Source organism: Allorhodopirellula heiligendammensis (assembly GCF_007860105.1).
Taxonomy (GTDB): Bacteria; Planctomycetota; Planctomycetia; order Pirellulales; family Pirellulaceae; genus Rhodopirellula; species Rhodopirellula heiligendammensis.
On record NZ_SJPU01000003.1, the window covers coordinates 57672 to 173014 of the forward strand.

General features: G+C 56.3%; 77 protein-coding genes and 1 tRNA gene (2 of these 78 cut by a window edge). 40 read left to right on the forward strand and 38 right to left on the reverse strand.

The window, feature by feature from the left end:
- Positions 1 to 2618, forward strand: the 3' portion of a protein-coding gene (gene glnD, locus Poly21_RS20260) for a [protein-PII] uridylyltransferase (protein WP_146409448.1). It extends 4 nt beyond the left edge of the window; 2618 of the gene's 2622 nt are visible here — the last part of the coding sequence; the start codon falls outside the window, past its left edge; it ends in the stop codon at positions 2616 to 2618.
- Here the strand turns inward: glnD and Poly21_RS20265 are convergent.
- The 4 genes from Poly21_RS20265 to Poly21_RS20280 all read right to left on the reverse strand — a co-directional run bounded on the left by Poly21_RS20265 (position 2564) and on the right by Poly21_RS20280 (position 7877).
- Positions 2564 to 4144, reverse strand: a complete 1581-nt coding sequence (locus Poly21_RS20265; RefSeq protein ID WP_146408903.1) for a GMC family oxidoreductase — start codon at positions 4142 to 4144, stop codon at positions 2564 to 2566. The genes glnD and Poly21_RS20265 overlap by 55 nt on opposite strands.
- A gap of 147 nt (positions 4145 to 4291) precedes the next feature.
- Positions 4292 to 6184, reverse strand: coding sequence for a UbiD family decarboxylase (locus Poly21_RS20270; RefSeq protein ID WP_146408904.1), 1893 nt, complete (start codon positions 6182 to 6184; stop codon positions 4292 to 4294).
- Entirely contained in the window at positions 6129 to 6863 is a 735-nt protein-coding gene (locus Poly21_RS20275) for a 3-keto-disaccharide hydrolase (RefSeq protein WP_146408905.1), read from the reverse strand. The genes Poly21_RS20270 and Poly21_RS20275 overlap by 56 nt, the downstream gene beginning before the upstream one ends.
- 249 nt (positions 6864 to 7112) lie before the next feature.
- Entirely contained in the window at positions 7113 to 7877 is a 765-nt protein-coding gene (locus Poly21_RS20280) for a glycerophosphodiester phosphodiesterase (protein WP_302119872.1), read from the reverse strand.
- Positions 7878 to 8297: 420 nt separating this feature from the next.
- Between Poly21_RS20280 and Poly21_RS20285 the strand changes: the two genes are divergently transcribed.
- A complete protein-coding gene (locus Poly21_RS20285; protein WP_146408907.1) occupies positions 8298 to 9473 on the forward strand; it encodes an efflux RND transporter periplasmic adaptor subunit in 1176 nt (391 codons plus the stop codon).
- Positions 9474 to 9558: 85 nt separating this feature from the next.
- Complete coding sequence (locus Poly21_RS20290; protein ID WP_146408908.1) at positions 9559 to 12834, forward strand: efflux RND transporter permease subunit; 3276 nt, start codon at positions 9559 to 9561, stop codon at positions 12832 to 12834.
- A 176-nt stretch (positions 12835 to 13010) separates the two neighbouring features.
- Here Poly21_RS20290 and Poly21_RS20295 read toward each other — a convergent pair whose 3' ends face one another.
- Complete coding sequence (locus Poly21_RS20295) at positions 13011 to 13625, reverse strand: metallophosphoesterase family protein (protein WP_146408909.1); 615 nt, start codon at positions 13623 to 13625, stop codon at positions 13011 to 13013.
- A gap of 109 nt (positions 13626 to 13734) precedes the next feature.
- Here Poly21_RS20295 and Poly21_RS20300 point away from each other — a divergent pair, with 109 nt between their 5' ends.
- The 3 genes from Poly21_RS20300 to Poly21_RS20310 all read left to right on the forward strand — a co-directional run bounded on the left by Poly21_RS20300 (position 13735) and on the right by Poly21_RS20310 (position 19322).
- Positions 13735 to 16797, forward strand: coding sequence for a PSD1 and planctomycete cytochrome C domain-containing protein (locus Poly21_RS20300; RefSeq protein ID WP_302119875.1), 3063 nt, complete (start codon positions 13735 to 13737; stop codon positions 16795 to 16797).
- Between the two features lie 59 nt (positions 16798 to 16856).
- Positions 16857 to 18242, forward strand: a complete 1386-nt coding sequence (locus tag Poly21_RS20305; protein WP_146409450.1) for a DUF1501 domain-containing protein — start codon at positions 16857 to 16859, stop codon at positions 18240 to 18242.
- Between the two features lie 198 nt (positions 18243 to 18440).
- Positions 18441 to 19322, forward strand: coding sequence for a c-type cytochrome (locus Poly21_RS20310; RefSeq protein ID WP_146408910.1), 882 nt, complete (start codon positions 18441 to 18443; stop codon positions 19320 to 19322).
- A 36-nt stretch (positions 19323 to 19358) separates the two neighbouring features.
- Here Poly21_RS20310 and Poly21_RS20315 read toward each other — a convergent pair whose 3' ends face one another.
- The 4 genes from Poly21_RS20315 to Poly21_RS20330 form a co-directional block, all read right to left on the reverse strand.
- Positions 19359 to 20300, reverse strand: a complete 942-nt coding sequence (locus Poly21_RS20315) for a heme-binding protein (protein ID WP_146408911.1) — start codon at positions 20298 to 20300, stop codon at positions 19359 to 19361.
- A 96-nt stretch (positions 20301 to 20396) separates the two neighbouring features.
- Positions 20397 to 21077 carry an MOSC domain-containing protein gene (locus tag Poly21_RS20320; protein WP_146408912.1) on the reverse strand — a complete coding sequence of 227 codons (681 nt, stop codon included), beginning with the start codon at positions 21075 to 21077 and terminating at the stop codon, positions 20397 to 20399.
- Positions 21078 to 21114: 37 nt separating this feature from the next.
- Positions 21115 to 21654 carry a c-type heme family protein gene (locus Poly21_RS20325; protein ID WP_146408913.1) on the reverse strand — a complete coding sequence of 180 codons (540 nt, stop codon included), beginning with the start codon at positions 21652 to 21654 and terminating at the stop codon, positions 21115 to 21117.
- Positions 21655 to 21790: 136 nt separating this feature from the next.
- On the reverse strand, positions 21791 to 22561 hold the full coding sequence (locus Poly21_RS20330; protein WP_146408914.1) for a DUF2293 domain-containing protein: 771 nt from the start codon (positions 22559 to 22561) through the stop codon (positions 21791 to 21793).
- 343 nt (positions 22562 to 22904) lie between these two features.
- Between Poly21_RS20330 and Poly21_RS20335 the strand changes: the two genes are divergently transcribed.
- From Poly21_RS20335 to Poly21_RS20390, 12 genes are all read left to right on the forward strand, one after another.
- Entirely contained in the window at positions 22905 to 27959 is a 5055-nt protein-coding gene (locus tag Poly21_RS20335; protein ID WP_302119880.1) for an Ig-like domain-containing protein, read from the forward strand.
- 179 nt (positions 27960 to 28138) lie between these two features.
- The gene (locus Poly21_RS20340) at positions 28139 to 28459 is read left to right on the forward strand and encodes an HU family DNA-binding protein (RefSeq protein ID WP_146408915.1); all 321 of its coding nucleotides are present in this window, start codon (positions 28139 to 28141) and stop codon (positions 28457 to 28459) included.
- A 196-nt stretch (positions 28460 to 28655) separates the two neighbouring features.
- Positions 28656 to 29447, forward strand: coding sequence for a hypothetical protein (locus tag Poly21_RS20345; RefSeq protein ID WP_146408916.1), 792 nt, complete (start codon positions 28656 to 28658; stop codon positions 29445 to 29447).
- Entirely contained in the window at positions 29448 to 30224 is a 777-nt protein-coding gene (locus Poly21_RS20350; RefSeq protein ID WP_302119882.1) for a lysophospholipid acyltransferase family protein, read from the forward strand.
- Between the two features lie 201 nt (positions 30225 to 30425).
- Positions 30426 to 31316, forward strand: coding sequence for an alpha/beta hydrolase (locus Poly21_RS20355; RefSeq protein ID WP_146408917.1), 891 nt, complete (start codon positions 30426 to 30428; stop codon positions 31314 to 31316).
- 408 nt (positions 31317 to 31724) lie between these two features.
- A complete protein-coding gene (locus Poly21_RS20360; RefSeq protein ID WP_146408918.1) occupies positions 31725 to 32690 on the forward strand; it encodes an AAA family ATPase in 966 nt (321 codons plus the stop codon).
- Between the two features lie 12 nt (positions 32691 to 32702).
- Complete coding sequence (locus tag Poly21_RS20365; protein WP_146408919.1) at positions 32703 to 33617, forward strand: DUF58 domain-containing protein; 915 nt, start codon at positions 32703 to 32705, stop codon at positions 33615 to 33617.
- Entirely contained in the window at positions 33614 to 34120 is a 507-nt protein-coding gene (locus Poly21_RS20370) for a DUF4381 domain-containing protein (protein WP_146408920.1), read from the forward strand. The genes Poly21_RS20365 and Poly21_RS20370 overlap by 4 nt, the downstream gene beginning before the upstream one ends.
- Entirely contained in the window at positions 34114 to 35187 is a 1074-nt protein-coding gene (locus Poly21_RS20375; protein WP_146408921.1) for a VWA domain-containing protein, read from the forward strand. The genes Poly21_RS20370 and Poly21_RS20375 overlap by 7 nt, the downstream gene beginning before the upstream one ends.
- Positions 35177 to 36106, forward strand: a complete 930-nt coding sequence (locus Poly21_RS20380) for a VWA domain-containing protein (RefSeq protein WP_146408922.1) — start codon at positions 35177 to 35179, stop codon at positions 36104 to 36106. The genes Poly21_RS20375 and Poly21_RS20380 overlap by 11 nt, the downstream gene beginning before the upstream one ends.
- Positions 36103 to 36696, forward strand: a complete 594-nt coding sequence (locus Poly21_RS20385) for a tetratricopeptide repeat protein (RefSeq protein ID WP_146408923.1) — start codon at positions 36103 to 36105, stop codon at positions 36694 to 36696. The genes Poly21_RS20380 and Poly21_RS20385 overlap by 4 nt, the downstream gene beginning before the upstream one ends.
- Entirely contained in the window at positions 36693 to 37976 is a 1284-nt protein-coding gene (locus Poly21_RS20390) for a BatD family protein (protein ID WP_146408924.1), read from the forward strand. Before Poly21_RS20385 ends, Poly21_RS20390 begins: the two co-directional genes overlap by 4 nt.
- Positions 37977 to 38059: 83 nt before the next feature.
- On the opposite strand, the gene Poly21_RS20395 is transcribed toward Poly21_RS20390, so the two are convergent.
- From Poly21_RS20395 to Poly21_RS20405, 3 genes are read right to left on the reverse strand one after another with little or no spacing between them, the layout of a single operon-like run.
- Positions 38060 to 38734, reverse strand: coding sequence for a phosphonatase-like hydrolase (locus Poly21_RS20395; protein WP_146408925.1), 675 nt, complete (start codon positions 38732 to 38734; stop codon positions 38060 to 38062).
- A complete protein-coding gene (locus tag Poly21_RS20400; protein ID WP_146408926.1) occupies positions 38727 to 40823 on the reverse strand; it encodes a LamG-like jellyroll fold domain-containing protein in 2097 nt (698 codons plus the stop codon). The genes Poly21_RS20395 and Poly21_RS20400 overlap by 8 nt, the downstream gene beginning before the upstream one ends.
- Positions 40824 to 40858: 35 nt before the next feature.
- A complete protein-coding gene (locus tag Poly21_RS20405; RefSeq protein ID WP_302119889.1) occupies positions 40859 to 42085 on the reverse strand; it encodes a phosphonoacetaldehyde reductase in 1227 nt (408 codons plus the stop codon).
- 114 nt (positions 42086 to 42199) lie between these two features.
- On the opposite strand from Poly21_RS20405, the gene Poly21_RS20410 reads away from it, so the two are divergent.
- The gene (locus Poly21_RS20410; RefSeq protein WP_146408928.1) at positions 42200 to 42754 is read left to right on the forward strand and encodes a helix-turn-helix domain-containing protein; all 555 of its coding nucleotides are present in this window, start codon (positions 42200 to 42202) and stop codon (positions 42752 to 42754) included.
- 485 nt (positions 42755 to 43239) lie between these two features.
- Here the strand turns inward: Poly21_RS20410 and Poly21_RS20420 are convergent, their stop codons facing one another.
- The 3 genes from Poly21_RS20420 to Poly21_RS20430 form a co-directional block, all read right to left on the reverse strand.
- Complete coding sequence (locus Poly21_RS20420) at positions 43240 to 44469, reverse strand: DUF1559 domain-containing protein (RefSeq protein WP_146408930.1); 1230 nt, start codon at positions 44467 to 44469, stop codon at positions 43240 to 43242.
- A 368-nt stretch (positions 44470 to 44837) separates the two neighbouring features.
- Entirely contained in the window at positions 44838 to 45785 is a 948-nt protein-coding gene (locus Poly21_RS20425; RefSeq protein WP_146408931.1) for a LysR family transcriptional regulator, read from the reverse strand.
- 550 nt (positions 45786 to 46335) lie between these two features.
- Positions 46336 to 48672, reverse strand: coding sequence for a DUF5060 domain-containing protein (locus Poly21_RS20430; protein WP_146408932.1), 2337 nt, complete (start codon positions 48670 to 48672; stop codon positions 46336 to 46338).
- Between the two features lie 214 nt (positions 48673 to 48886).
- Here Poly21_RS20430 and Poly21_RS20435 point away from each other — a divergent pair, with 214 nt between their 5' ends.
- From Poly21_RS20435 to Poly21_RS20445, 3 genes are all read left to right on the forward strand, one after another.
- Positions 48887 to 49420, forward strand: coding sequence for a sigma-70 family RNA polymerase sigma factor (locus Poly21_RS20435; RefSeq protein ID WP_302119892.1), 534 nt, complete (start codon positions 48887 to 48889; stop codon positions 49418 to 49420).
- Positions 49420 to 50856, forward strand: coding sequence for a FecR domain-containing protein (locus Poly21_RS20440; protein WP_146408933.1), 1437 nt, complete (start codon positions 49420 to 49422; stop codon positions 50854 to 50856). The genes Poly21_RS20435 and Poly21_RS20440 overlap by 1 nt, the downstream gene beginning before the upstream one ends.
- A gap of 295 nt (positions 50857 to 51151) precedes the next feature.
- Entirely contained in the window at positions 51152 to 53050 is a 1899-nt protein-coding gene (locus Poly21_RS20445; protein WP_302119895.1) for an arylsulfatase, read from the forward strand.
- 63 nt (positions 53051 to 53113) lie between these two features.
- Here the strand turns inward: Poly21_RS20445 and Poly21_RS27775 are convergent, their stop codons facing one another.
- The 4 genes from Poly21_RS27775 to Poly21_RS20465 all read right to left on the reverse strand — a co-directional run bounded on the left by Poly21_RS27775 (position 53114) and on the right by Poly21_RS20465 (position 56999).
- Positions 53114 to 53656 carry a hypothetical protein gene (locus Poly21_RS27775; RefSeq protein WP_302119897.1) on the reverse strand — a complete coding sequence of 181 codons (543 nt, stop codon included), beginning with the start codon at positions 53654 to 53656 and terminating at the stop codon, positions 53114 to 53116.
- A gap of 211 nt (positions 53657 to 53867) precedes the next feature.
- Complete coding sequence (locus tag Poly21_RS20455; RefSeq protein WP_146408934.1) at positions 53868 to 55046, reverse strand: TlpA disulfide reductase family protein; 1179 nt, start codon at positions 55044 to 55046, stop codon at positions 53868 to 53870.
- A 127-nt stretch (positions 55047 to 55173) separates the two neighbouring features.
- On the reverse strand, positions 55174 to 56364 hold the full coding sequence (gene rsmA, locus Poly21_RS20460; protein ID WP_302119899.1) for a 16S rRNA (adenine(1518)-N(6)/adenine(1519)-N(6))-dimethyltransferase RsmA: 1191 nt from the start codon (positions 56362 to 56364) through the stop codon (positions 55174 to 55176).
- A gap of 11 nt (positions 56365 to 56375) precedes the next feature.
- Complete coding sequence (locus Poly21_RS20465) at positions 56376 to 56999, reverse strand: riboflavin synthase (protein WP_146409457.1); 624 nt, start codon at positions 56997 to 56999, stop codon at positions 56376 to 56378.
- A 144-nt stretch (positions 57000 to 57143) separates the two neighbouring features.
- On the opposite strand from Poly21_RS20465, the gene eno reads away from it, so the two are divergent.
- Positions 57144 to 58430, forward strand: coding sequence for a phosphopyruvate hydratase (gene eno, locus Poly21_RS20470; protein ID WP_146408935.1), 1287 nt, complete (start codon positions 57144 to 57146; stop codon positions 58428 to 58430).
- A gap of 126 nt (positions 58431 to 58556) precedes the next feature.
- Here the strand turns inward: eno and Poly21_RS20475 are convergent, their stop codons facing one another.
- On the reverse strand, positions 58557 to 60230 hold the full coding sequence (locus Poly21_RS20475; RefSeq protein ID WP_146408936.1) for a sigma-70 family RNA polymerase sigma factor: 1674 nt from the start codon (positions 60228 to 60230) through the stop codon (positions 58557 to 58559).
- 728 nt (positions 60231 to 60958) lie between these two features.
- On the opposite strand from Poly21_RS20475, the gene Poly21_RS20480 reads away from it, so the two are divergent.
- The 5 genes from Poly21_RS20480 to Poly21_RS20500 all read left to right on the forward strand — a co-directional run bounded on the left by Poly21_RS20480 (position 60959) and on the right by Poly21_RS20500 (position 67110).
- Positions 60959 to 62605 carry a hypothetical protein gene (locus Poly21_RS20480; protein WP_146408937.1) on the forward strand — a complete coding sequence of 549 codons (1647 nt, stop codon included), beginning with the start codon at positions 60959 to 60961 and terminating at the stop codon, positions 62603 to 62605.
- A 231-nt stretch (positions 62606 to 62836) separates the two neighbouring features.
- A complete protein-coding gene (locus Poly21_RS20485; RefSeq protein ID WP_146408938.1) occupies positions 62837 to 63844 on the forward strand; it encodes a hypothetical protein in 1008 nt (335 codons plus the stop codon).
- A gap of 79 nt (positions 63845 to 63923) precedes the next feature.
- A complete protein-coding gene (rpmA, locus tag Poly21_RS20490) occupies positions 63924 to 64169 on the forward strand; it encodes a 50S ribosomal protein L27 (RefSeq protein WP_146408939.1) in 246 nt (81 codons plus the stop codon).
- Positions 64170 to 64179: 10 nt separating this feature from the next.
- On the forward strand, positions 64180 to 66201 hold the full coding sequence (locus Poly21_RS20495) for an ATP-dependent helicase (protein ID WP_146408940.1): 2022 nt from the start codon (positions 64180 to 64182) through the stop codon (positions 66199 to 66201).
- A 225-nt stretch (positions 66202 to 66426) separates the two neighbouring features.
- Positions 66427 to 67110: an ABC transporter permease gene (locus Poly21_RS20500; protein ID WP_146408941.1), complete on the forward strand. Its 684-nt coding sequence runs from the start codon at positions 66427 to 66429 to the stop codon at positions 67108 to 67110.
- A 56-nt stretch (positions 67111 to 67166) separates the two neighbouring features.
- Here Poly21_RS20500 and Poly21_RS20505 read toward each other — a convergent pair whose 3' ends face one another.
- From Poly21_RS20505 to hemC, 3 genes are all read right to left on the reverse strand, one after another.
- Positions 67167 to 68957 carry a cation:proton antiporter domain-containing protein gene (locus Poly21_RS20505; protein ID WP_146408942.1) on the reverse strand — a complete coding sequence of 597 codons (1791 nt, stop codon included), beginning with the start codon at positions 68955 to 68957 and terminating at the stop codon, positions 67167 to 67169.
- A gap of 193 nt (positions 68958 to 69150) precedes the next feature.
- Positions 69151 to 69816: a hypothetical protein gene (locus tag Poly21_RS20510; RefSeq protein ID WP_146408943.1), complete on the reverse strand. Its 666-nt coding sequence runs from the start codon at positions 69814 to 69816 to the stop codon at positions 69151 to 69153.
- 273 nt (positions 69817 to 70089) lie between these two features.
- Positions 70090 to 71025, reverse strand: coding sequence for a hydroxymethylbilane synthase (gene hemC / locus Poly21_RS20515; protein ID WP_302120330.1), 936 nt, complete (start codon positions 71023 to 71025; stop codon positions 70090 to 70092).
- Positions 71026 to 71543: 518 nt separating this feature from the next.
- Here hemC and Poly21_RS20520 point away from each other — a divergent pair.
- The 3 genes from Poly21_RS20520 (at position 71544) to Poly21_RS20530 (ending at position 76879) form a co-directional block, all read left to right on the forward strand.
- Positions 71544 to 74519: a protein kinase domain-containing protein gene (locus Poly21_RS20520; RefSeq protein WP_302119905.1), complete on the forward strand. Its 2976-nt coding sequence runs from the start codon at positions 71544 to 71546 to the stop codon at positions 74517 to 74519.
- 248 nt (positions 74520 to 74767) lie between these two features.
- The gene (locus tag Poly21_RS20525; RefSeq protein ID WP_302119907.1) at positions 74768 to 75295 is read left to right on the forward strand and encodes a hypothetical protein; all 528 of its coding nucleotides are present in this window, start codon (positions 74768 to 74770) and stop codon (positions 75293 to 75295) included.
- Between the two features lie 228 nt (positions 75296 to 75523).
- The gene (locus Poly21_RS20530; RefSeq protein ID WP_146408945.1) at positions 75524 to 76879 is read left to right on the forward strand and encodes a homoserine dehydrogenase; all 1356 of its coding nucleotides are present in this window, start codon (positions 75524 to 75526) and stop codon (positions 76877 to 76879) included.
- A 79-nt stretch (positions 76880 to 76958) separates the two neighbouring features.
- On the opposite strand, the gene Poly21_RS20535 is transcribed toward Poly21_RS20530, so the two are convergent.
- The 5 genes from Poly21_RS20535 to Poly21_RS20555 form a co-directional block, all read right to left on the reverse strand.
- Positions 76959 to 78164 (reverse strand): DUF790 family protein, encoded by a 1206-nt coding sequence (locus tag Poly21_RS20535; RefSeq protein ID WP_146408946.1) that lies wholly within the window; start codon positions 78162 to 78164, stop codon positions 76959 to 76961.
- Positions 78165 to 78169: 5 nt separating this feature from the next.
- A complete protein-coding gene (locus Poly21_RS20540) occupies positions 78170 to 79636 on the reverse strand; it encodes a DEAD/DEAH box helicase (RefSeq protein ID WP_146408947.1) in 1467 nt (488 codons plus the stop codon).
- Between the two features lie 193 nt (positions 79637 to 79829).
- On the reverse strand, positions 79830 to 83384 hold the full coding sequence (locus Poly21_RS20545) for a mechanosensitive ion channel domain-containing protein (RefSeq protein ID WP_302119910.1): 3555 nt from the start codon (positions 83382 to 83384) through the stop codon (positions 79830 to 79832).
- Positions 83385 to 84181: 797 nt separating this feature from the next.
- Positions 84182 to 84961: a HisA/HisF-related TIM barrel protein gene (locus tag Poly21_RS20550; RefSeq protein ID WP_146408948.1), complete on the reverse strand. Its 780-nt coding sequence runs from the start codon at positions 84959 to 84961 to the stop codon at positions 84182 to 84184.
- Between the two features lie 33 nt (positions 84962 to 84994).
- Positions 84995 to 85534 (reverse strand): DUF2617 family protein, encoded by a 540-nt coding sequence (locus Poly21_RS20555; RefSeq protein ID WP_146408949.1) that lies wholly within the window; start codon positions 85532 to 85534, stop codon positions 84995 to 84997.
- A gap of 234 nt (positions 85535 to 85768) precedes the next feature.
- Here Poly21_RS20555 and Poly21_RS20560 point away from each other — a divergent pair, with 234 nt between their 5' ends.
- A complete protein-coding gene (locus Poly21_RS20560; RefSeq protein WP_146408950.1) occupies positions 85769 to 86347 on the forward strand; it encodes an anthranilate synthase component II in 579 nt (192 codons plus the stop codon).
- A gap of 185 nt (positions 86348 to 86532) precedes the next feature.
- Here Poly21_RS20560 and Poly21_RS20565 read toward each other — a convergent pair.
- Positions 86533 to 86605: transfer RNA gene (locus Poly21_RS20565), tRNA-Gly, on the reverse strand.
- Between the two features lie 360 nt (positions 86606 to 86965).
- Here Poly21_RS20565 and tig point away from each other — a divergent pair.
- The gene (gene tig / locus Poly21_RS20570; RefSeq protein ID WP_146408951.1) at positions 86966 to 88474 is read left to right on the forward strand and encodes a trigger factor; all 1509 of its coding nucleotides are present in this window, start codon (positions 86966 to 86968) and stop codon (positions 88472 to 88474) included.
- 131 nt (positions 88475 to 88605) lie between these two features.
- On the opposite strand, the gene argJ is transcribed toward tig, so the two are convergent.
- Entirely contained in the window at positions 88606 to 89823 is a 1218-nt protein-coding gene (argJ, locus tag Poly21_RS20575; protein WP_146408952.1) for a bifunctional glutamate N-acetyltransferase/amino-acid acetyltransferase ArgJ, read from the reverse strand.
- Positions 89824 to 90139: 316 nt separating this feature from the next.
- On the opposite strand from argJ, the gene Poly21_RS20580 reads away from it, so the two are divergent.
- Both Poly21_RS20580 and Poly21_RS20585 read left to right on the forward strand, forming a co-directional pair.
- Entirely contained in the window at positions 90140 to 92845 is a 2706-nt protein-coding gene (locus tag Poly21_RS20580) for a M1 family metallopeptidase (RefSeq protein WP_302120332.1), read from the forward strand.
- Positions 92842 to 93402: a DUF6702 family protein gene (locus Poly21_RS20585; RefSeq protein WP_146408954.1), complete on the forward strand. Its 561-nt coding sequence runs from the start codon at positions 92842 to 92844 to the stop codon at positions 93400 to 93402. The genes Poly21_RS20580 and Poly21_RS20585 overlap by 4 nt, the downstream gene beginning before the upstream one ends.
- A 136-nt stretch (positions 93403 to 93538) precedes the next feature.
- Here the strand turns inward: Poly21_RS20585 and Poly21_RS27780 are convergent, their stop codons facing one another.
- Positions 93539 to 93670 (reverse strand): hypothetical protein, encoded by a 132-nt coding sequence (locus Poly21_RS27780; protein WP_302119915.1) that lies wholly within the window; start codon positions 93668 to 93670, stop codon positions 93539 to 93541.
- Between the two features lie 179 nt (positions 93671 to 93849).
- On the opposite strand from Poly21_RS27780, the gene Poly21_RS20590 reads away from it, so the two are divergent.
- The 4 genes from Poly21_RS20590 (at position 93850) to Poly21_RS20605 (ending at position 95995) form a co-directional block, all read left to right on the forward strand.
- Positions 93850 to 94224: a nucleoside triphosphate pyrophosphohydrolase family protein gene (locus Poly21_RS20590; protein ID WP_302120334.1), complete on the forward strand. Its 375-nt coding sequence runs from the start codon at positions 93850 to 93852 to the stop codon at positions 94222 to 94224.
- Between the two features lie 376 nt (positions 94225 to 94600).
- The gene (locus Poly21_RS20595; RefSeq protein WP_302119917.1) at positions 94601 to 94822 is read left to right on the forward strand and encodes a hypothetical protein; all 222 of its coding nucleotides are present in this window, start codon (positions 94601 to 94603) and stop codon (positions 94820 to 94822) included.
- 113 nt (positions 94823 to 94935) lie between these two features.
- Positions 94936 to 95568: an SGNH/GDSL hydrolase family protein gene (locus Poly21_RS20600; RefSeq protein ID WP_146408957.1), complete on the forward strand. Its 633-nt coding sequence runs from the start codon at positions 94936 to 94938 to the stop codon at positions 95566 to 95568.
- A gap of 91 nt (positions 95569 to 95659) precedes the next feature.
- Positions 95660 to 95995: a hypothetical protein gene (locus Poly21_RS20605; RefSeq protein WP_146408958.1), complete on the forward strand. Its 336-nt coding sequence runs from the start codon at positions 95660 to 95662 to the stop codon at positions 95993 to 95995.
- On the opposite strand, the gene Poly21_RS20610 is transcribed toward Poly21_RS20605, so the two are convergent.
- From Poly21_RS20610 to Poly21_RS20635, 6 genes are read right to left on the reverse strand one after another with little or no spacing between them, the layout of a single operon-like run.
- Positions 95990 to 96520: a hypothetical protein gene (locus Poly21_RS20610; protein WP_146408959.1), complete on the reverse strand. Its 531-nt coding sequence runs from the start codon at positions 96518 to 96520 to the stop codon at positions 95990 to 95992. The two genes, Poly21_RS20605 and Poly21_RS20610, sit on opposite strands and share 6 nt — an antisense overlap.
- 18 nt (positions 96521 to 96538) lie before the next feature.
- Positions 96539 to 97621 carry a hypothetical protein gene (locus tag Poly21_RS20615; RefSeq protein WP_146408960.1) on the reverse strand — a complete coding sequence of 361 codons (1083 nt, stop codon included), beginning with the start codon at positions 97619 to 97621 and terminating at the stop codon, positions 96539 to 96541.
- A 4-nt stretch (positions 97622 to 97625) separates the two neighbouring features.
- Positions 97626 to 99371 (reverse strand): NERD domain-containing protein, encoded by a 1746-nt coding sequence (locus Poly21_RS20620; protein WP_146408961.1) that lies wholly within the window; start codon positions 99369 to 99371, stop codon positions 97626 to 97628.
- A 32-nt stretch (positions 99372 to 99403) separates the two neighbouring features.
- Positions 99404 to 105817 carry a DEAD/DEAH box helicase gene (locus Poly21_RS20625; protein ID WP_146408962.1) on the reverse strand — a complete coding sequence of 2138 codons (6414 nt, stop codon included), beginning with the start codon at positions 105815 to 105817 and terminating at the stop codon, positions 99404 to 99406.
- 17 nt (positions 105818 to 105834) lie between these two features.
- Complete coding sequence (locus Poly21_RS20630) at positions 105835 to 109050, reverse strand: DEAD/DEAH box helicase (RefSeq protein ID WP_302119921.1); 3216 nt, start codon at positions 109048 to 109050, stop codon at positions 105835 to 105837.
- On the reverse strand, positions 109047 to 112124 hold the full coding sequence (locus tag Poly21_RS20635; protein ID WP_146408964.1) for a hypothetical protein: 3078 nt from the start codon (positions 112122 to 112124) through the stop codon (positions 109047 to 109049). The genes Poly21_RS20630 and Poly21_RS20635 overlap by 4 nt, the downstream gene beginning before the upstream one ends.
- Positions 112125 to 112662: 538 nt before the next feature.
- Here Poly21_RS20635 and Poly21_RS20640 point away from each other — a divergent pair.
- Positions 112663 to 112875: a hypothetical protein gene (locus tag Poly21_RS20640; RefSeq protein ID WP_146408965.1), complete on the forward strand. Its 213-nt coding sequence runs from the start codon at positions 112663 to 112665 to the stop codon at positions 112873 to 112875.
- Positions 112876 to 113265: 390 nt separating this feature from the next.
- Here Poly21_RS20640 and Poly21_RS20645 read toward each other — a convergent pair whose 3' ends face one another.
- A protein-coding gene (locus Poly21_RS20645; RefSeq protein WP_146408966.1) for a UvrD-helicase domain-containing protein crosses the window boundary here: on the reverse strand, positions 113266 to 115343 show its 3' portion. It continues 1075 nt past the right edge of the window; only the last 2078 of its 3153 coding nucleotides appear in the window; its start codon lies off the right edge, out of view; the stop codon is at positions 113266 to 113268.

Sequence of the window (115343 nt, forward strand, 5' to 3'; positions counted from 1 at the left end):
GATATCGGGATCAGCTCAGCGAGGGGCGTGCTCGGCTCGACGTTCGATTCCATGCTGGCTTGCCGAGTGTTCAAACGGCCACAGCGTTTAGCGATTTGTATGATCAGATCGTCTCGGCTGTCTTTGCCGATGCATTGCAGCACGCTGAATCAGCCGGGGTCAATCCACGCCACTTATCTCGATTTGCCCTCGTGGCTCATGGGGGCTACGGGCGCGGGGATCTGTCGCCGTACAGCGACGCGGACCTCATGCTGCTGGTGCCGCGGACTGCGATTGCTGCTGCGACCCCGGTGGCCGGTGCTTTGGTGCGAGATTTAGCCGACGCGGGTATGGATGTCGGTTTTTCGGTGCGCTCGCCCTCAGAGGCGACGTCGTTGGCTTGGTCGGATCCCAAAATCTACACCTCGCTAACAGAGTCTCGTTTGTTATGCGGAAACGAGTCGAAGTATCGCGGCTTCTTTGATTCATTTCGCAGCGGTGCGAAGCGGCGTTGGAAGACACTCAACAAGAAGGTGATTCGGGCCCGGCTTGAAGAACGGCATCGCTGGGGGGAAACGATCTATCTGCTCCGGCCCAATGTAAAACGCTCGCGAGGCGGTCTGCGCGACATCCAGTTGGTTCGTTGGCTGGGCTTTGCGACCCATGGTCAAACGGATTTGACTCAACTGCACCGACTCGGTGCGCTCTCGAGCGAAGACCTTCAGACGTTGCTCCGGGCCAATGGCTTTCTGCTGAGACTGCGCCACGAGTTGCACTTTCGGACCGGACGCAGCCAAGACGTTCTGGATCGGCCCACGCAGATGGAGATTGCTCGCGACTGGGGTTATCAAGGGCAAACCGGGGTGCTGCCCGTCGAGGATTTCATGCAAGATTATTTTGAGCACACCCGCTCGGTGCGGTACGTCTCGGGATTCTTCGATGACAATGTTCGCGCGCACTCCCGCACCGCCATGGCAGTGGAGCGGATCTTGTCGCGCCGGGTAGACGACAGCATCCGCGTGGGGCCGACCCAGATCTGGGTTGAGCCCAAGGATCTCGACGCCTTTGCAGCGAGTTTGCCGGACGTGCTGCGTTTAATGCAGTTGGCCAATGAAAATCAGCGATGGATCGCCCATCCGACTTGGCAAGCAATCCGGCAGACGATGCTCGAGCGTCCGCCAAGCCCGCCTGATCCGGCGAGTGTGCAGGCGTTCTTGGGTCTACTCAGCCAGCCCGGGCAGCTCGCCCCGCTGCTGCGTCGACTGCATGAGCTGCGGATTATCGAGCAACTGATTCCCGCCATGCGGCGATGTCGCGGACTGTTGCAGTTCAACGCCTACCATAAATTTACGGTCGATGCTCATTGTCTCGGAGCCGTCGAAGCCGTTACGGACTTTGCTGAGCAAGACAGCGTCATGGGCCGGCGATACTCGCGCATCAAAGACAAAACTCTCCTGCACTTGGCGTTGCTGATCCATGATCTCGGCAAAGGGTACGACGAAGATCATAGCGAAGTCGGGTTTCGAATTGCCGGCGAGGTGGGTGACGCACTCGGGCTCGAAGCGAACCAAAAGGAGACCCTGCAGTGGCTAATTCATAAGCACCTGTTGATGACGACGGTTGCCTTTCGCCACGATCTCAACGATCCCGATGTGGTGCATGGCTTTGCCGCGGAGGTCGGCTCGGTGCGACGACTCGAATTATTGCTCGTACATAGTGTCGCCGACCTCATCGCGGTGGGCCCAGATGTGCTGACGGATTGGAAGATGAATCTCATTGAGGATCTTTATATCCGCACCCGTCGATACTTCGAAACTGGCAATCTTCCGGGTGAGAATGATCCAGAGCTCGATTCGCAACGCGACGAGATTGTCGGGCTGGTCCAGGCCAAGAGCAGTGATGAGTCGGCCGTCGAGCTCGTCAAAGATTTACCCCTGTCGTTGCTTCGCCACCGCAGTAGCCGCGAGATTGCCGATGAACTGGTCGAGGTGGGTAGATGGTTGGAACAGGACCAAGGCTGCTTCTGTGCCGGGTTGGTGGCATCCGATGGAAGTGAGGTTCGCTACAACGTCGTCGTTCGGCAAGGTGATCGTCGCATCGGTACTTTTGCGCGAATCACCAGTGCACTCTACGCCTGCGGATTGACCATTTTTCGCGCGAGTATTGAGACCGTTGGGGAAGATTTGTTGTGGGACTCCTTTTGGGTTAGCGACCCGGATTATGTCAACGCACCGCCACCGCATCGTATCGAAAACGTATGCCGTGTGATCCGTAGCGCGCTCGATAATCCAGAGGCGCCGCTACCGGCGGCGCGAAAGGTTTGGAAATCAAAGGACGATAGCGAGCCTGCGAGTGTGCTTCTGCTGCCCACAAAAATCATCTTTGACAATGATACCTTTGACCACCAGACCATCCTCTCGCTGTTCACCTATGACCGCCCCGGTTTGCTGGCCGATGTTACCACTGTCCTGGCCGCACATGAGGTCTCCATACAATTTGCGAAAATTGATACCCATCTGGATCAGATCGCAGACGTGTTCTACATCACCGACGCCTCGTCCCAACCGATCCTCGATGCCGAATATCAGCAGCGTATTCGTGAGGCGATGCTAGAAGTGCTCAATCGCTCGGCGGCGTAACAAGCCAGCATCGCGAGTAACGCCGTCGGGTTCCCGGTAGTCGGTTCAGGCAGCAGTGATGCGTCCACGATCGACAAGCCTGCCACGCCAGGCACCTGAAAGTCCGGATAAGTGACAGCACCCTCGCTATTGTTGCCGATCTGGCAGGTTCCGCCGGGATGGTACAGCGTCTGCGCGTAGCGAGCGATCGCTGCCAGCAGGCGTGCGTCGTCACTCCGCCGCCGGCCCGGAACTCGCTCGGTACCAAGCACACCCTGTTGTGTGAGCACGTCGGCTAGCTTACGGATCCAGCCAACGCCGTCGAGAAGCTTCGCTTTATCCGCGGGTTCGGTCATGTATTGGCTGTGGATATGCAGCTGAACATGATCGGCGTGGCGGATGGGCTCCATCCATCCGCGAGACTGGGGGCGAGTCAATTGCACGCCGAGGGTCGTCGCGCAGGCAGCGGTGTGGTGGGGGTATCGCAGGTAGTCTGTCGGTGTGACGTGACATTGGAACGTGGCATCGAGATCAAAACCACCGCACTCTGCGATGTTGGACGCCAAGGGGCCGGCGCCAGTCTGTTCCCACTGCTCAATATCCTGGTCGGTCGGCGCCCCAGGCAAGAAGGCGGGCAGATCGCGCTCATAAACGACTGGCATGATTAAATGATCGTGCAGGTTCCGACCCACAGCAGGTAGATCGACAAGCGGTGTCAAGCCAACCCGGGAAATTAACTCCGGGTCGCCAATACCACTACGAACCAGTAGTCCCGGTGTCCCCAACGCCCCCATGCAACAAACGACTCGCGTTCCGCTGCTCAACCGAATCTCACGCTCTTGGTGAGCATTCCGAAGAGTTAGGCTGTTCAAACTGCCGCGTGTGATGTTCAGACGCTGGACCCCAGCGTGGACGCAGCCCAATCGCGAGGCGATGCTCGGATCGCGTTCCCTCACATCAAGTAGCAGTTGTTCGGTGGTCCAACGTTGACCGCAGCGATTGATTCGCGGGTAGGCAGCGAACTCCCCTAGTTCCGGGTGCTCCTGGAGGGTGGCTAAGAGGTGTTGCGACGAGGGGCTGAGGTAGCGTGGAGATTCAACGGCAAATAACTCATTCGCCCGCTGCCAAGCGATTTGCATAGCATCGAGGTTCAGTCCCGCATGCTCTAAGCATTGAAAGTCCTGCGCACGAGGTGGTACCCAGATCATCGCATTGATGCGTCCGCTGCCGCCCAGGCCACGGCCCCGCGGCCAAGTGATTGCGCGTCCAGCGAGTGACTCATTGGGCTGGGTGAGGTGAGAGTCGTCGTCGGTCGAGCCGAGCAGGTGTAGCCATCTCGCTGGTCGAAGGCGGTCGAGTGAATTCTCGTCCTGCCGCCCGCCAGCCTCAATGATCCAAACCGGGCGGTCGCTTCGCACAAGCAATTCGTGGGCGAGTAGGCAGCCGCATACGCCACCGCCGAGAATCACATCGCCTTCCAGGCATGGTGGGATGTCGTTAAGCGAAATGGATTCGATGATGTCGTGCATGGTCTGGGAGGGACGCATCGCCAGCCTCTGCGTGACCGCAGCGCCCCAGGGTGTTAAGTTTTTGAAAATGAAGTCGCCAACCGGCTTAGGTGTTGCGCCGCTAAATCGGCGGCACTAGGCAGAGCGTCGCCTACGCTGTTTCACCATAAGAGCGCTGAGTGCGTGTTACAGGTATTTCGCTAACGCGTCCCCACGGGTCGCGCGTGCGTCCACTTTGGCGGTCGTGTGAGCGTCTTCGACCAACGGAGGTGCATGATGTGGTTTGACTCGTGCATCAATCAATAACGGCCCCCGGCAACCCCAGTGTTTCTCAAGAGTAAACTCGTCAACGCCACCGATGTCCGCTGCTGGATTGCTGCGGGTGAACGTGCTCCAGAGCCAATTGTTGGCTGCAGCGGCAGCAAAGCCGGCATCGTCGCACAGCGTAATCAACGGAAACGCTTTGGCATCGCATTGAGCGGATAACGCAGCGGCGAGGATCGAGCGGTCGTCTGCTCGCGCGGGGCAGTCATATCGAGGAGCGGTGATCGCGAGCACACCGGGCATCACCACAGCGGCGTGGCTGAATCCATCAGGTAGTTGCAGGCCGGGTGGTACTTGGTGAGGTAGTTCACGGCAGGGTTGCCCCGTCGCGGCGATCACGACCTTCGATCCCTGATTGAGCCCCGTGCCTGAATAATCGAGTGTGTCGATTGTTGTGCGTGTTTGGAAATGGAGGTCTCGTCGCCAATCCACACGGCAAAGCATGTACTGTAGAAATTGATTAATGTTGTGAATGTCCAGCTCATTCGCCGGATCGTCCGTGATCCAAAGGTATTTCGCTAGGGAGAGCTGCCCATTGCCCAGAATTGCGTTGGCCTGAGTCAGCAATTCCTGAGGCTCGCTGACGCCGAGGTAGGGCATGTACCGTTCGCTACCGATCGCCAAGAGCAGTGGGTGGACGCCCGCGGCATCGACAGCGTGAACCGCTCGCACGCCTGGAATCACAGTTGGGATGATGGGGTCGGTCAGTTCGTGAATCAACTTTCCAAACGTCGTGTCCTCTTGCGGCGGCCGGCCGACAACAGTGAATGGCCAGACCGCATCATCACGATGCCAGACCCGCTCAACTTTCATATACGGGAATGGATGTGTGAGCGAATAATAGCCGAGATGATCTCCAAACGGTCCTTCGGGCATGGTCGCCTGCGGATCGATTCTGCCGACGATTGCGAAGTCGGCATCGGCGGCGATTGGAGCATGGTTGCCGCAGATCATCCGCATCCGCCGACCGGCGAGGGCTCCCGCGAAGGTGAGCTCTGTTAATCCCTCGGGCAGCGGCATCACCGCCGCCAGTGTCATTGCGGGTGAGCCGCCCACGGTAATGGTGACCGGCAGGTCTTCGCGGCGCTCCATCGCGGCGCGGTGATGGATGCCAATGCCACGGTGGATTTGGTAATGCAGCCCCACCTGTGACAGTGGATCGTATTGATTACCCGCTAGCTGCACCCGGTACATACCGAGGTTCGCGCTCATCAGGTTATCGGGATCATTCGGATCCGTCGTGAGCACTTGCGGTAGGGTGACAAATGCACCGCCGTCATCCGGCCAACACTTCAGTTGCGGGAGATCGGCAAGCTCGCACGCGTTCGCCATGACAGCGCCATGACGAACTCGTTTGGGCAGCATTCGCAGTCCCGTCAGTGGCACTCCCGCATACCGGTGAGGCCGTTTCGGAAGCACCGCAGGATCGAGCTTTACCTCGATCACTCGTCGGACGGCCTCGAGCGTGTCGCGAAACAGATAGCGAGCTTGCTCGAGCGAGCCGAACAGGTTCGATGCCATCGGAAACCGGCAACCGCGTACGTTCTTAAACAGCAACCCAGGGCCGCCGTTTGCGTAAACACGTCGCTGGATTTCGGCCAGTTCGAGGCACGGGTCGACTTCGTCGGTAACCTCGATCAAGCGATGGTCACGACGCAGGTCTTCGACAACGTCTCGGGTGCAGCGATGCTTCAAGTGACTATAGCGAGCGGAACCGAATGTCTTTGTACTCAGCCCACATGGCTTTGCCAGCATGCAGTTGCAGGCCGAGCACGCCATCAAGCAATGCTTGCTCGGGCGAATCCGTGAAGTCGAGAATCAGACGACCGTTGAGGTAATGCTGAATGTGGCGACCCTTGGCAACGATGCGAACCTCGTTCCATTCGTTCAACCGAAACAGCTGCTTGAATTCATCCTGCGTGATGAGCGACCCAAGGACTTTCTTTTTGCCATCTGTTTGAACGGCCTTCTCGCCAACCAAGCAAATGCGACCTCGATTGAGTCCTTCGCCATAGATGAATCCCGACACATTGGGCAGATCCACTTCGTTGCGAATCTCATGCTGGTAGCCCTTGAGGGACCATCCGTTCGGGGCACCCTTGGCCGTGTTGTGCTTGGAGCGATATTGAATTCCGGAATTGTTGGTCGCATTGCAGCGGAAGGAAAGCTGCAGTTCAAAATCCGTGGTGCGGCCACCTTGCCAGATTAGAAACGTATTGCCTTTGGCTTTGTTTTCCTCGGTCGTTTCACCGTGGATGACGCCATCGCGGACCGACCACAGGCGTTCGTCGCCGCTCCAACCCTCCAGGTTCTCGCCATTGAAAATTGACTGGGCGTCCGCCGCGGTCGCCGACGAGCCAGCGGGGGAATCGGCAAGGCAGGGAGACGCGACGAAAAACAGCAACGCAGCGGACAAACAGACTTCACGAACCATCAAGGACTCCAGTGAATTTCGGGGTGGAAGGATTACGCTAGGCGAGGAGGAAACCGCCGCCTTAGACGCCCGCCAGGGACCCATTGAGCGCCTGTGCGGATCCGTATCCTAGTTCAACGACGCCGTGATGCCATCCCACCAGCCGAGTTACCCAGTGGCAGAAGCGACGGAATGCTGGCACGGGCCAATTCATGTTACAAAGTCCTTGTTCTGCTGCGAATTCTCGGTTTTTCTGCAGATCGACGCGGACTAGTTGGTCGAGCTGTTCAACGCGGCTCGGATATTGGCGGGTTGATTTGTCGTAATGGAATCAAATCCGAGCTGTCGTAGCGTCTTGGCAGTGGTGGGGTTGTCGACGGTCCAAGCGTGAATTCCGCAGCCCAGCTCGCGGACGGCGTTTACCAGATCGGCGTCGATCGCGTCCATGTCGTCCTTGGTTCCTAGACCCGAAGCCGAGGTTTGACGCAAGGTTTCGACAATCGCGGGGGTGGTCGGCGAGAGGGTCTGCGTGTCGGGATGGCGACGGTAGGACGTCAGCCAGTTCGTTTGATACTGCCCCATTGTCTGGCGGGCTTGCTTGACGACGTCGGTATTGAAACAGATCAGCACGATTTGATCTGGTAGCAAGTCACTCTCGGCCAACTGGTCCTTCAGGACAGGCAAAATTTCTACGCCGCATTTAATTTCGACAAAGATTTTCTTACCGGCTGGAACGGTTGCCAGCACTTCACTTAGGGTCGGGATTTTTTGCCCAGCATATTCTGGGCTTTTCCAGGCACCGAAGTCCAGCTCCCGAAGTTGATCAAAGGTGGCTTCACTGACGGTATAGGAAGGTTGATTTGGTGCCGTTCGCGTGGTGGTTTTATCGTGCAGGCAAACGATTTGATTGTCGGCAGAGAGATAGAAGTCTCCCTCGATGACGTCGGCCCCCTGTTCCCACGCGAGCTCGAATGCGGCGAGAGTATTTTCGGGAGCATCATGTGAAGCGCCGCGGTGAGCCACGATGAGCGGCATTGCGGAGACAGATTTCGTTGCAGAGACCGTGGGCTCGGCTCCCAAGGAGGCAGTGCTGGGAATGGTGAGCGAACACAAAATTGCTCCCCATGCAACACAGACAGATCGGCACATTCTAATCCAAAGCAATGAGTTCTGACGCATCGTGGACTTTCCTTAAACGTTGAATTGAGAGGTCAATGAAACCGATAGTTGTATCGCGTTGAAGTCTTTCGTCGATACGTGCCTACTCGGGGCAGCATATCTTTTTCAGAATTCTAGCGGTGCTCATGAAGATGCTATGAAAGTGCTGGGAAGGTTTGGAGAACGCGGTCAGCTGCGCCTGTGGTATGGCCGAGATCATGGGTGGTGTATGATCATTCGGGCCCTCCGGTCGGGGTGTTTCCCCGGCATGATCACTCTCTGCGAGACCTCACCGCCATGACGTTGAAGCACATTGCCCTGTTCCTGTTCGCCTCGATCGGTATCGCGATTCCTTTCGGTACCGGGTGCCGCAATGAGTCTGCTGGTGTACCTGGCGGGGGCGGAGAACGCCCGCCGCAAAAAGTGATTTACGTACGTGCCAAGGCGAAAAAGGTGACGGAGTACGTCGAATTGGTAGGCCGCACAGCTGCCAATGAGAGCGTGGAGATTCAATCCCGGGTGTCTGGGTTTTTATTGAAAACGCACTTTATCGACGGACAGACGGTCCAGGCGAATGAGGTCCTGTTTACGATCGACCCCGAAGAGTACAAAGCCATTTATCTGCAGAGCGAAGCTCAAATTGAAGTTGCTAGGACACGTCTCGATGTTGCCAGAAAAACATTTACTCGATCGAAAAAGCTGATCGAGAACGACGCCATCTCGCGAGAGGAATTCGACCAAAATCAAGCGGCGGTGGAAGAGGCCGAAGCACGCGTGATCGTGGCGAAGGCGGATGCCGCGAGGGTGAAGCTGGATGTCGACTACACGGAAGTCAAATCGCCAATCGCAGGTCGGGTGGATCGAGCACTGTTAGACGACGGGAACTATGTTATCGGAGGGATGAATGGGGGGACGGTGCTCACCACAGTCGTCGATGATCAGCCGATCAAGGCGATTGCAAATGTCGATGAGAACGTACGACTGAAATTCATGAGGCAAATGCGTGAAGTCGCGGGAGAAGACTTCAAGCAAGCCGATAAAATCGCGGAGCTGAATATTCCCTGTGAACTGCAACTGCCAGACGAAGTAGGGTATCCGCACAAAGGCACTTTGGAATACGGCGAAATCATTGTCGACACGCAGACCGGCACGTCGCAGGTTCGAGCGATATTTGAGAATAAGAGTGGTCTACTGACACCAGGCATGTTTGTGCGGTTGCGGATTCCATCTTCCGAGCCACATGAGGCTGTCGTTGTCCCTGACGTCGCGATTGGCACCGATCAGGCAACAAAGTTTGTCTACATCGTCAACGACGAAAACGAGATCGTGCTGCGCACCGTCAAACTTGGTTCTCAACAGGAAGGCCTGCGTGTCATCGAAACGGGGGTGAAGGCAGGAGATGCGGTTGTCATTGGTGGATTGCAACTGGTTCAACCGGGGATGAAGGTCGATCCCGTTGAGCAGGCGGATTGATGGTATTGCGTGAGGCGATACGTCTCACGATGTCATTGTTTGCTTTTGTACTTCGTCCGCTTCCGCCCTTCCGACGCTCGCTTCTATGTCTCAGTTCTTCATCAGCCGTCCCATCTTTGCCTGCGTGATCTCAGTCTTGGTCGTGTTGGCGGGGAGCATCTTCGTGTGGACGCTGCCGATCGCGCAGTACCCTGAGATTACACCGCCGTCGGTACGCGTGACGACGAAGTACCCAGGTGCTAGCAGCGAGGTCGTTGCGGAAACCGTGGCTGCGCCGATTGAGCAACAGGTCACGGGGGTTGAGAATATGTTGTACATGTCCAGCCAATCGACCAACGACGGCGGTTACTCACTTACGGTGACATTCGCAGTGGGCACGGATCTGGACATGGCCCAGGTGCTCGTGCAGAACCGCGTGAATCTAGCGACGCCAGTGTTGCCTGCCGAGGTAAAAAGCATCGGTGTGTCGGTGGTTAAGAGTTCTCCCAATTCACTGATGGCCGTTAATTTCTTTTCGCCCGATCAGTCACGCGATCAGTTGTACCTGAGTAATTATGCGACCATTCGCGTCAAGGATGAGCTGGCGCAGATCGACGGCGTGGGGAGTATCAACATCATTGGGCAGCGTGACTATAGCATGCGAGTGTGGCTGGACCCGGATCGCATGGCGGCGCTGCAATTGACTGCCACTGATATTATTGCGGCGCTGCAGGAGCAGAATATTCAGGTGGCGGCCGGATCGCTGGGGCGTCCACCAGTGCCGCGCGGCGAGGATTTCCAGTACACGCTGAAGACGCTCGGACGTTTATCGACTCCTAAGGAGTTTGCAGACGTGATCGTCAAAACAGGCGACAGCGGTCAGATCGTCCAGCTCCGCGATGTCGTCACCGAACGCCGCACCTCGGCGGAAGGCATTGCCTACGGCGGGATCGCGTTCGGTTCGGGATTTGAAGACACGATGTGTAATCTTGATGGTGTGCCGTCATCGGGCCTGATGATCTACCAGTTGCCGGGGTCCAATGCCCTCGATACTGCCGACGCGATTCGCGCAAAGATGGAAGAGCTCAAGACGCGGTTCCCATCGGGCGTCGAATATTCGATCAGTTACGACACGACACCCTTCATCGGGGAATCAATCCACGAAGTTTTTAACGCCTTGCGGGATGCAATCATCTTGGTGGCGATTGTGGTCCTCGTCTTCCTGCAGTCCTGGCGTGCGGCGATCATCCCACTGGTCGCCGTGCCCGTAGCGATCATCGGCACCTTTGCGGTGATGGCGGGAATTGGATTCAGTCTGAACAATTTATCGCTCTTTGGATTGGTCTTAGCGATTGGGATTGTGGTCGACGACGCGATCGTCGTCGTCGAGGCGATCGAGCATAAACTGGAGCACGGGCTGACACCTGTCGAAGCGTCGCGGCAAGCGATGCGGGAGGTGACCACGCCGATCATCGCGATTTCGCTGGTGTTAATGTGCGTGTTCATTCCCTGTTTGTTCATCACCGGGATTACCGGACAATTTTTCAAGCAGTTTGCGGCCACCATTGCTGTGTCAACGTTTTTCAGCGCAGTCAATTCGCTCACGCTCAGCCCCGCACTGAGCGCTCTCCTGCTGCGTCCTAAGTCCGAGCAGCGTGATCCGTTATCCCGGTTGATCAATTTTTTGTTTGGATGGTTCTTCGCACTGTTCAATCGCTTTTTCACGACGGTCTCAGGGGCCTATGCAAACATTGCCGGTTGGTTGGTGCGGTTATCGTTCGTCGTACTCGTTGTGTATGTCGGTTTGTTGTGGGCTACCTACAAAGGCATGACCACGGTCCCCACCGGATTTGTACCCGAGCAAGATAAAGGATATCTGCTCGTCGACGTCCAGTTACCTGACTCGGCGTCGTTGGAACGGACCGAGGCCGTGGTGAAAGAACTGAGCAAAATCTTGCTGGGGGAACGCAGTGGAGACAGCCAAGCGTTAGCGGCCTCACTCTCAGCAGCATCGCAGGTGGAGCACGAGCACGAGCCGGGCGGGGAGTCAGCAACCGGCGGGTTGGCAGGCGTTGACCATACCCTGGAAATTATCGGCCAATCCTTTGTTCAGAATGCAGTCGCCTCGAACTTCGCCTCCCTGTTTGTGATCCTTGATCCGTTTCACGATCGCGAAGACGCTGCACTGTATTCCGATCGAATTGCGATGAAGCTCCGTCAGGCCGTCGCCAGCCAGATTCTTGACGCAAGAGTGGCGGTGTTCGGTCCACCACCAGTCGATGGTTTAGGCAGCGGTGGTGGGTTCAAGATCATGGTTCGTGACATCGGCCAGTTGGGTCTGACTCAGCTCGAAGAGACGACCACGGCACTGGCGAAAGCGGGTTCAGCCGAGCCAGCGATCATGGGCATGCAATCGGGCTTCCGTGCCAATACGCCGCAAATGTTTGTCGACGTGGATCGTGAGAAGTGCAAGCAGATGGACGTATCGCTGAGCGAGGTCTTCACCGCGATGCAGACGTACTTAGGCGGATACTACGTCAATGACTTCAATGCATTCGGACGGACATGGCAGGTCAACGTACAAGCCGATCCGCTCTATCGTTTGACGCCCGAACAGATCACTCAGCTCTACGTGCGTAGCAACCGTGGCAAGATGGTTCCGCTGGGCGCAGTCGTCACCGTTCGAGATACCACCGGGCCCGCCTTGGTGACGCGTTATAATGGTTTCGCAGCGGCAACAATCAACGGCATGGCCATGCCTGGGGTTAGCTCCGGCGAGGCCATCAAGACAGTCGATCGTGTCGTGGCCGATGAGCTTCCGTTTGGATTCGATACCCAATGGACGGAGTTGACGTTCCTCCAAATCCAGGCTGGCAACACCGCACTGGTGGTTTTTGCACTTGCAGTCGTGCTGGTGTTTTTGGTGTTGGCGGCGCAGTACGAGAGTTTGAAGCTGCCGCTCGCGGTGGTCTTGGTGGTGCCGATGTGTTTGCTGTGCGCCGTGATTGGCGTTGCCCTCGCGCACATGGATATTAATATCTTTGTGCAGATCGGCTTTGTCGTCCTGGTGGGGCTGGCAAGTAAAAACGCCATCCTGATCGTCGAGTTTGCCAAAGAACAGCAAGACGCGGGACTGAGCAAATATGACGCGACCATTCAGGCGTGCCGCCTCCGCCTGCGGCCTATCATCATGACCTCACTCGCGTTCATCCTCGGCGTGGTGCCGTTGGTGTTAGCCTCGGGTGCGGGTGCCGAGATGCGTGCCACGCTCGGTGTCGCGGTGTTCTCGGGAATGCTCGGTGTGACGTTCTTCGGTATTTTTCTGACGCCTGTATTCTATTACGTGCTAGCGTCGCCGACGCCTGACGAGAAGCTGAAATAGTGTGGGCAACGCCGTTCGGATTGACGTTTGCATATTTGTATCGGGCTGGCACGGAGCGCGGTTGTTCGCCGCCGGAGGTTGTCAGCGTCGATCGTCCAGCATTTCTGGAGGAGCTCGGTGATTGTTCAGCGTTCGCTCAGCAACCATTGACCATTGGTCCCAAACCGGTAGCAGATTCAGTCCAGCTGAATCATGGTGCCCGCGGGACCGGCATTGAGGATGAGCGATGTTCCTAACTGCACCTGTTTGCCCCAATCGCTGTGGATGTGGCCGCAGACCACCAATTTCGGCTGACATCGCAGGACACATGCTCGAATACTGTGACTGCCGCGAATGCGACCGGCGCTATCGTGGTCGACAGTGTCAATCGGGGGGGAGTGGGTCACCAGGATGCCGCCGCTGGGGCAGGCTGCCAGCATTTCCGTGGCAGTTTCCTCGTCAAAGTCGTAGCTCCAATCGCCGAAGGGGGTGACCGGAATCCCGCCACCCACTCCCCATAGCTCGATATCACTCGCTGTGGTGGGGAGCGTCCAGCCATCACCGTGCAGTACCCGGCAGTTCGCCCAGTCACGCGTTGCTTGCCGGAATTCGTCGACAGTTTCACCATTGCCTGGGACGAGACAGGTCGGTTTCTCGATCCGCCGGAGGATATCGAGCGTATCAGATAACCCTTGGTGTCGGTTGGCAAAATCTCCGGCACCGATGACAAGATCGGCTTGGGCAGCCATTTCAACCAGATGTTCCGCGGCGTCTTGATCGCGGTGTAAATCGCTAAAACAGAGGATATTCATGGCGGGGGCTTGAGCGAGCAGGGGCGTTTTCGGCGTGACGATTGAGTTATTGTGGCGTGAAACAGAAACAAGATGCAATGCGGGCAAAGTTTCCTGTAAACTGGTTGCTATGAATACGATATTTTGCCGCACTGAGGCATCGAAAATGGGTGACGCGATCGGGCGCAACTGCGGTCTGGCGTGTTGGTGGCTGATGGGCGTTTTTCTCATCGCTCCGTGTGAGGCTGCCGACGTTGCATCGGCGCAGCTACGGGACTTAGCCAGCCCCGAGGAGCTGGAGTTCTTTGAGAAGGCGGTTCGCCCGCTGCTTGTGGAGCATTGTTACGAGTGCCACAGTACCAAATCGGAAAAGCTGCAGGCGGGATTGTTGGTTGATAGTCGAGCGTCGTTACTCGAGGGCGGCGATTCCGGGGCTGCCGTGGTGCCGGGCGACGTGGACGGAAGCTTGTTCATCGAAGCGGTGCGGTATGAGTCGTACGAGATGCCCCCCGAGGGGAAACTCGCGGACGCCGAAATTCAGACGTTCGAACGATGGATCGAAATGGGCGCGCCGTGGCCCGAGGAAGCCGCACCGACTGCATCGGCGGCGCGACCTGAGTTCGATTTGGAGGATCGTAGAAATCAACACTGGTCATGGCAGCCCATCCAGCGAGTCGCCCCGCCGCACGAGCACAGCGGGTGGTCGCGAGATGAAATCGATCAATTTGTCTTCGCTCGGCTCGACCAGGAGGGGTTACAGCCTGCCCCTGATGCGGATCGTCACGTCCTGATGCGACGATTGTATTTCGATTTAATTGGGCTGCCGCCAACGCCCGCACAAGCTGCTGAGTTCCTAGCACAGCCGGGCCCGCACGCGGTTACTGAGCTCGTTGATAAGTTATTGGTATCGGAGCAATTTGGTGAACACTGGGCACGGCATTGGCTCGACCTCGTTCGCTACGCGGAATCGCGTGGTCACGAGTTTGATAATGATGCGCCGAATGCCTATCAATACCGAGACTACGTGATCCGTGCACTCAATGCCGACGTGCCATATGACCAGTTCGTGCGAGAGCAGATCGCGGGTGACTTGCTTCCCCAGCCGCGTCTAAATCGGGAGTCTGGATTCAACGAATCGATTCTGGGCACTGGCTTCTGGCATCTCGGTGAGTGGGTGCATTCACCAGTTGATATTCGCAAAGACGAGAGTGACCGTTTTGACAACATGATCGACGTGATGTCCAAAACGTTCTTGGGGGTGACCGTCGCCTGCGCACGGTGTCACGATCATAAATTCGATGCGATTTCGACGGCAGACTACTATTCGCTGAGCGGATTCCTGCAGAGCAGCGATTATCGGCAGGTGCGGTTTGAATCCATCGAGCATAATGCACGTGTCGCCGATGAGCTCAATGAGTTGGACGCTAAGTATCGTGCCATCATCGAGTCGTCGATTGAGAATAGTGGGTTCATTGATCAGACGCCCAAGCTTAGTGACGACGCTGCGGCTGCGATCGTCGTTGATTATGAGGCGGTCGAGCCGATTGACTACCTTCAAGACGGATTCATTTTTGGCGGGCACCCCCGTCACGCGGGTGAGCCTGGACTGACAGTTACCGGCGGTGAACCAACGATTCAGTTCTCTCGTGTTAGTGCCGCCGTAAGCGATCGCTTCTGGGATGGACTCGAGTCGGTTTCCGGTCCCGTGACGAGTGACAAGAGCTCGCTCGCGAAAATTCCGCGTTCTGGTCGTACTCTGCATACGCCGTCGTTCGAAGTCCGACATGGCAATGTCGCCGCCCGCGTAGAGGGGCGTGGTCACGTGTTCGCTTGCGTGGATTCACATCGGATGGTTGCCGGACCGCTACACGGCGAAGTTATCCGGCCTATCAAAGAGAAAAATGCCTGGGTGGAACTCGATCTGAGCCGCTATATTGGGCACCGTGTCCATCTGGAGTTCACGCCTGCAGTGGATGCTGACCTTAAGGTTTCCGCCGTCACGGATGGCGCGACCACCGAGGTTCGAAAAGAGCTCGACGAGCGGGCGAAAACACTCGGCGATGCAGTGACAGATTTTGAGTCGGAGGTTCGTAAGCGTCTCGGTGATCAATGGGAGTCACTGACAGCCGATTGGGCGAAAGAACGCGAACAACTGAGCGACCAGGTGATGCGTCGCTCGGAGCTCGCGATCGCGATGATCGATGGGGATGGTGAAGACGATCACGTGTTGATCCGAGGCAATTCTGCCAAGCCTGGCGATCTCGAACCCCGCCATTTTTTAACCGCGATTAGTGGCTCAGCACCGATCGAGATACCTCAGGGTAGCGGTCGTTTGCAGCTCGCCGAGCACATCACGGCAGCCGATAATCCGCTGACCCGTCGTGTCATCGTCAATCGCATTTGGCATTACTTGTTCGGTCGTGGAATTGTGCCGACCACCGACGACTTTGGAGTCCTTGGTCAGTTACCAACCCATCCTGAGTTGCTCGACTATCTCGCGACGGAGTTTGCCGAGGATGGCCAAAGTATCCAGCGTATGATTCGCCGGATCGTGCTGTCGCGGACCTACCAGATGGCCAGTAACACGACACCAGCGGCCGTGGCCGCTGATCCGAAGAACTTGCTCTGGCATCACCGACCCATCAAACGGCTCGAGGGTGAGACGATTCGTGATGCCCTGTTGGTGTTATCGGGGCGACTGGATGCCACCATGTACGGCCCATCGGTACCCGTATATCTGACGTCGTTTATGGATGGACGGGGGCGGCCACCGCACAGTGGGCCGCTCGATGGAGCGGGGCGACGTTCCATTTACACGGCTGTCCGTCGCAATTTTCTCTCACCTTTCATGACCACGTTTGATGCGCCCACACCGTTCAGCACGATGGGCCGTCGAAATGTATCCAATGTGCCGGCGCAAGCTCTGATTCTTATGAACGATCCTCTCGTCGTGGAACTGGCGCGGGATTGGGCAGCTCGTGGCATCCAGCAATTTCCTCAGCCCCGTAACCGGATCAACTGGATGTTTCAGTCTGCCTTCGCTCGCCCAGCGAGCGCCCAAGAGCTCCAGCTCGCAGCGGACTACATCGATGCCCAGTCCGCGGCTCGTGAACTCGACACCAATTCGCTCGACGTGTGGGCCGACCTTGCTCACGCGTTGGTTAACGCAAAAGAATTTATCTATATTCCATGAAGACATCATCTCCCTTTCCCTGCCGCCGACTGCAGTCCCAACCGGTCACTCGGCGCCAGATGCTTACCCAGTGCGCTGGCGGCTTTGGGGCCCTGGCATTATCCGCCCTGCAGCGGCAGCCCGCTTTCGCTGCCCAAGACAGTTCCGCCTCTCGAGCCGGGCATGGGCCGCACCATCAAGTGCGTGCCAAAAACGTGATTTTCCTGTATATGGACGGCGGACCCTCGCAGATCGACACGTTTGATCCCAAGCCGCTGTTGACGAAATTTGACGGCAAAGATCCCAGTAAGTTATTTGATGTCGAACCGACCCAGTTCAACAACAATGGCAACGTGCTGGCGAGTCCATGGAAGTTTCATTCGTACGGCAAATCGGGGATCCCTGTCAGTGATCTGTTTCCCAACATTGCTAAGTGCGTCGACGAATTGGCAGTGATTCGCTCGATGGTGTCGGAGTTCCCCGAGCATTCGTTTGCGAATTACTTTTTGCACACCGGCAGCGGATTGCAGGGGCGGCCGAGTATGGGGGCGTGGGTGAATTATGGGCTCGGTAGCGAGTGCGAGAATTTGCCTGGATTTGTCGTCATCAATGGTGGTTTGATCCCACCGGGTGGTCTGGATTGTTTTGGCAGCGGTTTCCTGCCGGCAAGTTACCAAGGTTCGATTTTCAAACCATCCGGCAGTGGCGTAGCCAATATCTCGCCCACCGAACCCAATGGCCAACAGCAACGCAGCAAACTTGACTTGATACGCCAGCTTGATGACATTGCCGTCGAGCGGGATGGCGAACATGACAGCATCGATTCTGCAATCCGCAACTATGAACTGGCCTATGCGATGCAGATGGCTGTACCGCAGGTCATGTCATTGGCGGATGAACCCGCCCATTTGCAACGCATGTACGGTATGGAGTCCAAGTACGAACCTACTCGTATTTATGCGGCCCAGTGCATGATCGCACGGCGGATGATCGAGCAGGGAGTGCGGTTCATTGAACTGACGTGCCCGCAGGTCGGTGGCGACCGCTGGGATCAACACAGTAACCTGAAGCAGGGCCACGAGAACAACGCGCAGGCGGTCGACCAGCCAATTGCAGCGTTGTTGCAAGACCTTCGTGCCCGCGGCATGCTCGATGACACTTTAGTCGTTTGGGCAGGAGAGTTTGGACGCACACCGTTCGCACAGGGGGCTAACGGGCGCGATCATAATCCGTTTGGATTCACGGTCTGGATGGCGGGCGGAGGAGTGAAGCCGGGTACCGTCTACGGAGCAACCGACGAATGGGGCTACAAAGCGATCGAAAACCGCGTGGAAATCCATGACTTGCACGCGACGATGCTGCACCTGATGGGCGTTGATCATACCCGTTCGACCTTTCGCTTTGGTGGCCGTGACATGCGTTTGACGGACGTCAAAGGAAACGTGATTCACGACGTCATCTCTTAGCTGCCTATTGAATCACTACCTTGGTGATGCAATTGTGAGCCGAGTGCGGTAAGGCACCGGACAGCGTCGCCAGCCCGGTCGCCTAGGCACACTCAGTCAACAGTCCGTCAAGCTTCCTAACAGCACTGTCGGATGAAATTGCTCGAGGGACATCTTGATAGGCCGAGTCGTCCGTCCAAGTCACAATGAGAATATGAGATGCGCCATTGTCAAAATGCAATGTACTCCTCGACCAAGGCCATGATCCTGCTGGGGATGATCATGGTGATCGCGATGCCAGTGTGGAGTACCTCCGACGGCCCCGTCAGGCGTCTCTGCGCGTCCGAAAAAGAATTGGCAATCCATGGGAACATGAATGAATTGCCTTCGGGTGAATTGGGACGAGTCGTGCAGCTTGGGCACGACATCGTTGAAAACACGAAAGACCACCCGCTATCGAAACCCTTCGTCGGCAATTCGCTCAATTGCACATCGTGTCACCTGGATTCTGGCAAGCATCCCGAGGCCGCCAGTTTTCTCGGCATCGCGACGGCATATCCGGCGTGGTCGCCGCGCGAGCAACGCGTGATTACTCTGCAGGATCGGATTCTGAATTGTTTCATGCGCAGCCAGCATGGAACCCGTCCACCACTGGGCAGCGAGGTCTCCGTCGCAATTACCACTTACATCACCTGGTTGTCGAACGGCCAAGCGATACAGCAGAATCCAGCTAAGCCGCTCGGGCCACGTCATGTGCCCCGGATAACCGCAGAAGACGGCAGTGAGCTTAAGGGCAATGTGCAGCGAGGAGAGGTACTCTATGCCGATCACTGTGCCTCATGCCATGCTGATGATGGCGTCGGTGGCGATGATGGGCCACCGGTATGGGGTGATCAATCGTACAACGATGGCGCCGGACTGAGTCGCGAAGACAAACTCGCGTCGTGGTTAAAGGTCGCCATGCCGCTGGACGACCCGTATCTGACCAACCAGGAAGCATTTGACATCGCGGCGTTCGTCAACAGCCATGATCGTCCGCGATTCGAGCTTCAAAATCATCTGCCGAGTCCGCAAGGCCTCGGCCAATACAACGCGAAGTAGGTTGATACATACCTTCGATCCGCGTCTCTATATACGTCATCTCGTGACGTATTTCGAAGCACGCAACAGTTCATTCCAGTCTCCGTCGAACAGGTGCAGCAAATCTTTGTCGTCGATCTTGTAGCGCGTCACTTTGCCGAGCGCGTTCAAGAATTGTTGTTCTTGATCCATTAATGCGGGTGGTCCGGCGCGGCGTGTTGCGCCCATTTTTCCAAATTGAATTTGGTCCCCTGCGATGGTTGCCTTGCCGAAATAGCGATTGACAGACGTATTGCCCGAGACCGAGCCATCGGCTGCGATCTCAAGTGTGGGTTCGGCCAGTTCGACAACACCATGACCGTCGATATCCACAATCACCCAGTTGCCAAACACAGTGTTTTCCTTCGTAGTTGGGGGCCCTTGGACGCTCTGGTCCGCATCAGTGAGCGATTGAGTGACTGCCGCGATGCCTGCTGCGGCGACCTCAGCATCCTGTTCGCCCGTCGCACCTCCGACCCCGATAGCACCGATCACCTGATCGTCCAGGACGATCGGTATGCCGCCCCGGAGTGTTGTGAATTTGCCACCACTTGCCGTCGCCGCATTCTCCAAAGCGAGACTCAAGTGCACGCCACTGAGTTGGTCTCCGCCTAAAGGCCCAGTGGGTTGGCGGTGAGTCGCCGCGGAAACTGCCTTGGTGATTGCCGTGTAAATGCTGCTTGGACGAGCACCGTCCATGCGAGCAAACGCCAGCAAGTGTCCGCCGTCATCCACCACGGCGATGTTGGACTGCACTCCCATCTGCTCGGCCTGTATCTGGGCCGCAGCAATGACCCGCTGGGCACCTGCCAACGTGAGTCTCGCGACATCGCGACGTACCAAGGGCTGCTCTTTGTCAGCTGAAGCCGATTGAGCAGAGGCGGTCGCGGTGCCGATCAGCAGTAACGCAGCAACAAAAAAATTCTGTCTCGTTGAAATGCAACCGAGAGTTTGAAACATTGGAAAATCCTTTCATGTGGAGACAAAGCCGTCCGCTGGATCCGCGAACAAATCACTCAAAATCTGTGGGCGTTCTAGATTAGGTGTACCGCGCGTTCAAGCTCCGTCTAAACGAGCAATTGCATTCGGGGGCGATTTTCGTTCGACACGCCGGTTCAGCGTATCCTTCCAACTGGGCGATAGCGTCGGCAGTGAGGCAAGTTCCTTCGCCGCGATCAGGTCACTGCGATCATGGTGCATGATTCGGTTTGCCTCGGCGATCGTCCAGTCTGGGTGTGGGCGTTCGGCGAGCCTCATGGGCATGCCCTGTTGAACAACGCCCTCAACGAGGACGCGGAGATACCAGCCCGTTCGTCCGCTTTGCTGGACCTGGAGGGCAAGATCCTTGATACCCCAGCGGCGCGCTAGTTTCCAACACGGCTGGCGTGGCTGGGACACTTCCACCGTGGCGGACCCAATCGTCCACACGTCGCCAATGCAAACTTCGTTCTCGACCAGTCCGTCGAGGGTGAAGTTCTCACCGAAATCACCGCCGGTGAGTTCGGGTATCCGGAGTGTTTCACGCCACCACGGGTAGTGACTCGCGGGATAGACGCACACCGCTTTATGCGTACCGCCATGATGCACGCGATCGCTTTGACCGTCGCCGTCCAGATTGGTCGCTCCCAACCAGAGTGATTCAGACACGGATTGTTTCAGAAAGCCCGAGGTCCACGGCTTCTCTCCTGGAATTTCTTGCGGTAGGCCGACTTGAATGGAACGGACGAATACTTGCATAAGAATCTACTTGCGTGAAAATCGCTCCCGGAAAGATTTACTCACCGCTCAAGTTCAATGGCATCGAGATCGTTAAACCCGCTGTACGGTCTTCCGTGCTGAGGCGATGTTTGACATGACACTTCAAGCATTGAGATGCCAATCGAATCGGGCCGGCGAAACGGTACCGGTCCTCTTGCACCTCTTCGTAGCGCGGTGCATCAGCACGGAGTGCCTTCACCGCCGCACGTTCGAACTCGTCTTGGGGGAGGTGATCGACATTCAGGTTGTCTGTTTCGACGATCAACCACTTTAACTTAACTTGATAAGTTTCTTCCAATTCCGCGAAGACATCTTCGAGCGACCCCGAAGGGATGGCACTGGGGTTGTCCTCATCAAAGTAGTCGCGATGGACGACCTGTAGTGTCCCGTGGATCAGCTCGTGAAGTAGTCGGGCTCGGCCATGCGCCTCGGCGACTGTGGTCGGCCGCGATATCGAGTCATCGGCGACAACATCGGTAACCTCGTCGGCACGGAGGCTCATCAAGAGGACTGCCGAGCAGAGCATAATCAACGCAAGTCGCATTGGATGTTTCATGTCAGATCCCTCAATCGGTACACGTAGACGAGTTTCCGCAATGCAAAGTGGCGACCGAGCGAAAACTAAAAAATCACCATCAGGTATATGTTAGCTGAAGGCTTGTGACGCGTGAAAGGGGACCGGGCGAGTCCGACTAAGAGCGAGTGTTTTCAGGTATTGTCCGGAGGGCTTTCGCGAGTGGGCAGTTTTTCATCGCCTCGGGATCGCCGCTGCGATATTTTTGCAGCAGACGACGAGACTCAGTCGCGAGTTGCCGACGGACTTCGCGCCGCTCACCCTTGATGCGGGCGATCGCCATGTTGTCGTAGGCCGTGGTTTGATGTCGCATCCAGGCAATCACAGCAGATTCTGCTCGCCGCTCGATTGGAATGCGTTCGGTCCGCGCCACTGTGCCGCTGCCGACAGGCGTCGCGTGCTCGGTGACGGCGTTGGAGAGTCGGTCGGCGATACTGCCATAGGTTGGGTTGAAGGCCAGAAACGCGGTCACGGCGGCCTTGAAATCTTCGACGTATTCTCCCTGTTTTTCATCCCGGCGGGTTTTGGCGGCGGCTTTGGATTTGGCGTATTGAGGCGTGCTGCGGGTCGCTTCCATGGACGCCCGGGCCGTTCGGATTTGGGCCGCGTCCGCCCACAGCCCTTGTGAAAACTCCCGCCGGCCCTTGCGTTCTTTGACGGTCCATGTGGGCCCCGCCGCTTTGACCCGGCGCGTCACGCCAGCATCCCCGGGAGGTAGCAACTCCCAAGTGTCCGGTACGACGACCACCTCACCAGCGGGCAAGGTGATGCTGCGATCGTCAGGCCCGGGGCCAACAATCAGCGTCTGTTTCACCAGCGACACGTTGGGATTGGGATGAGGGTGATGAGATGGCGTTTTGGGTTTGGTCTTTGCTTTCGACTTGGGCATGGAGGCAGGCAGCGAAAAGGGTTCTGAAGAGGCGATTAGGTCAGCGAGCGGTAGTGCACGCAAGGATCCCGCTAGCTGCGGGCAAGGCATAACTAGCCCCCTCACCTGGATGGGTCTGGGTGGGGGAGGGAACCAAAATGCCATTTCGAGCGTCAAAAGTGACAAAGTCGGAATAGTGGTCCCTACAGGAATATCGTGCACCTGCGTCGGACAAACTCACTCGAACACCATCTTTGATAGTGGCCGAGTGTCGGCCTGGGAACGTTAATAAAGTGTTTTCGGACGGCGGGCAGTTGGACCGGGTGCTAGAGTTTTTTCGCTGGCACAACTGGAACTTAGCTGGGTGTTTGCGAAGACTGAGGTGAGTTATCCGGTTGCCCAAACCCATCCGGCTGTGCTGAAATACCTTGTTGAACCGACGGTTATTCGTCGACTTTTCCGATATGTCCTGCGTTGCCATGCGATGGTGGCGGCAGGTACCACAAAAACCCTTGCAACGCGTTTGCCGATGAATCTCGCTCAAAAACTCCGCCAACGTCTCGCCCGTCTGATCGCCTTGGATGCTCGCGGCGGGTCTGTGGCCAAGATCTCAGCTGATCGCGGACGGTTGTTGTTGGAGACGCTCGAGGGGCGGCAAATGATGGCGGGCGACGTCAGCATGTGGTTTACCGACCCGGCCCCAACTGCGGCCGATGACGTGTCGAACATGACGGATTCGACGGCAAATGATCGTGGCAGTTCGAGCATCGCGGCCGCTGGCGAATCGCCCGTTGACCTGGTCGAGCTCGCGAAACACCTCGATCAGGAAGGCTTTGAATTCTACGGAGCGGCCTGGTGTCCGGCGTGCACCCAGCAGAAGCAGCTGTTCCAGGACGGCCAAGAGTATCTACCGTTCACTGAAGTTACGCTCAACGATGCCACGCGATCGCAAGACCCGCAGTACGCAGATCTCAATATTACGGAGTATCCAACTTGGGTGTTCCCTGATGGGACGCATCACTCCGGCGTGCAGTCCATTGAATCCCTGATCAGCGCCAGCGGATTTGTCAATCCAGAGGAGGCCTTGCCTACCTTTGCGCAAATTGGCCCTCAGACCGTGGCGATTGGTTCGCCGCTGCATATCCCAATTGACGCCTATGACGCTGATGGCGGGCCACTGACAGTGACCGTTTCGGTCCAAAACCCCTCGATCTTGTCAGGCACAGTGCTCACGGGCAACCGATCGCTGCGTCTCGATATGGAGGGTTATGGCGACATGGTGTTCGAACTGTTCGAGCAGCGGGCCCCAGAAGCTACTGGTCGCGTGATCGAACTGGCTGAGGAAGGTTTTTATGACGGGCTGTTGTTTCACCGGGTCGTCGACAATTTCGTGATCCAAGCAGGCGATCCCAACGGCGATGGCACGGGTGGTTCCGATCTCGGGTCCTTCGACGACGACTTTAACGCCGAATTGCAACACAATCGCTCGGGCGTGCTGTCGTTCGCAAAGTCTACCGATGATACGAACAATTCGCAGTTCTTCGTGACGGAGGTCCCGACCCGATTTTTGGATTTCCAGCACTCTGTGTTTGGGCAGCTTGTCGAAGGAGACGACGTCCGCGAAGCGATTAGTGAAACCAATGTGAATGCGAGCGATAAGCCGACCAACCCGGTCAGGATCACGCAAGCGACGGTCTTCAATGACACTGAGAATAGTGTCGTCATGCTGAAGGCGCTCAGCACACCGGGGACGACCAATGTGACGTTTACGATCACAGACAGCAGTGGCAGGCAGTACCAAGAAGTCGTCCCTGTCACGGTCACGCAGGACGTGGACGCGAACGGCGCGCAGATCAACAGCCAGCCCTTCCTCAAGCCGATCGACGATCCGATCCTGTCCAGTGGTGATGGTCCTGCCACATTGCAGCTTGAAAGTGTCGACGTCGAGGGCGACGCGGTCAGGTACTACGTTACCGGTACGAGTTCGGACGATGCGACCGCCACGGTGGATCCCACGTCGGGCCTGCTCGTCGTGACGCCGAAAGCAGGTTTCCAGGGTGATGTCCGGGTCGGTGTGGCCGTGCTCGCGGCGTCGATATCCTCGCCGAGTTCAGACTCGCCGATGGATTCTCAGGTCGTCACGTTCACGTTCGATGATTCTGCCATTGCGGTGCCCAGTTCGATCGATTTGCGTGCTACTAGCGATTCGGGTAGTAGCAACACCGATAACGTCACCAACCTTGGCTCGATGACGTTTGACATCAGCGGTGTAACCACCGGAGCGACCGTTCAGATCATCGACACTTCCGACAACACGGTCGTCGGTGTGGGGACGGCGACGGGCAATACGATTGCCATCACGACAAACAACATTGCCGCGATCGGCCAAGGTACCTACACCCTTGCCGCACGGCAGGTGATCGACGGGACTGCCGGCGAAGCGTCCGCAACGCTGACCCTCACGTACGACACATCCGCACCAACGCTCGACACCAGTACCATCAAGACGACGGGGAACGTTAACACTCTCTATCAAACCAATTTGGTGAGTGCGGAAGAGGGCAGCGGAGCAACTTATGCTTTGACCACGCGTCCGAGCGGCGCGACGATCGTCGCGGGAACGGGTGTGATTAACTGGACGCCGTCAGCCTCGCAAACTGGAGCGAATCCATTCACCGTCACGTTGACGGACAAGGCTGGTAACGTAAGCACCAAGTCGTTTACAGTCGATGTCGCTGGAGAGCCGCTCGCGGGGATCAAGTTAGAAATCACCGATCTGAACGGAAATCCAGTCAGCTCGCTCGATGTGGGCGACAAGTTTCTGTTGAAGATGTACGGCACCGACGAGCGCGCACGTGCTAATCGAGGTGGGATCTACGCCGCCTACGCAGACATCGTCTTCGATGGCACGCTTGTGCGAGTGGTACCTGGCACGTCGATCGACCATCCCGTCGCATTCTCCAACACGCCCTCGGGCACGATCAACACAGGATTAATCGACGAGATTGGCGGTGTCAGCACCAGCACAGCGCCGAGCAACGATGATCAATCATTGATCGCAACGCTGCAGATGGAAACACTCGCAGCAGGATCAGTCAATTTTGTGACCAACCCAGCTGACGGCGGCAATCGCGAAGTGTTGCTGTTCTTTAATAATGACAATGTGCCTGCCGATGCGATCAGCTACGGCAGCGCTTCGCTTGCCGTCGGTCAGAGTTTTACTGCGAACTCGGATAGTTTCACTGTGGCCGAAGACAGCGGACCTACCGAACTCGACGTGCTCGCCAACGACACGATTGTGTCTGGGTCGGGAACCTTATCGGTCGTCAGCGTTACCCAGCCGAGTAGTGGCGGCAGTGTTACCCTGAGCGATGGCATTGTCAGCTTCACGCCTGCGGCAAACTTCGTTGGCACCGCGGAATTCACGTACTTGGTGGCAGGTCCTGGTGGGGTGCAAAATACGGTGCCGGTAACCGTAACGGTCACCGGGACGAATGACCCACCCGTTGGTGTCGATGACACCTTCATTGTTGACACCGGTTCAGTTGCAAACACGCTCGACGTGTTGGCAAATGATCTGGATTCGGCCGATCCCGGTGAAACATTCACCGTGACTGGTGTGACGACGCCGACCTCTGGCGGTACGGTGACCATCAATGCTGATGGTAGCGCGGTCAGCTACACCCCGCCGGCAACTTTTGTCGGCACGGATACGTTTGAGTACACGCTCAGCGATGGTACCAGTACAGACACGGTTTCGGTGACGGTCACCGTGCAACCAGCCGATGCGCCACCGACGGCAGTCGATGACTCCTTCCCTGCCAGCGGCAGTCCCGCGATCAACGAAGATGCTCCCCAAGCGAGCTACGATGTGCTCGCCAATGACACTGCTGATGTGGACAATCAAACCTTCGAGATTTCAGCGGTGGGAACGCCGTCAGCAGGCGGTACCGTTTCGATTAGCGCTGATGGTGGCTCGTTGTTGTATCAACCGAAAGCCAACTTCCATGGTACTGAAACAGTCACTTACACTATCCGCGATAGTGGTGGCGGCTTGGCGACAGCGACAGCGACTTTTAACGTGACAAGTGTCAATGATGTCCCGCCAATTTCGGATGGTTCGATCACGATTTCAAAGGGCGCTGATCCAACCACGGTGCTGTCGATCTCGGATTTGCCTGCCAATGTGGACATCGGTGAGGCTCTCAAATTCATCAATCTGACGGCACCTAACAGCGGCACGGTTGCGATCTCCGCGGATGGTCAATCGATCCTCTTCACACCCGCAGATGCTGACTTCACTGGTGAAGTGACATTCGATTTCTCGGTCGAGGATGCTGGCGGTTTGCAGAGTGGCCCTGCGACGATGACGATCACGGTTGCCGAGTATTTACCGCGATCTTTCGAAGTGCTGTTCAGCGGCAGTTCATTTGGATTTCTCAGTGGGAATCTGTCGCAGTTTGTCCTGACCGGTACCGACGTGCAAAACAATGCGGTGAGCATCCCACTGAATGACACCAGTGTGGTGGTGACCGACAATGGCGTCCGTATTCCGAACCTATTGCCCGGTTCCTACCAACTGAACGTTCCGGCGATCCCGTTCCTGCATCATGGCGAGACAGCACAAACGATTGATATTGAGAGCGGTGTCGACGAGAGTGACGAATCCGTGGAACTGAGCTTTGGTAGTATCAAAGCTCAATATTATAGTGTCGCCGACTGGCTCGGATCGGCACCCAAACTTTCCGTCCTGGCCGCCGTTAATCCTGGCGGCGAAGCAGTTTTTGCCTATACCAGTTCAGCGGCGAGCGATGCGGTTTCGGGACTGCAGGTTCGGCTCGATGACACTGGGGATGCCTTCACCATCAATGCGGACAGGAAAGCCGCTGCAGACGCCACGGACCAATCGCCAGTGCCGGTGAGCCTGTCTGCGAGCGTCAACGACGACTCCGTCGTGCAGGTGCGAGGGACGTCGGGAGAAATGCAGTTCTTTCGCATCAGTTTGCAAAACAGCAAGGGAGAATTGAATTTTACCGTGGCGGGATCCAGCGGTTCATCAGCGAGTTCGGCTAACGCGGCGGCCGCGACGGCCATGTCGAGTTCGGCTGGCACGACGGTCACCGACGAAACCGTCCCACAGAACGCCGCAGACCTATTCAATCCCAGCGGGGAGCCGTTGCCAGGTGCCGAAGCGACCGCGGCGGACGACTCGAGTTTGCAGAGCGACACACAGCCTGTCGGCGAACCACTACCGACATCGAGCTTATCTGCGAATGTCGATGCCGCGATGGCCGACGTGACCGACGGTTTGAAGCGTATTTCGCCAGCCGGAGATCAGATTGCCGAAGCCGGATCGGGCGCCGTTGAAACGTTCTCAGCCGCCGTGGATCGGGTCTTGACAGACCTCTCAGATGCGTGAAACGGTAGCATTTTGCCACAATTTCAGTAAAAACACGTGAAAACACACGCTTTTTAGCGGTCAAGTGGGTTGCGGGTTTTAGAGTGCCGACATAACACTTGGATCGCAACGAAGCAGAAACGTTTTTCTGATTTCTCTCGTTTTTTCCTGTCTCCGAATCCATTTCACAGGTTCAGCCCATGCCCGCAGCCATTCCACCCAAAGCGCCCACCAAGACTCAAATCCTTGCTAACATCGCCGAAGAAACTGAGTTGAGCAAGAAAGACGTCGCCGCCGTTCTCGACGCCTTGGCTGGCGAGATTGGCAAGTCGCTCATGAAGGGTGGCCCCGGCCAGTTTGCTATCCCAGGACTTTGCAAGATCGTCCTGAAGGATGTGCCTGCCAAACCGAAGCGTAAAGGTCGCAACCCAGCCAACGGCGAAGAAATCTGGTTAGCTCCCAAGCCTGCCAGCAAAAAGTTGACCATCCGCCCGCTCAAGGGCCTCAAGGAAATGGTCTAGGCGTAAAGCTCCGACCTCCTCATTTTTATATCAATGCGACTGCCTTCCTCCCGATGACCCTCGGGACGGAAGGCAGTTTCATTTTGGGATGGAGTTGTCTCGGCCGATTTGCTAATGACGGCGTACCGTGGGGCGATTGCCCCAAGCGGGCGAATCGGGTTTTGACGGAGTCAGCGGATGAAAAGGAGATAACGCCATGACACTCACGCGAGGCAAACGCATTCAGGTGGTGCTGCTTGCATGCGCCGGAGCGTTGATGATGGCCGCTACCACGCGGGCTCAAGACACGCTCGTCTCGACTGCTGCAACACCGCGTTGGGTAGTGCTGACCGAAGTGTTTCAAGGTGATGCCAAGCAACCACACGAGACACACCACATCGTTTTTCAAAACGGCATCTACTACGACTTTCCCGCCTCAGACGCTCAGTCGTGGACTGTTTTTGATCTCACCAAATCACGAGTGATCTTGCTTGACCGCGAGCGCCAAGAACGAACCAGCATCCCGATGGAAGATCTCGTGCAACTGACTGCGCGGGCAGAAACTGAACTCACCAACAAGGATCAGCGAGCGCGGTTTGGGATGGATGCGCAGCCCGCCCAAGCGAACGCGACACAGTTCTCGATTCAGTTCGATGACACGGAGTATCACATCAGCGGTGTCCGCCCCCAGGACCCCGAGGTCGCCGCGCAGTATGGTCGATTTGTGGACTGGGTGTGCCGATTGAATATCGCTCGCCCACGCGGAGTGCCCCCGTTCGCGAGAATGAAACTCAATGACCTGATGACGGCGCAAAATATCCTGCCGCGAGAAACTTCAGTCACCCTCACCCGACACCTAGGTGCTGAGCGGATCGCTGCAACGATTCGTCTGCGATCAATGACATCACACAGCAGTGAAATTGACGAGACCCTGGCAGGGCAAATTCAGGACGCGCAAACGATGCGTGTTGTTTTCAACGAAGTCCCCTGGGATCAATACGAGCACTAAATGAGTCACTCTGATCAGAGCGAAACGGTCGACCGATCACCCTCTCGCAAGCGCGGCAGAAATAAAAAGATCACCCTGACCAAACGCGTCGAAGCGATGGTCGTGATGTGGTACTTCACGTTCATGCGGCGAACCGTCCGCATTCGTGTGAACAATGACCGGCGTGACGCGATCCGGCATCACTCCGAGCGACAGTTCATCTATGCGTTACTGCATGCTCACCAGGCCGCCGCGATCGCGCTGTCTGATCCCAATACTGGTGCGTTGGTTTCGCGTTCCCGTGACGGTGAATTACTTGTCCCCCTGCTAAAGTCCTGCGGATGTATTCCGATTCGCGGTAGCAGTGGCCGAGGCGAAAAAGGAGGTGCCACGGCGTTGAGCCATATGATCCGGCACTGTCGGGCCGGGCACCCGGCTGTGATCGCCGTCGACGGCCCCAAAGGTCCGCGCGGCAAGGTCCAGAAGGGAGTTGCGATGCTGGCGCAGAAAAGTGGCATTCCTATCGTGCCTGTTGTTCTCGTGCCCGGCCGACGAATCACCTTCGCCAAGGCATGGGATCGCATGCAACTACCGATGCCATTCTGTGAATTGGATTGTCGATTTGGAGACCCCATTGTCGTCGGCGAGGATGACGACCTCGACCAGGTTGCACTCCGCGTGGAGTCATCACTGGAACGACTCGAATGGGCCACCGATCCACAAGAGGCGACGATCGCACGCGGAGCTCGGCCGGTTCCGATCGACAGCGAAGCCTCGTTGCTAAGCCGAGCGGCATAAGCCCGCCTGTGCGGCGCATGCGCGGGACGTCGCCCACGGAGCTCAACGGGGTTTCTGCATGCACTTCGGACAAAGCATTTGACTAGCGGCGGGAATGGCTGTCCTTGCCGTCCCACCTCGCAACTGTTGACGCTACAATTAGAGCGTGTATGCACGGTATCGACGCCCGCGTCGATTGCGTTTCAAGGAAAAAGGAAAGCAATGCGATTGTTACGGTTTACTCTGATTTTGTTCGGTTTCAGCGCTGCTTTGGCGAGTGCCGAGCCACCGACGGTGGCCTCCACGTCAGTCGCGGCAGCGGCCCCTGTCGAGGCCACGCTGACCTACAAAGAAGTCCCGGCGGACGAGGGGACTCAATCGGAGACTCGGAAGCTGAAAATTGATTGGACGCGTCCGCAGGATTGGCAGGCCTCGGATTCCCGTGGCGCCGTCGTCTTCTTTCACGGTGGCGGCTGGGTGGGTGGCAAGCCAGGGCAGTTTGCCGAGCATTCCAAGGCGTTGGCGGACCTGGGATTGGTTTGCTTTCGTGTGGAGTACCGATTGCTAGATCGAAAGCAAAACGATCCGCCGCAGATCTGTGTCGAAGATGTCTCCGACGCGATGCGATTGATCCGGGGTTCGGCTGCGAAGTTTGGTATTGATCCGGACCGTATCGCCTGTGGTGGTGGCTCGGCAGGTGGTCACTTGGCTGCCTATTTGGGCATGATGGACGATGAGCCGGTCGACGGGGTATCCAGGAAAGCGAATGCGCTGTTGCTTTACAATCCTGTTTACGACAACGGCCCTGGCCAGTGGGGAGCAGCGCGGGTGGGCGAGCACACCGATCGATATTCGCCGGCACACAACATCACGTCGGATGATCCGCCGGTAATCGTATTTCTAGGTGAAGCGGATGCCTTGATTCCTGTGGCGACCGCAGAGCGTTTTCAGCGTCTCAGCCGTGAGGCAGGCTTGGTCAGCGAACTGCATACTTATCCCGGTCAAGAGCACGGTTTCTTCAATGTGCAGGTCCAAAAAGGAAAATACTTCCGCGATACGCTGGCAAAGTCGATTGCGTTCCTCGAGCAGTTGGGCTGGATGGACGAGAAGTAGATTGGAGTGTGCCGATGGCTTGTTGCGAGCCCAATTTGGCGGCGCATTGCCGTTACTCACGGCCTGGCAAACGGTACACTACTACGATGTACCGACGAAGTTCGCTTAGGCAGATTTCATCGCGAGCCTAACTGGACAGCGCCACTATGGATGGGTTCCCTCGCAATTCGCTGGGTTTCCGAACGGATTAACCGTTTTGGCGCTAGCCACGGTTCCTCTCGTGAAAACCGCGGCTAGCGCCGTGCGGCTAATCCAAAGTGGCGCTGTCCAGCTAAGGTGCTCCCCAAATTTTGCCCGCCACATTTACTGTGACGAGACCCTTGTCTCGCGATCGAAACCGCTCAAAACTCTGTCGTTGTCGGCAGACTTTTTACCAGTTTGTGATCCACACTTTTCCATACCATCGCCATGTCAGCATCACGCGATTCCATTCTAAAAATCTCTGCGGCAATGAATGCCGCGATCATCGGCCAGGAGACTGTCGTCGAGCGTTTGTTGATCGCGTTACTGACCGGTGGCAACGTACTGATGGAGGGTCTGCCGGGGACGGCCAAAACACGCTCGATCAAGACGCTATCGCGGCTGATTGAAGGCGAGTTTTCGCGGGTCCAGTTCACGCCCGACCTCCTGCCCTCTGATGTGACGGGATCAGAAATCTATCGAGAGAAAACGGCCACGTTCGAGTTTCAGCCCGGACCGATTTTTGGCAATTTGGTACTCGCTGATGAGATCAACCGGGCGCCCGCAAAGGTGCAGGCGGCCCTGCTCGAAGCGATGGAAGAACATCAGGTGACGGTCGCTGGCACGACTCATAAACTGCCCGAGCTGTTCCTCGTGTTGGCGACGCAGAACCCGATCGAACAAGAGGGTACGTATCCATTACCGGAGGCCCAGATGGACCGATTCCTGCTCTATGTGCAGGTACCCTATCCGGCTGCCGAAAACGAGTTGTCAATATTGCAGTTGGTTCGCCGCGAGAGCGTTGCAGAGACTCCAGCGGTGTTGGATCCAATCTTGCAAGAGACAATTTTTGCGATCCGCAAAGAGATTGATTCAATGCATGTCGCCCCTGCTGCAGAGCAGTACATGGTGGATCTCGTCGTCGCCACCCGCGACCCAATCCGTTACGACAAGGAACTGGCGAGTTTGATCCAGCTCGGTGCCTCGCCCCGTGGAACCATCGCACTGGATCGAGCGTCTCGCGCACGGGCTTGGTTGCAAGGCCATGACTTCGTCTCACCCGCGGACATTCAAGCGATCGCTCCGGCCTGCTTGGCTCATCGTGTCCATTTGTCGTATGAAGCCGAGGCGGCAGGCAAATCACGAGAGGACGTCATCGGCGAAGTCATTCAGCGGGTCGCCGTCACAGCTTGAGCTATTTGAGTCATGGGCAGTCATCCCTATACACGATTCGAAGACCTTGTTCGCCTGCGTCATGCCGCCGGCGGGTTTTCGTTGTTACCGAAGCAGCCCGTCAGTAGCTTGCTCAGTGGCCAACATGCGTCACGGCTGCGTGGTCGAGGGATGATGTTCGAAGAACTGCGTGATTATCGGCCGGGTGACGATATCCGCCAGATGGATTGGAAGGCGACAGCGAGGTTGCGTAAACCTTATATACGTGTCTACTCGGAAGAACGTGAGCGGACGGTTTTATTGGTTGTCGATCAACGGACGTCAATGTTTTTCGGTAGCGAGCGAACGACCAAGGCGACAGCCGCAGCCGAGGTCGCGGCTTTGGCTGCGTGGCGAGCAATCGATGGGGGCGACCGCATTGGAGCCATCGTGTTTGGCGACGATGAGACGTTGGAATTGCGGCCCCGACGCAGCCGAGAAAGCGTGCTGCACATCTGTCATGAAATCACACGCATGAACCAGCAGTTGTCCGCGGACCAGCTTGCGGAGGACTCGTCGAGGCGTCTCAATGATGCGTTGAGGCAGTGCGTCAATGTTGCCAAACACGATTGTCTCGTTGTTCTCGTCACCGACTATGCAGGCGACGATGATGAAACCCGACGCCTAACCACCCAGTTGGCTTCTCATAACGATGTGTTGGCGTTTTTGGTCTACGATCCGTTGGGGATCCGTCTGCCTGCAAGGGGCCAACTGCACGCGACCGATGGTAGTACCCAGTATTCGATTCCCTCGGGTCCGGAATTTGCGCAGTCTTTTGAAACCTCCTTTCGCGCTCGCTGTGATCAATTGCGAGAGCGACTCGGCGCGATCCGTGTTCCCATCGTGCCGATTTGCACCCATGAGCCGGTGGCTCGACAGATCTTGGCGGCAATGGGGGAACGACCGTGAATGACTCCCATGATGTTGGCAGCCTGGATAGTCTTCGCGATATTGTCGAGCTGTCACCTGTATCGTGGTGGCCGCCCGCTCCGGGGTGGTGGATTTTACTGGCACTGGCAACTGCGCTGGTGTGCTTTGCCGTGTGGCGTTTTTGGCGAAACTGGCGTCGCAACGCCTACCGCCGTGCGGCGATCGCGGACTTAAGTTCAGCGACGAGCCCAGCACAGATTGCAGCGATCCTTAAACGCACCGCGCTGGTCGCCTACCCGCGGATAGATGTCGCGTCGATGACAGGGACACAGTGGTGTGACTGGTTGGCCAAGTCGAGTGGGGCTCCCGTGTCAAGCCGCGCCTCGCAACAACTGATATCGGGCGTTTTTCAGGAGGAGGAGGTAGCGAGTCTTCATGAGTTGAGTGAATTCGCGACGGCCTGGATTCATCACCACGTCGACGCTCGTTTCGCGACTGAAGATATCTGTGACGCAGGTACCGGGAGGCCGACCGAATGCTGACCTTCGCCTATCCATGGCTATTTTTGCTGACGCCCTTGCCCGTCCTGGTTTATTGGCTGGTGCCTCCGCGAACATCCAATGATGTTGCCGTTCGGACTCCGTTCTTCGATCGCGTACAACAGGCGAGCGCGGGTCAACTGAGGACTGACGCGAGTGATCCGATGCGCAGCCCGCTAGTGATCTCCACTCTCGTGTGGCTGTTCATTTTGCTGGCACTGACGCGTCCACAATGGCTCGAACCACCGATTGAGAAGACAATCCCCACGCGAGACTTACTATTGTTGGTGGATTTATCGGGATCGATGGATGAAAAAGATTTCACGGGCACCGATGGTAAGCCGATCACCCGATTAGCGGCAGTGAAAGAAGTATTGGGTGATTTTCTGATTCGTCGCAAAGGCGACCGCGTGGGTTTAGTCGTGTTTGGAAATTCGCCATTTCTGCAGGTTCCTTTCACAACCGATTTAGAACTGTGTCAGCAATTGCTCGATGAGACCGCCGTGCGGATGGCGGGTCCGAGGACCGCATTGGGGGACGCGATTGGATTGGGGATTCATCTGTTCGACAATAGTGACGCTCCTGCCAAGACGATCATTGCCTTGACCGATGGCAACGACACAGCGAGCTCGGTACCGCCCGTCGAGGCGGCCAGGGTGGCGAAAGATCGCGGGATCAAAATCAACACGATCGCGATGGGTAACCCCCAGACAGTCGGAGAGGAGAAACTCGATCAGGTATCGTTGCGCTCGGTGGCTCAGGAAACCGGCGGCAACTTTTTCCTCGCTCTGGATCGGTCGCAACTTGTCAATGTTTATGCGGAACTGGACAAAATCGAAACGCGAAAAGTGAAGACAGTCAGCTTCCGCCCGCGACGCGATCTGTATTATTGGCCCCTTTCAGCGGCCGTGTTGGTCTCCCTGGCCGGTCACATTTGGCTGCTGTGGACCAATCGTCGGGATACCACGGCGAGTTCATCGCCGATGCGATTGAAGGTAAATCCGCGAACCTTTGAGCTGGAGACCATTGAGTTGACTCCTGCCCGCGGGGAGGTCAACCATGCTGGCTAATTTTCATTTTATCCGTCCGTACTGCCTCTTGTTCATTCCGGTCGTCATCCTGGTGTGGTGGCTGGTACGTCGGGCTCACGATCCACTGCGTGGTTGGCGGTCTTCAATGGATCACGAACTCCTGACAGCCCTGACTGTAGGGGATACCACACGTGACAGATGGCGCAGCGTGGTAGTACTGGTCGCATGGTTGCTGGCAACTATTTCCGTGGCGGGGCCGACATGGCATCTGGAACCCTCGCCCTTTTCAGATGATCCGGTTCCGCTGCTGCTGCTGCTGCTAGCGGACGAGTCCATGGACCAGGACGACCTGGCCCCGAGCCGGATGGAGCGAGCTCGATTGAAGGTAGCTGATATTGCGAACAGTCGCAAAGGTCAGCCGCTCGGGTTAATCGCTTACGCTGGCACGGCGCACCTCGTGTTACCACCGACACGCGATACTTCGGTGGTTGCGACCATGGCTGCCGAAATCAGTCCAGCTATCATGCCCAAAGACGGTAATTCTCTCATCGACGCGTTGCAGCTTGCCAGTCGAACGCTTCAACAGAGTGGCGGCTCGGTGATTGTGATCGCCGACGGCGTGCCTGTGGAAGGTGCCGCGGCATTGACGAGGTTTCAGCAATCAAGCTCGCTACCTGTACAGATACTGGAGGTGGCACCAGCTGATTCTGCCGATGCATCTGCAATGGATGCGGCGGCAGCAGCATTGAAGGCGAGAGTGGTTCGGATCACCCCGGATGACGAGGACGTGCGAGGATTGATACGTGATGCCGCACGCTCTCCACGAACTGTGGCTGCGGCGGATCGTGGAACCCGCTGGGCCGAATCCGGCTGGTGGCTTGTGCCGGTTCTTTGCGTCCTAACGCTAGTCTCGTTTCGCCGCACGGTCTCGAATGTTCTCCAGGAGCGGGACTCATGAAACTAATGGCAACAATGCTGCTGATCGGTGCGTTCACGTGGTCGGATCTTTGGTTTTCTCCCGACCAACGAGGACAGCGACTGATGCGTGACGGTGAGTTCGCTCAGGCCGCTGCTGCGTTCCAGGATCCAATGCGGCAAGGCATTGCATGGTTTCGCGCGGGCGAGTTTAAAAAAGCGGAGCAATCCTTTCGACGGCTTTCAACTCCCGACGCGATCTATAACCGTGGCAATTGCCAGGTGATGCAAGGCAAATATGAGGCCGCTGTTGAGACCTACGATCGTGCACTCAAGCGGCAGCCAGATTTTCCAGCTGCCACAACCAATCGCGAGATTGCAGTCATCCGCGCCAAGCGAGTTGCGCAGGAAGGCGGCGATCTCGGGGATCAGCAGGAAGGTGCTGACGACATCACGTTCGACAAAAAGGAGCCGGGCGGCCAAGAGACGGTCGTGCAAGCGCAGCAACCAATCTCGAGTGCCGCCATGCAAGCGATGTGGCTCCGCCGCGTGCAAACAAAGCCAGCCGAGTTTCTCAAAGCAAAGTTTGCTTACCAAGATGCATTTGCCGGCACGCAGGGAGATTCCAAATGACAGAGTTGCGTGGGACTTTTTTGCTGCTAGCACTGATTGGGCCAGTATCGAGTTGGGCTGAGCAAAGTTCGGTCGAGGCATCGATCGAAAAGAAGTCAGCCTGGACGGGGGAGGCCGTGCCGCTGACGATAAAGCTGTTCTCGCCGGGGCCATTCGATGGCACGCCAGCCTTCGATATTCCTCAACTACCACTCACTGCCATTATCAAGACCTCTGGCAGCCCGATTGTGCAAAGCGAGGAAATCGACGGAGATTCCTGGTTTAGCCAACAGTATGAGTTCGTGATCTATACCCAACGTGAGGGCGAAATCGTGCTTCCCTCATTCCAAGTTCGCTTTGAGGGAAAGAGAACATTCACGGGCGACGCTGAGCCGATGCAGGGCAACACGAGCGAACTGCGGTTCCAGTCCAAGCGACCTCCTGGTACGCGTGAACTTGGATTTGTTGTCGCAGTGTCTGCGTTAGAAATTTCACAGCAATGGAACCCCGATTCGGACAGCCCCATTAAGGCGGGTGACGTGATTGAACGAAAAATTTCGCGTCATGCCGACGGCACCACTGCGATGATGTTTAACCCGATCGAGCCCGCCGCACCCGAGGGGATTCAGGTATATCCCTCCGACCCCGTCGTGCAGGACGATACAGAGCGGGGGGCATCCCAGGCCGAAAGAGTCGATACGATCAAGTATCAGTTCCCGCGCGGCGGCACGTTTGAATTGCCGGACATCACTCTGACATGGTGGGACACGAAGAACAGCTCACTGCAACGCCAAACGTTGGCGGGACGATCGGTCGAGGTTGTTGCTGCACCGCCAGTAGCCGCTGTGCCCACATCATCTTGGCGGGGAAGATTGAGCTGGATTTTCATATCGATCGCAGCAATGGGTATCCTGGGATGGTTGATCCGTAAACCGGTAGTGGCAGCCATTTCCCGGTGGCATGCCGTGCGAAATAGCCCAGAGCGACTTGCCGCCAGACGATTGGGTTCCGCGTGCCAGTCGAACGATGCGCCAGCGGCCTACATGGCTTGGATGGATTGGCAGTTGGCCATGGAGGCATCCGATCCGACTTGGCAGACTCGGTTGCCAGTCGCGCTTGCCAAGGAGTTTCGCAGCCAATGCGACGTCCTCACTGGTGAGCTCTATGCAAGCCATAAAGCCGAATCTCGTTGGGACGGCCCAGCGTTCATCGAAGTTTTTAAGCGTGTCTGCCACGCGCTCACTCAACCTGCCGGATCACAGGGTGCTCCTCCCGCACTTCCCAAACTCAACCCGACCTAGCGACTTCCAGTTTCGCAAGGCTGAACCAATCGCCATCGCTGGTGATTGATGCTCCTTAATAGGCTTTTGCTGTCGATTTGAGTTCAACCGAGAACGTGTGGTAATAACTCGCTGAGATGATTGATCACTGCCGTTGGGGTCGCGTTGAGCAGCTGCGTTTGCGTTTGTGCGCCGGTCGTGATGCCAAAGGTCATTCCGCATTTCGCATTCTTGCCCTCTTCAATATCAATCTCGCTGTCGCCTACTTTGACAACCGCGCGAGCGTCCTTTACTCCCGTGGCAGACATCGCTTGGAAAATCATATCAGGAGCCGGCCGTCCATTCTGAACGTCGCTCGCGGTGATCAATCCGTCGATATCTGCGCCGATCGTCCAGCCAATCTTGTCAATCAGGCCTTTCGCTGTGACTCGGTCGTAGCCAGTATTTAGTACGACCTTAATCCCTCGTTTCCGTAACGCCACAAAGACTTCGGTTGTACCGGGTTGCGGTCGGACATGCAGGACCGCGTATGCTTGGGCGAGCCGCTGTTGGAAGTCCGCGAAGATGGCTGCCACCTCGTCTGCTGAGTGCTGGTTTCCATCGGTAGCCAAAACGTCGCGGATCGCTTGTGATTTTTCCTTGCCAGCTCCAGCCGTCTGAACTTGGTCCTGGGTAAATGCATATCCAGCAGCGTTGATTGCTTGGCGAACGGTTTTGTAGACGACGTTATCTTCATCGACAGTGGTGCCAGCCATGTCGAATACAATCAATTCAATCATTGTCCAATTTCTTTTCACGCGAATGTTGCGAGCCGGATGCTGGCTCATTGTGTTGTGTGAAGACCGACTCGATTTCTTGTTGACTAAGCGCACGTTCCCATACTGCGACTTCGTCGACCCAGCCATCGAAGTTGCGTCCCACCGCGTCGCGGTGACCGCCGATTACCAACCCACCGAACTCGGCGGCAGGTCCAGAGACAGGCAATTGGTTTGATGCAGCTCGTTTACCATCGATGTAGAGGTTGATTTGCTTTGAATCAAATGTGAATAACACGTGAGTCCAGCGGTCGAGGAGCTGTTCGCGATCAATCAAGAAGTCAAATGGACCCTGCGCGAGAGTCGTGGGTGCCATTTGAGATTGCGCTGGTTTCAACGTAACGGTATGCAATTGCAAATTAACTTTACCTTCGTCCGCTGCTGCCGCGCGGAGCCCCAGTGACAAATGCCATGCCGTTTTGGGGCTGGGATGACCTTCGGCAGTACTCTCCAGCAAAAAGTGTCGGTCCGTCGATTCTGCACCTGGCAGACTTTCAGGCTTGAACCAGAGCGAGACGGTGTGGGCGTCTGAGTTATCATCCAGAAAGCTTCGCTGAACCGTCACGGATTGCTGTTGGTCACGATGCAGGCGAACGGCTCCGCCGCGGATCCCTCCCTCTGCGAAGATCGCAGCACCATGGTGTGAAACGGCGTCGATGCGATTTCCCAAGATGGAATCGTTTTCAAAGCCATCATCGAAGTGCCAGTTCGCTCGCAATGAGTTTTGCAATCCTTGAGGGAGTTCTCGCGGTGTCATCTCGCTGAGCCTTAACTCGACGCGGCGATTGACCTTTCCATCGGTTTGCCGATACTCGGCGATCAGGTGAGGCTCCTCACCGGTTCCGTCTGCGGTCAGAGTGAGGAATTGCCAGCCTTCGACTAAGGACCACTCCAGCGATGGGTGATAGACATCCAGTTCTGTGATGGTGCGAGTGTGGCCAGGTGAGATGACGAAATCGTGAAGGTTGTAGCCAACCCGTTGTGGGTGGACGAGGTGTCGGGACACGTGGATGTCCCCACCCAATAATGTGACACCCGAAATTTGCTCTTCGGCGACGAAATCTAACAACGCGTCCCGTTCGTACCAGTAGGTAAACATGTCGTCGATCTCTCTGTTCTTCTTATCCTGCCAGACGGAGCCAAGTGCGATCACCTTGAAGGGCGCTTCGGACGCTTTCAGTCCACTGAGCAACCAGGTCCATTGGTCGGCACCAAAGCATGTCGTCTCCGCCGGATCGACTGGCGACGGTTCGGTTTGAGAGAAATAACGTGGATCCAGTAGGAAAACTTCAATCATGCCTAGATCAACTTTATGATAGACGCCCTCGCGGCCATTGCCATACTGAGTATGTGCGCGATAGTCGACGAATCCCCTCCGCGTGTTGGGCTTGCCAGATATCATATTCAGACCATTGCCGTTATTGCGGCCAAAGTCATGATCGTCCCAGACACCAATGGTCGGCGTGTGCGTCGCCAACGATGCTAGGTCCGGCATTTGCAGAAACATCCGATGCCGCTGGCGGACAACATTCAAGTCAGAATTGTCGATGTATGGCGTGTCCCCCATCAAGCACAACGTATTCACGCCCAAGGACTCCATCTCGTTCCAAATGCCATTGGGCTCAATGTCGACGCAGGATACAAAACCAACGGTGACGCAGTGTCCCTCACGGGCGGGACTGGCTGTGGTGAACCTGTGCTTGGGACCGGGGGCAATCAGCGTCCTGGTCGGACTGCCGAGAGCATCGATTTGGTAGCGATAAGTAGTCGCCGGGGTGAGACTATTGACAGTGAACTTGGCGACGTGGTCCGTGCTCTCGTCAGCCAATGATTCGACGATCGAAACAACGCTGCCACTCTCGGACAGTACAGTCAGCTGCAGTTTTTGTTCCTCACCACTCGGCCGGTAAAGCAAATGGGCAGTAGTCGCCTCTACCGTACCCACAAGTGGCCCAACGACCTCATTGGCACGTACATGCCAATGCGGCGGAAAGATCCAGGCGAGGCAGAAACTCAGCACGAAAAGCATCCACTCTGGTATGCGAAATAACATGACCGTGCGTTGCAAACTTACTCGCTGGTTTATGATCATCGGAAAGACTCTGTCCTTGGGGAAGATTGCAGCAGTTCCATGAGTGTCGTCGCATCGGCGGACCGGGGATTGTTCGACATGCGCTCGGCGTTCACGCTGGTGACGATTTTTCTCAGCGTCGCAGCGTCTCCGACCCCTGCCCGCGCAGGCGAACACGCACACCCGATAGCGGTGATCATTGTATCGAGCTGCACGCAAGCCTCGTGCACACCGGCAGTACCCAACAGGTTCATAATCAATTCGATTCGCTTGCGAACATGATCAGCGCCCCTTGGATCCATGCAGTCTTCGTCGGATACGCCGGCATTGTGTGCCAGCATCCGGCTAATGGTCATCGCAACGGCCATGCCATGTGGAATCTTGTGCTGTGAGGTGAAGCCATACGATAGGGCGTGAGAAGCAGTCGTTTTGCTGATGTTGATCGCCTTGCCGGACAGATGCGAAGCTTGGCACATGCCCATCCGCGATACTGGCGATGGTTGAACGACCGCATCGACGAGGTGCTCTCGAGCGAGCTCAACGGCTGCTGCTGCGTAGCCGACCGATTCGTCGGTCGCGCCGACCGCCCAGATCGATTCAATGGCTTGGCAAAATGCATCCAATCCCGTCGCCGCTGTGATCCGTGGCGGCAGACTTGCCGTCAAACTCGGGTCAACGATCGCGTGGCTTGGCAGCAGGAACTTGTGAGAGACAGAATACTTTTGCTGGTCCACGTAAGCGACAGCGAATTGGGTCGCCTCACTTCCCGTGCCCGCTGTTGTTGGAATCGCCACCAGGGGCGGACCGCATTTCGTAATACCGACCCTACCGGTCACAATATCCATAGCCGTGGCGGGCTGGACCGCGATCGACCCAATTAATTTGCCCAAGTCGATCGCAGTGCCTCCGCCCAGTGCAATCACTATCTGCGGGCGAGTCTTTTGGAATTGTCGAATTCCTCGCTCGATGTCATGAAATTGAGGGTTCAGTTCAAAGTCGTTGAACCGTGTAGCCTGGCATGTTGCCAATGCCGTGGTGAGGATCCGATTCGCCCCCGACGCGTGCGCAGCGTCCTCGTCAACGACCAGCAAAACCCTCTCGGCACCGAAATCTCGAACCAGAACGCCTATACTATGGATCGCGTTCTCCGCGAGGTTAACCGTCGGTTCGCCGCAAAGGTTCTCAGGCATGGCTGGTTTGGGGTAGTGATTTACGATCAACAGAAAGTGATTTTTAATCCACATGGGCTTCCGATGCAATGCAGCTCTTGGGCCGAGCATGGCAGCGGCCAGCAAGCAGCGACGTCACCGTTATCCGAGCATATAGCTATCGATGATCGCTTGATTTAGAATCACGACATGAACGTCGTCGAACTTGCTCAGCGAATCCGCGCCCATCGTCTCGCCCAGCATCTAACTCTCGAGGAGGTGGCCTCGCAGACGGGCCTGACGCGGAGTTGGCTTTCCAAGGTCGAGAATTTTCGCGTCACACCGTCACTGCAGGCGCTAGGTCAGATTGCCAGGGCGTTGGGCGTGTCGGTCAGCGACTTAGTATCCGGCCTGGATGAGAAACCGACACTCGTATCGGTGCGTAAAGACGAACGTCAAGTGGTTCAGCGGGACAACAATGCTCGCAACGAAACCGTCTACGAATCGCTGGCTCATAAACGTCCCAATCGATCGATGGATCCGTTTTTGCTGACGGTGCCAGCCGAAACTGTTCGCGACGAAGCCCTCTCCCACGAGGGTGAGGAGTTTCTGATGTTGCAGGGTGGCACGATCGACTTTGAATATGACGGCAACATCCAGACCCTGCGAGCGGGAGACTGCCTTTACTTCGACAGCAATGTGCCGCATCGAATTCTTAATCCGTATAAGCGTCCAGCGACGGTGCTATGTGTCTTTAGTAAATAGCATTCTCGCGCGCCCCTAGCGTCAAGAATATTTTTGTGATCACCCTCCGCTCCGCGATCGCGATGCATTGAGAAGCTCTCGCGGAGCGCAGATGATCACAATGGTTTACTTGAGCCGGCATCAGGTAATCTTTGCGTTCGGCTCGCAGTTCATCGGTGTGCCGTTATTTGTCTATGGAGACGGATTCCTCGTTTGAGAAGTTGGACTCATCTGCGTAGAAAGCAGCCCGTTCGTCCCACAGTTCACCCTGTGTTTCAATGGTTCGGTTTTCAGAACTCCCGCATCCTGGAATCAAAATGCCAAGTGTGAGAGTGACGGCTGAGACAATAAAAAGTCGGATCATTTGAGAATTGGTATGGTTAGAGTGTGTGGATTGAGACTGGGGACTGTTGTCTCGTAATCGTCGGGAATAGTTGCGCCGTTTCCCACAAACCAGTATCGTGGACCCGAGGCGCGCCGCACTCAGACGAGACGTTTGTGAGCGGTCAAAAATCGCTATCGATCACTTCACTGGATGCTCGTGTTCCCAACGCGCCCCAAAGACCATAAGGGCTTTGCGATCCTGGTTGTCTTGCGCCGTTGCCGTTGATCCACACGCAGCCCGCTGATCCATTCCCGGCGTCAATGGAGTCTGTAATGAAACGGACCGCTCCATCACCCATCAGGACGTGAGCACCGCCTTGGTGTCGACTCGACGCGGGAGCGATTCCGTATCCAGAGTCCCCACCTGAAACACAGAGCTCTGAATTGGGTGCAAGAATTGCGGTGAAGCATGAGAACCCAGTGCGTGCATCGGACCATATGTAGCCGCGCATCTGGAAGACCTTTGCAAATCCATTCGGAGAGTTGGAGTAGTTGATATCGCTCTTGTAAAATTGGGGACGCTCGGGATCGATGTATTTCGCACATGCTTGAGCGGGGGCGTCTCTCAGGAGACCTTGGTTGCCATTGATCATTAGCGTGGTGGAAATATCACGATCGCCAATATCGGTCGCAATTTCGCCGCACATCATCGTTGAGGACAGCCCATCGAGCACCTCTCGAAATTGGCCTTGGAATCCGGGCTGAAAAAATCCACGATAGGCCGCCCTGGCTCGGGAGACATCGTTGGAAGTGTAGCGCAACTGTCCGTTCTGAGGGTTGTCGGGCCACCTCATGTCAGACCAGTCGGGCGAATCTCCAATGCAGGCGGCGTAATTGGTGCGTCCCAAGGCTGGTAGTCCAAATCCCGGATCACTAGGGCATCGGTAAGTTCCTACCTCGGTGATCCAGGGCTTGTACTCTTGCTGTCTGGGTGAGGGGCCCATCGGTGACCAGGGCTTGCCGGGCGCCCCACCGCTGGAGGTCTCATTGTTTGGATTGGAAATTTGTTGCCACAGGGCTTGCTGCTCTATAAATGGTGTGAGTCCAACTAAGAAGCTGAGCGTATATTCGTTGTGGCCTCCCCCATTATTCTTATTGCTGATGCCGCTGTTGTAGTAGCTGCCCTGGGCGGAGTGGGTGCCCATGTGATGAACTGGCATACGGCCGTACGCCGCATGATAGTTGTGGATGCCCAGTCCAATTTGTTTGAAATTATTGCTGCAGCTCATTCTCCGAGCCGCTTCTCGTGCCGCTTGAACGGCCGGTAGCAACAGACCGACCAACACACCAATGATCGCGATCACAACCAGCAACTCGACGAGCGTGAATCCGTCCCGTTGTTGACGCTTCATACTAAAATGCCACATAGGATTTGCCTTCAATATAGAACCGGGGTGAACTTCAAATCGACAACGCCAAGATTGCCCGGCTGACTGCACGGCGCGCCTCAGGGCTCCACTTCGTGCGTGGCTGTCGCTCGAAAAACCTTGACGAGGTCTTACGGTATCACCAGGGTGTCATTAATGCGCTATTGAAGGCGGTTCATTCTCCCTAATATCATTAGGCAGCGTTAAATCGCTGGGTGACCGATTAAGCTGGATCAGATCATCAGCACTCGTTCTGAGCACGTCCATGCGATCCTAAACACTGGGGGCGGCGCATCAACCAGGTCTTGGGGAGCCGCCACTGGGGGCTCTTTCAATTCGGTCTCGCCTGCCAATCAATGGCTTGCCAACGCTAGAACGCACTGACGGAATGCGCTTTGATGAGCGGGTTCACGACGGTTGCGGCGTGACAGAATGACCAGCTTTTCCTCGCCGAAGACTGTCTTTAAACTGCGAAAGCCGAGTTTCTTTTGGACTCCCCTCTCCGCATTGAAAAGCGTAATCTGACGGCGGTTAAGGGGGACGATCGCGATCCCAATTCCGAAGCGTACAAACTGCAGCATCAGCTCTTTCGTGTTGGTCTCACAGACATTTCGCACATCAGCCAGCAACCCAGCACTTTCGAATACTTGATCGACACGCGTCCGTGTATTCGATCCGGCGTGATACATTACCAGCGGATATCTGACGAGCGCCTCTGGTGTGATCTTGACTTCATCCAGGATTGGATGGTCGTCCGGGCTCACCATCGTGAATGGGACTGAGGCGAGATGATCGACATTCAGGCTTTTTGGGAACGAAGTTTCCAGTGTACCGGCAATGGCGAGATCCACATCACCTTCCTCGAGCATTTTTCGGGCTCGATTGGAGTCCACGTCAATGAAGTTAAGTTCAACGTTGGGGAATTGAAAGTTATATTCGCGAATCGATTCCATGAGATCGTAGATGAGCTTGTTCGCCGGCGAGGCGATCGTGAGTCGTTGGGCAGCTAATGAAGCTCGCCCTTTGAACTGCTCCAAGATCGAATCGAAACCCTCCAGAATCGGCCGGGCGAGTTGAACGAACTGTTTGCCATCTTTGGTGAGCGTGACCTCCTGACGATTGACCTCTACCAAGGCAATGCCGAACTCCTGCTCAAGGGCACGCACTTGCTGCCAAACCGAAGGCGTCGACAATTCCAAGACCTCGGCCGTGGCAGCAAATCCATCGCCCTTGGCAAGCTCTACAATCGCGCGAAACTGAGCAATTCGGATCTGCTTGTAGTATCGGCGTTTGGTCGTCATGGGCCTGGCCTAGAAGTTGCGTAGATGGAACGAGCTCCTTCGTCAAGATGGCCGACATGACGCTCGCAAGTTTCTGTGCTCATCCTTGCAGACTCATGCGATGATCTCTCGCTGCGGTGGTATGCCGACATCGCTCAAACACCGCCTTACTCGAATGGTGCTGTGACCGCATTGATCCAAACACATTGAGCCATTGCAGGCACGTAGCGTCTTGCCGCACCACAATAAGATGGCGGAGCGAGAGACATGGTCCCTGACCCGGGTGAAGGCCCTTGAATTCTACACGTCCCCCCTGACGGTTCCATTGTAGAATTCTGAACGTCCATTAGGAAAAATGGAAGGATGCATCGGTTTTTCTCAGCCGAGACCGAATGATCCCCGCTCCGCGTCACGGCGGGCGAGGCCGCGTCACGGCGGGCGGGGCCGCGCAACGGCGGGCGGGGCCGCGTCGAAGATTATGCGGGCCATCCATGCTTGGCCTGAGGTCACTTTCAACCGCCCAAATGAAGGACGGCCTCGCACACAACGTCGCGAGCGTGTGCGAATTGGGCTAGTTGTTGGCGGGCGCGTTCGCACCAGGGACAAGAATGGTCAGTGATCGCCATCGTCCACGCGAGAAAGCGTATGCATCGCCCTCTGGTACCTTGCCATTGGAGGCCGAGTTGAACTCGATACGAATCGTGTCCCCGGGTTTCAATGACACAGCATCGAAGCGATGTTGAATTGCCTCATAGTCACGAACAGACTCCGGGTTTTGAACCTCATCGATCTTTTTTTCTGCAACGAAGATCCGATAGGTGGATTCACCGTCAGTCTCGGTGAGTGACGTCAGTACCAAATCGTAGACGCCCGCATCCCCTTTAAATTCGGTCTCTGCTGCGGCAAATTGACTTTGATATTTGGCTGCATTGATTGCTAATGCTCTGCGGACGCTATCTTTGTAGCTCGGCACGAATGGGTCCGAGGCGACGGCCTCAAAATTGATCACGGCGCGCAATACCCATGTGTTCTCCGGGGAGCCTTTCTCGCTTACTTGAGAATGATCTTTGCCACTGGATTCGCTACGGCGTACCACGGCTAACCAATCGTGTCCTGGATCGCTCGGCGGATTGCCGAGCGAAACCTTGCCGCCCCCCTGCACGATCTGGGTGGATCCAGTTAGCAGCGGGCCACCGTCACGTGGATTGAACCACTGAACCTCGAAGGTTCCTGTGACATCCGAGAGATCGAGCGTCGCTGAATTCGCCTTCTTAGCGAACACGATGTAGAGCGTCCCGGGATCGCAGAGGCAGTAGGCATTTTTATCGTCAATCTTGCTGTCGGCATTTTTCATATTCCAGAACGGGATCTCGTGTTCCGTGAAGAAATCGATCGCAATTCGGCTTTGTTCCCACATCTTCTGACGCACGCGATAGTCTTCACAAGTCAGATCGCTGTGCGCGTGTTTGTATCCGAAGTACCATTCCACGCCGGCACCGCCAGCCATGATGTTCCCCCAAAGTGCATTTTTCCGCGCGTTATCACGAGTCGGGTCCTCCGTGTCGGGAACTAAGGAGTGCTGGGCATCGCCAGGCTCATCGCATGCCACCACCCACGGTTTCCCTGCTTCGTCAGAGCGGCGAATGTAGTTCAGGGTGGCGCCATGCACTTGACTGAAATCAGCTCGATTGGTCTGGAGAGAGAAGCCCGTGAGTGCCGAGGCGTCTCCGAGTAGATCAAAGTGATTGTTCCCGTTATGTATCACGATGGGGTGTTGATAAGGATCGTGGGTCCAAAAGTATTCTGCCCAATCCGTTTTCTTTTGTGTGGATACTTTGTGACCCAAGCCAACCTCTTCGCCCAGGTTCCAGTTGAGCGCGAGATGGTGGGCGAAGCGGGCGATGATTTCGCGATAGTACAACTTTCGCTGGGGGCCCATGTTGCCGTCATCGAGCAGATTGACGTTCTCGGCTTCCTGAGTCTTGAAGTGCAGGTGCATGCCTCGATGGGTTCCATGGGCAAAGACAATTTCCCATTGATCCATCCGTGAACAGTCGATTCTTGCGCGCTCATCATAGTTGGTGTAGGGGAACACATTTCGATCATCGCCGTCGATATTGAGGGTGAGGAATGAGAATGCATTTAGCCCTTGGGAGGCGAGATAATTGACTGCGCCAATGATTCCCTTACCTTTACCGTCCTGCCAGCTTGGATCACCAGGCATCCAGTCTTGGACATGGGGTGCCCAGTCCTTGACCAGATTGTCTTTGTGACCATCGGATTTAAAATCGCCATCAAAGTCTTCGTAGGCAAGAAAATTTTCAGGAGCGTCCGCTCCGGCTTTCAGAAAGAACTCACCGCTCCCAGCGAATTGCAGATGATGCTTGCCGACATAGTTCAGCCGCCCTTTGCTGCGAAAATCTCGTCCCGATTTGTTGGTTTCTTGAATCTGCAAGGTGCCACTCAAACCGTCGACAGCAGGTACGGGCGATCCCGCGCTGTCGACATCCGAGATACCGATATCGGCGCCTTCTCGGAATGAAACTTCGTACGTCCACTTGCCGGGGTGATCGGGTGCGAGATGAGCTCGCCATCGATTGCCCGAGGTCGCCGAGGTATTGGCAGCATCGCCATCGGCGGCGAAGTAACCAGGCACGACGTAGGTCAGTCCTGACGCAGCATGTTGAAACGTTACCTGCATGCGGTAGTCGAGGAATGGATTCACGTCACCATCTTCGGAGGCGTGCGGCCCGTCGAGCGTGAGCGTGATCTTGTGCCACTGCCTCAGCTCCCCGCTGACCGTCGCTTCGGCCGCAATTGCGACGCCCGACAGCAGTAACGAAATTCCCAGGATAAAAATACTGCAACTGAAAAGTCGCGTTCCGTTTGCCTGAAGCCGTTTTGTCATTACCGAGATTCCCTGAAACTGTGATTGAAATCAAATCATTCATCTTGTTACGGACCATTGAATCAAAGATGCCAACCGTGCACATGGAAAACAAAATTTTCCCAAACCATACTGAATCTTGTGCACGATTTGAGCATTCCGGCAAAGTATATTCAGCGGGTTGCTGCAGCTGCCCAAGAGACAGGTGCTGTGGTCCTATTTGAAAGAAAGTGTTGTGGACAGTCGCTCATTTCAGGCATTCCTAAGTATTACTGAGAACCGATCTCGGATTCTGGCGATGATTGTGACCATGGTCCAGGACTTTGACGTTGCGGAGGATTTATTTCAGGAAACCGTGATCGAAATACTCAACAGCGAAGAGCAGTTTGATCCGACAAGGAGTTTTACGCCCTGGGCCTGTGGGATCGCCAAGAATGTTGTGAGGCAACATTGGCGGCGCCAAAAACAAACTCCCTCCAGCGGGCTCGATGAGATGATTTCCGACTTGGCGATGGTCAGTACCGAGGGCGACGATGATCTGTGGCATCGGGAGCAGAAGGCGCTGCGAAGTTGTTTTCAGAAGTTGCCCAGCCGCATGCAGCAACTTTTGCTGTTGCGTTACGGTCATAACATCAAGGGCCGAGAATTGGCTGAGTCCGTCGCCTGTCGCCCCGGTTCGATTCGGACGACGCTGGCGAGATTGCGCGGACAACTGCGTCATTGCATTCAGGCCAAGACAGCCGAGAAAATGGTAAAGGCGAATCTGTAATGACTGAGAGTCGCTTTGACGATTTGATGAACTGCTATCTCGATGGAACGGCCACCGCAGACGAGCTGAGTGAACTGCACAAGGTGGTGCATGCGTCGGAGTCGTGGAAGCAGCAATTTCAAGCGGCGACGCGCTTACACGTTCTGCTGCGCGAGACGCTTGTCGAGCAGGTGGAACTCCAATCGATTCAGGGGACGATCACCCAGCCGGGCTTTGGAAAATCACGGAGCTGGATGTACGCGATGATCGCCATCGCGGGGGTTCTCTTGATCACGTCCACCATCGGCTACCAGAGGTTTTTTCGCCCCGGTGATGCTGGCCTGGAGATGGCGGTCTGTATGAGCGTATCGGGTAGCGGCGAGACATCGATCGAAAGAGGTGCAAAGCGTTTTCAGGCAGTACCGAACTTCTCGCTCCGGGCGGGAGACCATGTCGTTTGCGATGCGGATGCGCAAGCGATGGTGCGTCTGGCGGACGGATCGATTTTATCAATGGAACCCGGCGCAAGGCTAACACTGGTCGCAGACTCGGCCGAAGTCACTCTCCAGCAGGGCGAGGCCTTTTTCGAGATCGCGCCACGTCGACAGGGAATGCCCGCCTTTCAGGTCCGTACGGGGCACTCCACCGTGGCTGTGATGGGTACGATTTTCTCACTCGTGGCGAACGACCAGACCGAGCTTAAAGTCTACGAAGGCAGCGTGACGCTGACCCGAAACAGTGACCGCGCCACGGTGGAGGTTCGCTCTCAGGAAATGGCGTCGACCGGGATGGCGAGTTTCGCGGCAGAGAAACTGTCGCAGCCACCGATGGAAGTTCTACAGCTACTCCCAACCGACGACGTGACGCTGGATCGGGGCGAGCCAGAGCGCAATCAGCGACTGAAGGTGGAGGGTGAGCGGCGCCGTGCCTACCTGCGGTTTGATATCCCAGAACGAACGGGAGTCCGCTCAGCTCGGCTACGGCTAACCCAGAGCATCGACTCCGGTACCGGGACGCTCCGGTACTTTTTAGGCGACCACGCTGATTGGAGTGAAGATAGCTTGGCCGCTACGGCAGCACCGAGTTTATGGATCCAGGTCGCAGAACGCACTGGGGTGGTTCAGCGAGGTCAGGTCATCGAAGTCGACGTTTCCAATGCGGTACAGCGTCCCGGGCCAATAACGATCATCGTGACGTTAGACACAACGGACGAAGATGACATCTGGTTTGGTTCGAGGGAAAGTGACACGCCTCCGCAGCTGATCCTGAGCTATCCGCCAAGCGGCGTGGACGGCTCACAATTCCCAGATACAAATTCGTCCCAGCGATCTGGCGATTCCGAGCATCATGGTGCCGTGAGGATGTTGAAGTCGGTCGCGCCTGCCGCCAATGCAACCAATCATCCGCCCGTCGTAGCGACGCAGCTTCCCAGGTTCGCTCAGGCTGGTCAACTTTAACGTTGTGGCCCGGGGCGATTGTCCTGACGCTGGAACGGGCGAGATGATTTTCGATTATCCTAGTTTTCGATTTACCTACCTGCGCGTAGCGATTGCGGCCTCTGAAGGGGCCAGCCTCCTGTTGATTTACTAACCCGATGCGCCAGGAGGCAGTCCCACTCTTCGCTCGCTTACGCTTTGGATTAATATTCGTGCATTTGGCCAGCGAAAGCAACTAACCCAACAGGCTGCTAGGTGCCACGTCCGCTTAGGAATCAGCAGTGCGCCCCATTCAAGCGATCTCGGAAGTCTCACGATGCAAAGAATGATATTCAAGATGATTCAGCTGCTTGGTCAGCCCACCTACGAACCGGTTGGTGCTACGTCCCGCAGGTTTTTTCGGCTTCCGTTGCTGCACCTAACGATGCGTTTGGCACTATCTGCTGCGTTCGTCTTGCTGGCATCGCTGTTTCGTACCGCCCCACTTCGAGCTGATGAAAATGATCGACCCAACGTTGTGGTGATACTTGCCGACGATCAGGGGTGGGGAGATTTGAGCCTGCATGGTAACCCCAATCTATCGACGCCCCACATTGATTCGTTGGCTCGCGATGGAGCGCACCTCGAAAACTTCTATGTATGCGCTGTCTGTTCGCCCACACGAGCGGAGTTTCTGACAGGACGCTATCACACGCGGATGGGGGTCTACAGCACGTCGGCGGGCGGAGAACGCTTTGACGCGGGCGAGCAGACGATCGCCGAACTGTTTCAGCGGGCGGGCTACGCCACTGCGGCTTACGGCAAGTGGCACAGCGGAATGCAGTGGCCCTATCATCCCAACGCGCGAGGATTTGACGATTTCTACGGATTTTGTAGCGGGCACTGGGGCAACTATTTCGATCCGATGTTAGAACATAATGGTCAGATCGTCCAAGGACAGGGGTTCCTGCCTGATGACTTGACCAATCATACGTTGGACTTCATTAGCGACCACAGCGGCAAGCCGTTTTTCGTGTATCTAGCTCTGAATACGCCGCATTCGCCGATGCAGGTCCCACAAGAGTATTGGGATCGCTTTTCGGATAAGGAGATCGTTCCGGACCCGGCTGCCGAAAACGCCAAAAAGCAGGATACACCCCACACGCGCGCCGCCCTGGCGATGTGCGAAAACATCGACGACAACGTCGGCCGCTTGTTAAATCACCTGCAATCCACCGGAATCGCGGATAACACCCTGGTAGTTTATTTCAGTGACAACGGCCCGAATGGCTCTCGGTTCAATGGGGGCATGCGTGGCCGCAAGGGGGCCACATTCGAAGGTGGATTGCGGTCTCCCTGTCTGATCCGGTACCCGCGTCGTATCGCGCCGGAGACGACGGTGAAGTCCATTGGCGGTGCGATTGACGTACTCCCCACGCTCTGTGAATTTGCGGGCATCGATTGGGAGTCACAGCAGTTGCCCGATCGTCCGGTCGATGGCCTGTCCCTCGTGAGACAGCTGACAGGACAACTGCCATCGGGCTCCAGCGGAGAACGAATGCTGTTCAGTACTTGGCACCAACGTCCTACCGTTCGAACCCAGCGTTATCGATACCACGACAACGGTGGTCTCTTCGATATCGTGAACGATCGCGGAGAAAATAACGACATCAGCGGAGCCGAGCCCGCGACTGCCAATCAACTTGCCGAGAAATTGCGGGATTGGAAGTCAACCTGGGCAGATGCGGAGAATCAGCAATTTCGTCCGTTCCCGCTCGGACATCCAGAGGCAACCTGGACCCAACTGCCCGCTCGAGATGCTGAATTCAGCGGCACCATCCAACGTAGCAATCGATACCCCAATTGCACCTATTTGAGGAACTGGATTGATACCGATAGCGAGATCACGTGGGACGTCGACGTGCTCAGCCCAGGACGCTACGAGGTACAGCTCTATTACGCGTGCCCGCAGGCCGATATCGGATCGAGCGTTGAACTGTCTTTGGGAACCGAAACGCTCAATGCTACGATCAGTCGCCCGGTGGAGAGCCCGCTGTTGGGCGCAGCGGATGATCGCGTTGCCCGGCAAGAAGGCTACGTCCGAAACTGGCAGCCGATGACCCTGGGCATGATGGAACTGACGCCGGGGCGGGAAAAATTGCGGTTGAAGGCAACCGAGGTCGCTGGTTCTCAGGTCGCCGAAATGCGTTTAATAATGTTTCGTCGCTTACCTTAACTTTAGGCATCGAAACATTAGACCTCGTCTTACCCCTCGCCGAGCGAAGTCTTGCGGACCGATTCAGTCCCTGCTATTCAACGCTCGCTCGACGGAGGATCGTGTCGGCGCAGGCGGCGCTAGCGCAATACCAGCGGACTGCAGCGCGTCGTCGAAAATTGGCTGGGGACTACCCATCACGAGGAACCCGTCTTGTCGCTCATCGTCGACGTACAGTCGAGCTTGCAGGCAATCGAAACAAAGGATGACGTCGTACGTCGTACCCTCGTGTTGGGCCCGGATCGCGTGCCGGGGGGTAAAACAGGCTGCTGCGATGCCGTCGTTCTCGTCGATCCCAGCCTGGAGGGCGTCGAGCAACGCACCGCTGGCTTCTTTGTCTGAAATGACGGTCGATCCCAGTACAGTCCAGTCATGAAACAACGGCTCCGTTTCCGCCTGCGGATCCACGTCCGGTGCAACGACTGGTTCCGATTTCAACAGGGTGGGGTCGAGGGAGTACAGTTCAATCGAGCTTGCCTCACGCAGTTTTTCAACGAGCGTTGTGGGTGATCGCTCTGTCGAACACCCGGCACCTAGAAGTAGCAGGACGATTATCGTGAATCGCATGGCAGTCGGGCGCTGAGAAATCGAGATAACATCTGTCCGGGGATGCACGCTGCGCTCGACGACCGGATCGACTCTGAAACGTTTTGGGAATTGAAAAAAATTTCCGTCACAAGCACGCCTATCGCCCCAGACGATAGGCGGTTGCTCATTTCAAGGCTTACCCCGCCGAGCGGGGATTCACGGTGTCAGCAATGCCTGTGACAGCGGCTCGCTATTTCGCGGCCTTGGCGTCGTCAGCTTTCGCGTCCTCGTCGGCTGGTTCGTTCGCCATTTCCTTGATTTCATCAAGCATCTGTTGCATGCGTTCTTTCTGTGTGCCTTCAGATAACTCGATTGCTTGAGTTTGAGCCGCGATGGCTTTGTCGAAGTCAGACATTGAGGCACTGATCTGAGCGATGCACAGATACATCAGAGGTTTGATTTGATCGTCGGCTTTGTCAACGTCCGCTTCCAACGCTGCGATCGTTTCCGCAGCGAGTGGGCCGGGATCAGTACCCTGTTGCATGGAGGACATCAGACCGAACCCGAACTGGGTGACCGCGCGGGCGTCGCCCTTGGCATCAGCGATTTGCTTGCGGAAGAAGCTAATCACTTCATCGGACATGTCACCAGCATCCAAACGGAGGTTGTAGCGGAAATTGGTGAGTTGCTCGCGAATCATTTCCGATTTGGGGCTGTCACCCTTGATTTCTTCGAGCACCTTGTCGACGACCTTGATGGCGTCGTCAAACTTGCCTGCCCGGGCGAGCTGATTGATTTTCTGCATTGCTGCGAGCATTTGCTGCTCCTGCTTCATCTGCTCCTTGTAGGCTTCTCGATCCCACGTACCCGCAACAACCTCGGCGAGTGGTTCGTCCATTTCCATCGGGTGACCAATCCACTCAACCAAGCCCGTTTTGCCCACGAGGAATGCACATGGAATGCCGTTTTGTCCGGCAGCCAACATGTAGTCGGTGCTGACCGATGCATCGGGATCGGTCGTGATTGTGTAGGCGCTGGTCAGTTCACCGAACGTTTGATCTTTCTCGGGATAGTCCTTCGCCATCAGTTCGTCGACCGTCTCGACGTCTTCGTCCGAGATGCTAATGATCTGCACGCCTTCACCCCGGTATTGGTTCTGCAGTTCAGCCAAGTGCGGCATGCTGGCAATGCAGGGGCCACACCACGTTGCCCAGAATTCAACGACGTAGATTTTGTCTTTTTCAAAATCCGTGACTTTCCCAAGACCGTCCTTGGGGTCATGGACATAGTGTTCGATGTCCAATGCAGGTGCCTTGTCACCGATGTGCAGAGTCACTTCGGCCGAAGCGGGTCGGGAGGCGAGGAGAAATCCCGTCGCGGCGACGGTGCAGGCAAGCGTAGCGGCGAAACGAAAATATCGGCGGGTCATGCGGAAACCTGAGCGGGTTGATAGTTAAGCGAGTGAAACACGATCGCTTGCGCGACCGCCACTTCAGAATACAGGTGGGTTGTCGGCCCGTCGAGTGTGGCCGTCCTTCTCTAAATGGCGGACGAGATCATCCCTCCGCCGCCATCTCGGCTTGCCGCAGCGTTTCGACGAGCGTTTCAATCTGCTGCAGATCAAGTTCCTCAGCGCGAGCGTTTTCACCGTGTCCCAGTGAGGCGAGCACCTCATCAACGGCAGATTTGTCTAACCGTCCCTTAAAAGCACTGATGACCACACTGCGAAGAAACTTGCGGCGATGAAAGAACAGCGACCGCACCGTCTGATGGAAGTACACCAGGTCGGGGATCGCTTCGCGTCGGGCATGATCGAGGTCGAGCCGGATGATGGCCGATTCGACTTTGGGCCGCGGCCAAAACACGCCCGGGGACAACACTCGCACGATCTCAGCGTGGCAGATCGACTGCACCCATACGCTCAGCGCACCGTAATCCTTCGTACCGGGAGAGGCGATCATCCGCTCGGCGAGTTCCTTCTGGATCGTTACGACAATGCGATCAGGCGGCGGCGTTTCGTGTAGCAGGTTGCTGATGATTGGCGTCGCGACGTTGTATGGCAAGTTGGCAACGAGCATGAAGCGGCCGCCCTCGGGTAATCGTGCCTTGGCATCGCGAACACTCTCCATGATATCGCTGCGGAGGGAATTCTTGTTCCGTAGAGCGTCACCCTGGATGAGCTTGACGTGGGGGTAGTCAGCCAATTCCTCGCCAGCGAGTTGGTGTAGGTTTTTGTCGATTTCCACCGTCAGAATTGCGCCGGCTTGCTCCGCCATGATCGCTGTGAGCGAACCGACACCGGTCCCGATTTCCAGCACCAGATCGCGTTTCGTCAACTCTGCAGAGCGGGCGATCAGCTCCACCAAGTTGAGGTCGACGAGGAAATTTTGACCGTACTTGGAAACCGGACGCAGCCCGGCCGAAGCTAATCGTTCGGAGAGATAGCTGACCGTTTGCCGCGGTCCCTGCTGGGCCCGTTTGGCCCGGATGTAGGCGGCATGCGAGGTGTCGACCGGCGCATCGTCCACCACCGAGCGTTTGGACGCCGGTTGCTTCGATTTCGATTTGAGTGGTTCCGAAGCGGTGGACGATGTCGGTCGGGTGATCGAAGCGGGACGCCGATGCCGACTGCGGTCGCGATCGAGCCGGATCGGCTCAATCGATTCGGCAGAGGATTCATCGGCCCGGGGGCTACCGGGCACATCGGCGGGATCGTCAGTGGGGGGCACGTCGTCAGGAGCGTTCATCGATATTTGTTTTAGTTTCCGCGTTGTTGCAGGCTGCGCTGCACGTATTTAGCAAGGATATCAGTTTCTAGGTTTACCGTATCGCCGACGATACAGTGCCCCAAGGTAGTGGCGGCGAGGGTGTGAGGAATCAGAGCGACGGTGAAGTAAGCGTCGTCAGCATCCCCCACATCGACAACGGTCAGGCTGATGCCGTCGACTGTGATGCTGCCCTTGGCGACGATTTGGTGGATATATTGGCCAGGGATGCTGAATTTTAAGTGGGACCAAGGCGGATCGTCCGTCCGCTGGGTCAATTTGCCGATTGCGTCAACGTGCCCTGTCACGTAGTGACCGCCGAGCCGATCGCCGACGGCGAGGGCCCGCTCTAAATTCACGCGAGATTCCCCAGGATGGAGCTGACCCAGATTGGTTCGCTGCAGCGTTTCCTCGCCGGCTTCGAATGAAAACCGCTCCGCCTCGATCTCGACGACCGTCAAGCAGCATCCGTTGATCGCGATACTGTCCCCAATACTCGCGCCCGGCGTCCCGTCATCGCTGCAGAACGCAGGTGCGGCCACGGTGATCCGTTTCCCGGGAGGTTGGTCGTCGATCGCGACTACGTCGGCGAGGGTTTCGATCAGTCCGGTGAACATGAAGGGGCAAGGTCGATTGAGTATGGGGGCGGGGTATTCAATTTGCCGCTCATTGGACAAACTACGCCACGAAAGCACAACGCCCAGCGTTTTTGACACTCGTCTACTCCTCGATTTCTTCACCTTTCAACCAATCAAAAAACCATGACACTGATTGAATCCATTCATGCCCGCCAAATCCTCGACAGCCGCGGCAACCCCACTATCGAGTGCGAAGTCACCCTGATGGACGGTGCGGCCGGCCGCGCTGCTGTCCCAAGTGGTGCCAGTACGGGCATTCACGAAGCCTGGGAACTGCGTGACGGCGATAAGTCCGTCTTCATGGGCAAGGGCGTCACCAAAGCAGTCGAGAATGTCAACGGCAAGATCGCCGATGCGCTCGAAGGCATGGACGCGACTGACCAAGCCGCCGTTGACCAAGCCATGATCGACTTGGACGGAACTCCCAACAAGAAAAATCTAGGTGCCAATGCGATTCTGGGCGTCTCTCTGGCGACGGCCCATGCGGCAGCTGCGTCGACGAACCAGCCTCTCTTTCGCTACCTCGGTGGCTGTGGTGCCCGCATGTTGCCCGCTCCCATGATGAACATCATCAATGGCGGTGAGCATGCTGATAACAACGTCGACGTGCAAGAATTCATGGTCATGCCGCTCGGCTTTGAACGGTTCAGCGACGCGTTGCGGGCCGGTACCGAAATTTTCCACAACCTCAAAAAGGTGCTCGCGGACAAGGGCTACAACACCGCTGTGGGCGACGAAGGTGGATTCGCACCCGACTTGAAGAGCAACCAAGAAGCTCTCGACGTGATCATGACGGCTATCGACAAAGCCGGTTACAAGGCAGGCGAACAGGTCTGGATCGCCCTGGACGCGGCCTCCACCGAGTTCTACGACAGCAAGACTGAGAAATACACGATCGACGGCAAGGAATTGTCTGGTGACGAAATGGTCGATTTCTTTGCCGATTGGTGCAACAAGTATCCCATCTGCAGTATCGAAGACGGCTGCAGCGAAGATGACTGGGACACCTGGAAGAAACTCACTCTCAAACTTGGTGACAAGGTGCAACTCGTCGGCGATGACTTGTTTGTTACGAACGTTGAGCGTCTGCAGCGAGGTATCGACGAAGGCATCGGGAACAGCATTCTGATCAAGGTGAATCAGATCGGCACGATGACCGAGACCATCGACGCAATCCAATTGGCGCACCGCAATGGTTACACCTCGATCTCCAGTCACCGCAGTGGCGAGACGGAAGACAGCACCATCGCCGATTTGGCTGTGGCGTTGTCGACGGGACAAATCAAGACGGGTTCGGCGAGCCGTTCGGACCGCATGGCCAAGTACAACCAACTGTTGCGAATCGAAGAATTGCTCGGCGACGCAGCCCAGTACGGCGGACCAATCTTCGCTGCCAAGTGCAAAGCGTAGTAGAGCGGGCGCGGTAGCGTTTAACGAGCGTTAAGACGCCTCGTCCTTCACCCTCGAGACGCCGATTTCACCGGCGATCTCGAGGGAGTTCCGCATTGGGCAGGACTTGGCGTCCCGTGATCGACCTCAGCTGGCACCGAGTTCGACATCGATTTTCGCATCGCGTGCGGCTTCGCGAAGCTTGGTTAACGCTCGGGCTTCGAGCTGACGAACGCGCTCTTTGGTCACACCCATCTCGGCACCGACCTCTTTGAGCGTCAGCGGCTCGACACCTCGTTGCAGCCCGAAGCGTGCGGAAATGATCTTCTGCTCACGCTCGTCGAGGCGATCGAGAATTCGTGCGAGTTCTCGCTGCCGCTGTCGCTGCACGGTTTCTTCGGTGTACGGATCGAGCCGCTGGTCTTGGTGCGCGTCGAACATCTCCTCGCCACTGGTGCGGAAGCGATCGCGGTGTTTGAACTCCTTCGGGATCGTTCGTGCAAAATTTTTCATGATCGCCCACGTTGCATAAGTGCTGAACTTGTTGCCACGCGAATAATCAAATTTTTCCACGGCGCGGATCAATGACATGTTGCCGTCGCTGATCAGTGAGAAGAAATCATCCGTGCTCGCGAGGTGCCGTTTGGCGATCGAAACCACCAGACGCAAGTTCGCTTGCACAATCTTGTTCTTGACCCGCACCGCTTCCTCGTACAGCGACTGGATTTGATCCATGCTCGCTGCATTGTTCTGGCCACTCGCGATGAGTTCATCCCGCAGCACACCTGCACGGTGTTTGAGGTAATTCATCTTGCGAAACAGATGTCCTTCTTGCTCGCGGTTGAGCAGAGCGACGTCATACAGAGCGGCCAAATAGCTGGGGAGATCGGATGGAGTGCGGACCTTCCGCGACGCCGTGCCTGCGGGCATATCGGCCAAGTACTCCGCTTCGCGACTGGTGTCTTCGAAGTCTTCGTTGTAAATGTGATCCAGGGGCAGCTCCGTGAGTTGCTGCATACGCACCTCATCAAGAATCCGCCGGATACTCGAGCGGGTGCGCTTGAATCGCTTGCACAATTGCGGGATGGTTGCCCCGTGGTCATGCAGTTGGGCAATCACGCGTTTGTCCTCTTCGGTCAACGACTCGCGATGATGTGGGAAGATCGCGAGCTTCTGGTTTTTGACGTCAAAGTTTTTGAGTGTGTAGCGGATCGTCTCCGGTGAACGGTCCATCTGTCCTGCCAACTGCAGCGTGACCTCCGAAAGGCTCGCACCGCCCTCGGCCAATTGCCGGGCACGTTCGATCATCTCCGATTTCTCTTCGCCGCTCAGTTGGCTGAAACGCTCGCCCCGGCGGACCTTGTCACGATTCGTCGCGATAAACCGGTCCACACTGCTCTGCAGAAAACCAACGCGTTTGCGTTTGCCGAACATGAACTTGCGGGCAACCAAGCCCGCATCACGCCAGCGGCTGATGGTTTTGGTAGAAACGTGGAACTTCTTCGCCAATTCGTCGACGGTCAGCACCCGCTCACCGGCGTTGTCGGCGTCAACGGCTGCCGAATCGGCCAGATCTTCGATCAACAGACGCAGGTCGTGTTGAAGATCTTCGGAGCGGATTGTTTGGCGTAGTTTCGAATCGGGGCGATAGTTCGTGATTCGGAAACACACGTAATCAATCACGTAATCGCGATCATCCACGAGTTCGCTGAGCAGTTTTTCGGCGAGCAGTCCTTGTTCAATTTTCTTGGGACGGGGCGCAAACCGAGTCAGCTGGTCGCGAAGTTCGATAAGTCCGGTGTGACGGTAGCTGGTATGCATAATCTTGTTTTTCCCAGTGCTTGATCGCTTGTGTCTATCTTTCCTTGCAACCCCGGCGGGTCGCCAACACGTCAATCTGATTTGCCCGGGGATCGCCAAATCCATATGGCGATGTGGTGGGTTTGACCCGTCGAGGCAAACGATTCGATCAGCAACCGAAAGCTTACCAGACCAGTCAACGGTTTCGAGTGGCTCCGTGCCACCCGACGTCAATCTCGGCGATCCGAAATGACTGACGAGCTCGCCGATCCGCCTAAATCCGGTGATTCAGCCCACTCATCCATTTCAAAACAACCTGTCCGATGTCCTTAGTAAAGACCGCAAAAGGAACTAAAATGTTCATCTGATATCGCGAAGTTCCCGCGGGGCGGGCGACGACATCACACGGCTCTGATCCAGACGAACCAGATACACTGAAACTTTCAGGCCAAAGTCGCCCGCAATCCGTTTGTATGGAGCCTTGACTTGGTAAGTGTCCCGCAAAACAGTGGGTTTTTGTACGCCGAAAACTTTTCGCGCGTCCCCAAGTGTCGCGTGGGGGGCGGGGTGAAATTGTTACTTTTACAATCAGATTGAAACTTTGGTGTCTCACAATGAGAATGCCGGTGTTTCTGCGACATCGATTCAATCGCGTGGCACGTGTGTGCCGATTGTCCGGAGGTGCGGTGTTGCTTGCGCCGCGATCCCCGTGATTTTTGCCTCACTCTCCGATTGACTGGCCCGCTACTATGTCGCATCGCCTCCGCCATGGAATCTCGTCCCGTCCGTTGTCGCTCGAAACGCTCGTTGAAGAACTTTCCCAAGCGAAGTGGCGGACTGTTTCGCCAGCGGGTGAAAACCATTCGCGGCGTCGATTCCTCAGGTCGCTCTCGAGCGGTACCGCTCTGGCGTTTGCCACGGTGGCGGGTTCGTCGCTGGCGGGCATTGGCGGTGTGTCACACGCCACCGCCAATGCGGCCGACGAAATTCGCTTGAGCGTGAACAAGAACCAGGACCTGTTCCGGGTGCGAATGGAGATCGACGTGAAGGGCAACGTGAATTTGGTGGCTGACCCTTTGGTCCGCAATGGCAAGCGACGGATGTTGCCACTCGAAGCGAACCTGACGCTGGATTTCGAAGAGCGGTTCCTCCGCCCCAGCGGGGCAACGGCCGCCTCCGCCATCATCGCCGCAGAGCGACGGTTCCACGAGGCGGTCGGCACCGGCAGGCTGAGCAAGAGCGACCAGCAGATCGAGCTGCGTGAGTCGGTCCGCGAAGTCATCGCCCGACGCGAGCAGTTGCCTGAAACGATCTACTCGCACCAAGAATACTTGACGCACGAAGAGGTCGACCTGCTACGCACGCCCATCGCCAGCGCTGCGATTGACGCCCTGGTTCCCGAGCAGTTGATGCGCACCGGCGAGAAAGCAAGCATCGCCGCAGCGGATCTCGCATCGTTTTTCAACCTGTCGTCCGTGGCGACGAGCGACGTTGAGATTGAACTGGTCTCGGCAGATGCCGCCGAGGCGAAATTGCAATTGCGCGGCAAGATCGATGGGTCTGTCTCGGGAGTACCGACGCTGTTGCGAGTGGTCGGAAAAATGACACTCGACCGCGGCGCCGGTGCGGTTACTTGGGCCGCGATCGCGATCCATGAGACCCGTGAGATCGGCAATGCTGAGCCAGGGTTCGATGTGACTGCGACAATTCGGATGGTTCGTAAACCGCTATCAAATCCCCAATCCCTGTCATCGAAACCTGCCAAAATTGCGTTTGATGAGCCTCCACCGCAGGACAGATTGCTCGTTGCGATGTCAAGTAAACATGTGGGCGTGCAGGGCTTGATGGACCGGCGCTGGCGAGTGATGAAGGATCTTCCTGGCGAAGCGATCTTGCGAATGATCGAGAATGATCGATCCATCGCGCAACTGAACATGCGACCTCTCGCGAGGTTGCCCGCAGGCGAACAATTGACTCTGGAGGCCTTTGAGAGCGACGTTCAGAAAACGCTGGGCGACCGTTTTGGTGAGTTGATTGAGAGCCAAGAGGGGGTGACTGACGGTGGCCTCAGGATGCTCCGCGTGGTCGTGGGGGGCCAGGTGGAGGGGGTGCCGATTCAATGGATCATGATGCACTTCAGTGACGACAACCGCCACCGCGTCCTGGCGACCTGGACCATGGACGGTCAAAGCGTCCCCCAGTTGGCAGGGTCGGACACCCAGCTCGCAGCTTCGTTGCAACTGACCGGTGATTCCAAAGACACGGGCGAAAGCGACTCGCCAGGCGTGAAAAACAGCAAAAATCTCGAATTATCAGCGGCCCAAACGGTGGACGAAGTAGAATCGGAAGCAGCCATCGCAGCGTCGCTCTCGCCGAGCGACGTCAAGACCCGCTGACGAACACGAACCGATGACTTGCCTCGTAGGCCGCGCCAATGAACTTTGGCACGTGACGACGCGGCTCTCATCGATCCAATTCGCGGGGCCCTGCGTCGTATCAGTATCAATTTGACAGCCGTTTTCGAGTTTTGGGCGTTTTCCCCGATGCTACCTTCCCGCAATGCCCCGATGCCACCTTCCCGTAATGAACGTTCCTGCCGCTTGGTTACCCCACCTATGGTCACACCGATGAGCAGATGGACTGTCACGTTGAGTTTTTTGGCGGTTGTCCTGGCGAGCGTCGGCACGATCTCCAAAGCGAGTGGCCAGGATGCTGGTGCGGAGACTAAGCAGGATCCGTCAACCCAAATGCAGACCCAGTTCGCACCGGGCGTGGTGACGGTGATCCCACCGGCGCCCGATCCCAAGGAGACCTTTGATGGGCCGCAGACATTGCAATCGATGATTGACGCTCATCCCGAAATCGCCTGGACCCAAACGGGGAATCACGCTGAGGGCAAACCGCATTTCGATCCGCGATCGCGAACGCTGGAAGAGATGCTGAAACAGGTAATTTACCGCCGCGAGATTTTTTGTCTGGAGTTTTCCTTTAAACCGCTGCGGCAACTCTATCTCGACATCCCTCGTCCGGACGGGAAGATGCAGCGAAAACTCGTGCAGTACATGGTCTATCGCGTACGCTACCGGGGTGGCGACCTGCGTCCGGCGGCGGACAATCTGGACGAGCCGATCTTCAAGAGGATCGAATCGGTGAGTTACCCCTCTCGCCGGTTTTTCCCGATGTTCGTTCTCGAGGACCGTGAGTCTGGCCAGCAGTACATCGATCAAATCTTGCCGACGGCGGTCGACCGCATCGCTCTGCGTGAGCAGATTACCGCACCGATCCACAACAGCGTAGATATTTCGCGGGTCAAGATCCCACGCACGGAGGACCCCAACGCGCCGGGTGTGTGGGGTGTCGTGACCTGGGTCGATGTGGATCCCAATATCGATTACATCGCCGTTAACGTGTTCGGCTTGACGAATGCCTTTGAACAGGATGGCGAGGGGGCTGACGCCCCCTACCGACGCAAGGCACTGATGCTAAATTTCTATCGCCCGGGCGATGCCACGAACCAGATCGCCGACCGGGTACGCTTTGGCGTGCCGGCTTACGACGATGCTGAGGACCAGACTTACGTGCTGAAAAAATATGGCCTTGATAAACGGCTTGATTACCGGTGGGTGTTCCGGTAACTTTCTCCTCTTCCCATACCAATTCAATTCTTGGACGCCGCCTTGCAGGCAGTGTCGAAATTAGCAAAACGAAGACAACATGGCACATAAAAAGGGTCAGGGCAGCAGCCGGAACGGTCGCGACAGCAACGCACAACGTCGCGGCGTGAAGAAATTTGGTGGCGAAGCTGTATCGGCAGGAAATATTCTCGTTCGCCAGGTAGGGACAAAGTTCCACCCTGGTAAGGGCGTTGGCATGGGCAACGACTACACGATCTACGCCCTCGTCGCGGGCAAGGTACGTTTCGATCGCGAAGGTCGCCGCATCAACGTCGACGTGGCCTGAGCACTTTCTGTTGAATGGATTCAGCGTTGAGGGACTCAACCCTCCGCAAGCCGAAGCGGTCACGACGCTGTCCGGACCGCTGCTGGTACTCGCCGGCGCCGGCACGGGGAAAACTCGTGTCGTCACGTTCCGAATCGCAAATTTGATCAAGCACGGCATCGCTCCCGAGCGAATCCTCGCGGTGACGTTCACCAACAAAGCTGCTGGAGAGATGCTCGAACGCGTCTCGGAATTACTCGGTCACAAGCAGCAGCGCCGCCGAAAAGGCGAGAAGCCTCCTCCCAAGCCCGTCATCAGCACGTTTCACTCGCAGTGCGTGCGGATGCTACGCGAGCACGCCAATGTGCTGGGGTTTCCAAAAAAATTCTCGATTTACGATCGCAGTGATCAAGAGTCGTTGGCGCGTGCAGTGCTTCGCGAACTCCGCTTGCCGGGTACGGCGCTGAAACCGTCGGACATGCTATCGATCATTGGCTCGTGGAAAAACGAGTCGATTTTGCCGGAGCAGGCCGCCGGGCATGCTTGTACGGATAAAGAGCATTTCGCCGCATCGGGATACCGCCGATATCAAAATGCGTTGCGAGCTCGCGGTGCCATGGATTTTGACGACCTACTGCTGCACACCGAGACCCTCTTAACGGAGCACGAGGAGGTCCGCCAAGCCGAGGCCGCGAAGTACGACCACGTGCTCGTCGACGAGTACCAAGACACCAATGGCAGTCAATATCGGATCACCCAGGCCCTGACCCGAGACCATCGCAACTTCTGCGTCGTTGGTGACGATGACCAGTCGATTTATGCATGGCGCGGCGCGGACGTCACCCACATTCTCAGTTTCTCCAAGGATTGGCCGGACGCCAAGATCGTTTGGCTCGAAGACAATTATCGCTCGACCGGTGCGATTCTCGAGATGGCCAATACACTGATCGCGTTCAATGCCGAACGTCACGACAAAATTCTCAAGCCCGATCGCCCCAAAGGAAAACGCCCCCGAATCGTTCAGCACAAGGATGAGACCACGGAAGCTGAAACGGTTGTTCGTGAGATTCGCCATCTGATCGATAACGAGCATCTGCAACCCAAAGAGATTGCGATTCTGTTTCGTACTAACGAGCAACCTCGGCTGTTTGAAACGGAACTGCGCAAAGCGGATGTGCCCTATGTGATGCTGGGTAGCCAATCGTTTTTCGATCGTCGCGAAGTGCGGGATCTGATTGCGTATTTAAAATGGATCGACCAGCCCGATGATGAGATCTCATTGCTGCGAGTGATCAATACGCCTGCACGCGGACTGAGTAACAAGACCACGCGGTTGCTCATCGATCGGGCGGTGCAACGGGGCGTGCCTGTATGGCAGGTGATGCAGAACGCGGCGGCGATTGAAGACTTGCCGCCGGCCGCCAAACGCGGCATCGATCAGCTGCGTCAACTCTGTGCCGACGTGCAGCAGCGAGCAGAAAACGACTCTCTCGTCGGTGCGATGGAAACGCTGATGCAACGCACCGCCTACGCCGATGAGATTGCGAAACTTTACGACCAGCCCGATGAGCGGGAGGCTCGGATGGCTTCGATTGGTGAATTTACCAACGCCATGTCGGCTTATCAGGATAAGAGTGAGAAGCCCGAACTATCGGGCTTCTTGAGTGACATCGCGTTGTCAGGGCGTGAGATGGGAAGCGAGAAAGACAAGCTCGCAATGAAGAATGCTGTCTGGCTGTTAACCATGCACGCGGCCAAAGGGCTCGAGTTCCCGGTCGTGTACATGGTCGGGATGGAAGATGGATTCCTTCCTCACAGTCGTAGCGTCAAGAGCGGCCGTGAAGAAGACATCGCCGAGGAGCGACGGCTGTGCTACGTCGGCATCACACGCGCCCAGGAAAGTCTCACGATGTCGCTCGCCCTGACCCGGCGAAAGTGGGGGAAACCCCGCCCCACGCAACCCAGTCGCTTTCTCTACGAGATCACTGGAAAAGCCGATAATCCCAATAAGTATCGCAAACAGGGCCGCCGCGGTAACGGGGCGCGACGATGAGTAGCCGAGTCTCTCCGAGACTCGCGCACACCACCTCCAGACGAGTCTCGGAGAGACTTTGGCAGAGCTTGCCTTTGCGAGTCTCGGAGGGACTTTGGCAGAGTTTACCTTTGCGAGTCTCGGAGAGACTTTGGCAGAGTTTACCTTTGCGAGTCTCGGAGAGACTTTGGCAGAGCTTGACTTTGCGAGTCTCGGAGAGACTCGCCTACTCAGTTGGTGGTTTTGATGGCTGAGCCTATTTCGCTGTCGAGGTTGGCGATCGCCTTGGTGCCTGTGGTTGGATTGCTGATTTGGCTTGCCATCGAGGGGCACTCGCTGCGCGGGACCCTGCAAGGGCTCGCGCGGATGCTGATTCAATTGTCTTTGGTCGGATATGTGCTCGTCTTTTTATTCGAGTCTGACCGGATCTGGGTGACGCTCGTCTCACTGACGGCGATGATGATGGCCGCGTCAGCGATCGCGATTCGCACCGCCGAACAGAAACCATGGGGACGCTATCTGCAAGTCATCGTATCGATCATGCTCGGGGGAGGTGTCACGCTCGCGGTGATCACCGTGGGCGTTCTCAATGTCCAGCCCTGGTACAATCCTCGCATCTTGATTCCGCTCGCAGGAATGACGTTCAGCAACTGCATGAATGCGCTTTCGCTGGCGATCGAGCGTCTCGATTCGTCTACTGACGGCAGTCCGGATTCTGCGGTGCGAGTAGCGCTCATCCCGATTACAAACAGTCTCTTCGCCGTCGGTGTGGTTTCGATTCCCGGGATGATGACCGGTCAAGTTTTGGCGGGGGTGTCGCCACTGATCGCGGCACGCTATCAGATCATGATTATGTGCTTGATTTTCGCATCAGCGGGATTGTCCCTGCTCGTCTTCATGCGTTTGCAACCGAAAGCAAAGGCTGCATAGCAACCGTCACGAGAGCATGGAATCCCTGTGTTGGCGGAGGCTGCCAGTTCATTTCATCACTCGTGATTGCTAAAACCGGCTTTGCGATCGCGAATCAGCAGACTGGTGAGGTCACTTCGACGAACGGTGGCGATCAACCGATGCGGGGCATCATCGGTGACGACGGCCACGCAATCGTCACTGGTATTGCGGAACAAATGGACGGCATCGCGAACGGGTTGAGAAGGCCGCAACAACAAATCCGGTGGCGTTGCCAGATCACCGGCACGGACGAGCAGGTCTGACTGCGGGTCAAAGAAGGCTTGGTTGAGCAAGTCAAACCGGATCAATCCCACGACGCAGCGATCATCGTCGACGACGGGGAACGTATTGGCGTGGGAGTGCTCGACAAAATGGACGACCTCGTTGAAGTCCGCGTTTTCGGCGATGCCGTCGACGCTGCGCCGCATCACCTGCTCGACTCGCATCCGCTCGGACAAGGCCACTTTTTTATCGAGCAAACCGGCTGAACCCGCCAAACGTGTGAACACGTTCCGCAGTGCGCTCAGCGGTGTGCCGAAGGTATGGTGGATTGAATTAGCAATTGGCATCTCGCCACTGTGCAAGACGGCGGCGCGGGTGAGCAGAGGGCCAAAGATCTCAAAAACGACAACCGTGCCGAGGATAATCGTCTGGACGTGGCCGGCGATCTCCGGATTTCTCGCGGTCGCCGTCGCGCTCAGTGAGATCGCCACACCAGCCTGGGCCAAGAGGGCAGGACCTAACCAGGTACGGACTTCTGGCGAGGCCCCCGTGCGGGTTGCCACCGCCCACACGCCGAAGACCTTCCCAAGGCTTCGCAGGACAACATAACCAGCACCCACTGCCCCCACCTGCCATAGCAGGCGGAGGTTCAGTTCACTGCCGTGAACGGAAAAGAACACCACCGTTAGAAGTCCGCCGATCGAATCAAATTGCGCCGTGATTTTCTGTGTACCGCTCGATGAATTGACGACGACGACACCCACGACGAGAAACACCAGCATGTAGGGAATCTGCCAAGTCTCGCTCAACCCGAGCAGCAGCGAGGCCATACCCACCAACAGCACCAGCCACCGCCGTGTGTGCATGATCTCGCAGGCGTAGCTCATCACCAATCCGCCGACCAGCCCCAGCAGAGTTGCTCCGCCGAGGGATTGAACCAGTCGCAATAGAGTAGTGCTGATTGAGTTTGACTCCCCACCTGGCGATGCCAGTTCAATGCCCAGCCACACGAGTTCAAAGACAATCACAGCCGCCAGGTTATTCAGGGTGACCAGGGTACTGGTGAGGCTTGTTACGGGGCCTTCCGCATTTGTCTCCCGGAGCACGAACATGGTCGTCGCCGGTGAAGTCGCGATCGCGAGCGTGCCCAGCAGTACGGATTGAGCGGGCGTCATCCCAAGCAGGTACACTCCCGCCGTGACGAACAATGCCGTGCACACCATCTCGCCAATCGAAAGCGGAATCGCGCGGCGACTGATCCTGCGGATCTGATCAAACGGGAAGAGGGTGCCCAGATAAAACAGCACCAGCGCCATTGCGAGCTTGGTTAATGGTTCGAGGAACTGGTAGTGTTCGTGGGGAATCACGTCGAAGACACTCGTGCCCAGTAGCAGCCCCGCAATCAAGTATGCCGTGACTTTAGGGAGTCGCAGCATCTCGCTGGCCAATCCGGCTGCCAGACTGGCGGCTAGCAGCAGCCCGATCGTCGTTGCGATGTGGATCGGCGCGGTGGACGCAACCGCAGCCATCGCGTCCACTGTTTCGGATGCGGACGGTGTCGCGGCGTTTGCCAATCCAATCGTGAGGCCCGTGTGAGTCATCATGGTGATGGCCGAATTTAGGTCGGAGAAAAGTCACGAGGCGCCGAGGATCGTTCCGCTATCCGTGGCTGGTCGGAGCATTCTACCCAGCTATGTCGCCAACAGGGCAGCCCGGTGTAGCATTTTTCTGCTCACGATGGAGTTTTAACGCGTCCGTCGTAGGGCTGCTGGGAGTCGTGCTAAAGGCCGAGCGAGGCTATCCCTTTAGCGAATCGATCGCTGTGGCCAACGAGTTCACGAGATTGGCGTACATCACAAAAATGATCAGCATGCCGAAGAGGACAACCACCAATATGATGGAAGTCAACATGCCCATCAACACGATTCCAAACACGGATACCAGGCCCATGCAGATCAACACGACTCCGCCCCGCAGTATTCGCCGGCCGGCGGCGCGTAAGTCCTCACGCTGAATCGAACTCGCGATTCGCATCATCGCTAGGATGAACAAGGCCACCGAGATTACCGCGAGCAGATTCGTCGCCAGCGAGCTGTAACGGATATTAACAACACCCACGGACTTCGCTATGGCGATCATCAAAGCGCTCAGCTGACAAATGATCGAAACGATGACGAATCCTTTCGTCTGCGTTTCGGGGGGCGCCGTCAAGCAGAACATGGGGCCGATTAACCACATCAAAAAACCGACCAGCATGAGCAACCCGAGAGGAGCGATTGCCTGAGGAAAGATTGCAAACGATAGGGTCATCCCGATCAAGCACAACAGCATCAAGACGATGCCGAAGTGGATGATTCGTAAGCCCCTGGCTGTCGCCGCGAGAGCTTCGTAGTTGCCCTGCGTCGGGATCGGAGGGCTGGTCGTCTCGAGCGAGGGTGCGTATGGATTGATCGGATCGGACATTGATGACTCGCTGATCGAGGCATGATAGGGAGTGGACGTTGCTACGGACGCTGATGCTGCAGGCTCTGTCGCGGCTTGTCGAATTGCTGAGCCGACGGGCTCACGCTGAGCCGACGTGCTCACTCTGAGCCAACAGGCTCACTCTTAGCCGATGGGCTCGCGCTGTAGCTGCGCCCATTCCACACGACAACGGGGGATGAACGTGCGGATCCATGACCGGGGAACGCAACCCTCTCAACAGCCCGTTTTGAAGATCGACCACAGCAAAGTTTGTTAACGAGCGGCTTGGATGAGTTCCTCCGCTCCGGCGGCGCGAAGTTTCTCTGCAACGGAGGTGCCAAGTTGCACAGCGACGGCTTCACCATCCGTTGCGCCGAGATTGCAGCTCGCTGTCTCTTGCAGCCGCTTTGTGCCATCGGTCGACATTACCACTGCGGTCAAAGTCAGCCGGCCGGCAGCTTGGTCGGCCAGTGATTCGACGATTCCATGAGCGGCGATCGGCGCCAAGCAGCCGCCATGCAACGCCGCGAGCACAGTACGCTCCGCCACGACCGCGAGACGCGTCGCGAGGTCATCGAGGAGTTTCAATGCCACCAGCGCTGTCTCATCATCGCTGCGGACCTCGATCCCGAGGGCACCTTGGCCAGGGGCGGGAAGCATCTCATCGAGCGAGAACCGCACGCGTGGGAGATCGTCCATTTCGAGTCGCAGTAGGCCTGCCTCGGCGAGCACGATCGCATCAAATTCGCCAGCGTGCAGCTTGGCGAGACGCGTCTGCACGTTGCCGCGAATAGGCATGACGACGAGGTCATCGCGAAGTGACTTCAGTTGGGCCATGCGCCGCGTGCTGCCCGTGCCAACGCGAGCCCTGTGGGGAAGTTCTGCCAGGGTTTTCCCGGCGGGGGAGACCAAGCAGTCCGCCACAACCTCGCGCGGCGGCACCGCCGCGAGTGCAAATCGTTCGTCGAGTTGAGTCGGTAAATCCTTGAGCGAATGAACCGCCACGTCAGCTTCGTTGTCGACCAAGGCCTGCTGGATACGTTTGGTGAACAGGCCGACCTGACGTGTGCCGTCGATGGGGCGAAGATCGGTATCGCCGCCGCTGAGCAAGGGAACCAGTTGGGTGGCAATTCCATGCTCGGCCAATCGCGCGGCCACATGGCGAGCCTGCCACATCGCCAGCGGACTTTCGCGGGTCGCGATACGCAGCTCACCAGCGGAAATGCTGTCGGACGGACGCGAGACGGGAGAGGTGGGACCGGGCACGGCAAAACACTCTGAGATGGGATGAAGAAAAACGACCTGTCCACGTCACATGCCGAGTCGCGGAGAAACCAGCACATTCCGTCGAAACCGGAAAATCCGCTATTTCACGCGGATACTTGGGAACGAGGGCTCACAAGATGCGTTCCAAGAATGGCTCACCTGCCTATCGTAGGCAATGTCATCGTGTTTCACGAGCCGGCCAGACGTCGCACGAGTCTGGGTGCTGAGCGGGCCATGATGACTTCAGCGGGCCATGACAGATTCAGCTGGCCATGACAGATTCAGATAGACTGCTCAGGGGATGACGCCACCGTGAGCTCGCCTGGGAAAGCTCCTGGGGCTGACTCCCGCGATTCGATGGGGCAGAAGACCGTGTCGCGGGCCGCTATAATTTGGTTTGGGGGAGTATTCTCCCAAAAATTGATCTCGATTTCTCCTCTACCCGGTTTTCAGTTTCTCACGTGTCTTCCTATCCCCGCGACGCCGCGACGCCATCGAGCGACCAAGAGGGGAGTGATTCCTGTCTGAGTAAGTGGGACGCGCCAATTGATGTTCCCGGTTCGTCCAGCGACGTCAGCGAGGCCCGAGTGGAGCGGGGCGTTGTCGCTGAAAATCGCCAAAATTACACTCGTACGTTGCTGTCGGGTGACGATTCAGTTGCGATTGAATTGGACGACTTTGACGATTTCGATGCGGTGCCGCTGCCCGAAATTCTGGGCGGCTATCGAGTTGGCAGAAGGCTCGGCCGGGGCGGCATGGGTGAGGTGTTCCTCGCCGAACACCGCTCGATGGGCCGTACCGTTGCGTTGAAAGTTTTGCCGTCGCGGTGGCTCAATCATGCGGGTTCGATCGAGCGATTCAATGAAGAGATTCGCGCGGCCTCACGGTTGATGCACCCGAATATTGTGACCGCATTCGATGCCGGTCAAGCCGAAGGGATTCATTATCTTGCCATGGAATATGTCGATGGCAAAACGCTCTCGCAGATTGTGGCTGAGGAAGGGCCGATGTCCATTGGCGACGCCACCTCTGCGATCCGCCAAGCTGCCTTTGCATTGCACCATGCTCATGCGTCCGGAATTATTCATCGGGATGTCAAACCGAGTAATTTAATGCGGTCTCGGGAAGGTACGATCAAGCTGCTTGATCTGGGGCTGGCGAGGTTTTCTCGCCACTGGCATCAGGCGACTGAGCACAAGTCGGGCGATCCGAAGTCAGGCGACATGAAGTCGACACAAACCGGGACGCAAGTTCCTGCATCCAATCCGCCCAGCAGTGGTTCGGTGATCGCCGACGGCCGACCATCGAGTCGTCCACCGGAGACGCTCGAGATTGAAAGTGACGACGAGTCATTGCGTTTGATGAGTTCGCCGAAACGTTCGCTGATGGGGACACTGGCGTTCATCTCGCCCGAGCAGTTGCAGGATCCGGAATCCGCAGACGCCCGCAGTGACCAGTATTCCCTCGGCGCAACGTTGTTCTATCTGTTGGTGGGGCATCCGCCCTTCCCAGGCGAGATGATCGACCAGGTGTATGGTCATCGTCATGGTGAGGTCCCCGACTTAATGTCGTATCGCCGGGACGTGGACCTGACGCTGGCGAACATTGTCGCCCGGATGTTGGCCAAATCGCCTGCGGAGCGGTATGCGTCGATGGACGAGGTTGCTCGCGCCATGGCACCGTACGACAATGATCGTTCTACGCCCGCATGGGTACTGGATTTTTCTCACCGGAAGATTGATGAAGAGGGTTCGACGGCGAAGGAAGTCGGCGCATCGACAGGACCCATCGCCCCCAAGGCGCTCAGTGTGCTCGGTATCGATCTTAACGCCACGCATGCCGCCACGGCGGTGGGCCGACCTGGTGGGCACATTCAGGGCGGCTGGCCCGCGGGAACTCCTGAGCATCCCCAACCTCTGTTCCGCATGGCGGTCGCAGAAACTGCACGCAGGGAAGGTGCCGATTTGGGCGAGCTCCGATTTGGCCAAGACGCCTACGATCTACGCCAAAAATACCCGCACCGGGTCTCGCATTGTCAGATGTTGTACTTTGGTCGTCGTGATATGCTGCGACCTCTTGCCGGGCGAATGTGCCCACCGGTGATCACGACCGCGCTGTGTTTGCGGCAACTCGTGGGCCGGACCCTGATGAATTACATCGGGGGGACGACATCTCATGCGTCCGCCGATGGAGGCCAGGTTGGTTCCGGGAGTCATGCGGGGTCGATCGATCAGTTTCTGGGGAGCAACTGGCAGCGTCACGACAGCTGGCCCGCTGCCGTGGCGATTACGGTTGCGGGGTGCTACGACCAATTGCACCGCCGCGGTATTCACACCGCCGCTCGGATTGCCGGGCTGCCGGGGGTGCGTCTGATCGATCGCGGGATCGCCATTGCGCGGCACGCGTTTGAAAACAGTTTGGATGAGCAGAGCCACGAAACGGTTTTGTATGTCGGTTTGACCGCGCAAGCACTTGACGTTGCGGTGATTCGCCGCCGCGGCAGCAAGATTGAGCAACTCGCATCGGCCGGTCACTGGCATCGCGGCGCGATGGCCTGGTCGAGTCGGTTGGTCGAGATGATTCGAGCGCAGTTGTCCGATCGCCCGCAACCCGCCTCGTCAAAAGCAGTTGATCGTAGCCAGTTGATCTACGCGACCAAGGTTCAAATGGCTGGCGAGCGAGCGATGAAGTCGTTGCTGCTCCTGGCCAACTCGAAGATTGAAATCCGACACGAGGGCAAGACCGAAACTGTCAACGTGTCACGGGCGCAGTGGTTGGAGGCGTGTGGAGACTTGATGGAGTCTGTCGAGCAAGCGATTGACCTCGCGTGTCGCCGGGCGGGGGTCGATCCCCAAGAGCTCTCGCGGTGCTTCGTGCACGGCCCGATTCTGCGTCTGCCTGCGATCCGCCATCGCGTATTCGCTGCCCTGGGGCAGTTGCAGCTCGAGTTTTTTGATTCGACCAATGCCGCCGAGGGGGCTGCAGCCTGCTTGCAAGCCGAGTTGCCTGGACATCGTGGAAACACCATGCCCGCGCAATCCCGCGCCGCTCGTTCGGTGGGATTCGTGGTCGCCGACGCACAGGGAAAACGGAAGATCCTACCCATCATCACTCGCGGCACACCAACACCCGCCCGAACTAATCGACAATTGGGCGGGAAGACCAAAGACGACCATTTGACACTCGCCTTGGTTGAGTCCTCGGGTGTCCATGACGAATCCTGGCAGTCGCTCGGTCGCCACCGCATCGAGGTTGATCCAAGTGAACAAACGCCGACGCGTAAGATCGGTTTTGAGATCGATATCAATGGGCTGCTGTCGGTGCATATGGAGCGTCCTGACCTCGGCCGCACCGTGCGATTGCCTGTTCTGCCCGAGCTCGCGGTCAGTGCCGACCAGTGGGACGATTGGCGGGAATGGGTCGAAGATCAGCTTTAGGCAAATCGTTCCGCCGCCGAGTCGGTGTGAAAGCGTGCCGCTCGTAACGGTCAGGCCGATCTCGGCCGTCAGTATTCTGTACGAAGAAGTGAATTTGACTCAATTCTCGTTGGACGAGACCCGCGGTCTGGATAGCCTAGTAGATGTCCAACGCGAGTTGGTCATTACACGCAAAGCATCTCGCAAGTGGGCGAAGTCCATTGGGGAAGGTGAAGCAAACGATGGATATGAGTGAGACGAGTCGACCCATGATCGATGAAGTGGATCTGATGATTGACAACGCTCGACTGCGCGACGAGCTGGAGCCGTATCGAGATGATTCGATCGATGATTCCTCCATGGGCCGAATGCCGCTGAAAACTGAAAATGAGTATCTTTCCTCGATACTCGCCTGGGAGCGTGCTCCGGCACTGCCGATCCGGGATTGGTTCAATCCGCCGCTGCACATCCCGCCCCCGGAATCACTTGGTGGCGAAACCTTGTCGGCGATCCTCCGGCAAACGATCGAGCGGCTTCGTTCGCAAGCAATCGTGCTGACCTGCACCGACCATCTGAGTGATCGCGAGCTGTATCGTCTGATCTACCGCGATATTCTACCCTGCTGCGAGAAGAAAATGGATGCGGCAGGAAATCAGCTGGAATATCGCTGCGTAGCTGATACAGAGACCTGGCTGACCTACTACGCCGATGCTGTTGAACGGCGTCGGTTCCAGGAAGAGCACCAGGTCGAACTCCCGGCCGCTCGTAAGCCACGCTATCCGCGAAATCTTCCCTAACAAGCCGGCCGTCATGCCTCGGCGCTGGATCTTCCTTCAGCGATGGCTAACTGCGTCTTAACGTGGCGGCAGGGGAAACCGTTGGTCGTTCGCCTTTCGCGTTACGGATTTCCGCCAAATTAGCCGCCTGCTATCAAGATCTCCTACCAGGGTGCCATGAATGGCTGAGCTCGTTTATCATGCTTGCCCGATCATTCATCCTCACCCTCGATCCCTGTCCGGACTGAAATGTCGTCACCGCATGCCGCTCGTGATTCATCTCGCACTAACGTCGCTATCATCGGAATGGGAACCGTCGGTGCCGGAGTTGCCAGGCTCCTGATCGATCACGGCGACCGCACCGCGCGGCACGCTGGCAAAACGATCTGGCTGTCCAAAGCCGTCGTTCGTGATCTCAACAAGCCGCGCGGTATTGATCTGCCGGCCGGAGTTCTGACGGACTCGATTGACGAAGTCTTGAACGATCCCGAGATCGACGTCGTCGTCCAGTTGATCGGAGGACTCAGCCCCGCGCGAGAAACGATGTTGCGTGCCATGGAAGCGGGGAAGGACATTGTGACGGCGAACAAGGCGTTGCTCGCTGAACACGGTGGTGAGCTGTTCACGCGGGCCCGTGAGCTCGGACGCAGCATCGCCTTTGAGGCCGCAGTCGCCGGAGGCGTGCCGATCGTCGCCAACATCAGTCAGTGCTTGTCTGCCAATCAGATTCTGTCGATGGAAGGCATCCTCAATGGAACCAGTAATTTCATCGTCTCGCAAATGGACGAGAAGGGCGCGGGCTATGAGCAAACCGTGAAGCTCGCCCAGGAACTCGGTTACGCCGAGGCCGATCCAGCGATGGATGTCGATGGTACGGACGCCGCACAGAAGCTAGCGATTTTGTCGCATCTCGCTTTCGGTGCCACGGTCGACTGGCGTGATATTCCCCGTAGCGGTATCGACCGCCTCGATCCTGTCGATCTGCAATACGCATCACAGCTCGGCTACCGCATCAAGTTGTTAGCCGCAGCGAGGATGATCGATGGCGAATTGGAGCTGTCGGTCGCGCCCACGCTCGTTCGCAAAGGCACACCCATGGCGGAGGTCCGTGATGCCTATAACGCCATCCGAGTTGTCGGCGACGCGGTTGGCCCCGTGTTCTACCACGGGCTGGGTGCAGGACAGATGCCAACAGCATCAGCGGTAGTGGCCGATATCATTGATACCGCTGTGGGACGAACGCCAATCACGTTCCAAACACTTGAGTATTTCTCCAAGGATCGCCCCGCGCGTACCGTTCAGCGCGATGTGGCCAAACTGCGTGGTCGATACTACCTCCGTCTCCACGTGTCGAATCATCCGGGCACCTTAGCCAAAATCGCCAGCGTGCTCGCCGAACACAACATTTCCATCGCATCGGTAATCCAGCACGAAGAGTGCAGCGACGAGGCCGTAGCAGCAGGCAAGACGAGCGACGAAAAATTCGTACCGCTGGTGATCATGACTCATGAAGCCAGCGAGGGAGCCGCCAGCGAGGCGACCCAAGCCATCGCGGCACTGAAATCAGTCGACGGTCGCGCTGTGCGGATGCCCGTCCGAACGTAGTGCGGGTGCGCACGTGATGTGTTGTAGTATTGAGGATCATTTGGCAGTACTGAGTTGGCTTTTCTGTGCTGCGTGGAATTCAAAATTCTGCAAGTCGTGCCAACACCGATTGAGGCTGTAGCTTCGTTTTGTACACAACCCGAGGCACACCGATGTCAGGGATGGCTTCGTCGGCATGCTCGGAGACGGCGATCAAAATGCGAGCATGATTGTGGAATTGCATGAGCCTTTGCGCCTTATCGCGCAGGTACTCGGGTGTCCAAAAGCCAACAATCTCAAGCAGCACTTCCCCGTGCTCCGGATGGCGAAATGTGAAATCTGGCATCAACACGCTTTGCCCGGCATGCAGTACGGTGGCTTCACGTTGGATGCTCCAGCCGTTCGTGTCCGATTCTTGCCAGCGGCGATGAAAGGTTTCTTCGAGTTCGCTGTCAAAGTCGCTGGGGACGATCTCGCCGCGCAGCCCGTCACGGCTAGACAGTTGCAGAGCAAAGCGGCGGCGTCGAGGGCCGATCACCGTGGCCCGCATCCGCCAGTCTTCCGCAGCCAGTAGACCTGGCAGGAACCGTGCCATCGCCACGCCATAGCGACGCGTTTCTCGCACGATGGAGGCGGGGCCGTTGAATCGAAAGAAGTAGTTGTTGTCCTGCCGTGTGATGGTATGCATCAATCGGGCGAGTTTCGCGTAACGCAGAATGGTTTTGAAATCACGACCTGCGTACACGGTCATCTCGACAGCGCCGTACAATGCTGTCTGTGTCTGGGCGATGTTGTATCGGCGGAGCATCCGACCCGCATCGATGGTGGGATCGGGCGGAGATTTGAGCCGATGAAACTCGATGACATCGGCAAACAAGTCGGCTTCGATGTCCGTCCATGGGCGACCAAGTTGTCTGGCAATGCTCTCTTTGACTTTCGATTCGCTCGTCGCGAAAAGATGGTCCGGTTCCTGAACGAGTGGGTGATCAGTCGCAGCAAGTGAGAAGACTCGTTGGCGAAGTTTTGCGGCGGCACCACTGCGGTCCTGGTCATATTTACTGGCGTCATCGAGCAGCTTGCAGAATGCGGAAATCCGCACACTCGGACAGTCATCGAGTTTCTGAAGCTCTCGTTGGACATGCCAATGGAGTTCGCGGCGGGTGTCGCCAACGTGATCACGATAGATCTGCAGAAGCTCGGCGATGGCAGGAACATAGGCGGCATGCGTCTTCCGCGTCAGTCGATCGGGAACCACGGATTGGCGAGTGAAATCATATTCAAGAATCGATTCTTGTTTGGTGAGCATGGAGCCTACTGTTTGTGAAAGGCGTCATCGCGGCGGCGGTCTCGCGAGCGTTGCTCGTCACGAGTCCCGGCGGTGACGATCTCATAGAAACACGCGCGGCCAAACGCATTTTTACGCAGTACGCGTCCGAGTCGCTGGACTGCCTGCCGGGTGCCACTGCCACCTCCAATCACAATGGCCACGTTGACTTCCGGAAGATCGACACCCTCGTCAAGCACGCGGTTGGCGACGAGTGCCGGATAGCGTCCCGCACGCAGACCCTCCAGAATTTCTTGTCGCTCGCGTTTACGGCAATGGCTAAGCAAGCAGGGAATAAGGAATCGAGTCGACACATCTCGAGCCATCGCGTTGGAGCCACAAAACACAATCACTGGTTCACCGGCATGCAATCGAAACAGATCTTCGATAATGCGAAGTTTCTCTTCGGCGCGGTCTTCGATCGAGCGTTTGGCATGGAAAGCTTGCATGGCCGCCCGTGCACCCGGATCACGACCGCTTTCGCGGCACAACGTCTGCCAGTCGTAGTTGGGCTCGTCCTTGCGTCGCTCGGCGAGGTAGTCACCGACACGGCGACTGAGTGCTTCATAGCGATATCGTTCTTGTTCGGAAAGGTGTACGGAGATGCGATGAATATCATATTTCGCCAGCGTTCTGCCTCGAGCCGAGGCGATCGCCTGCGTATACACCCGGGGACCGATCAGGTCATCGAGCAGGGTGTGGTTGCCGTCGCGTCGCTCGGGCGTCGCCGTCAATCCCATGCGGAAGGGGGCGGCGCTCATCCGGGCTGCGTCTTGTCGCATGGCACCGGGCAGATGATGGCACTCATCGAAGATGATGAGTTGAAATTGATTGCCGAGCCGGGGCATGTGTATTGCGGCGCTATCATAGGTTGTCACGCTGAGGGGACTGACGCGGTGCACGCCATCGCCGATGATCCCTGCATCAATCCGTGTGGCGGCCAAGATGCGAGTGTGCCATTGGTACATCAGATCGCGGACGGGTGAGACGATGAGGGTTGCGCATTGGCAGCTCGCCATCGCGCGCAGTGCGACTTCCGTCTTTCCCGTTCCAGTGGGCATCACGATGACCCCACGGCGGCGATCGGACCACGCATCGATCGCGTCCTGCTGATCGGGGCGCGGCGGGTGCAACTCGCAACGCCGATAGCGTACCTCGTGCCATTGCGGTACCTCGTCAATCCAGGATTGGGCCGCGAGTGAGTGATCTAGGTCTGCTCGGATGCGTCGATAGTGAACGGCATCGGTTCGCCACTGATGAAGCGCGTTGGCCGGATCGTGATCGCCTAACCCGTCCGTGTTGTTCCTCCCACGAGCATCAAATGTCCACAGGTCCACCGGCCATAGGCGCTCGATGAAGATTCGACTCACGCCGTTGAGCAACAGTGTCCCTTGGTCGAAAGCCAACCTGACCGAAGTTGTGTCCGCGATGTCGAGGTGATTGCCGTCAGGCATGGGGCGAGCGATTGACAGGATGACAGTATTTGCGGTGATGTCGAATCGGCGAGTGTACCCCGTGGACTCTCTCGAGAGAACGGCGACCGGCGCTCATTCATCATGTCGATCGTCTACCGGTGTCAGTCGCCCGCACCGATTTTGATTGTTGGCATGAGCGATCACCGGTGTGGTGCTATGCAAATCACTCTTCTCATGCCGCTTCGGTCGCCCGATCTGTGCGATCGATGGCTGCGGCGTGATCGCTGGAGTCTGCATTGACGGACAAGCCCAGGGCGGCGGGCGTCGTACGTACATGCAGGTCTCGCTGCGGAAACGGAATTCTGATTCCTTCCGCGCGGAAGGCCTTATTGATTGAGGTATGCAGCTGGTGGATCACCTCCAAACGATTGTCGAGCGACGGCAGGTAGACCCGCAACACCATATTGAGAGCGCTGTCACCAAAGCCTTCGAAGCATGCTACTGGGGGCGGGTCGGTGAGCACGAGGGGGTGTTCCTTCGCCGATCTTAGCAGCAGTTCACGCGCACGTTCCGTGTCTGACTCGTAGCTGACCCCGACATTAATCACGATCCGGTTGACCTTGTCGGAAAGGGTCCAGTTGAGCAGACGTCCGGTGATGAATTCCTTGTTGGGAACGACGTATTCCTTCCGATCCCAATTCGTAATCGAGGTCGCGCGAATACGGATGCGTGAGACCACGCCACTGACATCATCCACGGTCACGATGTCGCCGACACGAATCGGTCGCTCGAGCAAGATGATCAAACCAGCGACAAAGTTCGCAAACATCTCTTGGAGCCCGAAGGCCAATCCAAACGTCAGTGCGGTGGCGAGCCATTGGATCTGGGACCACTTCAAGCCGATGGTCGAACAGGCGGCGATCGTGCCAATCAGGACGATCGCATAGCTGACGAGGGTGGTGATCGCATAGCGCACCGATGCGTCGACGGGCAATTGTTGCAGTACCGTAATTTCCAGCAGGCCGGGACCGTTACGAAACAGAACAAACGTGACCACTACGATCAGGAGTGCAAAGACCAGGTCTGAAAGCGTAATAGCACCCGCCTTGTTTTGGTCAGATAAGCCGTCCGGCCCATCGTCACCTGCGCTGTCCGCTGCTGGCATCATCGCCGTCACGGGAGTCACCTCTGCTGAGTTCTCCGTGTTGCTCGTCGTGGCGACTTGAGTTGCCGACCAGACTTCGTATTTATCAAGCATGCTGAGGGCGGGCAGAACCTGCACCCAAATCATCCACAGCCCGACGATTGAGCACGCGATCATGCCGGTGTTGATTAGCCGGCGCGACTGCTCGCTCTGCGCCGAAATATCCGCTTTCGCATCTTCGGCCAAGATGCCCGCCACCATCGGCGAATCCGGCTCATCGCTGGAGGCAAGTGCAGCGGCGCGCTGCCGCGACTGTTCGATGCTCAGGTATCGCCGACGCAGCAACAGCATGCGAAATAGTAGCGAGCGAACAACCAAAAGCCCTATTAAAAACCCACAGGTTTCAAACAACCTCCAGGACAGTACTTCGGCGGTGTAATAATATCCCGCGATGGCTAGACCCGCCAGTGAAAGCGGCAGGCAGACGCCCACGATCGACCACAGTCGCTTGCCGCGATCACTCCATTCCGAGGTCCCAACGTTGAAGTAGTCTCGCAAGACGCCACTGGGGGTCAGCAAGCGGAAGACAAGTGATGCCACCAAGAACATTCCGGCGACAAAGAAGAGTCGCTCCAGCGTATCATGTCCACGAGATTGATTGCTCATGCACAACGTCGCCGTGACGAAAGTCAGTGGAAACGCGATCATCGAAACCGAGCGTAAACCACGACGCACCGACTGTGTGGCGTGGGTGGACCAACGAAAATGGGCCTCACCTAGTCCCAGTGGACGGCATGATTGTCGAATCAGTTCGGTAGCGAACCAGACAATGGAGAGGCAGTAGAAACCATTGCTGATGGCAAGCATGAATTCGGAGTCGCCGGCTATTCGTTCCAAACGCCAAGCAATCAGGGCACATAGCGTTGGCCATACCAGCGAGACGACGAGCGTCAACGCCATCGTTCGCAATGTGGGCAAGATGGAGCGGCAATTCACGCGGTTGGCGATTTCCCCCAATCCCGCGATCTGCCGACGCAGGAAGCTACCCCGAGCGAGTAGAACGCCCCAGGGAACGAGGACCAGTACATACAGGTAAAACTTCGATCGAATGTCAGCAGCGAATGCGACCGCTACGTCCATCCATTTGGCAGGATTGACGAGCCAGGTGTCTGACATATCTAAACGGAGTTCAGTCGTCAGGGGCCGACTACTCCGAATCCATAGCACCCGTTCATCGATATAGTTTTCGTATTCGGCGGCCAGCTTGATCAACTGTCGATCTTTCATATCAAGCTCGATTAGCTGATCAAAATACTTGTCATTGCTACGTACCAGCGTGTCGAGAGTTTCCGAACGCCGGGCGATCAAGTCTTCGGCCGCAGATTCCATCAGCGCCGTGTCGAGAACCGAGCCTGGCCGAGTGTCGAGTTTATCGCCAGCGTCGCTAGAGATTTTTGCGAGCAGCGATTTCGCGTCACCGACCTCTCGGCGTTGGTCTTCATAATCGAAGTTGGAATACTGAGTATCGTTGATGAGAGGTTGCCGGAGTGCGACAGCGGCGCGCCGACTGGAAAGGTCTGGAAGATCCTTCTTTTCTTTCCGCAGCAAGGCGCCGACGGAGCTGGTCATGCCGACTGATTTGACCTTCGCACGCGTTCGATTGAATTGGGCGATGAGTGACTCGTGTAACTCGCTGGCGAGCTTATGCTCCTGCTGAGCAATGACGAGTTGTTCGGCGAGGGCCTTGGTTTTTTCCGCCAGTTCTTGGTTCTTTTCCGCGTAGTCTTTTAAAGATGGTGCCGCTGCAATGGCCTCATAGCGAGTTCTGCGAATGGACTGCTCTGCCTCGGCCTCGCGGGCCGCATTGATCCGTTGTTGCAGTAGCTCGATGCATTTTTCGCGATATGCGGTTTCGATGGTTGCCAGATCGAATCGCAGCCGCTGTAAATCGGCGGCATCCTCCGCGTCGTATTTAGCCAGCTCCGCCTGCAGGGCAGGCAGTTCCTTGGACAACGTCATGCGGCGAGTCAATAAGCGTGCTGCGAGTGAGTTCGACTGCAGTGAGTTTTCGGCGGCCGCGAGCGACTGTAGCTGCGCCACAGCATCTGCAATACGCTGCTCTTTGCTGACGATCAAAGCGCGGATTTCCTTGCGTCGCTGCGAGCGAGTCTGCAGTTCCAGCTCGGCGGTTTGTCGTGTCTTTTTATGGGTTGCTAGCAAAAGGTCCCACTGAGCTAGTAATTGCTCCATCTCCTGCAGCGCCAGTCCGGACTGGACGACCGGTTTCTGATCCTTTAGGCCGGCACGCTGCTGTTTTAGGCGTTCGACTTGTTCACTGATCGATTCGGTTTCGCCGACCAGGGCGACGCGACGGGCCTCGTTCTCGACTGCAGATTTCAGATTGTTGAGCGCCGATTGATAGTTTTCCAACGCTTGCACGCGTTTTCCAGAATCGATGTCCGTGCGACTGGTCAGGTCGGCGATCACCCGCTCCATCGCTTCTACGGATATTGATTGCTCCGTAAACGCAACTTCAGGAGCGCCTGCGTCCTGACCATGGAGTCGCGGAGATCCCAGCGTCAGGGCGATCAGCACGCCCAGTACGAAGGATGCAGGGGACTGAAATATGAGCTTCGCAGACAAGATGAGCGACCTACCAAACGAGAGAAGAAGTGCCAACGGACGCTACGACACCTCGCGAAACGGCGTCAATATCGCTCTCCAAGGAAGTTCTTTAGGGGGGCGATGACGGCGCTGTGTGCCCATCGGGAGGGAGGTTTGTTCTGGTTATTCAGAATATTTAGCCGTTTGATGGCGGACAGATGTGGCAGATGCGCATTGAGACTCTCATACGTGCAATCCAACGATTGTCGCCCGCTTGTCCCCATACTCCTCCCAGTGGAAAAACTTAATGTTCTTGAACATTTGCTCGCATCGATTCCTGTCACGTTCGCTCACCATGGCCGTCGTCCTCGCCTGCGGAGTCACTCTGTCATCAGTCGCTGAGGCACAAATGGCCACTGGAAGTGGCTGCACCAACTGCGGCGCGAGTGCTCCTGTGGTCACCTACAGCGCACCCGCGGCAGTCCAGTACAGCCAACCGGTCGCTCAGCAGAGCTACCCAGTGAGTTCGACGGTCGGTCATTCCTATTCGAACAGCTCGTGCTCGGGTTGCACGAGCGCACCGCGACGGTGCTCGTCTTCCCGCCGGGCGGTGGCTCATTCGTACCGGCCCAGCAGTTCCTGCGGATCCACCTATACGAGTGCCCCTGTTTATTCCAGTAGCAGCTGTTGCTCGGGCGGAGGTTCGTATTCCGCGGCCAGCTATCCAGTCAGCACCGCGACGCGGGTTTCCACGCCGGTAATGCAAACTGGTGCAGGATGTCCCGGCGGCAATTGCCGTTAAACGACAGACGCCGGGGCGAATATCCCAGGCGAACTCAATCCCGCACGGATGGGGGCAACGCTCCCGTCCGGGGAATGTCGCTTTGCTTCGGCAGCAAAGCCGAAGCTATCAGGCAGCGATCGCAACCTGCCTCGAGGAACGCCGCAACATCGTCGACACTCCGACATCCTCCTCCGGAGGTCCAGTGCCACGTCGGCAAACGCTGATGCAGAGACCAGCACAGTTCTGCTGTCCCTGGGCCCGCGTTCGTGCCGACGACAGCAACGTCGAGTACCAACCCACGCCGCAGGCCGGCCTGGTCGGCTGCTGAAATCCAGTGCTCGACTCCCGAGTCGGGGCCGACAAACCGGCCATCGCGAAAGTCCACGCCCAAGACGAGTGACGCAGGGGAAATGCTGTTACAGACGTGGGTAATCAGATTCGTCGACATCGCAGATTCACTTGCAATGATCCAGTCAACGCGACTGTGTGAACCGCTGAATTTTTGCATCCAACGTGTTTGAGAATCGGCGTGATGTTGGCACATTCCAATGTCAATCAGCCATTGGTCCTCAGGGTTGCCCTGCGAAATCAACGACTCGATCGCAGTATGTTGAACCGCGGCGCCTTGCAGCGCATCAAGATCAGCGACATAGAAACTGCGAATTTGGAATTGTTGCCGGTACCAATCTGCGAGAGCGAGTGGATTGCCGTCAGCGGTGTGTCCGGATCGCCACAGTGGGCGTACCGGCAGGTAACGCGCGCGATTTCCTGCGATCCCGTGGACAGCCACGCCGGCCTGGAGGTCGATGACGCCAATGAGATGGTCGGCCATGCTCGTCCAAGCCCGCCGGTTGTTCAAACCCGCTTACTCCGGCAGGGTGAAGAGTGATTCGACTTTGACGATGGCGTAATCGTCTGGAAACGTATGGATCGCCTGGACGAGCATCGAGTTGAGCCGCGTTTCGATGTTGACGTAGCTGATCGCTCCCAACGCCATTCGGCCACTTGAACCAAAGCGATGCAGCAAGCCTTCGGTTTGCCCTTTGCCGAGTTGTTGGCCGACCATCCAAAACATCTCAGCCCCGACCGTTTCGAGTTGGAAGTGCGTGCGATATTCCAATCCACTCTGGCAGGTCGCCTCTTCTGTACGACTGCCCTTGAGCGTTTGATGGATCAAACAGCGTCGCGTCGGCAATGGTTGTTGCGCACTGGTGGCCACTTCGCACAGCGTTGACTTGGCACCATTGAACGTGACGACATGTCCACAGTTGGTGATGTCGACTTTGGCGTTGTAGTGACCGCGTTGGATCATTCGTGACTGCTGCACAACGATCAACTCGGGATGAATCGGTCGACTGAACAAGTGGAAGGCAAGTTCAGCGACTTTGGGGCGAACCGAAATCACGTCGATGAGTCCAAGAAGAAGGCAAAGCAAGAAGAAAAGGAGATAATTGCGAACGCGGTCAGCCTGAGTCGATGGTGAGACGACGAGGCATCGGCCTTCGCTGATCCCGATTATACGCCGACCCCGCGTCAATTCTAAAGAGCGTTTACGTATTGACTCGCTAAGAATATCCTTTCCGTTATTCTGCCCCGAATCTCTCTTGACATTTTCAAAACTGTTTGCCGGAAAACATCCATGTTGTTGGTCATCGATAATTACGATTCTTTCACCTACAACCTTGTCCAGCGACTTGGCGAGATCGATCCTCAGGTCGATGTGCGGGTGATTCGTAACGACGATCTCACCGTTGCTGAGATCGCAGCGATGTCGCCCACGCGATTGTTGATTTCACCGGGGCCGTGCACACCCAATGAAGCCGGGGTGAGTGTGGAGTGCGTCCGCCATTTCGCTGGCAAGATACCGATTCTCGGAGTCTGCTTGGGCCATCAATCGATCGGTCAAGCGTTTGGCGCCAAGATTGTCCGTGCTCCGCAGTTGATGCACGGCAAGACCGACAACATTGTCCATGATGATCAGGGTTTGTTCGCCGGCCTGAGCAACCCGTTTGTGGCGACACGCTATCACTCGTTGGTGATTGACCCACCGACACTGCCCGATGAGTTGATCGTCAGCGCGTGGACAGACACTGGGGGGCAGCGGCAGATCATGGGCGTTCGCCACCGCGAATTTGCGATGGAAGGCTGGCAGTTCCACCCTGAGAGCTTCTTGACAGCTCCAGGAATCGAACTGCTCACACGTTTTTTAAAGTGGTAGGAATAGGAAACTGAGCGATAGGGTGCTCAGAGCATCGACTGCTCAGGGCGTCAACTGCTCAGGGCATCGACATTGAACCGTCGGACCGAGACCTGAAGACGCAGGATCGGGACGGTGGTTCTAGGTGGTACGGCGATGGGCGCACAAAAAAAGCCACCGATTCGATATCGATGGCTTTTTTCAAGAGCGGCTGATCGGATTCGAACCGACGACAATCACGTTGGCAACGTGATGCTCTGCCAACTGAGCTACAGCCGCGTGGCAGGACAGAAGTTGGGGACGCACAGGAGCGTGATGACACATTCCTGCAGGTGAGTTGCTGTTGTTGGCGACTCATCTCCTGTCGTGTGGGCTAGAGTATAGAAGCGTCTGGCCACGTGACAAGGGTGTCTAGCCATCTTTTTTTCCGCCTGCGAATTTTTTTTTGAGGGTGCGGGAATCCTCGTCGAAGTTTTCCTCTGTCGGCTTGCCTTGTCGACTCTCTGGGCATTACACTTGCGGGATTCTCTCGGTCACGGTGCCTGCATCGGCACGGCCGTAAAACACAAACACAGTTCCCGTCCCGCGGCGGCCCCTCCCATTCGGGACGCCCTCCTCTGGCATAAGTAAGAATACAGGATGTCCACGTCCGTCGACACTGATCCCACCGCGACCGATGAGTCGCTCGGCAAGGCTCCGCTGCAACTGGAAGTCACCGTGGAAAAACCACAAGCGTGCCTCCGTGAAGTTGTTGTGACCATCCCGCGCGGCGAAGTTGATCGCTACCTGAAAGAGGCCTACGACGAACTCGTCCCCGATGCCCAAGTGCCCGGGTTCCGCGCCGGCCGTGCACCTCGGAAACTGGTTGAAAAGCAGTTCAAAGATCGCATCGAGGAACGCGTCAAAGGCTCGTTGCTGATGGACAGCCTCAGCCAGGTTACCGAGCAAGCGGAATTTTCTGCCATCGGTGAACCCGACTTTGAATATGAGTCGATCGAGTTACCCGAAGAGGGACCCTTCAAATACCAATTCAGTATCGAAGTTCGCCCTGAATTCGAGACGCCGAATTGGAAAGGCCTCTCCCTGACGAAGCCCGTCGAAGAAATCACCGAGAAGGATATCGACGCAGCTCTCGAACGAGTACTGGCCCGTTATGCCACGCTCGAAGCGAGCGATGCCCCTGCAGAGTCCGGGGACAAACTGCTCATCACTGCGGTCTTCCGTGATGGTGATCGCACCCTGTCCGAAATGGATGAGGAACGCGTCACACTATCGAATCGTTTGAGCCTGTCCGATGCCGTCTGCGATAGCTTCGGCGAAATGATGACGGGCGCGAAGGAAGGTGACGTCATCACGGGCAAGGCCAAACTGAGCGACGGTCACAGTGACGAAGCAATGCAGGGCAAGGAAATCGACGTCGAATTCACCGTCGTGGAAGTTCTGAAGCTTGAGCTGCCGCAACTGACTGCAGATTTCTTGGAAGAGTTGGGCGAGTTCGAATCCGAAACCGAATTGCGAGACTTTGTCCGCAACTCGCTCGAACGTCAGGCTAACTTCCGCACCGAGCAAGCAATGCGGAGCTCCATCGTTGAGCAGTTGCTCCAGGGCGCTGAGTTCGAACTGCCCCCGGCATTGGTTAATCGTCAAACCAGACGCGAGCTCGATCGCAAGGTACTCGAATTCCGTCGCAGCGGATTCGATGAAGACATGATTCGCCGGTTCGTCAACGCCAGTCGCCAGAACCTGCAAGCCGGTACCGAGGCATCACTGCGTGAACACTTCATCCTCGAGCAAATTGCTGAAAATGAAAACATCGACGCCCTGCCCGAAGAGTTCGAGGCAGAAATCCAACTGATCGCCGAGCAAAGCGATTCGTCGCCCCGCAAGGTGCGTGCTCGCTTTGAAAAGTCGGGCCAAATGGACGCACTGCGAAACCAAATCGTCGAACGCAAGGTCATCGAGGCGATCTCGGCGGCTGCAAATGTGACCGAAGAAGCCGTCAGTCAAGATAGCGAGTCGCAAGACGAAGAGTTTGCTGTCTACCACGAAGTCATTCCCGTTCGCGACAACGACGCGATCCCGGAAGCTAAGTATGACGATAACACCCCCAAGGGTGCTGAAACCGAAATGGAAAGCTCCAAGGATTAGTTTGGCGTCAGCCTAACCGATCGATCTGATTCACGAAAAACGCGATGAGTTTCCTCATCGCGTTTTTTTCGTATCGATTTTTTTCTAACAGGATATTTCCCAGCGGTAGGACGCCACAACCCCCACGGGATCTAGGTCGTGTATAGCGAGTTGAACCGAACGTAGTCTTCGGTCAAATCACTCGACCAATATTTCGATGCACCGGAGCCGTCGCCGACTCTCAGCAACAGCTTCACTTCGGAGGCTTGCTTCATCCGGCCGCTCATGTCGGTGGCGTCAAAGGCAAGCGGACGGCCGTCGCGAAATACGCAGTGCCCCTCGATCGACAGCGATGTTTTACCGACTTCGATGGGAGGTCCCGCGTATCCCGCTGCGGAAACGATTCGTCCCCAGTTGGGATCGCCGCCTTGGATCGCAGTCTTGACCAGTGGACTCGCCGCAACGCACTTGGCAATGGTCAGCGCGTCAGCATCGTTGCTCGCGCCCTCGACGGCGACCTCAAAAAAGCGAACGGCGCCCTCGCCATCGGCAACCAAGAGCTTGGCCAGTTTCAAGCAGGTGTCGGTTGCCGCTTCCACAAACTCGGCAGCAGCTTCGTCGGAGGTGACCCAGTCGCCTGCGCCACTGCTCAGTAAGACCACTGTGTCGTTGGTGCTCGTGTGGCCATCGACGCTGACCCGGTTGAATGTCCGTTCGACGATTCGACTTAGTGATGCCTGAGCCTCTGGGCCGCTCATGGGAAAATCGGTGACGATTACGCCCAGCATCGTGGCCATGTTGGGCGCGATCATGCCTGCTCCCTTGCACATCGCTGCAATTCGGTAGGTCTTTCCATCCGTCTGAAAGGTGGTCGACGCGGTCTTGCGATAGCTATCCGTCGTGCAGATTGCATCCGCAGCGGCTAGAAAATCGCGTTCGCTGCTACCGAGTGCTTCGCTGGCCAGTTCAATTCCACGCTGAACCTTCTCCATCGGCAGGCGCTGGCCGATGACGCCGGTGCTCATTACCAAGACATCTTCGGCATCACAGCCGATGAGTTTGGCAACCTGTCCACACATGGCGATCGCGTCATCGATGCCTTCTTGGCCCGTACATGCATTCGCATTCCCGCTATTGGTGATGACAGCACGGCAGGTCGCACGGGGCGTTCGCTCGCGACAGATTTGCACCGGCGCCGCAAAAACCTGATTGGTGGTCGTGACGGCGGCGGCCACGCAGGGACGATCAGACACGATCAGCGACACGTCCGATTTGCCGCTGGCTTTAATGCCGCCGGTGGCACCGGCAAAGCGGAAGCCCGTCGGCAGTTCGTGGGAGCTTACGGATGCTGATTTTTCCGCTGAATTCATGAATAAGGCCAGAGTAGGAGAGTGGAAGAATTTTTGTGTCTATTGGTTCAGGGGGCGGTGTGACTGTCAGTTATACACAAGTCAAATCAGGCCACAGGCCTGGAGTTGGTTTGTCGACCGCAGAGCGTACGAGAACCGACCAGCAAATGCCCGTCAATGTACAATTGGGAACCGTAGGTGAAGGCTGGGGGATTCGTTCGCAGCCGCTCTCTGCCAACGGTGGAGAATCACAGAAACGTTCGCAGCATTGCTTTGATGGCTGCTGCGACGTCCTAAGCTGTAGTACCCCCGTGTTATCTTGCGCAGACTAACTATGATGTCCGCTTTGACTCGTTCGCGTTGGAGGTGCTCTGTGATCCGATTTTTCTCATTCATAGTTCTCGGTTTCCTGGTGACTGCCTCAGTGTCGGCCCAGCCACTGAGCAATCCCAAGCATGCCGATTCCACGGACCCATTTTACTCGATCGAGAGTTGGCTCCCGACACCTGGGGTCTATCGAACGGCGTCAGGGGCTCCTGGACCGCTGTACTGGCAGCAGCGTGCTGACTATGACATTGACGTGACACTCGATGCTGCCAAACGCAGTCTTTCGGGGCGCTGCTCGATCACTTACCACAATCGCTCACCCCATGAGCTGAACTACGTATGGATTCAGCTCGACCAGAATCGTTTCCGGAAAGATTCTGCGGCAATCATGAGCCGCCCGGCTCCCTCGCTGGCGGGTCGTGCCTCGTTTTCGTCTGTGCAAACGCTGCTTACCGAGCAGACATTTGATGGCGGATACAAAATTGACGCGGTCACGCAAGGAGCCATGGATGAGGGCGCTGATGCCGACCAAGGGCAACCCAGTCCGTTATCGCACTTGATCGTCGACACGATGATGCGAGTCGACTTGGCAGAGCCGTTGGCTGCGGGCGAGTCCACCCGAATTGACATCACTTATCACTACAATATCGTCGACGCGACGCTGATCCGCGCTCGTGGTGGGTTTGAGTATTTTGAGGAGGACGACAACGCGATCTTCGAAATTGCACAGTGGTACCCTCGCATGACAGCTTACACCGATTACACCGGCTGGCAGCACAATCAGTTTCTAGGGGCGGGTGAGTTCACACTTGAGCTCGGTGACTACCGCGTCAACATCACCACGCCTGCGGACATGGTCGTGGCCGCCACTGGTACGTTGTCGAATCCTCACGAAGTGTTGAAAGAGGAGTGGATTGAGCGGCTCAGTTCCATTGCGGATAAGCAGAAGCCCACCTTCATTGTCACGCCCGAGGAGGCAAAGGAGAATGAAGCGAAGAAGAGTGAGTCGAAAAAGTCGGAGGATTCTGCGGAGCAGACCAAAACGTGGAGCTTCAACGCCGAGAACGTGCGGGATTTCGCATGGGCAGCAAGTCGTAAGTTTATTTGGGACGCGATGTCCGTGAAAGTTGGTGATCGCACGGTGACGGCGATGTCCTACTATCCCAATGAAGCCGAGCCCTTATGGAGCCAGTATTCGACGGAGTCCGTGGCACACACGCTCGAGGTTTATGGGCGATACACGTTCGAATATCCCTACGATGTTGCGATCAGCGTCAACGGACCGATCTATGGCATGGAATATCCCATGATCTGTTTCAATGGACCGCGGCCGGAGAAAGATGGCACGTATTCCAAGGCGACCAAATACGGTTTGATCAGCGTGGTGATCCACGAGGTCGGTCACAACTTCTTTCCGATGATCGTCAACAGTGACGAACGGCAATGGACGTGGATGGACGAAGGTCTCAATACGTTTTTGCAGTATCTTGCTGAGCAAGAGTGGGAAGAGAACTATCCGTCGAGCCGGGGACCGGCTGAAAAAATTGTTCCCTACATGCGAGGTGGCAATCAGCGGCCAATCATGACCGGCAGCGACGAGATTTTGCAGTTCGGCAACAACGCCTACGGCAAGCCTGCCACAGCACTGAACATCCTGCGTGAAACAGTGCTCGGGCGCGAGCGATTTGATTTTGCATTTCGCGAGTACGCCCGCCGATGGAAATTCAAACGCCCAACTCCGGCAGATTTTTTCCGGACGATGGGAGACGCCGCAGGCACGAATCTTGATTGGTTCTGGCGAGGTTGGTTTTACAGCACCGACCACGTCGACATCGCAATCGACTCTGTCGAACTATTCTTGATCGACAGTGGCGATCCTGACGATGAATATGAGCGGAAGCGGCGCAAGGAAGAAACCGAGGAAAAAACGTTGTCCAAAGAACGCGACAGTGAGCTACAGCGGCGCATTGATTGGCAGCCTGGACTAAAAGACTTCTACAACGCTCCTGATTATGACGAAGACAAGGTCGAAGAGTCCGACCGGGAAGCCTATCAAAAGCATCTGAAGTCGCTTGACGAGGAGCAGCGGGCGATGCTGCGCCGGACCACCAAGTTCTATGTTGTCAAGTTTCTCAACAAGGGTGGATTGGTAATGCCAATTCCCCTGCGAATCCATTACGCCGACAACACGCAAGAGCACGTCGTGCTGCCACCGGAAATTTGGCGATACAATTCCAACGAGGTCAAGAAAGTATTTTTGACTGAGAAGGAAATCGTGCGGTTTGAGATCGATCCTAAGCGAGAGATCGCCGACACGGACAAGAGCAACAACCATTGGCCACCTAAGATCGAGCCCACCCGATTCGAGCTCTACAAGAGTAAGAAGGATGGAGGCAATCCCATGCGGAAAGCAGCCGAGGCTGCGAAAAAAGCTGACGAGGACGCCGCGAAAGATGATGGGAAAGCGTCGGACGAGGCGGAGGCAAAATCAGCCGCCCCCGCGCAGGCTGACAAGGCTGGAAAGAAGTCGGACAAGTCCCGCAAGAATGAAGAGTCGGAGACTCAACTGGACGCAATGAAGAATAAAAAGTCGGACAAAGAGGCCGATGAGCAGAGCGACACGGGCAAGGACAAACAGGTCGCTCGGCCAATGAAAAAGCAGCCCAGTCAGAAGAAGGCCGCCAAGACACAATCGGATGAGGGCGACGACGAATGAGCCTTCTCGCCTGCCTACTCATGTCGGTCACGCTCCTGCACCCCGCGCAGGAGTCGCTCGCAGAACTACGGTTCAATGAGAAAACACAGCAAGTCGAAGTTGCGCTGCGTGTGAGTATCGCCGATGAGCAACAGCTCCTCCGTTCGGTATCGAAGTCCTCGGTGGAGGACCTCGTCAAGGAGCCCGAGGAGTTACAGAATGCTGCGTTGACGGTCCTTCGAAAGCGACTTCGTTTTGGCACGCAAAGCGAAGTGACGGCAGCTAAACAATCACCCGAGATCGCACATGCGTATCATTGGGTGGGACGGCAAAGTGAGGGGGGCCACGTGTGGTGGTACTTTGCTGTCACGGGGACGCCGGCGACGGTCACCCATCTCCGCTGCACCCTGTTTGCCATGCCAGATAGTGCAGCGAGTCAATCACGCAGCGCGACCGCCCACGATCACCTGCACGCCGACCCGGTGAGTACCTTTTTGGTTTTGCGTTCGAACCAAATTGGAGAGCCAAATTCGTTCACGACGACGAATAAGAAACCCGTGCACCGGATTCATTGGTGAAGCAGGTTTTGTCCTGCTGAGTCAGCTCAGGCTGGAGTCTCTGTCATGCAACGCGGGAGAGGCTCCCGCGAGACGTTGGGACAACGCGGCCCGGTGGGCACGCAATCGAATCTTGAGAGCTGCGGCTACCTAGTCCTTAATCAAGCGAAGCTTGATGAAGGTTTCGCGGTTGGCTGCGGAGTTTCTCGGCGCGCAGCTCCCACCGCCCCAGCGACGCTGGTGGTGAATTTTGGTGGGTGAGTTGCTCATCGTCGAGTTCTGCGGACATCGCTTGAGCATTTCTTTCGCGGCCAGCGACCGCCGCCGCTGCTACCAATCGGCTAGAATCGAACCTAACTCAAGCAGTTTGGCTCGACGTACGCGCTAAACCGTGAACAGTTACAAATCGGCGAAACCGTATCCGACTCACTGAAGCTGCTCGACCACGATGCTAACCTTGATCGCGATCTGGCACGAACACTCCGGCAGACCGTCGATTCATTCAATCGCCGTGACAGCCAGAAGACGCAATTGACTCGGCGGGCGTTGATGGCTGTCGAAGAATTGGCTGAATGGATCGAGGCTCATGGCGAAGATGACTTGGTGGCTGCGGCGGACGCGTGGGCCGATCGTATGACCGTGTTGCTGGGCGATGCGGTCGCGACCGGAATGCCGGTTGAACCTTTGCTCGACGAAGTGCACCGTTCCAACATGACGAAACTCGCGGCCGATGAGCAGACCGGTAAGGGAGCGAAGAGGGAGGGCTACGAACGCCCCAATATTCATCAGGTTTTGAACTACGTCGAACAAGGAGACAATTCATGGCGACAGCATTTATCGTGAAAGACGATGGGAAGTTTTGTCGCGACCGCGGCGGCCCGATGACAAGGTTGAGGGATGGAGCATTTTGTGAAAACACAACGACGAAAGGGAGCCAGGAAGATGCAAAAGATGATTGTGAAGCTCTTGGCCGGGAACGACGGCGCTTTTGTGAACACTGCGGTGAGGCAGTGCGGTTGGGTGAAACCGTTTGTCCAGACTCGAAATGCGGAAATACGGCGTACCGATCATGAATTTGAATAAGTAACCACAAATTGGAATCTGGTGGGACAACGGATCGCAGATCGTTTCGTTCCCACACGCTCCTGGCGAAGTCGATCGAGCGACCGGGTTGTGCGATAGCGATGACGCGCACAACGACCTTTGGCCCGACGCGGCGATGCAATTGGGTCTGACTGATTTTGAAGAATACTTCAGCGTGCCGCGTGGCCGAGTGCTATGGTCGCCGACAAAGAAGACCAGCATCGTTTATCACGGCAACACGACAACACCTGAGCGGTTGCAAAAGATCGCCGATGAGTTCTCACTCGCCGATTGGGAATCGCGGACTGATATCCACTACATGATGGGCGATGCGATCGGTGATCTGTTCGACGCTTGATCTTTTCTGCGTTTGGGATCACTGAGAGTGGACGAGGCGACAAGTCCAGCGGGACGGGACTCGTCGCCTCGTCCACTACGTTAAGAACCGCAAAACCACAATGGCTTAAAAGCATGATCACTACCACGCACATCTGTCTGTTGGGCGATTCGATCTTTGACAACAAGATCTACGTCCCCGACGGCCACAGCGTCCACGAGCACTTATTCGCGAACCTGACAGCGCCCGACACAGCTTCGCTGGTTGCCGTCGACTGGGCAGTGGTCAACTCGGTCCTGCGGCAGATCGAACGAATTCCCGAAGCAGCGACTCACTTGGTGCTTAGCGTCGGCGGCAACGATGCATTGTACTTGCAATCTTCGGTGATGGGCGAGTCGAGCGACAGCGTGTACGCGTCGCTCGGGAAAATGAAGGTGGCCATTGCGACGCTGGAGCATGAGTACGAGCAGGTGATCGGCAAGTTGCGTCAAATCAAACTGCCGCTGACCGTTTGCACAATCTACGACTGCGTACCGGGACTCGACGACGCGGCGCTGGCCGGTCTGGCAATCATCAACGACACCATCACCCGAACGGCGTTTAAAAACGGCCTCGACCTGATCGACTTGCGTTTGCTCTGCAACGATCCAACCGACTACTCAGAAGTCTCACCGATTGAACCGTCGCACGCGGGCGGGGCCAAGATCGCAACGGCAATCATGCGAGCGGTTTCCGGGCATGCAGCAGCGGCCAGAATCTTCTGTTAGGCCCGGTCAAGATGTGGATTTCCTTGACTGAAGAAGCCAACCGCTATCGCGTACCAATCCGAAATCCCAAGTCCTGAATCACACGGCAAGCATGAAAAAGAACAACCACGACTACATCTTCTCTGCCACCGAACTTTCCAACTTTTTGGCTTGTAGGCATGCGACATCGCTCGACATGCGGCGTGCCAACGGCGAGATCGAGGTTCCGTTTGGTCACAACGCTCGACTCGATCGACTTGCTGAAAATGGGTTGGCTCACGAAGCCGCCTACTTAGCGATGCTGCATCGACAAGGTTTGAATATCGTTGAACTTCGTGATTTCAACGATGCGACGCAAGTCGAAACGACGGCTGATTTGATGCGGCAAGGCGTAGATGTCATCTTTCAAGGATCGCTGTCCAAAGATCACGGCAAACGCACACTATAGCACGGGAATTCCCAGTACTTTAGCGAGATAGTCCAGGTACCAACCAGCGACTCGTCGCCTCATCGCAACGCTGTACTTGGCCAACGGTTCAAATGCGGCGTCAGGTAACGTCGGCAGTTCGCTGAGAACCCATGAATCGAGCTTGCAGAGAAACCAACAATCTTTCATCAACGAGGTGACTGGGCTGGCTGCATGCCTAAAGAGATTTCGGAGAAAGCGTTTGCGAAAGTCCTGATTTTTCGTGAGCAATCGTTTCTCGACAAAGTCTCTGAAGCTTTGGCAGAGGGTCTCGTGTTCCTGCAGAAGTGGTGCGACGGCATTCCAAACTTCAGTATCCCAAGTATTCACAATGATGCTGATGATCGGAGTCGAGAACAAATCCAAAGCGTCGTCGGCCGTGGCACCCGACGTTTCGATCAATATCACCGCCAGCAGGATCTGATCGGAAGTGTTACCGCCAAGCAGCTTTTGAATCTTGGTCTTCTGCTGTTGCGATAAAACGCATTGGCTTGTGGGTGACGACATCGGTTTTCTTTTTGGGGCTCAATTCAGATGACGAATCTGCAACTCTGGGACAGCACGAACGAGCCATTGGTAGGTCAGTCGTACGTCGAGCACCGCATATCGCTGCCATCTACCAGTCGGCTCACCTGTCAAACTAAGTATGGTGCTGATCTGCGAGGGAACAGGGAACGTACATTGGATTTCACTATCATGGTTGTCGGCGTCGATCAGCTCCGGTTGCCCATTTCTTGCGCCAATCGCGATCAACATCCAGTTCCTTAACTCGTAGGTAGCGATCGCATCATTTCGGCAGTTGAGCATGATTGATTTGCCTTGACTGCCGTCGATTCTTAGAAGAATGGGGATCCAGTGTTGCTCGTTTCGGCCAGGCTGAGCACCCAAGTAAATACCATCATCAAGCTTGCTAGGAGATGTCCAGCGAGTGCGTTCGGGCTTTCGCTCGCTTCCGAAGAACTCACCCGGTCGATGATTGATTGCCAAGATCTTGGTGTCGTTGATGAACAATGGGCTGCCCTCTTGGTCAAGTTGGCTGATTTGCCATTCCAAAAGATCGGCGAGCGAGCCAATACCATCCTTCTGGTCTTTAAGCGATTTCCAGCTCGGTTCCCCTAGCCAATCTTCAAACGATTGTTCGCTCACACCGATACGATTCAGGTCCGTGACAATCGCATCTGACGGACGAAACCTTCTTAGGAATTGGTTAGGGTGATACGACGAAAATCGATGAGTCTCCGTCGCGGTTGTTCCCAACAACACCGCGTCCGTGTCACTTAGCTTGATCCAACGCGATGGTATCGCCGAATAACCGCGTTGATTTTCGACCTTCAAGTCAGCCAGTTCACCAACATCCACCATTCGGACTGCGACAGAATGGATAGCCTTGTTCGCATCTCCCTCAAAGCCAGCCGCGATCAAGAATGGTTCGATTGCCTTTCGCAGTTCACGTCGCGTCGCGAGACCATGGCGACGAACTTCCCGTCGGATCAATCTAGCAATGCCCCAAGGCGAAGGGACGCTATTGTCCTGGTCCGATTCAAGGTAGTCAGCGAGTCCTAGCTTGTTCGAGAACTCATCGCGGCTGTAGGTGACAAATGATTCCATCGAGTTATTCTCCCAGTTCCTTTCCGGCGTTCTGTATCGCGGCTTTAATGTCGGCGAGCATTTCTCGTCCGGTAACTAGAAAATGGACGTGCGAGCGGGCGCGTGTACAGGCAACGTACAAGTCGACATGTGAAAAGCCTTTCGAGATTCGGTCCAAATCGTAGACAACAACCACATCCGCTTCGAGCCCTTTGAAGCTTCGGGCTGTCGTGACCAAAATCCCCTCGCCGCGGTTCCATGCACGCGTATCATTGGTTAGAGCGATGCCAGCAATTTCCGATACATCGGCGAGTGATCCGTTTTCGAGGCCGCGCGGTCCGATCAGGACCAATTGTGACGGGCCGATATCGTGTTGCCCAACCAAGTTTTCGACGGCTTTACAGACGATACCTTTCATTGCTGCAAGGGTCGGCACCGTGCTGATCGCTGGTTTCCCACCAAGCGGTGATCGTTTGAAGAACTTGGCCTCCGTTTTGGCGATCGTCGTGCTGGTGCGAGCGATCCAGCGACTGTTGCGACAGTTACGACGCAGATTGTATTTCGTTTGAAACGCGACCGGCGGTTTGGCCGGTGCCCAGTCCCACAATCTTTGGACTGGGTCGGCGAACGCAAATAGCGTCCCGTCCTCGGCATTCTTCAGAAGCGTGCATTGTAAGACTTCCCACCAGCGAGAATGAAAGTCCTGGGCCTCGTCCATGACAATTGCGTCATACTGCACATCTTCCCCCTCCTCCATCGCAAGATAGGCGGCTTGTTCAATCAGATCGGGTACATCATCGACAAAGAAATTTGAACCTGATTGAGGCGACTCTGGCGGATCCCAATCAACACCTGCATCTTCGATGATCTCGCGAGCGAGTTGATGGAAGTGGGCAATCGTCAATCGCTTTTCGAGTAGCCCTTGGTCGGGATGCTGATCGAGGCTCCGGCGAAGATGGTCGGCCAGATGTCGGTTGTAACAAACGAACAACGTGCGATTATCATTCTTGGCCAGTTGAATCGCTCGGTCGAACGCGAGCTGCGTTTTCCCTGAGCCAGCCACGCCGGAGACGTATACGCGGTTATTGTCTTCGTACAAACCACCCAACAGTTCAATCTGCTCGTCCGTCATTTCTTGAATCTTGTCGAACACATCGCTGGCACTGCCGACGATGGGGCGAAACAGTTTGAACTCGGGCAACAAAGCGGTTGCCATTCGACGCCACTGATGGTTGCTTAGCGGCGTGGGGCGTTGTGGCCAACTGGCCATCGCGGACTCGATCGCCGTATCCATCGAGTTCATTTGTCGCCGTGACAGAATCAGCGACACATCAGCCCCCGGCGGAATCGCACCAGTGTAGTTATCGTGCGGAAAGACAACGGCATGACCGTAGCTGAAGTGGTGCGGCCGAACATCGCCGGCGGTCTGTTTTTCGATTCGATCAACGAGATAGTGCATGCTGCCACGAGCTTGCTTAAACGGGTCGGTGATCGGCTCGTAGCCGTGCTTCTTCTTTCGTTCCCAAGTTGCATTTTGGTATCGCAGTTCGCCACCTTTGACCTCCAGCACCAACATGCCTTTCTCTTGATGCAAAACGATGAAGTCCGCTTCGCCCTCGCGCAACGTGCCATCGCGATCTGGTCGCAGCCAGGGATATGAGTGAAGGACAACAAACTCATTGCCGAGCTGTTCTTTCAACGCACGGTAGACAAGCCGTTCTGAATCGTACGGAATGTCGTCTGGGTCGATATCGGGTCGCATAGTCGCCATAGTGAATCCTGCTGAGTTAAGATGCCATTCTGTCAGGCGAGTGAATGGTAAACACCACGCCGAACCAACCCGATTGGTCGACCGATCACTTTGATCGTCTCGGGCGACACACGCTGGCCGGTGGCATTGCGACTTGCTGATAAATACCTGATTTGCACAGTGTCTTTTTCTTGCCATTTACTCCATTGGCAAATGGCAAAGGTGACCGAGCATCGGGTGGCACGGAAAGCCTCGGTCGGCGATTCGATTAGCCACATTTGTCGATCGTGCTTCGATTGATTCATCTGCTCGTCGCATCGCTCAAAGACAAGCACCGTGCCGGGATTCAAGTTCACTTTCTCTTCACCGACCGAAAGCGAGAATCTTTCCATTTGGGGGCCGTCGACTTCAAGCAGGATCACCTGATCTGGTTGATAGCCAGCGATACTCAGCTCCGCTCTTGGTTGACCGGTCGCTGAGCCCGACGCCACACTGCGGCAATTGTGGAGAGGAATCCCACTATCGCTGCGTTTCAAACCTTCCGGAAGCGGAGTCGATGCGGTGATTTCATTCCGGACCGACGTGCCGCAACGCTCGACGGCAACTGGTAACGCTCGCTTGATGCACAAATGGTCAATTGGCTGGGCAACGTTACGGCCGGATTGGCTGGCCTGCTTAGCGGCCTCCGTTGCCGGCACACCAGGTAGGAGAGCATGGGAGATCACAATCACTTTGTCGCCTTGTGACTCGAGAATAAGATGTCCAGGCTTGACCACCACGGTTTCGCCATGGTCTCTTAAATCGACGGCCATTGTCTCCAGCAACTTTGATTCCGTTAGTTCGTCAAGCGACGGTTTCTCGCTGCGACCAAGAATGTGGTCGAGAAGTGCAGCACCAATTTCACGATCCAAGTCTTGGTGTAAAAAACGATTGTCGTACGAGCGAAGGCACTTGTAACAGGATGTTCCGCAGCTGCAGGCTTTCAATAGAGCAGAAGCATCCGCAAGCAGTTTGACCGGGTCACGGACGGCTGCCTTAACGAATCCCGCACCGCCAGGTGTCGTGTCGTAGAGGTAGAGATCCACCTCGGTTCCCTGTTTGCCACCAGGGGTTTGGGCCGCACGGAATTCAGCTCCGATGTTCCCGCGATCAAGTTCCAGGTCTTCGGCGGCGACGAGTGCGACCGCTTGTGCGATTGTCGTCAAGCAAATTTTTGCGAGAGAAGTTCCCGGCATCAACATCACGTTGTCGCCCATGCGGAAACGAAACAGCGATACGTCTGACCGAAACGTTGTTCCAAGGCTGACAATCTTCATCAAACCTGTGCAATTCGGCTTTTCACGATGATTCGGGAACGGTTTGGGATGTGGGATTCTCGCGCGAGTCCGATAGGAATTGTTCAGATACGCCCGGTCTGGGTCACGCCATCCGGCCGGTTCGATTCGGCCGCACCAAGTGCAAAGTATGAATCCACGATCAATGGGCCCCTCCGCGCCTCGGTTGGTCAGGAACAAGTCCTCTTTTTTGGTCCACACTGTGAAACCACGGTTTCCGAATTCATAGTCTTCGCCGGGTAAGTCTGGATCGTTAAACGGTGCCTTCAGTTTTGCTTGGGTCGGACGTGTGTAGTCTGGAGGCTGGTCGACAGCCAATTCCTCCTCCATCTCGGCTGGATGGGCGAATCCAGGTGGGACCATCCAAGTGATCGCAGGACCAAGTCCTGACTGATCGCCACAGGAAGGACATGCAAGCCTTTGGTCTTCCATGTATCCGGAATCAAGTTCCTCTAGTCGAGCGTACCCGCATTTTTCACACTCAAAATATAGCTTGCGTTGCTCCCAAGCTCTTTTCAAATCGCCAAACATTGGACTGTAAAGAGCAAATGAGTAGAACCGTTTTCCGTCGATAAAGATCTCGCGACCGGGTGCGTAGCTCGATAACGCTTGTTCCAGTCCACGCTGCGGCGCGTACTTGATCACAGGACGGCGAAATGGCTTGGAACGGTTGGTATCGAACACCGTCATGCTAACCACGTCCGTTGGGAAAGCGTAGGACGGAAGCGTCGCCTTCTCGAATAGACGGTCGAGCAGGTTGACCGTTTGACGGCCTGTTTCCGGGATCTCCGGACTTACCTCATTCGTCGCGTTTCCAGCCGCTGTCGTATCGTCGTACCCTTCGTCGTAGAATACATCGTCCGGCATGGCGAAAGCCGACTTGTTACGTTCTTCTGGCGTTTCAACCGGCTCCGGTGTCGCCTCCCCGCAACCGATCTTGGTTAGTTCGGCTAGAAGCAATGATGGAATTGCTTCTATCGAATCCGCCGCGTCGCTTTGCAAGAACTCGCGTGGGACAATCTGCTTTAAGGATTGAAGCAGCGATTCTCCATTGGCTTCTAGCCAACTGGCCAAACCACGGTAGCTGAACTCTTCGGGACCGCCGAAGCGGAAGTCCTCAACTTTTCCGAGAGACGAGAAAAGATTGGAGGTCTGCTGCGTTGCGTCAGTCCCATCGATTCGCTCACGTTGAAACAGGCCTAGAAGCAGTGCGAACCCATGCCGACGGACAATCTCTGAATTCTCAAGGTTCAAGACGGGATCTTTGACAGGGCCGCTAATCATTTCGGCCGGATGCCGGAAGTAACGCTGGTCGTGAGTTCCCTGATCGGCGTACGTGATAACCGTCGACAATGCCGACCCTCGGCGTCCCGCTCGCCCAGCTCTTTGTTGATAGTTGGCACGGTTCGGGGGAACGTTTCGCAGAGCCACGGCCGTAAGACTGCCGATATCGATCCCAACTTCCATTGTGGTTGTGCAGCTCAGGATATCAACGATCCCTCCGGGTTCTCCACCGGGACCGTCTACATCCAAATCTTGAAAACGCATTTCGTGCCACTCGGCGCGCGAAAAAGCATCTTGCGACTCAATGGCTCCAATGGCTGCTGTGTGTTCTTCCGCAACAAATGGTCGAAGGTCGATTGATGTGTCATCGACATCCTTTCGATAGAATCCTTTGCGAGTCATGAAGACATCATGAACGCTGCGGTTTTCTCGCGAGAGTTCCTGAAGCATTCCCTCACAACCACATTCGGAACAAATGTCGGTATCGAATGGATCGCAGGGTAAAGCCGACGTGCAGTTATCGCACCGAAACCACGATGTCGTGTCGAAATCAATCGCGATCCTTTTTGGATCAAGAACGTATTCATCAGCAGTAAGGCAACACCCCAGTCGTTCCTGGAGGAACACTTGCCAGATCCCAGTGCCAGCGTTTCCGCCGGATAGGTTGGCTCGGTAAAAGGATGGTGAAACACGTTGTGTCATCAAGGTGTTGAATTTGCCGGCGCTTCGCTGAATCCTAACGCCACCCTCGCGTGTTCCGATCCATTCCAGGGGTGTCCCCGGCAGGCGAACGGCTCGCACTCGAACCATGCATCCGATCCAAAAATCGAGCAACGCTTTTCGCCACTCACCTTCTGATTGCAGTTGGGCTGGCTGTTCAGGAGCCGGTAAGGAAGACATCAGTTCCCAAACGTAGTCTGGCAAAAGGGGAACGAACTTCCCCAACGCGAGACTTTGCATGCCGCTGAGCGGGTTGAACATGACCTCGTGCAATGAGATCAGCAAGTCCGCAGGCGTCTGTTCGGCGATTTGCTCCGATACATCGAGGAATGCGGCGCGACTCCCTTTGCGTGATTGACAGAGCTGCTCAACTGCCGAAATTGCTCGCTTGAAATTTTCTTGCTCACGTTCCTTCAAACTCGGACGCAGCGAGACTTCTTGAGAAAACGCTCCGCAGAGCAAGGCGGCATAGGCATGCGAAATTGAGATGTCACGGGTTCTTCCTTCAAACCACCTTTCAGCAACGTAGCGAAGCCCACGGATCAGAAGCGGCCGCACAGAATCCCGGAGTGAATTCGACTTCAGCTTTCCAGCGAGCCGCGAGGCTGGTTGTCGCCCATCAGAGAATACAAGGAGCTTTCGTCCCTGGAGCGCGGTTTCATTACCAGGAGTCGGCGGTTGCGACATTAACTGAGCGGAGACCAAGTGTTGGAATGGTTCATCGCCCTTGGTCGCCATGTCGGAAATCTTTGCGTGCTGGACACGGCACCGTGGGCACGTTCCGAACAAGCCGGCTTTCCGCTGAACCCCCGCTTGAAGTTCAGGAACAAAGACTTCGCGACAAGACGGCGAGTCGGTTGCATTCGTGAACAATCGGCCTGTCTTTGGCTCCAGCCACCTTCCGCGGGTTCCATCGGGATTCTCTGGTTCGATCAGGCACAACTGAATCGGCTGAACGGCGTCTTCAGCATCGTCGATTTCCCCCACATCTTCCGTCCAAAGGTAAGTCGGCTTGCGAACGTTTTGAACGTAGGCTTGAAACATCGCGGTACCACAGTTTCGGCAGGCCAACAGCTCAAAGACCCGGCTTCCGCACTCGCATTCGCGACGAGGCTGGACAGTTAGTTTTCCCGTCGGCCCCTTCCCTCTCGCCGCCGCTGGCAAAGCGGAGCAATAACGATCCGCACACGCCCAGATTCCTGGGATACCGCGAAAGAAGCGGTGGACACGAGCTGCAATCAAAGGCGAGCCTTCGGGAGTCGCTCGCGCCATGGAAGCGGCCTCGACGAGAACGTCTGTCGCCGTTTTGGCGTGTTCAGAGCCGCAGTCAGGGAACAATCGTGATGCTAAGCGACCAATCTCCTGTGCTCCCAGATCTGAGTGCGTCTCTTGATCATGCAGGTCCTCGGTTGCTGAGGTCAAATTGACCAACCTTCCGGTAACGGGCAACGGACGCAGCAATTCATTAAGGATGCGAGCCATGCCGAAGTGAAGCTGCTTGCCAAACGACAGTTCGTCGTTGTCGCTTCGAACGACGCATTCGCGAAAACCACCGTCACGAATCGCTTCGACGGTTACCTTCGGATCTGAACAAGTCATCGAAACGATCGTTAGGTATGCGTGTTCGGTTTGCTTCCGACCTCCCGTCGCGAGAATCAGAGACTCTTCACGAAGTTCTCCCTCCTTCGTGAGTCCAACCAGACTCACTTTGCTTTTGACTTGAGTGGAATCATGCGGGTTCGATTGAAGTTCATAGACTCGTTCCTCCAAACTGACTGCACTGAGAACCAGCATCGGAGCAATCGCCTTTGCGCGTTCGATTGCATCGTCGGAGAGTAGTTCGCCCAAATCGACCGCAGCCAGTGTCTGAGCGGTGGCTTCGTCTCCCGCGAACGAGGGCTCGGCCGGTTCCTTGGTACCTTGCAGACAGGCAAAATCCGTGGCGTTCGTGCCCGTCAGGCCAGCCGCGAATTTCTTCGCTTGCTCTCCATCTTCAAACGATGCACTGGTCGTGATGACTTGGAATTGATCGGCGGACAATTCTAAGCGGTGCCGCAGGCGACGAATCAGCATCGCAACTTCGGTACCTTGGGCACCGCGATACAAGTGAGCTTCATCGAGAACGAGAATGAAACGTTCATTTGGATTCGCGACGAAGTAGTCACGAGTTTGCTGAAAGATCGAACGCTCGATCGGTCGCAGCATCATGTATTCGAGCATCGAATAGTTTGTCACCAAAAGGTCTGGTGCCGATGCCTGCATCTCATGACGGGCTAGCAATTCGGTATCGTCGGGATTTTCCACCGCGCGTCGAAGGTTGCCGTTGGCATCTTTCCATGCCCCACCCGAGCCAAGCCAACGAGCCAGGCCGGGATCGTTGCCGATATCCTTCGCGGGCCATTTTCCCATCGCTCGCATCGCGCCAAGCAGCTCGATTGCATCCTGAACTCCGTCCGCCGCTCGTCGTTCAAGGTCCACGTAAAACCGTAGGCCAGCGAGTTTTTGCGAGATGCGTTTCGTGTCATCAGGAATCACGCCGGGAAACGGTGTCCGACTTGTATAGCGTCCAAACTTCACTGGCCGGCCGCCGTGCTGTTTGAACCAATCACGAGTCGTCGGTGCCCCAAACAGACGACGCAAACGCGATAGTTGATCATTGACCAAGGCGTTCATCGGATATAGCAGCAACGCTCGAACGGCCCGCGTCTCAAACGAGCCTGGCGACCGTGCCGCCTCGCGACCAAGTCGGCCCATAATCGGCAGCAGAAACGTTTCGGTTTTTCCCGAGCCGGTCCCGGTGGTCACGATTGTGTGTCGCAATTCATTGCCCAGTACCGCCTCCAATGCCTGTGCTTGGTGTTGGTAAGGTTGGGGGAAGACGATGCCACCGCCTTCCTTGGTCGCCAAGAACGACAGCAACTGTTCCGCTTCGGTCGGAATGTTCAGTTCACTGTAGGGCTTGCCGATCGCGTAGCGTGCCGAGCTTTCGATGAACGGAGCATGGCACAGCACTTCCGGCTGTTCCAACAGCTCGCGACGTAACCCGACCAATTGCGGGTCCGACAAGTGATACGCCGACTCAATGTAAGCAAGCAAACGATTGCGAATGGATTCCAGTTCGTTGAACATGGGGGATGAGAGTTTCCTTACCTGGGTTTGTTCGGTTTGTCGATGATGGTTGATTCTTGTTGAGGCGGCGACGCCGTGGCAAACTCGCTCGCCATCAAGCTTACCTCGGCATCGTCATCGGGTTCCTCGGGAAGTGGCACAGGATCATTCTGCATTCCCACAACTGCGACAGCCTGCAAGTAGACACTGGTGGGACTTGGATGCTGCAAGTGCTCAAGCGATTTTTCCAGTAGATCGCACCGCAAACGACAAGCGTGCTCGCTAATCTGGAGGGCTTCTCGCAACATGGAAACTCGCGGCAGGTAGGTTAGCTGTATGGTTTGTTTGTTCTGTTCGCTCGGAGCGGATTGCAACTGCTCGATCTGTCGGTTGGCTTCATTAATCGCAGCCTGAAGATTCCAGGCGACATCAAAGGCCTCGACTCGAATCATTTCTATTCGTTCGGCGACGAGTTCTGTTAACTCGTCCATGCTTTGCCCCCAGAAACGCTTCAGCTCTGCCGCGATAGCGGCTTTAAAGTGCGGGGGCAATCCTTCATGCAGTTTTGGAGCGACCGGATTATTGTTCGTGTTTGGACGCTCATCACGGCTCCAATTCGCGGTCATTAAGTCCGCGGCGTCACGTTCGCTGCAAGGCTTTCCGTCACTGAAAAAAGCTAGGCAACACGACTTGGTGGAGGCAACCATGCGTATGAAACGTTGGTCAGCTTCAATTCCAGCTTGGAACTGAATAGCCTGGTTAGCACGCATTTGCTTTCGCCTTGAACCAGTCTCATCTGAAAACGCCTCCGCGATCAGACTTGTGGGTGAAACCCGCTGATACGCATAGGCAGCATCTATAAAACCAACGCCAACAGGATAGTTTCCTGGTATTAGAGATGTACCGTTGGGAAAGTGACGTGGGCCAATGGCAAAAAGAGTGATACCAAGTGGCGTGGTAACCCGACCGTCGTCGCGATAGGTCTGGATCAGTTCTTCATGCAAACTAGAGCCGTGGGATAGAAACTGAAGCAGTACCTCTCGGTCTTGCCCCTCCTTCTTACCCGTGACCACCCGAAGGCGTGGAGGCGAATAGACATTGCGACGGGCCAAGAAGAAAGCCGGAAACGATTGGCTTCGATCTTCTAGGGATGGAAGGCTGATTCCCACGCAATCCATTTGTGACAACGTATAAATCGCACCCCGCCGTGATCCGTCGGTGTACTTTTTGCTAACCTTCCATGCAGCTGCTTGCTGGTGTTGCTCGAGCAGCTTGATCCAGCTTGCTAGGCATTGCTCTTGCTGATTTGAAACGAAGCCAAGAGGCTTGGTATGACGGAGTTGCGGTTCCAGTGCGTCACCAAAAGCAATTTCGGAATGAACCGAGATCGCATTAGAAACGCTCCAGATAGAGCCGCTTGGTGGCTGTACTTCTCGGACTTTACGAGTAATCGCAGGTGGCTTTTCCAGTGCTGTATCGCGAGACCAAATCTCGCTGGAGATCCGAGTAGAGATGTCGTCGGCAAGCTCACGGTCCATGTCAACTGCCGACTCCAACACACGATATTCGTTGAATACCTGCTCGACGGACTTCGTTGGATCACCGTTTCGGTGAATGGTAACAATTTTGACAGGCTTTGGCGGACTCTTCCGCACCTCCGGAGCGACAAAACCACGTCCAAGACGATCGACTCGACCAATCCACTGGTCTACATCTTCCGGCCTCCAGGGAAGACTGTAAAAAATCAATGCGTCCGCCGATTGCAAGTTGTATGACTGACGAAATGAATCTGTTGCAATCAGAAGCTGCTTTCCACCCATCTTGAATTCACGGAGTTGCGAAGAGGCCATGCTCCGAAGTGCTTCAGACGTCCGGGGGGAATCGTCTTCAATCTCACTTGAAGCGGAGAATGAGTCTCGCGCGGTCGCAATCCGCAGCGGCCTTCTGTGATCACGCGGCCCGATCATCGGAATTCGCCATTCAATCTCGCGTTCAAGTTCTTCGACGGTCGCGTTGTCCTGCGCGGCGACGAGAACTTCACGCGTTGGATCGTCACGCCAGAAACGAACAAGCCAATCGACCAAGAAATCCAAACGAGCGTCAGCATTTGCTCGACTGGTGACCTTTAGCAGTTCTTCGATCTGGCTGGTTCCTCTGTCCTCGTTCTGCCGCAAGGTTCTCAGTTGTGACTGAAACGATTCACTGCCTACTGACGCTCTCCGTAGAAAAACCGACGCTCTTTCGGTGTCCAATCTGAATTGATCTTCTGCATAGCGAATTGCAAGCGAAACTCGCCGAGTCTCGGATTCCGTTGGCTCGATTTGGTCAAACGACCTCGGATGTCGCCTAGGCAGGTGATCTGGGTAGTCTTCACGGTACGACCTGAGAACACGGCGGTATCTCCACGACAGATCCGTCAACATTCGAGACCGACGGTGAATCGCAATTTCGCTAAACGCCGCTGATGCGCCTTCGGGGACGAAGTCTGGGTCAATGATCCCATCTGTTACGGCGGCACAGCTTTGGTCAAAACGATCGAATATTTCCAGTAATTCGGCTTCTTCCAAATCACGTAGCCGCGACTTTGACCAAGTTACTTCGTCATGGAAAGGATCTCGGTCGATCTCGCGACGCGCCCTCTCGATTCGTTGCGGCTCGAGTATTTGCAACAATTCACAAAAGCGTTCAGCGTTGCTGAGGTTGGGAGAGGCAGTCAGCAGTAGCAACGAAGCAAACTCTTCCGAATGCTCAGCGATGAAGCGGAGCGTTTCAACCTTTAAACTCTGAGGCTCGTCGATGATCAGCAAATCAAACGCGTTTGCGCTAAATGTATTTGCCAAAGAATCAATACTTGATTCAGTCACTACCTCGAACCAAGTTTCACCGAAGACAGACTCTGACTTGTCCCAAATCACGACGTGGGAGCGGCAGACTTCTTCGGACCATTGTGATTGCAGTTCACTCCGTCCTACGATGACTCGGACTCGCAAGTGCTCTCGCTGCAGTCGCATAGCACTGGCAACCATCAACGCTTGGATCGTTTTGCCCATTCCGACCTCATCAGCGATTAGGTGTCGGATTCTTGTTGCTGATAGGATCCGTTGCACGTTCTGAATTTGATGAGGATAGAAGTGTGCTCGGATCCCTGAACCGCCTTGAATGGGGCATGCAAGACGTTCGACGTAGCGCCGCATCGCTTGGACGCCATGCATCGCTCGCTCAAATTGGTCTATGATTTCGGGCGGCTTGCTCATGAATGAGGCTCCAACATCAGAGAAGATTCGAGACGTCGAACTTGCTCTACTCGCCATGCCAGGAACGCACCGGCGCGCGCGACTGGTCGATCTTGAAGCAGCTTTTCAACCACTGATTCCCAGGGATGCTTCCGCAAACGTTCCGGGTACAACAGCAAGTTCAACCAGATTTGCAACTCGCCGGACGACCATGTTTGCCGGCCGCGCCCACGGCTGAGTGAACGCCGAATCCACCCGAGCAGCTCCGTTGCACAATTGGTGATACTCATTTCCGTCACGTGCCATGCCAGCAATTCGTCTCCAGCATCAGCGGGAATCAGAAGATCTGCCAAGTGACCGCCACACAGTTTCTGATTCGCGTGACGGAGCGATGTCGTCAGTGCTTCGGCGTCCACGATGACAGTGTCGTCATCAATCAGGTGTTGGAAGATCGAATCGAGCGGTTCTGCGTCATCCGGCTCGACCTCGGCAATCGAACCATCCCACCAACCAACAGGCAGCACGTCTGCGAACTCGGCAAGAACCAAGTTGGGCAAGGTGGGGGGCAATTCGCGAACTTCTTCCGGTGGCGGTTGCAACAAATCCTCCTCACTTGCTTGGCACTCCCACCAAATCGCCACCGGGTTCACGGATTCAATCTTGGACGACTCGCGTTGCTTTTGGACCCAGTTGCGGCCACACACGCTGTTGAGGATCCAATCGCGAAGCGCACCGGCGGCACCGACACGGTTCACTTCCGCCGTTATTGACGAACTCGTCGCCGATGAGAGTTGTAAATAACGCTGCGTGATGGATCGCATTCCGGGGACGCTACCGACGTCATCCATTTGCCGCAGTGATCGCTGTGGCTCATCCGGTTTTCTGCTCAGGAAAGCATCGCCTACTAAACCAACACGGGCATCGAAATGCAACTCGTTTCCGTCAGCATCCAGTGCTACTGAGATGAAAGGATCGCCATCGGTTGGCTCGTCAATGGATACGCCTTTGATGACGCAATGATTCCGGACGTCTAATGACCCGCTATCGCTAACGGCGATTGGCATCCCATCGGCGTTGTCTTCCCACCACAGTTCTTGCAATTCCGCTTCAAGCAGCCAAGTATCGTGCGAAAGATCCTCGATCTCCACGCTGAGCGACAAATCGCACGGTGATTTCAAGACCGACGGAGGTAACCGATCGCAAAGCTCATCCCACACCGGATGAGTCGCAGAAAGTCGCGTGGGGATTCGATCCAAACGAACGCTCGCCACGGCTTCGCCGGGCATCACGGTCAACTTCGCGTTGAGGTTCTCGATGCCACGATCGCCGATGATGTCCAAATTCAAACGGCGGTTGAACAAGTCTTTACGTGAAAGCTCAATCTCACCGGCATCGACGTGCGAAACCACCGCATGCCAAGGCGTCTCAGGATCCGGTTCGATGAACCCATCGCCCTTGTCATCAACGATGACGAACGAAAACGACTCGATTTCTTCGCCATCACACTGAACCAACAGTTCGTAAGATTCCCTTGAATCAAGTGTAAGCATCGCCACGGATGAAACCGATTCACTGACGATTTCTTTCGAACCCTTTTTCAAAACCAATTGGACCGGTTTGTCACCGACGACCGAAATACCGATCTCATCATCAGTTGTGTAAACAGGCTGGTTCTTTGCGTCGATGGAGACCGGCGAAGGCCGTAGCCATGTGAACGCAGGTCCCGTTTGAGTGTCCACCGCATTGGCTGGCGGCCACCCAAGCCACTGCCGCACTTCCGCATTGTCGGCATCGAACTCCCAAACCTCACCACCTTCGATCGGACCGATGAGGTTGCAATAGGATTCGTCTTCTTCGCTTCGTCGCAGCTCGATCTCGCCGCGTCGTGCCGCCACCCAAATCCGGCCGCGGTGCGGCGTGCGACCAACGATGGCATGAGAGCTATCGTCGTCGGCATTCATCGGTGGAAACGCCAGCATCTCGGCCGCAGGAAAACGAACGCTCTCAAGCCAAAGCTTCGCGTCCTGGTCCACCGACAACTCGTCGACGCCGGTGAAGAAGGGCGTTTCGGCATTGGCTCGAGCTAGGTAACTGAAGCTGACAGGAAAATGCCCACGAATCGAACGCAAACAGTCCGATGGAATCGGACTCGCGCCACCACGTCCCCAGGGCCGCGCCTTCCATCGGCCGCGGATCGGTTTCAACGATAGTTGAATTAGCTTGGGCAACTCAGGCATCTCGCCACAAAGCTCTAGCCCGCCGTTCTCGTCCTGCCGCAGAAAGAACTCGCCGAACCGTTCCGCCTCGGGCTGGTTCCCAGCCGCATCATCATGGTTCTCTTTCAGCCCTGTTTTACGCCCCGACTCAACCTGGCGGACAGCTCGACGAATCTCCGGTTCATTGCGAAGATCCTCGATCAAACGATCGCGAAACAATTTCGAAAATAGCCCCGCTTCATCGAGCGGTTTTCCACCCAGCAAATCACGAACGATTCCGGCCACCACATCAGGCCGCTGCATCCAAGTTCGGAACCGCCGCGAACCCACCTGAGTTGAGATTCGCGACAGATCCGCGACGATCGTTTCGTCCGTCAGTTTTTCATTCTCGACATTACGGCGAAACCGGCGCAAGCAATCCGCGAAGGGGCGACGAATGTCCTTCGCTGCAACCGCGTGAGTGATCGGCCAAGCGATGTGGCGAAACGCTTGTTCCCAGTCACTTGAACCCGGCGTCACGCCACCGTACTTCGCACTCGCTTTAGCAAACCAATTCGACAAACGATTGCGGTCATCAAAACCAAATTCGTGGCTGAGCGTCTCGGCCAGCTTCGGCCAGAAATCTGTTCCGTTGCCCCTGTAGCCGTATCCCACCTCAACAGCGCAAACGACGATCGGCAAATAAGCCGTTTGCCAATCGAAAGAATCCAGTGGCTTGCACTGCAACGCTTCCCGCACGATTTCGCGTAGCGATTCGCACTCCGCGCGACTCAACCCGTGGTCGACGAAGTACCGCCACTTCGGGCCGCCACCCTCGTCACCATGCGCTACCGCGAAATGGTCGGTAAGTTGCCCGTGTTTTTCTCGTAGTCGCTCCAAAATCGCCCCACGCCACTTTGATTCTTAGTTGTCTATTCTAGCGGCGTTTTCTAACCGCATATAATCGTTGTGCATGATTGTACTTGCTCACGACGAGCACGTGTTGTGCCCGCGACCCTTCCTCGATCGAGCCAACTTCCATCACAAAAGTCTGATTGACGACCAATCGTTCGATCAACTTCGCCGGAAGCCAAAGAATCTCGTCGTGCTTAGAATCCGTTCGGTAATGGCGTTCGAGTGAATCAACTTTAGTTTTAAGCAGCAATTGGAACCGATGCGTTTTGGAGCAGGCGTGTCTGCTCTGCTCTGCCTCTGGTCTATGGGAGACACCTGTCATCAAATCAGTCTGTTTTCCCGAAAGCTCTCGCCAGACGACTTCTCAAAGTCTAAAATTTAATCTTACTGTATATTGCATCCGCGGGCTCACGCCCATCCTTTACCCCAATCGCTTGTCCCAACTCGCGAAGTTCTGAGTACTTCGCGCCGACGTTAACGCTAGCCCGCTACTTCCGGGGAAAGACGTAGACTCAGCAGTCCAATGGACGAACTCGACCCGATTTCGATGTACGAGCTTTGCTTCCCCGGTGCCGTCACCGGTGAGACCGAAGTGACTTGCCCGCATTGTGAGGAGTTGCTGACGCTCAATGTCGATGATCCGATGGGGACCTACGAATGTCGATGCTGCGAGTGCAACGGAGCTTTTACGGTCGACCTTAGCAAGCAATCCGTTCACTGGATTCCGAAGGAATAAAGGTTTCGCAGCGAACGATGGTGCCAAAAAGCAAACTGCTCACCGTAAAGCTGGCGCACGGGATTCGTGACGGTCACCCTCGGTGTTGCCTCGGGCATGCAGTGATTGCTTGGGGAATGGGCCAGCGCATATTCGCCAGAACAGAATTGTCGGCAGGCTTTCTTGTTAGTTGCTACGCTCGCTTGCCGCCCTCAAGTTTCTCTATCCGCAGGAGCAGCTCTTGCTGCAATCGAGCCTATCGGTAGATCATTGCTCGTAAAACAATGTGGCTTTCTTGTTCTTCCCGATCGCGGCGATCATGTCGCTCGGAGTTGTGGACGGCAACCACACCGACCAGCCCGACGGGGTTCGCTATCACGTAACTCGCTTTGCTGCGCGCCGCATCACTGTTCACTCAACATTGACCATCACTCCAGCGAGTGGGAAGTGGATCCAGCTTGATGCAATTTGGCACCCTTGCTGCCGCAGCATTTCGTTGTAGGCATCTAGTTGGGCAACGTATTTCCTTGCCTTTGGCTCGCAGTTCGCACGGCGAATGGGCGCGCTTTTGTGGTCGATGATGGCAATCGTTGCGTCTGGCATTTCGAGAATCAAATCCAACGTGCCACGATACGAGCCACCCGCCTCGCGACCGGCAATGGCGGGGACTTCTACCCGCCATGTTGCACCGGGAAAAGTCGCTTTCACCCACTCGACAAACCGTCCTCCGACTTCAACCAGAACGCTTGGGGCAAGCTTGCCATCCATTGCGAGGGCAGACAAACATCTTCCGGCGATCACGGTCTTGCGTGCGGCATCAGCATTCGCAAGTGAAGGCAACGCCGCCAAGTAGGCGTGAACGGCATCGCCGAACGCTGAATAGTGCTCTTGGTCGAGGCCTTCGGGAAAATGCGAATCACCCGCCATTTCGTACATGTGGAGCTGGCGGTCATCCGGCTCGCCAGCTTCGATCTGGCTGGGTGAATGAAAACGTGGTGTCGCAACGGCGGACGCATTGTCTGTCTTCGCAAACCAATGGATTGACTGAACTTCGGTGGCGTCGGTCGAATCGCTCGCGGTGAGATGTCGCACGACGTAGCTCGTGTCGATGCCCGCCAGTGAATGTTCGCCGGGATTCTTGTCGACGGGAAGAATCGTGTCGACGTTTGGTAAACGCTGCAACCATTTATCGGTGCCGGGTCGGTGTGCGAAAATCAACTTGGATTCAGCTCGGGTGCAACCGACGTACAGCAATCGCAGATTTTCGGCGATCTCGTCATTGGCTTGCTCAACACCTTCCGGCGACGCGACTGCATCTTCGTCCAGTGAGGTGCCGGTACGACGTTTGGGCGGCTGGGCGTCCGTCATGCCAAACGGCCAGGTCCAGGCACGAATGGTCCTGCCATCCAGCGGCTTGTTCACATCCTCACCGCCGCCACCAACAGAGGGCTCCCACATGTTCGGACCGCGGTCGCTATTGAGCCCGCTCAAAATCACGACCGGCCACTGCAGGCCTTTTGACTTGTGGTACGTCATAATCGTGACCGCATTGTGACCCAGCGGCGGATACTTGATGTCTTCATCATCGTTGGCCAATTGCTCCAGGTACAGCACCGCTCCACCCAACGTCGCGGCTTGGCCCGAGCCGACCATCTGATCTTCGTAATTGGCAACGTGTTTCAAGATGGAGTCCAGATTCGACGCACGTTGGGCAACGTCGCCCCACGTCGCAATCCGATTAGGCAAATCCAACGCTTCCAAAACCAGTTTGCAAACCGAATGCGGTGAAGAAGTTTTACGTTCGATTCGTTCCAAGTCAGTCAGATCGGGGTCACCTCCCCACGGCTGTTTCCAAATACGATTTTCGTTGCTGGAGTCTTCATCAGCCTCTCGATCAGATTTCCGCTCAGTCAGCCGGTCGATGATCCAGTCCGGTGTCGTTGCATCCGGCGATGAAAGGAAGTGTTTGATCGTCGCGGCGGCCAATGAATCGTTCCTGTCCAACACCATTCGCAGACCAGCCATGGTCAACACACCTTCACGGGTCGATAACAATCCGGCGTTCTCAAACAAGTACTCGATGCCGTTACGTTCCAGCTCAACAGCGAGCATGGCGACGCCGGCGTTGGCCCGCTCGAGGACGACCATGTCGCCAAGCCGATAACCTTCGTCCTGCAATTCGCGTATCCCCGCGACCAATGCCTTTGCATCGTCGCTTTGGTTCTTCGTTTTGAACAACCAGCGTTCGATGTTGCGATTCGATTTTTCGTTGACCGGATTCTGCTTTGCATCCTCGCCGAAGATCGGTTCAAAGATTTTCCCAACAAACTGAACCAAGCCCTTCTGGCTGCGTCGATTGTCGGGAAGCGGTGGCAATTCTGAATCATGAAACTGCTCCCAAACTTTACTGACCAACGCAGGATCCGTACCACGAAAGCCAAAGATCGCCTGCTTCGGATCGCCAACCCAGCGATGCCGTGGCGAGATTC

Bases quoted from the DNA above. Each gene is read 5' to 3' on its own strand.
- Poly21_RS20265 (WP_146408903.1), bottom strand. From the start codon at position 4,144: ATGCGTCCCTCCCAGACCATGCACGACATCATCGAATCCATTTCGCTT.
- Poly21_RS20525 (WP_302119907.1), top strand. From the start codon at position 74,768: ATGATCGATGAAGTGGATCTGATGATTGACAACGCTCGACTGCGCGAC.
- Poly21_RS20625 (WP_146408962.1), bottom strand. From the start codon at position 105,817: ATGTTCAACGAACTGGAATCCATTCGCAATCGTTTGCTTGCTTACATT.
- Poly21_RS20605 (WP_146408958.1), top strand. From the start codon at position 95,660: ATGAAAAAGAACAACCACGACTACATCTTCTCTGCCACCGAACTTTCC.
- Poly21_RS20445 (WP_302119895.1), top strand. From the start codon at position 51,152: ATGCAAAGAATGATATTCAAGATGATTCAGCTGCTTGGTCAGCCCACC.
- eno (WP_146408935.1), top strand. From the start codon at position 57,144: ATGACACTGATTGAATCCATTCATGCCCGCCAAATCCTCGACAGCCGC.
- Poly21_RS20295 (WP_146408909.1), bottom strand. From the start codon at position 13,625: ATGAATATCCTCTGTTTTAGCGATTTACACCGCGATCAAGACGCCGCG.
- Poly21_RS20540 (WP_146408947.1), bottom strand. From the start codon at position 79,636: ATGCCTGACGGCAATCACCTCGACATCGCGGACACAACTTCGGTCAGG.
- Poly21_RS20420 (WP_146408930.1), bottom strand. From the start codon at position 44,469: ATGAAGCGTCAACAACGGGACGGATTCACGCTCGTCGAGTTGCTGGTT.
- Poly21_RS20485 (WP_146408938.1), top strand. From the start codon at position 62,837: ATGAGCAGATGGACTGTCACGTTGAGTTTTTTGGCGGTTGTCCTGGCG.
- Poly21_RS20285 (WP_146408907.1), top strand. From the start codon at position 8,298: ATGACGTTGAAGCACATTGCCCTGTTCCTGTTCGCCTCGATCGGTATC.
- Poly21_RS20290 (WP_146408908.1), top strand. From the start codon at position 9,559: ATGTCTCAGTTCTTCATCAGCCGTCCCATCTTTGCCTGCGTGATCTCA.
- Poly21_RS20630 (WP_302119921.1), bottom strand. From the start codon at position 109,050: ATGAGCAAGCCGCCCGAAATCATAGACCAATTTGAGCGAGCGATGCAT.
- Poly21_RS20500 (WP_146408941.1), top strand. From the start codon at position 66,427: ATGGCTGAGCCTATTTCGCTGTCGAGGTTGGCGATCGCCTTGGTGCCT.
- Poly21_RS20640 (WP_146408965.1), top strand. From the start codon at position 112,663: ATGGACGAACTCGACCCGATTTCGATGTACGAGCTTTGCTTCCCCGGT.
- Poly21_RS20395 (WP_146408925.1), bottom strand. From the start codon at position 38,734: ATGATTGAATTGATTGTATTCGACATGGCTGGCACCACTGTCGATGAA.
- Poly21_RS20425 (WP_146408931.1), bottom strand. From the start codon at position 45,785: ATGACGACCAAACGCCGATACTACAAGCAGATCCGAATTGCTCAGTTT.
- Poly21_RS20550 (WP_146408948.1), bottom strand. From the start codon at position 84,961: ATGGCCGACCATCTCATTGGCGTCATCGACCTCCAGGCCGGCGTGGCT.
- Poly21_RS20440 (WP_146408933.1), top strand. From the start codon at position 49,420: ATGACTGAGAGTCGCTTTGACGATTTGATGAACTGCTATCTCGATGGA.
- Poly21_RS20585 (WP_146408954.1), top strand. From the start codon at position 92,842: ATGAGCCTTCTCGCCTGCCTACTCATGTCGGTCACGCTCCTGCACCCC.
- Poly21_RS20390 (WP_146408924.1), top strand. From the start codon at position 36,693: ATGACAGAGTTGCGTGGGACTTTTTTGCTGCTAGCACTGATTGGGCCA.
- Poly21_RS20365 (WP_146408919.1), top strand. From the start codon at position 32,703: ATGGGCAGTCATCCCTATACACGATTCGAAGACCTTGTTCGCCTGCGT.
- Poly21_RS20580 (WP_302120332.1), top strand. From the start codon at position 90,140: ATGTCCGCTTTGACTCGTTCGCGTTGGAGGTGCTCTGTGATCCGATTT.
- Poly21_RS20480 (WP_146408937.1), top strand. From the start codon at position 60,959: ATGTCGCATCGCCTCCGCCATGGAATCTCGTCCCGTCCGTTGTCGCTC.
- Poly21_RS20330 (WP_146408914.1), bottom strand. From the start codon at position 22,561: ATGCCCAAGTCGAAAGCAAAGACCAAACCCAAAACGCCATCTCATCAC.
- Poly21_RS20280 (WP_302119872.1), bottom strand. From the start codon at position 7,877: ATGCCGCTCATCGTGGCTCACCGCGGCGCTTCACATGATGCTCCCGAA.
- Poly21_RS20270 (WP_146408904.1), bottom strand. From the start codon at position 6,184: ATGCTGGCAAAGCCATGTGGGCTGAGTACAAAGACATTCGGTTCCGCT.
- Poly21_RS20410 (WP_146408928.1), top strand. From the start codon at position 42,200: ATGAACGTCGTCGAACTTGCTCAGCGAATCCGCGCCCATCGTCTCGCC.
- Poly21_RS20360 (WP_146408918.1), top strand. From the start codon at position 31,725: ATGTCAGCATCACGCGATTCCATTCTAAAAATCTCTGCGGCAATGAAT.
- Poly21_RS20400 (WP_146408926.1), bottom strand. From the start codon at position 40,823: ATGTTATTTCGCATACCAGAGTGGATGCTTTTCGTGCTGAGTTTCTGC.
- Poly21_RS20315 (WP_146408911.1), bottom strand. From the start codon at position 20,300: ATGTTTCAAACTCTCGGTTGCATTTCAACGAGACAGAATTTTTTTGTT.
- Poly21_RS20620 (WP_146408961.1), bottom strand. From the start codon at position 99,371: ATGGCGACTATGCGACCCGATATCGACCCAGACGACATTCCGTACGAT.
- Poly21_RS20475 (WP_146408936.1), bottom strand. From the start codon at position 60,230: ATGCATACCAGCTACCGTCACACCGGACTTATCGAACTTCGCGACCAG.
- tig (WP_146408951.1), top strand. From the start codon at position 86,966: ATGTCCACGTCCGTCGACACTGATCCCACCGCGACCGATGAGTCGCTC.
- Poly21_RS20430 (WP_146408932.1), bottom strand. From the start codon at position 48,672: ATGACAAAACGGCTTCAGGCAAACGGAACGCGACTTTTCAGTTGCAGT.
- Poly21_RS20385 (WP_146408923.1), top strand. From the start codon at position 36,103: ATGAAACTAATGGCAACAATGCTGCTGATCGGTGCGTTCACGTGGTCG.
- Poly21_RS20610 (WP_146408959.1), bottom strand. From the start codon at position 96,520: ATGTCGTCACCCACAAGCCAATGCGTTTTATCGCAACAGCAGAAGACC.
- Poly21_RS20465 (WP_146409457.1), bottom strand. From the start codon at position 56,999: ATGTTCACCGGACTGATCGAAACCCTCGCCGACGTAGTCGCGATCGAC.
- Poly21_RS27775 (WP_302119897.1), bottom strand. From the start codon at position 53,656: ATGCGATTCACGATAATCGTCCTGCTACTTCTAGGTGCCGGGTGTTCG.
- Poly21_RS20595 (WP_302119917.1), top strand. From the start codon at position 94,601: ATGCAATTGGGTCTGACTGATTTTGAAGAATACTTCAGCGTGCCGCGT.
- Poly21_RS20615 (WP_146408960.1), bottom strand. From the start codon at position 97,621: ATGGAATCATTTGTCACCTACAGCCGCGATGAGTTCTCGAACAAGCTA.
- Poly21_RS20310 (WP_146408910.1), top strand. From the start codon at position 18,441: ATGCGCCATTGTCAAAATGCAATGTACTCCTCGACCAAGGCCATGATC.
- Poly21_RS20510 (WP_146408943.1), bottom strand. From the start codon at position 69,816: ATGTCCGATCCGATCAATCCATACGCACCCTCGCTCGAGACGACCAGC.
- Poly21_RS20355 (WP_146408917.1), top strand. From the start codon at position 30,426: ATGCGATTGTTACGGTTTACTCTGATTTTGTTCGGTTTCAGCGCTGCT.
- Poly21_RS20350 (WP_302119882.1), top strand. From the start codon at position 29,448: ATGAGTCACTCTGATCAGAGCGAAACGGTCGACCGATCACCCTCTCGC.
- Poly21_RS20560 (WP_146408950.1), top strand. From the start codon at position 85,769: ATGTTGTTGGTCATCGATAATTACGATTCTTTCACCTACAACCTTGTC.
- rsmA (WP_302119899.1), bottom strand. From the start codon at position 56,364: ATGAACGCTCCTGACGACGTGCCCCCCACTGACGATCCCGCCGATGTG.
- Poly21_RS20380 (WP_146408922.1), top strand. From the start codon at position 35,177: ATGCTGGCTAATTTTCATTTTATCCGTCCGTACTGCCTCTTGTTCATT.
- Poly21_RS20275 (WP_146408905.1), bottom strand. From the start codon at position 6,863: ATGGTTCGTGAAGTCTGTTTGTCCGCTGCGTTGCTGTTTTTCGTCGCG.
- Poly21_RS20600 (WP_146408957.1), top strand. From the start codon at position 94,936: ATGATCACTACCACGCACATCTGTCTGTTGGGCGATTCGATCTTTGAC.
- Poly21_RS20305 (WP_146409450.1), top strand. From the start codon at position 16,857: ATGCTTACCCAGTGCGCTGGCGGCTTTGGGGCCCTGGCATTATCCGCC.
- Poly21_RS20535 (WP_146408946.1), bottom strand. From the start codon at position 78,164: ATGCTCACCAAACAAGAATCGATTCTTGAATATGATTTCACTCGCCAA.
- Poly21_RS20340 (WP_146408915.1), top strand. From the start codon at position 28,139: ATGCCCGCAGCCATTCCACCCAAAGCGCCCACCAAGACTCAAATCCTT.
- Poly21_RS20300 (WP_302119875.1), top strand. From the start codon at position 13,735: ATGAATACGATATTTTGCCGCACTGAGGCATCGAAAATGGGTGACGCG.
- rpmA (WP_146408939.1), top strand. From the start codon at position 63,924: ATGGCACATAAAAAGGGTCAGGGCAGCAGCCGGAACGGTCGCGACAGC.
- Poly21_RS20505 (WP_146408942.1), bottom strand. From the start codon at position 68,957: ATGATGACTCACACGGGCCTCACGATTGGATTGGCAAACGCCGCGACA.
- Poly21_RS20345 (WP_146408916.1), top strand. From the start codon at position 28,656: ATGACACTCACGCGAGGCAAACGCATTCAGGTGGTGCTGCTTGCATGC.
- Poly21_RS20455 (WP_146408934.1), bottom strand. From the start codon at position 55,046: ATGACCCGCCGATATTTTCGTTTCGCCGCTACGCTTGCCTGCACCGTC.
- Poly21_RS20325 (WP_146408913.1), bottom strand. From the start codon at position 21,654: ATGAAACATCCAATGCGACTTGCGTTGATTATGCTCTGCTCGGCAGTC.
- argJ (WP_146408952.1), bottom strand. From the start codon at position 89,823: ATGAATTCAGCGGAAAAATCAGCATCCGTAAGCTCCCACGAACTGCCG.
- Poly21_RS20405 (WP_302119889.1), bottom strand. From the start codon at position 42,085: ATGTGGATTAAAAATCACTTTCTGTTGATCGTAAATCACTACCCCAAA.
- Poly21_RS20320 (WP_146408912.1), bottom strand. From the start codon at position 21,077: ATGCAAGTATTCGTCCGTTCCATTCAAGTCGGCCTACCGCAAGAAATT.
- Poly21_RS27780 (WP_302119915.1), bottom strand. From the start codon at position 93,670: ATGTCCGCAGAACTCGACGATGAGCAACTCACCCACCAAAATTCACCA.
- Poly21_RS20375 (WP_146408921.1), top strand. From the start codon at position 34,114: ATGCTGACCTTCGCCTATCCATGGCTATTTTTGCTGACGCCCTTGCCC.
- Poly21_RS20530 (WP_146408945.1), top strand. From the start codon at position 75,524: ATGTCGTCACCGCATGCCGCTCGTGATTCATCTCGCACTAACGTCGCT.